Origin of the sequence: Erythrobacter sp. (assembly GCF_011765465.1) — a bacterium.
GTDB lineage: Bacteria > Pseudomonadota > Alphaproteobacteria > Sphingomonadales > Sphingomonadaceae > Erythrobacter.
The window spans coordinates 1,969,282-2,084,111 of the sequence record NZ_CP050265.1; the positions used below are offsets into that span (position 1 = coordinate 1,969,282).

Genomic DNA, 114,830 nt, shown 5'->3' on the forward strand with positions numbered 1-114,830 from the left:
TCGGCGGGCCAGTGGGAGGAGGCCGAAGCGATCTTCGCCCAGCTTTCCGATACCCGCGCGATGCGCCACCTCCACGAAGCCCGCCACGCGCTGCGTGCGCGCGACCTCTCGCGGGCGCACGCCTGTCTCGATCGAGCGCTCGCTGCGAACCCGTGGGACATTTCGGCCTGGGCGCTGCGCGGGATCGCGTGGCGGCTGGGCGAGGACGAGGCTTCGCGCGCGAAGGCGGAATGGCTCCATGAACAGGCCGGGCTGGTCGCCCTGCGCGAACTGGTCGGGCGCGTGGGGCTGGTCGCAGATGCCGTGGCCGAATTGCGGGCGATCCATGCCCGCTCGACCATGCCGCTGGGGCAGAGCTTGCGCGGCGGGACGCAGACACGCGGCATCCTCTTCCACCGCACCGAGCCGGTCCTCGCCGAACTCCACGAAGCGATCCGCGCGACGCTGGAGGTGCACCGCGAAGGGCTGCCGCCGCTCGATGAAAGCCACCCGCTGCTGCGCCACCGCGAAACGCCGTGGCGGCTGCTCGGCTCGTGGTCGGTGCGGCTCGCCGGGGGCGGTGCGCCGGGGTCCGGCGACTATCACACCGCGCATATCCACCCGCAGGGCATCCTCTCTAGCGCGCTCTACCTCGTCGTGCCGGAAGAAGCGCACGCGCCCGTCGCCGAGGGCGAATTGCCGCAGGGTTGGCTCGAGATCGGTCGTCCGCCGCCCGACCTCGGGCTCGACCTGCCGCCGCTTCGCACGATCGAACCCAAGGAAGGTCACCTCGCCCTGTTCCCCTCGACGCTCTACCACGGCACGACGCCCTTCGGTTCGGCGGAGCGCATGACGGTCGCCTTTGACGTGGTTACGGGCGACGGGGTGACGGCATGAGCGAGACGCAGGACGACGCGCGCGCCTGGGGCGAGTTCTGGAAGGCCAATGCGGGCGGGGATTCGACCGGCTGCCTGCCCGAACGCTGGGCCGCGATCGAGGCGGCGCAGCGCGCGGCGTGGCGCGGCTTTGCAGCACAGCTCGGCGATGGCGCGCGGCTGCTCGACCTCGCGACCGGCGACGGGCGCGTGCTGCGCTGGCTTCGCGAGGAACGCAGCGACCTCGACCTGTCCGGCATCGACCGCGCCCCCGAACTGCCGCCCGCGCCCGAAGGCACGGCGACCCGCGGCGGGGTGGCGATGGAGGACCTGACATTCGAGGCGGACAGCTTCGATGCCGTCACCAGCCAGTTCGGTTTCGAATACGGCGACACGGCCGCGGTCGCGGGAGAGATCGCGCGCGTGCTCGCACCGGGTGGGCGCGTCGGCCTGATGGTCCATCGCGGCGACGGGCCGATCCTCGAACACAATCGCGCACGGCAGGCTGCAATCGGCTGGGCGATCGAGGAGAAGGCGGTTCCCGCGACCGCGATCCGCGCGCTGACCGATCCGCGCGGCGGGGTGGACGCGGCAGCGCAGGTCGCGGCCGCGTTCGCCATGCTGGGCGAACGGGCGCATGGGCGCAGCACACCCGCCTGGGAGATCCCCGAAGCGGTGCGCCGCACGGTGCTGATGGGGGCCGAGCGCGGGGCCGATGCCGCCGCGATCACGGCCACGATCGAGGCGATCGCGGCGCAGGCCGACAACGAGCTCGGCCGGATCGCTTCGCTCGCGCGGGCCTGCGAAAGGGCCGATGCGCGCGGGGCAATCGAGGCTGCCTTTGCCGCGCACGGCCTCGCGCCGGGCGAGACGGTTCCGGTGGCCGAACCCTCGGGCCGCGTCCTCGCCGATTTCCTGACCTTTTCCTGAGCCGCTCCGGCCCGGCTTGCAGAGGCGCGCAGGCCGCGTGCGGCCGGCGCGCCTCCGCATCCTCGAACCCGTTCGGCAGGCACGAAAAAGGGCGGCGGACCGAAGTCCGCCGCCCCTCTTTTCGTTCCGCTCTCGCGGGCGTCCGTTCTTAGAACGAGAACGCCGCGGAGATGAAGAAGTCCCGACCCAGCACGTCGTAGACGCTCGGGAAGGTGTTCGCCTGCTCCTGGTTGTCGCCCAGCAGGAGGCTGTTCGGACGGTTGGTCACAAAGCCGTTCGCATCGAATTCGGGCGTGCCCGGCAGCGTGTCGAACAGGTTGTTGATACCCGCCGAGATCGTGACGTTTTCGGTCGCTTCGACCGAGAAGGTCAGGTCGAACAGGTCGTAGGCACCGATCCGTTCGATCCCGTTGAACGCCGCGAAGTCGACCGAGGTCAGCGCATCGTCCACGCCCGACAGGTGACGCCAGCGGACCGAAGTGGTCAGCGGGCCGTCGACCCAGGTGAAACGCGAGGTCCACTTGAACGACGGGATCGGCTGGCCGCAATTGCCGCCGAACTGACCCGCACACTCGTCGACCTGCGGAAGGCCGGCGACCGGCGTGAAGTCGTTCTGGTCGGTCCACGTGCCGATGAAGTTCATGTTGAACCGCGACGAACCCGTGTCGGTCAGCAGCGAGAACGGCAGGTCGGTGCGGTAGTTGACCTGAAGGTCGATACCCGAAACCTGCAGTTCGGCCGCGTTCACGCCCGAAACCAGCGGCGGATTGTCGACGCTGATCGCACCGTCGGCGTTACGAATGCCGACGAAAGGCTGGCACGCCGGGGCGTTCACATCCTGGACCGAACCGTAGCACAGGTTGAGCAGGCCCTGGAGGCTGCCGCCCGCGACGGTGATGAAGTCCTCGACCTTGATGTTGAAGTAGTCCGCCGTGATCGTCAGGCCGGGCACGAAGCTCGGCTGGAAGACGACACCGCCGGTGTAGCTGGTCGAGGTTTCTTCGCCGAGGTCCGGGTTACCGCCGAACAGCGCCGGGATCTGCGCGTTGAGCTGGACCACTGCGGCATTGCCGACATTGCCCGCGGGCACGCCGGTCGCGATGCAGACCTGGTCCGCACCGGGGTTGTCCGCGATGAAGGTCGCATCGGCGCAGGGGTCGGTCGCACCGGGGAAGCCGATGGCCTGGCCCTGGAACAGCTCGCCCACGTTCGGCGCACGCACCGCACGCTGGTACTGACCGCGCAGGAGCACGCCGTCGGTCGGCACGAACTGCACGCCGCCGGCATAGGTCCACACGCCGCCGACCCGGTCGAGCGAGTAGTCGGAGTAACGGACCGCGCCGTTGACATCGAGGCGCACACCCGAATCCGTTTCGAGGATCGGGATGTCGATTTCGGCAAAGAGTTCCTTCACGTCATAGGCACCCTCGGTCGGGCTGCCCGCGTTGAAGCCGATCACGTCGCCCGAGGCGAGCGCGGTGTCGGGAATGAACTCCGCCGCGACCCGGCGATATTCGGCACCGACCGCGAAGCCGATGTCGGCCCCACCGAAGCCGAGGTTGCCGAGGAAGCCCGAAATCGTACCGGCGGCCACTTCGACCGTCGAGATGTCGCCGTTCTGCGCGGTGATGCTGAACGAATCGACCATTTCCGGCGTCAGCGTGCCCGGGCCGAAGATGTTCAGCGCGACATCGCCCGTGCCGTCGAGACCGGCCTGGAAGGCCGAACGCGACACGTTGCCCTGCTGGACGTTGGCGTTACGCGTGCGGGCGTAGGAGTAGTACAGGTCGTAGTTGAGGTTGTCGGTGATCGACCCCTCGACGCCGGCGAGCACGCGGAAGGCGTTGCGCTCGTCGAGCGAGTTACGCGGTCCGGTTTCGAGCACACGGCGCTGGACGAAGGTCTGGACCACGCCAGCCCCCGGGAAGCGCGGATCGCCGCCGGCAGCCACGAGCGCGGCATTGGCGTCGGCTTCGCGCTGGTCGAGCGTCTGGAACTCGGCCAGGGTCGCCGCGTCGATGAACGGGGCGATAGTGTTGAGGTCGAGGTTGAACGTGCCGGTGACCGGGGTCGCGGCGAGTTCCTGCTGGACCCGGTTGTTGACGAACGTCACCTCGGTATAGGCGCGATGCCCGTCGGTGAATTCATAGTCGGCATAACCGCCGAGCAGGTAACGCTCCTGCGGGATCTGCAGGTAGTTGACCGGCGCGTAGTTGTAGGTGTCGCCCGCGCGCGGACGCGGCGAACCCGGGGTGTCGAAGATCGCGTCGTCGATCGTCAGGCCCGCACCGAGCGGGAATTCGACACCGTCGATGGTGGTCGAACCCGAGGTGTTGATACGGCCCTGCGGAACGGTCGAAGAACCGAACTGAAGCAGGTTGAGGCCGAAGCTTTCCCCGCCGAGCGCGAATTCGGAAAAGCCGCGATCGCCCTGGAAGACCGATTCGCGGTTGAAGTATTCGGCATAGACCGTCGCGTTACCGCGGCCGTCGTCGAAGCTGGTGCCGATCGCGCCGTACATCTGGTAGCGCGCACCGTCACCGCGTTCGGTGAGCGAGTACTGGCCGCCGAATTCGACGCCCTGCACTTCCTTGAGGCGGAAGTTGACGACGCCCGCGAGCGCGTCCGAACCATAGACCGCCGAGGCACCGCCGGTGACGGTGTCGACGCTTTCGATCAGGAACTGCGGGATCGTGTTGAGGTCGACCACCTGGCTGGTGTCGAACGAGACCCAGCGCCGGCCGTTGACCAGCACGAGGGTACGGGTCGAACCGAGGCCGCGCAGGTTGAGCGTGGCGGCGCCGTTACCGGGGTTGTTCGAGAACGCGGTGAAACCCGGAACCGCCTGCGGCAGGGCGTTGATGACGTTTTCGACGTTGACCGCACCGGTCAGCTTGAATTCCTCGGCTTCGACCACCGCGATCGGCGCGGCGGTTTCGACGTTGCGCTGCTGAATGCGCGAGCCGGTGACGGTGATGAAGTTGTCGGTGTCGACATCCTGGTCGGCGCCCGACTGGATCGCCGGATCGACGTCGGTGTCCTGTGCCATTGCCGGCGTGGCCACCATGGCGCTTGCCATGATCGTGCCCGCAAGGAGCGAGCCCTTGTTAAAACGCATGATTAGTGTCCCCTACTCATGACGCGCACCGAAATTGGCGCACGCAATTCTCTACGGGCAGGTGCCCGCTAGGTTGCGGCTCTATGACAACGAGCCTGTCCAGAGCAATTGTCGGCGGGAACCGTCGCGCGGGTTGTCTTCAAGCTGTGGCAAATGGGCGACACTGGGCGACGGGCCGTGGTTCCTGCGCTGCCGGACGAGGCGATCATGCGCCGTGCATGGGGCCGCGCGATGGTTTATGTGCACGCCGACAGCCGGATCGGGAAAGGGAATTACATGAAGCGAATCGGAACTTTGGGCGCGCGGTGTCGGCTCGCCGCCGGCACGCTCGCGGCGGCCGCGCTGCTGACGAGCGCGGGCCCACTGAAATCGCAGGAGAATGCGCCTGCCGGGCAGGCCGCGGCGAAGGCCGACATTCTTGACCGTTTGAAGACGTGTCAGCGACTGGAAGATGACAGCGAACGCCTCGCCTGCTTCGACGAGCGGGTCGGCGCGCTGGTCGCCGCGAGCGAGGCGGGCGACGTGCGAGTCGTCGACCGCGAGGACGTGCGGCGCACGCGGCGGCAGCTGTTCGGCTTTTCCGTGCCCGATGTCGGCATCCTCCAGGGCGACGAGAAGGACGCCGAGGCGACCGACACGCTGGTGACGACGATCACCAGCGTACGCTACCGCCCGCGCCGCCGCGCCGAATTCACCACCGCCGAGGGCGCTCGGTGGGAAATCTTCAAGGTCCCCGCGCGCCTCGCCGACATCGAGCCGGGCGACGAGGTCGAATTCAAGAAGGCCTCGCTCGGCACCTTTTTCATCCGCATCAACGGCCAGATGGGGGTCAAGGGCAAGCGCATCGAATAGGTCCTCCCCGGGGACCGGCAGTCGGCCCCGTACACGACGCTTGTCGCGGGCGGAAAGGCAAGGGGGCCCGGCCGCATCGCGGCCGGGCCCCCTCGTTTCGCTCCCGCGCGGCGGCGGCGGTCAGAGACCGCCGGGGCCGCAGTCGTTGGCGAGATAATCCGCGAGCTTCGTGTAAAGCTGCTGCTGGTGGTTGTACATCAGCGTGTTCGAGAAGTGGTCCGCCTTCTCGAGCGTGACGAACTGGCCGTCCTTGTTGCCCGCTTTCTCGAAGGCGTCCTTGTAGTCCTTGAAGTGGTAATACATCACGCGCCGGTCGACGTCGCCGTGGATCATCAGCAGCGGGATGTTGACCTTCTCGACTTCGTTGATCGGGTTGATGCCGATCGTCCCGCGCCGCTTCGACCATTCGTCGAGCGCCTTGAGATCTTCGTTGCGCCGGCCGAGATACTGCTTTTCGGCATCGGCCACTGCCGCGACCGCGACCGAGCACTGGTAGAGCTGCGGCTCGCGGCTGGCGGCGACCAGCGCGGCATAGCCGCCATAGGACCAGCCCATGAAGGCGACCCGGTCGGGATCGACCAGACCCTGGTCGATCAGGTAGAGAACGCCGTCGTCCTTGTCGTCCTGCATGGCAAGGCCGTGTTCGCCATAGCCCGCGTCGAAGTGCTTCTGCCCCCAGCCCACGGAAATCCGGTTTTCCGGGTGCAGCACCATGTAGCCCTGGCTGGCGAGGAACTGGCCGATCTCGTCATAGGACACCATGCCGTTCACGTGCGGGCCGCCATTGTGCTGGACCACCAGCGGAAACGGCGGCTCGCCCACCTTGGGCACGGTGACGTAGGCCGGGATCGAAAGCCCGTCGCGCGCGGGGTAGCGGATGTACTTCACGTCCGCGAGCATATCCTGGTTGACCAGCGGGTTGCGGCTGCCGAGCTTCGCCAGCTTGCCGTCCCTGACCAGCCAGTAGGAGCCCGGATCGTGCGGCCCGCGATTGGTCACGATCATCGTCCTGCCGTCGACCGACCGGCTCGAGATCGAGACCTGCCAGGCATAGGGGATCTGCTGCTCGAGCGCCTCGTAGAGCGCCTTTTCTTCCTCGTCGAACCAGTGGCGCTCCATCTTCTCGCCCGGATAGAGCGCGGCGACGAGCTTGTCGTTGCCGGGGATCGAGTGGGTCTGGATGCCCATCACGTCGGCGTCCTCGGCCTTGAACAGCTCCTTGCCGATCTTGCCGGTGTCGAAGTTGAATTCGTAAAGGCCCGCCTTGTCGTTCCCGGGAAGGGTCTCGATGATGTAGCCGATATTGGGGTTGTTCGGATCGAAGCCCTGGATGCCGTGAATGCCCGAAAGCACGCGGTAGAGGTTCGACTTGTCCTCGAGGTCGTATTCGTTGACCAGCGTCCAGGATCCGTCGCCCGGCTTGCGGTAATAGGTTCCCTGCGTCCCCTTGCCGGGGTCGAAGGACGAGGTGAAGCGCGGATTGCCTTCATTATCGAAGGCTTGCACCTGCGGGAATTGCAGCGTGCCGCGCAGGATCAGCGACTTGGTGCCCTTTTCAAGGTTGAACTTGTAATAGGACCGCGGGCGCAGCGCGGCGATCGGATCGACCCCGCCGAGCGCCGAGACCGCATTGCCCCCGCCCACCAGCACGTGATCGGGATCGCGCGGCAGGGTATCGATGATCTGGAGGTTGTCGTTGACCGTGTTGAACTCGTTCTCTTCGAGATTGTAGGAATAGGCGAGGTAGTCGCGCGTGTCCTGCTCGGGACGCTTCACCTGCGAACGGCGCTGCTGCCATGCCGCGCCGAAGATGTAATTGTCGCTCACCCAGCGCGCGGTGATGATCTCCATCGGATCGGCGTTGAGCCGGCGCAGCGGCTCGGACAGGTCGTCGGTCTTGTAGATCTCGAGCAGGTAATCGCCCTCCTTGCTCTCGATCTTGTGCACCAGCAGGTGCTTGCCGTCGGGCGAGACCTGCACGGCGTTCACGACATCGCGCAGGGCCCACACCTCGATCGGGACCGAGGTCTGCGACTGGGCCTGCGTGTCGGCGGGAGAAGCGACGAGCGAAAGGCCGAGGACCGAAACGCCGGCCATGACCGCCGCGAGCGGAGCTTTGAGAAGTTTCATGGGTTTTCCGTCTTCCAGCTTGAATGAGTGCCAGCTTCCTGGCGGTCCGATGCGCCCTGCCGCGCGGCCTCCCGTCCGGCGCGGCTCGAACAGGGATGAGTAAACCAAAAAAGCGGCCCCTCGACAAGTCGAGAGGCCGCTCTTTCTGGCTTGTTTCAGCCGTTTCCCGTTCGATCAGAAGCGAACGAGAAGCTGGCCGAAGAACTCGCGCCCGTTGAGGTCGTAGGGCGTACCCAGCGGGGTGTTCGAGATCTGCAGCACGCCGGCACGCGGGGAGACCTGCGGCGGAGGCGTGTCGAAGATGTTGCGGACGCCCAGGATGACACGAATGTCATCGCTGTCCCAGCGCAGCGAGGCGGTGTGCTCGAAATATTCCGGAGCCGTACCGACCGGGCGGCAGAAGGTGCCGTCGCCCTGCACGTTGCCGTTGGGGCCGTCGCCGCCGATACAGGTCGGCGAGAACACGCCGGTGAAGTTCTGGTCGCTGTTCGGCGAGATGTTGTTGAACACGTCGCCGAAGGGACGCTCGACTTCCTGGCCGTTGAGGTTGGTCACCGTGTTGAAGGACTGGTTCACCGAGTCGACGTAACGGATCTGATAGGTGAACAGGAAGTCGTCCCAGCGCACCTGGCCCGTCACGCGGCCCGTCCAGTCGGGGAACACGAAGCCCGAGATCTCCTTCAGGTCGTTCTCGATGATGTCGCCGGTTTCCGTGGTCAGGAAGTTCGTACGCTCGATCAGCTTGTTCGCCACGAGGTTCAGCGTGAGGTCGAATTCCTCGCCGCCGATCATCAGCGGGTAGCCGAAGGTCGTGTTGATATCGAGACCGCGCACGGTTTCCTGGTCACGGTTGAGGAAGCCGGCCCGGACCCCGCTGATCAGCTGGCGATCGCCGCTGTCGATGTCGATACGGTCGCAGAACTCCGAACGCTGCTCTTCCTGGCGCAGGAAGCAGTCGTTGATGATGAACTGGCCGCTCGGCTCGATGATCGCGTCCTTGATCTTGATGTCAAAGTAATTGAAATTGAACGCGAATTCGAAACCGCTCGCCCAGCTTTCCTCGAACGCGAAACCGGTCGTGATCGAACGCGAGGTTTCCGGATCGATGTCGAGCGAACCACCCTGGGTGATCTCGCCGCTGACCTGCTGGATCGTGTTCAGGCCCTCGGCGTCGATCCCGACGCGGGTCGGGTCGCGGCCTTCGCGGATGCAGTTCTGCAGCACGAAGTCCTGGCGCTGGTCGAGCGTGGCATCATAGGCCCCGTTGACGAACGCTGCGTCGGGAACCGCGCACGGGTCGAACAGGCCGGTGAAGCCCGATTGGCCGCGCAGGAAGTTCTCGCGCAGGTTCGGCGCACGGAACGAGGTGCCGTAGCTGAACTTGAACAGCAGCGACGGGATCGGACGCCACCCGGCCTTGATCGCGTAGGTGCCGTTGGTGCCGTAGAATTCCTCGTCGGTGAGACGGCCCGAAATGTTGACGGTCAGTTCCTCGACGAGGGGCTTACCGGCAGCAAGCGGGATGTCCATTTCGCCGAAGAGCTCGCGGATCCACTTGGAACCCGAGGCGCCGCCGTCGGCGAAGAAGCCGAACAGCAGGCCGTTCGAGGCGACGAGGTCGGGGTTCGATTCGATCGAATCCTCGCGCCATTCGCCGCCGAGCACCACGCCGACCGGGCCGGCGGGCAGTTCGAACAGGTCGCCGGTGACATAGGCCTGCAGCATGACCTGTTCGTAGGTCGTGTCGAAGTCGCGGCTGTCGAACACGTAGTCGCGCTCGGCCTGGCTGGCGAAGTCGCCCACGGCGCCGGTCAGGACGCTCGGCGCGAACAGGTTGACCGGAACACAGCCGGTCGCATTGAGGTCCGGCGCGGCGAGGTCGGGGTTGGCGAGACCGCCGCCGTTGCACTCACCGATCCACTGCGGATCGCCGAAGAACCCGAACACGTCGATATTCTGGTTGTAATCGTCCGCGATGCCGTCGCCGTCATCGTCGACGATGCCGTCGCCGTCATAGTCGGCCGTCGGGTCGAGACCCAGCGCGAGCGCGAGACGGTCTTCGCGGATGCCGAGGCGCGAGGAACGGCCCTCGGAGCGCGAATAGGTCCCCGACACGTCGAAGGTCCAGGTCGACCCGATGAAGGGCAGGTCGCCGCGCACGCCGAGCACGCCGCGATACTGTTCCTGCAGCACGTCGAAATTGTTGCGGTCGCCGCGGATCGAGGCGATCGGAACGACCGGCGTGGGGATGAAGTCGAAGCCCAGCGGCGCCGCGCGCCCGGCGTTCGCCTGGCCCGGGAGCAGCTGCTGGAAGGCGTTGTCGACCGCGCGGCACGCCACGCCGGTCGGCTGGTTCGGGTTACACGGGTTGAACTGGTTGAAGTCGGGCACCGACGGGAAGATCTGCGGGTTGCCCGCCCCCGTGTTGGTGATGTCCGCGCGGGTGTACTGCGCCTCGAAGTAAGGCGTGATGTTCGCTTCGCCCGGGAAGGTGTATTCACCATAGGAGAAGACGTTGATCAGCTCCTGCTGCGAGATGAAGGTCCGCGCCAGCTCGGCCTCGGCCGCGTTGGTGTTGACGTTCTGGAAGTCGACGTCGCGGATGCCGTCGCCGTTGACGTCCTGGTCGACCCCGAAGAAGTCGGTCGATTCGCCGAAATTGAACGTCCGGCCCGTGATCGGATCGACCGGGAAGTTGGCGATGTTGCCGTTGGCCGGGAAATAGACCGAACCGAAGCGGGTGAAGGGTGCGAAGATACGGCCCGAAATACCCGCGACGGTGCACTCGCTTTCCGAAACCGTCACGCCCGGCGTGCGGTCGCGCACCACGGCGTTGTCGGCGAGGCCGAGACGGAAGATCTGGCCCGCTTCGCTCTGTTCGAGGTTGGTTTCGCAGCCGCGCAGGAAGTCGCGGTCGCGCAGCTTCACCTCGTCGCGGAACTGGTATTCGGCGCCGATGCCGAACACCGCGCGGTCGGTGTTGAAGCCCCAGGCCGCGCTGACCGAGTAGTCCTCGCCCGCGCCCTGCGGATTGATGTCGCCGTTGGCCTGCAGTTCGAGGCCATCGAAGTCCTTACGCAGGACCACGTTGACCACGCCCGCGACCGCGTCCGAACCATAGACCGACGACGCACCGTCGGTGAGAAGGTCGTAGCGGTCGACCAGCGTCGCCGGGATGAGGTTGATCGAGGGCTGCGTCGGCGCGCCCTCCACGCCCGCAGGCGCAAGGCGGCGGCCGTTGACCAGAACGAGCGTCCGGCCCGCGCCGACACCGCGCAGGTTGATCGTCTGCGAACCCGGGCCGTTGTCGAGCACGAAGCCCTGGAAGGTCGCGTCGATCTGCGTGCCGGTGGCCGCTTCGCTGCGCTGCAGGATCTGCGCCGGGTCGAACGCGCCGACCGCCTGCTGGTTCTCGGTCGAAAGCACCTGCAGCGGCGAGATCGACGAATAGGTGTCGCGCACGATGCGCGAACCGGTCACGGTGATGCCCCGGCCCTGGCCGGTTTCGCCGCTCGCGCCGGTGGCGATTTCGACGTCTTCGCCCTGGCCGGTGGTCGTGCCGGTCGGGCCTTCCTGGATTTCGACGCAGTCACCTTCGGCGTTGATGACGCCGGGGACGTTGCCGACGAGGCAGTCTTCACCCGGCTCGCCGTCCTGCGCGAAGGCGGGCATGGCGGTGGTGAAGGCAATGGCGGATGCGGAGAAGGCGAGCGCCTTCAGCGTGGTGCGGTGAAACGTGTTCATGATCACTCCAGTTGCGACAACCGGAGCCCCTCGCCCACCAAGCCAGCCCTGCGCGCCGCCCCGTCCTTCAAAAGGATCGTCCCCGAACAGCGCGCAGCAGCGGTCCCCGTTGACAGACGAACAGCCCCTGCGGTGGGGGATTTGTGCAATAGCGAAACATTGTTGTCATCATGGCACGCAGCCGCCGGAGCACTTTTCGCCCCTGTGTTGCGTTAATCCCACATTCACGGAAACACCCCGGCAATGATCGTGCCCGCGCGCTTTCCGATCGCTTCGCCAAACGCCTCGCGCGCGAAACAATCCGCTATTCTCATCGAAATGTCATGTTTGCCGAAGGGCCCTGCGCGGGCTTTCGCGGGCGGGAATCGCTCCCGCCCGCGCCCGTTTCGCGCGTCTGCCTCAGCCTTGCGGCGTCATCACCAGCGCCCCGTCGCCTTCGTCGACATGGAGCACCGTCCCGTCTGCCACCTTGCCTTCGAGCAGCATCTCGGCGAGCGGGTCCTGCAGGTATTTCTGCACCGCCCGCTTCAGCGGCCGCGCGCCGTAGACCGGGTCGTAGCCGACCCGCCCGAGCCAGCGCAGCGCCGCATCGGTGAGGTCGAGCGTGATCTTGCGGTCGGCCAGCAGCTTCTGCACGCGGCCGACCTGGATCGCGACGATCGGCGCCATGTCCTCCTGCCCCAGCCGGTGGAACAGGATGATCTCGTCCAGCCGGTTGAGGAACTCGGGCCGGAAATGCCCGCGCACCACGTCCATCACCTGCGGCTCGACATCGGAGACGGACTGATCGTCGGTCATGTTGGCGAGATACTGGCTGCCGAGGTTGGAGGTCAGGATGATGAGGGTGTTGCTGAAATCCACCACCCGGCCCTGCCCGTCGGTCAGCCGCCCGTCGTCGAGCACCTGCAGCAGCACGTTGAAGACGTCGCCGTGCGCCTTCTCGACCTCGTCGAACAGCACGACCTGATAGGGCCGGCGCCGCACCGCCTCGGTCAGCACGCCGCCTTCCTCGTAGCCGACATAGCCCGGAGGCGCGCCGATCAGGCGGGCGACGGCGTGTTTCTCCATGAATTCGCTCATGTCGATGCGGACCATCGCCTGGTCGTCGTCGAACAGGAATTCGGCGAGCGCCTTGGTCAGTTCGGTCTTGCCCACCCCGGTCGGGCCAAGGAAGAGGAAGGAGCCGAGCGGCCGGTTCGGATCCTGCAGGCCCGCACGTGCGCGGCGCACGGCCTTGGACACGGCCTCGACCGCCTGCTCCTGCCCGATCACCCGCTGGCCGAGGATGCTTTCCATCTGCAGCAGCTTGTCGCGCTCGCCTTCCATCATCTTGTCTATGGGAATACCGGTCCAGCGGCTGACGATGCCGGCGATGTCCTCCTCGGTCACTTCCTCGCGCAGGAGGGCGTTCTCGCTCATGGCTTCCGCTTCCTCGAGCTTCTTCTCGAGTTCGGGGATGCGTCCATATGACAGCTCGCCGGCCTTGGCGAGGTCGCCTTCGCGCTGGGCCTGTTCGAGTTCGAGCCGGGCTGCGTCGAGCTGTTCCTTGATCCGGCCTTCCGCCTCGATCTTGTCGCGCTCGTTCTGCCAGCGGGTGGTGAGTTCGCTCGACTCCTGTTCGAGGTTCGCCAGTTCCTCGCGCAGCGCCTTCAGCCGCTCCTTGGAGGCATCGTCGTCCTCCTTGGCGAGCGCGCTTTCCTCGATCTTGAGCTGGATGATCCGCCGGTCGAGCGCCTCGATCTCCTCGGGCTTCGATTCGACCTCCATGCGGATGCGGCTCGCGGCCTCGTCCATCAGGTCGATCGCCTTGTCGGGCAGGAAACGGTTCTGGATGTAGCGATCCGACAGGCGCGCGGCGGCGACGATCGCACCGTCGGTGATGCGCACACCGTGGTGGAGTTCGTACTTGTCCTTGATGCCGCGCAGGATGCTGACCGTGTCCTCGACGCTCGGCTCGTCGATATAGACCGGCTGGAAGCGCCGCTGGAGCGCGGGGTCCTTCTCGACATATTTCTGGTATTCGTCGAGCGTCGTCGCCCCGATGCAGTGCAGTTCGCCGCGGCTAAGGGCGGGCTTGAGCAGGTTCGAAGCATCCATCGAGCCCTCGGACGCGCCCGCGCCGATCAGCGTGTGCATCTCGTCGATGAACAGGATGATCTGCCCTTCGGCGTTCTTGACCTCGTCGAGCACGGACTTCAGCCGCTCCTCGAACTCGCCGCGATATTTCGCGCCCGCGATCAGGGCGCCCATGTCGAGCGCCATGAGCGTGCGGCCCTTGAGGCTGTCGGGCACGTCGCCATTGGCGATGCGCAGCGCGAGCCCTTCGGCGATCGCGGTCTTGCCGGTGCCGGGCTCGCCGATGAGCGCGGGGTTGTTCTTGGTCCGGCGGGCGAGGATCTGCACCGTGCGGCGGATTTCCTCGTCGCGACCGATGACGGGATCGAGCTTGCCGTCGCGCGCGGCCTGCGTCAGGTCGCGGGCGTATTTCTCCATCGCGTCATAGGCGCTCTCGGCGTTGGCGCTGTCGGCCCGGCGCCCGCCGCGCAGGTCCTCGATCGCGGCGTTGAGCGCCTGCGGAGTGACGCTGGCGGACTTGATCGCCTCGCCCGCCTCGCCTTGCGACAGGGCAAGCGCGGTCAGCAGGCGTTCGACGGTGACGTAGCTGTCGCCGGCCTTGTCGGCGAGCTGTTCGGCGCTGTCGAGCACGCGCACGGCGTCATTGTCGAGCCCCGGCGTCTGCTGCGCGCCGCCGCCGGTGACGACCGGCACCTTGGCGAGCCCGGCATCGACCGCCGCGACCGCGAGCGCGGGCTGGCCGCCGGCGCGCTGGAGCAGCCCGGCGGCCATGCCCTCCTCGTCCTCGAGCAGGGCCTTGAGCAGGTGCAACGGGGAAATCCGCTGGTGATTCATGCGGATGGCGACGGTCTGCGCGGACTGGAGGAACCCCTTGGCGCGGTCGGTGAACTTTTCGAGATTCATGAAAGACCCCTCATCGGATAATGGCTTACCCTTCCCAAATAGTGTTGCATCTTTGCAACACAAGTGTCCCGACACCCGATTTTCGCATCCCGCCGATCCCGGTTGCGGCGATGCGAAGGTGTGTTACCCGCCTAGGTGGGTTCGGCCCCGCCGCTCGGCAAGTCCCCCGGACTTGACCGGACGCGCACCGATCCGCATTGACGCGGGTCAAGGGATTGCAAGCTTCGGGAAACGCACAATGAAATGGCTCAAAAGAGGCGGGCTCGCGCTCGCCGTCATCCTCGTCCTCGCCTTCACGGTGCTGGCGACCTGGGAGCCGTTCTTCGCCCGCGAGACGACCCCACCGCCCGCGCGCACCTACACCGCCGAGATCATCCGCGACGAATACGGCGTGCCGCATATCTACGGAAAGACCGATGCCGACGTCGCCTTCGGCGTGGCGATCGCCCACGCGGAGGACGATTTTTCCACCTTGCAGGATGTCGTCGCCATGTCGAAGGGCCGCTACGGCGCGATTGCAGGCGAGGAAGGCGCGCAGTTCGACTACATCTACCACCTGCTCGACGCGCGCGGGACGGCCGAGCGGCACTACCCCGACCTGCCCGAGGACACCCGCGCCCTGTTCGAAGCCTATGCCAGCGGGCTCAACCAGTATGCCGCCGAGCACGCGGACGAGCTGAAGCTCGGCAACCTCTTCCCGGTCAACGGCGAGGACGTCGCGGCGGGCTTCGCGCTGCGCCAGCCCTTCTTCTTCGGCCTTTCGGGCGTGATCGAACCGTTGGTGACAGGCGAGCCGCTGCGCCGCGAATTCGGCCCGGACATCCCCGGTTATCCGCGCGAGCTCTCCCCTCCGAGGCCGCAGGCCGAGGCACCCTCGCAAGAAGCGCCCGAAGAGACGGCGCATCGCCCCCGCACCGCCTTTCCGCTCGGCGAGGAAGCGGGGCTGCTCGGCTCCAACGCCTTCGCGGTCGCGCCGGAAAAGTCGGGCGGGCCGACTTTCCTCATCTCCAATTCGCACCAGCCCCTGCGCGGCGGGGTCGCGTGGTACGAATTCAGCGTCGAGAGCGAGGAAGGCTGGCATTTCACCGGGGCGAATTTCCCCGGCTCGCCTTTCCCCTTCTTGGGGCATAACGAGCACCTCGGCTGGACCAACACGGTCAATCGCCCGGACATGGTCGACGTCTACGAGCTGGAACTGAACGAGGACGCGAGCGCCTATCGCCTCGACGGGGAATGGCGCGAGCTCGAAACCGAATGGGTGACGCTGCCGGTGCGCATGGGCCCGGTGGTCCTGCCGATCCGCCGCGCGGTGTATCGCTCGGTCCACGGCCCGGTCATCATGCGCGAGGCCGAAGACGGGACGCAGGAAGCCTTCGCGATCCGGTACGGCGGGATCGACCGGCTCGACCAGCTCGACGCCTATTACCGGCTCAACAAGGCGACCAGCCTCGAGGAATGGCAGGAACAGCTCGCCCGCATGGCGATCCCTTCAACCAATTTCATCTACGCCGACGAACGGGGCAACATCGCCTATGTCTACAACGCCGCGATCCCCGACCGGCCCGAGGACGTCGACGCGAACTGGCGCGGCGTGCTGCCGGGCGACCGTTCGGACCTCATCTGGGAGGGATCGGTCGGCTATGACGAAATCCCGAAACTGGTGAACCCGGACAGCGGCTGGATCTACAATTCCAACAACGAGCCCTTCACCGCCGCAGGCGCGGGCAGCGACCTCTCGCCGGAGGATTTCTCCCCCGTGCTCGGCATCGAGCGCAAGCAGACCAACCGCTCGCGCCGCGCCTATAAGCTCTTGTCCGAGGCCGAAGTGCTCGACCGCGAGACGCTGCGCGCGATCAAGTACGACCGCGGCTACGAACGCTCCGACTACATCGCGGTGCTGTGGGACGCGCTCGAGACGATGGAGGCCGAGGGCGAGCTGGCAGAAGCGCGCGACCTGCTGCTGAACTGGGATTTCGTCGCCGACAATGAAGGCCCCGCCGACGCGCTCGCGCTGCTGATGATCCGCGACTGGATGTCGGCGGAATACCAGAACAAGCCCGAATGGCCCGATGCGAAGGAAAAGCTCGCCCAGCACGTCGCCCACCTCAAGGAGCATTTCGGCCGGATCGACCCGCCCGCGGGCGAGCTGCTGCGGCTGCGGCAAGGGGACGTGGACCTGCCGCTCGACGGCGGGTCGGACACGCTCAAGGCTTCGACTACGTGGGAGGTCGACGAGGACGGGCGGCTCTCCCTCGTCCACGGCGACAGCTTCATCCAGTGGGCCGAATGGCCGGCGGACGGCGGGCGCGTGACCTCGCGCTCGATCCAGCCGTTCGGTTCGGCCATCACCCGCCCGGACAGTCCGCACTACACCGACCAGATGGAGCTTTACGCCGCCAAGAAGCTGAAGCCCGTCCATTTCTGGCGCGAGGACGTGCTGGGACACGCGAAAAGCCGCAAGACCGTCACCAACGCGCGCTGAGCGGCGCGGCGCTGGTCGATTGAGACGGGCGCTCCGTCGAACGCACGGCGCGAACGCTTGAACGCGCGCGCCCTGCCTGTAGGGTCGCCACCATCCACAGCCACGTCTTTCGGGGACCATAGACACATGAAACTACGCCTCTTCACCGCCAGCCCGCTTGCGCTGGGCGCCGCCCTCGCGCTCGCCGCGACCGTGCCCGCCGCCCCTTCGCTCGCGCAGGACGCACCCGAAATCGAAGCGAGCGCCGACCTTGAAAACCTCGTCGAGCAGGTCGCCATTCCCTATGAGCGCTTCGAGCTCGACAACGGCCTCACCGTCATCGTCCATGAGGACCGCAAGGCGCCCATCGTCGGGGTCGCGGTGTGGTACAATGTCGGCTCCAAGGACGAGCCCGCAGGCAAGACCGGCTTCGCCCATCTGTTCGAGCACCTGATGTTCAACGGCTCGGAAAACGCGCCCAACGACTATTTCCAGTACCTCCAGGAAATGGGCGCGACCGATTACAACGGCACGACCAATTTCGACCGCACCAACTATTTCCAGACCGTGCCGCGCCCCGCGCTCGAACGCGCGCTGTGGCTCGAATCCGACCGCATGGGCTACCTCCTCGGCGCGGTCACGCAGGAGAAGCTCGATAACCAGCGCGGCGTCGTCCAGAACGAGAAGCGCCAGGGCGACAACCAGCCGGGCGGGCTCGTCTTCTACGAGATCCTCGAGACGATCTTCCCCGACGGCCACCCCTACCAGCACTCGGTGATCGGCTCGATGGCCGACCTCGACGCGGCTTCGATGGAAGATGTGCGCAACTGGTTCATCGACAATTACGGGCCGAACAACGCGACGCTGGTGCTGGCGGGCGACGTGTCGGCGGCCGAAGCGCGCCCGCTGGTCGAAAAGTGGTTCGGCGACATCGACCGCGGCCCGGACAATATCCCCGCCGCCGCCGACGTGCCCACGCTCAAGGAGGACGTGCGCAAGGTGATGAAGGACCAGGTCGCGGCGACCTCGGTCTCGATCTACTGGCCCGCGCCCGGCATCACCAGCGAGGAACTGACCGCGCTCGACGTCGGCACGCGCATCCTCGGCGGGCTCGCCTCCTCGCGGCTCGACGAGATCCTCGTGCGCGACGAACAGCTCGCCGTTGGCGTCGGCGCGGGCAATTACGACTTCCAGCGGGTCGGCCTGCTCAATGTCAGCGCGACCCTTAAGGACGGCGTCCCGCTCGCCCAGCTCGAAGCGCGGCTCAAGCAGCTGATCGACTGGTATATCGAGACCGGCCCGACCGAGGACGAAGTGCGCCGCGCGGCGACCAGCCAGCTTGCAGGCACGATCCGCGGCCTCGAACAGGTCGGCGGCTTCGGCGGCAAGGCGGTGACGCTGGCGCGCGGCGAAGTGCTTGCCGGGACGCCCGAATTCTACGCCAAGCAGTTCGAAACCCTCGCCACCCTGACCCCCGCCGAGGTCAAAGCGGCGATGGCGAAATGGCTCACCCGCCCGTCCTTCACGCTGGTCCTCGAACCGGGCGAGCGCGAGGCCGAATACGAGGAAGCCGCGAGCGTCGCCTCGGACGAGGAGAACGCCAGCGAGCGCGACCGCGCAGCCGAGGAGATCACCGTCTCCAAGGAGCGCCCCGCCCCGCCGATCGACACCATCGCCTCGCTCGACTTCCCCGAGCTTGAGCGCACCACGCTCGCGAACGGGATGCGGCTGACCTACGCCCAGCGCGACGCGGTCCCGGCGACCTATGTCACGATGAGCTTCAACGCCGGCAGCGCGGCCGATCCGGCCGATATGCGGGGGCTTGAAAACCTCACGCTCGGACTGTTCGACGAAGGGACCGAGCAGCTCACCGCGCAGGAAATCGCCGAAACCCGCGAGCGGCTGGGCGTCAGCATTTCGACCGGCGGGGGCGATGACCGTTCGACCTTCACCCTGTCGGCGCTGTCGGCCAACCTCGCGCCCTCGCTCGAACTGTTCAGCCAGGTCATCCGCGAGCCCGCCTTCAACGAGAAGGACATCGCGCGGCTCAAGTCGCAGACGATCACCGGCATCCGCTCGCAGATGAAATCGCCGCAGGGCCTCGCCAGCCGCGCGCTCGGGATCGAGCTGTTCGGGACCGACACGCCCTATGGCGGCGTCACCACGGTCGAAAGCGTCGAGAGCATCACCCGCGACGATATGCTCGCTTTCAAGGACCGCTGGATCCGGCCCGACAACGGCGAGGTCTTCGTCGTCTCGGACAAGCCGCTGGCCGAGATCGTCGACGCGCTCAACGGCGCCTTCGGCGACTGGAGCGCACCCGCGGTGGCGAAGGGCGAGAAGGACTTCTCGAGCCTTGCAGGCGCCGAGGTCGAGGGAAATCGCATCGTCCTCATCGACCGGCCCAATTCGCCGCAGAGCGTGATCTACGCCGCCCAGCGCACCGATCTCGACGCTGGCGATGAGAACTGGGTCGATTTCACCAATGCCAACAACTCGCTTGGCGGCAATTTCCTCGCCCGGCTCAACATGAACCTGCGCGAGACGAAGGGCTGGAGCTACGGCGTGCGCGGCGGGCCGCAGGCGCGCGAGAACGCGGTGGTCTATTTCATGGGCGGCGGCGTGCAGGCCGACCGCACCGGGGATTCGATCGCCGAGATGATCCGTGAGACGAGCGAATTCCTGACCACCAACGGCGTGACCGAGGAGGAGCTGACCCGCAACGTCGCCTCCGAAGTCGGCGCGCTGCCGGGCCGGTTCGAAACCTCGCCTTCGGTGCTCGGCGCGATGCAGTCGCTCACGCTCTATGGCCGCCCGGACGATTACTACGAAGGGCTGGTGGCGAAGTATGAGAGCCAGACGCCCGAAAGCCTCGATGCGGCGGCGCGCGCGGCGCTCGATGTCGAGGATTTCGTGTGGATCGTGGTCGGCGACGCCTCCAAGGTGAAGCCGCAGCTCGAACAGCTGGGCCTGCCGGTCGAGGTTCGTGAGATGGAAGGCAGCGAAGCCGCTGGCGGCTGACGCTACGGCTTGCGTGACAGGGGGCGCGGGAGCGGCCGGAAGGGCTCTCCCGCGCCCTTTTTCGCGGGCCTTTTGCGGTTGAACAGGCCCGCGCGCCGTGCAAGGAAACGCACGAGCCAGCACGGCCGGGGCGGCGATGCCGAAGGGCCAGCGAGTTCGACCCAAAATCCGCCGGGACCGATGAGAGAGGCTCCCGGACGCAGCCAAGGAGATCACCAATGTCCGTTGCAGGTACCTACAAGACCGTCGTGAAAAGCCCGATGGGCGACCAGAGCGGCACGTTCACCGTCGTTCCCGAAGGCGACAACGCCTTCACCGGCTCGATGTCGGGCGGCATGGGCTCGATGGATGTCGAGGACGGCAAGATCGACGGCAACACGCTGACCTGGAAGATGAACATGACGGTCCCGATGCCGATGACGCTCGAATGCGAAGCGACGGTCGAAGGCGACCAGATGACCGGCACGGTCAACGCCGGCGCGTTCGGCGCGATGCCGCTGACGGGCGAAAAGGAAGGCTGATCGCCTTCTGCCCAGAGAGATGAGGGGGCCGCCGGAGCTGACGCTCCGGCGGCCCTTTTCGTTTGCGCTCAGTCCTCCGGTTCCTCGGCCCGCACCACCAGCACGTCGCACGGGGCGTCGCGCGTGATCGCGGTGGTCTGCGTGCCGAGCATGACCCGCCCCAAGTCCATCCGGTGCGCACCGACGAGGATCGCGTCCGCATCGAGCTTGACCGCCAGCCGCGTGATCTCGCGCGCCACGGTGCCTGCGGGGGCGAAGACCCCGTCGAGGCTCGCCCCGCAGCCATGCGCGGCGGCAAGCCCTTCGAGTTCGCGCTCGGCCGCTTCCTGCTCGCCCATGTCCCACGCATCGGGCAGGGCGCGGGCATAGGAGCGCGGCAGGTCGGGGCGGACATGGACCAGCGTCAGGCGCGTCCCGAATTTCCGGGCGAGCGCCGCCGCGCGGGCCATCAGCACGCGCGCCCCCGCCGCATCGTCGAGATCCAGCGCCACCAGCACCCGTTCGAACATCCTCTCCTCCCCTTCTTGCGTCAGCACTCCTCGCCCTGCCGCTCAAGCGCGATGCGGCGCTGGATCACCCCTTCGTCGGTCCCGAAATCGCGCAGCAGGACTTCGGCGAGCCGCAGGCTGCCCTCGACCGTTTCGGGCACGGCGAAACTCGCGCCGATGTCGATCAGCCGGTCGGCATGGCCCTGGTCGCGCGCGCGGGCGAAGATCGGCAGCGCGGGCGCGTGGCGGCGGATTTCCCGGGCGAGCGCCTCGGTCGCGGCTTCGTCGGCGATGGTGATGACGAGCGCGCTCGCCCGGTCGAGCCCGCTTTCGCGCAGCACGTCGAGCCGCGCCGCATCGCCGAGGCGCACCGGGCGGCCCGCCTTCTGCGCCGCGCGGGCTAGGCCCGGATCGCGCTCGATCGCAAGATAGCGGATGTCCTGCCGGTCGAGCACGGCGGCGATCGTCTCGCCCACCCGGCCGAAGCCCGCGACGATGACATGGCCCGAAATCGCATCGTCGATCATGTCGCGCTGGTCCTCGGAGAGACCCTCGGTCGGTTCGAGCCAGCGCGCGGCGGCCCGGGCGAGCCAGTCGAGCCCCGGGGTCGCGAGCATGGTGAGGCCGACGACGATCAGCATGAACTGGGCGATATCGGACGCGAGCAGGCCGACCGTGACCGACAGGCCGACGACGAGAAATCCGAATTCGCCCGCCTGCCCCAGCATGATCGCGACCTCGCCCGCGCGCTGGCGCGGCAGGCGCCAGGCAAGGCACAGGGCGAAATTGATCGCGACCTTGAGCGCGACGAGGCCGAGCGCGGAAGACAGGATCAGCACCGGCTGATCCAGCACCACCCGCCAGTCGATCCCCATGCCGACCGAGAGGAAGAACAGGCCCAGCATCAGCCCCTTGAACGGCTCGATGTCGACCTTGACCTGGTGGCGGAACTCGGTCTCCGCGATGAGCAGCCCCGCGAGGAAGGCCCCGAGCGCCATCGAAAGCCCGGCATAGCCCGTCACCGCCGCAGTGCCGACCGCGACCAGCACGCTGATGGCCACGAAGCTTTCGCGGCTGTCGGCGCGCGCGACCATGTGCAGCAGCGGGCGCAGCATCAGCCTTCCGAGGGCGTAAATGATCGCGACCGTCAGCGCCGCTTCGCCCAGCGCCATGCCGAAACCGAGCGCGGCGTTTTCCATCGCCATCGAGCCGAGCACGCTGACCGCGAACAGGATCGGGACCACGGCGAGGTCCTGCATCAGCAGGATCGAGAAGGTCGCCCGCCCCGCGCTCGTCCCCAGCCTGCCGCCGTCGACCAGCAGCGCGGTGACGATCGCGGTGGAGGACAGGGCAAGGCACGCGCCGAGGATGATCGCGGTGGCCAGCGCATTGCCCCAGGCGAAGGCGATGGCGGCGATCACCGCGCCGGTGACGAGGATCTGCGCGCTGCCCAGCCCGAACACCAGCCGCCGCATGGTCCACAGGCGTTCGAAGGAAAGCTCGAGCCCGATGACGAAGAGGAGGAAGATGACCCCCAGCTCGCCCAGCGCCGTGACCCCGTCGAGGTCGGTGATGACGAACCAGCCGACCGGCTCGTATTGCTGCGCCAGCAGGCCGAGGCCGTAGGGACCGATCAGGCTTCCGACGAGGAAATAGCCGAGCACCGGGCTCAGCCAGCGCTGCAGGATCGGCACGATCAGCCCCGCCGCGACGAGGAAGACCAGTGCCTCGCGCAGGAAGGGGATGTGTATGTGGGATTCCATGAGACGCTGTCTCAAGGAAAGCGGCGCGGCTTGCAAGCGGGCACGGGCCGGGTTCGCGGCCCGCCCCCGCTTTTCATCACCGCACGTTCTCGCCCCGTTCGATCACCGAACGATGTCCATTTCCTCGATCAGGCGCTCGGCCCCGTCGACCTTGTCCATCACCCACAGCATATAGCGCGTGTCGACATGGATCGTGCGGGTCGTGCGCGGATCGAAATCCCAGTCGGAATTCACGCTCTCGAAAGTCCCGTCGAACAGCAGGCCGACCAGTTCGGCGCGCGCGTTCAGCGTCGCCGAGCCGGAATTGCCGCCGGTCGAATCGAGGTCAGAGAGGAAATTGACCGGGACCGACCCGATGCTCTCCAGCTTGTAGGGTCCGTAATCCTTCGCCTCGATCGCGTTCAGCAGGTCCTGCGGCGCGTTGAAGGGGTCTTCGCCGGTATCCTTCTCGGTGATGCCCTCGAGCGTCGTGAAGGGATAATAGGCCATCCCGTCCTTGGGCGATCCACCCATCACCTCGCCATAGGTGACGCGCAGGGTGGAGTTCGCGTCCGGATAGGTCAGCACGCCGCTTTCGCGCTGCCACGCGGTGATCGCCTCCATGTAGGCCGGGCGCAGGGCGAGCGCGCGTCCGGCGCGGGTCTTGGCCTCGGTCTCGAGCTCGAAACCGTAATCGTAGAGCGCGACCGCGAGCTCGATGAAGGGATCGTCGGAGGCTTCGAGCTGTTCGGGCGTCGCTTCCATCAGCGCAAGGCGCGTTTCCGCCTCGTCGAGGTCGGTTTCGGCGTAGAACTTCTCGAGCAGCGCGGGCAGGTCCGCAGGCGTCGTCTCGGCGGTGATGCCCAGCGCCTCGTCGAGCACGGCGACACGTTCATCGGCGGGCTGGGCGAGGTAGCCGGTCAGGAACAGCTCCCACTCGGCCTTGTCCACCGCCGGGTCGAAGCGCCGGTCCAATGCCTGCAGGCCCTGGCGGAAGAAGCCCATGTCGCGCTCCTGGTAGCCGGGCTCGCGCAGGGCGTTGTCGTTCTGGCGCTCTTTCGACAGGCGATAGAGCCGCTCGGCCACGCCCAGCAGCGCAGGCCGCGTCGCGTTGTTGTACCAGAAGTTCGTCCGGCTCGCCTGAGCGCTTTCCTCGGAGAGCTGCGCAAGCTCGGCAATCGCCTCGCCATATTCGGCGCGCGAGGGGTCCGCCGCGATCCACGCCGCAAGCGCCTCTTCCCGCTCCCGCCGCCGCTCGACGAGGCCGACGCGGCGCGCGCCCTCGATCTGGCCGCGCAGGTTCTTCTCGAAATTGTTGAGCCCGGCGAGCCGGCTTTCGTATTTCACCCGCGCATCCGTGCCTTCGGGAGCGGCTTCCTCGATGGTCGCGATCCATTCGGTGAGGAGCGTCTGGAAGGTCGGGTAGGTCCAGCCGAAAGTGTTCTCGACCTCGGCCATCAGGGAATATCGGCTGGTCGAGCCGGGATAGCCCGCGGCCATGACGAAATCGCCCTCGTCCAGCCCTGCAGCGCTCACCTTGAGGTGATGTTCGGGCTCATAGGGGACGTTCTCCTCGGCATAGTCCGCCGCCGAGCCGTCCGGCGCGACATAGGCGCGGTAGAAGGCGAAGTCGCCGGTGTGGCGAGGCCACATCCAGTTGTCGATGTCGCCGCCATACTTACCGATGGAATCGGCGGGCGCATAGACGAGCCGCACATCGCGCACTTCGAGCCGCTTGATGAGCTTGTATTCCGCCCCGCCGTAGAAGCTTGCGACCTGGCAGCGGTAGCCCGCATCCTGTTCGCATTCGGCGGTGATGTCCTTGGAGCGCTGCTGGACGAGTTCGTAGCGTTCATAGGGCTCCATGCCTTCCGTGCCCTCGCGCATCCGGTCGGTCACGTTGGTGACCTCGGTCGTCACGTAGATGCGCGAGCCGGGCGCGGCGGGCAGTTCCTCTGCGAGGCTGTTCGCGAGGAAGCCGTTTTCGAGGTAATTGTTCTCGGCGGTCGAATTATACTGCACCGATCCGCGCGCGCAGTGGTGGTTCGTCACCACGAGCCCGGTGGGCGAGACGAAGCTCGCCGAACATCCGCCGAGCGAGACGATCGCGCCCATCGGAAAGCCGGTGAGATCGGCGAGTTCCTGCGGGTCGATTTCCAGCCCCGCCTCTTCGAGCTGCCCGGCGATTTCCTGCAGCTGGTCGGGGGTGAACATCCCTTCCTTGGCGGACAGGGGGGCGGCAATCGGGGCGAGGCTGACCGACGCTAGAAGCGCGGCGGCACAAAGCTTGCGGGTCATGTGTGGGTTCTCTCTCTGGGTGAATTCGCAGGAAAGCTCAGCCGAGCTTGTCCTTCAATATCTGGTTGACGACCTGCGGGTTTGCCTTGCCCTGCATCGCCTTCATCGTCTGGCCGACGAAGAAACCGAACAGCTTGTCCTTGCCGCCGCGATACTGTTCGACCTTGTCAGCGTTGTTGGCGAGGATTTCGTCGATGGCGGCTTCGATCGCGCCCGTGTCGCTAACCTGCTTGAGCCCGCGTTCGTCGGCGATTGTCTCGGGCTCGCCGCCTTCCTTGAGGACGATTTCGAAGATTTCCTTGGCCTGACCACCGGAGATCTCCCCCTTGTCCTGCATCGCGAGGATGGCCGCCTGACGCTCGGCGGTCGCGTGGGCCATGTCGGCTTCCTCGCCCAGCGCCTTGACGATGCCCGGCGCGACCGAGAGCGCCCAGTTGGCGACCGGAGTGGCGACCTCGGCCTCGGACTTGCCGATTTTCGCGGCAGTCGCGGCGAGCAGCGTCTCGAAGCGGGCGAAGGTCTCGACCTCGGCGGTCAATTCGCGCGCGTTGTAGGGGGTGAGGCCGAGCTCTTCCTCGTAGCGGCGGCGCTTGGCGTCGGGCAGTTCGGGCAGGCTCGCGCGGCATTCCTCGAGGAAGCCCTCGTCGAGTTCCAGGGGCAGCAGGTCGGGATCGGGGAAGTAGCGGTAATCATGCGCGTCTTCCTTGGAGCGCATGGTCCGCGTCGTGCCGGTGTTCGGATCGAACAGGCGGGTTTCCTGGTCGACCGTGCCGCCGCTTTCGATCACGTCGACCTGCCGATTCGCCTCGTATTCGATGACCTGCATGACGAAGCGCACCGAATTGACGTTCTTCGTCTCGGTCCGCGTGCCGAATTCCTCGCCCGGACGGCGCACCGACACGTTCACGTCGGCACGCATCGAGCCTTCTTCCATGTTGCCGTCGCAGCTTCCGACATAGCGCAGGATGCTCCTGAGCTTGCGCACGTATGCCCCCGCCTCGGCAGGCGAGCGCATATCGGGCTTCGAGACGATCTCCATCAGCGCGACGCCGCAGCGGTTGAGGTCGACATAGGACATGGTCGGGTGCTGGTCGTGCATCAGCTTGCCCGCGTCCTGTTCGACGTGGATGCGCTCGATGCCGATGACCTTGTCTTCGGCAATGCCCGCCTTCTCGTCCGCCTCGATCAGCAGCGAGCCCTCGCCCACCAGCGGGTGGTAGAGCTGGCTGATCTGGTAGCCCTGCGGCAGGTCGGCGTAGAAGTAGTTCTTGCGGTCGAACCGGCTCCACTTGTGGATCTCGGCCTCGATCGCCATGCCGGTGCGCACCGCCTGCCGGATGCATTCGCGGTTCGGCACGGGCAGCATCCCGGGCATGGCCGCGTCGATCAGGCTGACCTGCGTGTTCGGCTCCGCCCCGAACGCGGTCGAGGCGCCGGAGAACAGCTTGGCGTTGCTCGTCACCTGCGCATGGACCTCGAGGCCGATCACGACCTCCCATTCGCCGGTTGCGCCCTCAATGCGGTAGTCAGTCATTTTTCAGTCCCAACAAGTGCTCTTCAACGGCTTTCTGCTCCGTCCTGCATATTTCGGACCACTTGCTTTTCCCGGTGATCGACAGTTCCTCAAGATAAAGCAAGCTGGTGTCCTTGTACTCGGGATACTGCTTCATCTCTCGCAGATAAGTCTGAAGCGCGGGTCCATTGAAAGAGCCAGTGCCCTTACTGTGAATGAGATCGTCGATAGCGACCATGAGCTTCGTATAATCGTGGACTTTGATGGGCCGGGATGGAGGCTTTGTGATTTTCTGCTGCTGATACAGAACGATGCACGTGAGCAGCGTCATGATCCAGAATGGAAGCGCCATCCCGAAAAGGATCAGTCCGATCGCAGTCCACTCGAACGTCGTCATGCTTCGTCGCGTTCTTCTTCGTCCGAAATCATCCTGCCCGAACTGTCAAAGCGCGCCTCCCCGTGATCGACATTCTTGCGCACCCAGTTCGCCACCATGAACGTCAGCGGCACCGCCAGTGCAATGCCGATGCCGGCAAGGGTGAGGGCAAGCCCGTCGCTCACCACCACTTCTCCGGCACAGCCGTGAACCCGGCGCGCTCCTGTATCGCCAGCCCCGCGTCGAGCACGGCCTGCTCCTCGAAGGGCCGCCCGACCAATTGCAGGCCGAGCGGCAGGCCGTCTGGATTGAGCCCGGCGGGCACGCTCATGGCGGGCAAGCCCGCAAGGCTCGCCGGGACCGCGAAGACGTCGTTGAGATACATCGTCAGCGGGTCCTTGTTCATCGAACCCAGCGGGAAGCTCGCCGTCGGCGTCGTCGGGGCGAGGATCAGGTCGCACTCCGCGAACGCGCGCTCGAAATCGCGGGCGACCAGCGCGCGGACCTTCTGCGCCTGATTGTAATAGGCGTCGTAGAACCCCGCCGAGAGCACGTAGGTCCCGATCAGGATGCGCCGCTTGACCTCGTCGCCGAAGCCCGCCTCGCGCGTTTCGGCATACATATCCTGCAGCCCCGCGCCCTCCGGAAGCTCGCGCAGGCCGTAGCGCACCCCGTCATACCGCGCGAGATTGGAGGACGCTTCGGCCGGCGCGATGATGTAATAGGCGGGCAGAGCGTATTTCGTGTGGGGAAGCGAGACGTCGACGATTTCCGCGCCCGCGTCCTTCAGCCACGCCTTGCCCTGTTCCCACGAATCGAGGATCGCGGCGTCGGTCCCCTCCATCCGGTATTCCTTCGGGATGCCGACCTTCTTGCCCTTGAGGTCGCTGGAAAGCGCGCCTTCCCAGTCGGGCACGGGCAGATCGAGGCTGGTCGCGTCCTTGGGATCGAACCCCGCCATCGCGCCCAGCATGATCGCGCAGTCCTCGACCGAGCGCGCCATCGGACCTGCCTGATCGAGCGAGGAGGCGAAGGCGACGACGCCCCAGCGGCTGCAGCGGCCATAGGTCGGCTTGATCCCGCAGATGCCGGTGAAGGCCGCGGGCTGGCGGATCGAGCCGCCGGTGTCGGTCCCGGTCGCAGCCGGCGCGATGCGCGCGGCGACCGCGGCGGAGGAGCCGCCCGAGGAACCGCCCGGGCTCATCGTTTCGTTGCTGCCCTGCTTGCGCCACGGCGAGGCGACGTTGCCGAAATAGCTCGTCTCGTTCGAGGAGCCCATCGCGAACTGGTCGAGATTGAGCTTGCCGAGCATCCCCGCACCCGCCTTCCAGAGGTTCTGGCTGACGGTGCTTTCGTATTCGGGCCTGAACCCTTCGAGGATGTGACTCGCCGCGCTGGTCTGGACGCCGCGCGTGGCGAAGAGGTCCTTCATGCCGATCGGCACGCCCGCCATGGCGCCGAGCTCGTCCCCGGCGGCGCGTGCCTGGTCGACCTCGTCCGCCGCGGCGAGCGCGTGTTCGGGGGTGGTGACGATGAAGGCGTTGAGCGCGGCGGCTTCGGCGACCGCGGCGTTGAAGGCTTCGGCCACTTCGCGCGCGGTGAAGTCCCCGGCGCGCACGCCGTCGCGGATCGCCTTGATTCCAAGCTGGGTCAGGTCAGTCATTTATTCGATCACCTTCGGCACGCCGAAGAAGCCGTGTTCGGCGACCGGCGCATTGGCGAGCACGTCGTCGCGGCGATTGCCGCCGGTGAGAGGGTCGGCGTCCACCTCGTCGGCGCGCAGGCGCAGCGTGTTGGGGATCACCGCGCTCATCGGCTGGATGCCGGTCACGTCGACCTCGCCCAATTGTTCGACCCAGTCGAGGATGCCCGACAATTCGGGCGCCATGCGGTCCAGTTCCTCCTCGGTCATGCGGATGCGGGCGAGGCTGGCGATCTTGGCCACTTCTTCGCGTGTGACGGACATGGCTGCGCCCCTTACTGGCCTTCGGGAAGGACCGGCGGCGGACCCTGCGGACCGGGACCGCCCGGCCCAGCACCCGGAGGCCCGCCCATCTGCGACTGCATCATCTGCTGGAGGATCGCCATGTCGCGCTCGTATTTCTCCTGGCTCATGATGTCGGTCACTTCGATCTCGAAGATAAGGTCGGCGTTCGCCGGGATCGGCGAGCCCGGAGGCGGCTGGTCGCCATAGGCTTGCTCTGCGGGGATGTAGAGTTCGTATTTCCCGCCCTCGCGCATCTGCAGGAGGCCGTTGAAGAAGCCCTCGATCATCATGCCCTCGCGCATTTCCCAGGGCGAGCCTTCGGGAAAGATCGAGCGCACCGCCTCGGCGATCTGCGGCGGCAGCTCGGGAGTCTCGTCGAACACCTCGCCGGTGGCGGCGAGCTTGCCGGTGTATTTCACCCAGGCCACATCGCCGACCTTGATCGTCGGGCCTTCGCCCTCGGCGATCACGTCGATGTCGAGCCCCTTGGGCACGGCGGCAAAAGCAAGGCCGGCGCCCACCAGCACGGCGAGGATCACGCCGATCCACAGCTTGGTGAGCGAGCCCTTGGCGACGGGCTGGATGGGGACGCGGGTGACTTCGGCCATGGGGCGGTTTTCCTGAGTGTCGAAAGGCGGTTCGAGAGGCGCGCCGCACACGCGAAAAGGGCGCGGCGTCGATGCCGCGCCCTGATGGCGGATTCGGTTTTCGGATTCAAGCGCTACGCGCTGCGCGGAACCTGCGCTGGCCGCTTGAGGCCCGAGATCCCGGAACAAGTCCGGGATGGGGCAAACCCTGGCGCCGCTTGCGCGGCCGGGGCTTGCGTCACTTCACGCCGTCGCGCTCGGCCCGCTTGCGCTCGAGCTTGCGCGCACGGCGCACGGCGGCGGCCTTTTCCCGGGCGCGCTTCTCGCTCGGCTTCTCGTAGTGACGCCGCAGCTTCATCTCGCGATAAACGCCCTCGCGCTGGAGCTTCTTCTTGAGCGCGCGGAGAGCCTGGTCGACATTGTTATCGCGGACGATGATTTGCATATAGGATCACTACCTTCTTCAAACGCGCCGAGCCCGCCGGGATGAGCGGGAATGCGCGCAAATTGGACGCTGAAACAGGCGCGAATCCAACGGTTTTGAGCCGGGACGCGCGCTTTCGATGTATCCTGATACCCCAACAGGGACGGAATTGCAAGGTTTCCTACAGGCTCGCCCGCGCCCCGCTAGGCAGCGCGGCTTCGCGGCGCTAAGGGGGCGGGAGCAATGTATCCGGCCACCCCCACTCCCCTGCTCGCCTCCTTGCTGGTCATGGCCGGCGGCGCGATCGGTGCGCTCGCCCGCTACCAGCTCGGCCGCGCGATCGGCGCGGCTGTCGGCCCGGCGCAGGCCGGGGCGTTCTTCTGGGCGACGCTGGCCATCAACGTGATCGGGTGCGGCGCGATGGGCCTCCTGTTCGGCTGGATTTCGAGAAGCGGCGGGAGCGCGGAGGGGCTCCGGCTGTTCGTCGGTGTCGGCCTGCTCGGCGGGTTCACGACCTTCAGCGCCTTCGGCCTTGAAATGATGCTGCTGATCGAACGCGGCGCGACCGGGCTGGCGCTGTTCTACGCGGGCTTTTCGGTCGCGGCGGGGCTGGCGGCGCTGTGGCTCGGGCTGGTTCTCGTGAGGGGGCTGGCATGAAGCGCGGCCCTTCCGCCGAGGTGCGCCAGTTCACCATCGCGCCCGACGACGACGGCATCCGGCTCGACCGCTGGTTCAAGCGCAACCTGCCGCTGGTCGGCTTCGGCACGGTCTCGAAATGGGCGCGCACCGGGCAATTGCGCGTCGACGGCAAGCGCGCGAAGCCGGAAGACCGGCTCGAAGCGGGACAAGTCCTGCGCGTGCCGCCGGGCGGCGAGGCGAAGGGCGGCAAGCCCGCGCCGGGGCGCCGCGAGCTGACCGAGGCCGACATCGCCGAGGCGCGTGCCATGGTGATCCGCGAGACGCCGAGCGCCCTTGTCCTCAATAAGCCCCCCGGCCTCGCCACGCAGGGCGGCAGCAAGACGACGCGTCATGTCGACGGGCTGCTCGATGCCTTCGTCGAGGGCGAAGAACCGCGCCCGCGCCTCGTCCACCGGCTCGACAAGGACACCTCCGGCGTCCTGCTGGTCGCGAAAACGCCGGGCAGCGCGGCGAGTTACTCGAAACGCTTTTCCGGGCGCTCGGCGCGGAAAATCTACTGGGCGCTGGTCGTCGGCGTGCCCGAAGTGCGCGAGGGCACGATCGACGCCCCGCTCGCCAAGCAGCCGGGCACGGGCGGCGAGAAGATGCACGTGGACGAGGAGAACGGGCAGAGCGCCAAGACCCGCTACCGCGTGGTCGAGCGCGCCGGGACCAAGGCGGCGTGGGTCGAACTCGAACCGCTTACCGGGCGCACCCACCAGCTGCGCGTCCACATGGCGGCGATCGGCCATCCCATCGTGGGCGACGGGAAATACGGCGGGCAGGACGCTTTCCTGACCGGCGCGATCAGCCGCAAGATGCACCTTCACGCGCGCCGCCTCATCATCGGCACGCCGGAATCGAAAGGCAATGCCAAGGAGACGGGGGGCGGAAAACTCGATGTGACCGCCGAGCTGCCCGAACATTTCGCCGCGAGCATGGAATCGCTTGGCTTCGATCCCGCGCTTTCCGACGCCGCGCCGATCCGCGACGAGCCGGTCGAACGCACGCCGGCGGAAAAGAAACTCGCCGCCCGCCGCCATTTCAAGCAGGCGCGTAAGGAAACCCGCGCCCCGCGCCGCGCGCGCGGGGATGCGAAGAAGGCCGGAGCGAAAGGCAGGAAGGGCGCAAAGAAGGGCGGGCCGAAGGGGCGGCGCAAGTGACGCGCCCCGGCACCAGGCTCGCCGTCTTCGACTGCGACGGCACGCTGGTCGACGGGCAGGCGGATGTCTGCTGGGCGATGGAGCGCGCCTTCGCCCGCGCGCAACTTCCCGCGCCCGACACCGCGCTGGTGCGGCGCATGGTCGGGCTTTCCCTGCCGGTCGCGGTGCGCGAACTCGCCCCCGATCTCGACGAAGCCAAGGCGCGCGAAGTGACCGAGTTCTACAAGTCGAGCTTCCGCGCCCGGCGGGAGGAAGGACTGCTCGACGAGCCGCTCTATGACGGCGTCGCGGACCTCCTCGCCCGGCTGCACGCGGACGGATGGAGCCTCGCTGTGGCGACCGGCAAGTCCGACCGCGGGCTTGCCGCCTGCCTCGCCGGGCACGGGATCGCGGACCTGTTCATCTCGCTCCAGACCGCCGACCGCCACCCCTCGAAGCCGCATCCCGCCATGCTCGAAGCCGCGCTGTTCGAGGCCGGGGCGCAGCCGGAGGAAACGGTGATGATCGGCGACACCAGTTTCGATATGCAGATGGCCGCCGCCGCGCGGGTTCCCGCGATCGGGGTCGCATGGGGCTATCACAGCCCGGCCGAACTGCTCGCCACCGGCGCGCGCGAGGTGGCGGGCACGGTGCGCGAACTCGCCGCCATGCTGGAGGCTTGAGCTTGAGCCCCGAAGAGGAAACGGCGCGCAAACGCTACATCGTGATGAACGCGGTGCGGATCGGCGGGATCGCCGTGCTGCTTATCGGCATCGCCATGGCGCGCGGCGTGGTGCCGGGGCCGTGGTGGCTCGGCGCCTTCCTCGCCGTGGACGGCCTCATCACCTTCTTCTTCGCGCCGACCCTGCTGGTGCGCCACTGGAAGAAGGCCGATCGGGAGCGGCCGGGAGGATCGGACGCGTGAAAAGGTTCTACCGCGAGGTCGCGCTGGCCGAGGCGGAAGGTGGCTGGCAGGTGACGCTCGACGGGCGCAAGGTGCGCACCCAGAAAGGCGCGCAGCAGGTCGTGCCGAGCGAGCCGCTCGCGCGCGCGCTCGCCGCGGAATGGGAGGGAGCGGGCGAGACGCTGGATCCGAAAGCCTTCCCGATGCGCGACATGGCCGATTACGCGATCGACATCGTCGCGCCCGCGCCTGAGGCGGTGGCGGGCAAGCTCATCGCCTATGGCGAGACCGACACGTTGTGCTATCGCGCCGACCCGGACGAACCGCTGTTCGAGCGGCAGGAACAGGTGTGGGAACCGCTGCTCTCGGCCTTCGAGGCGCGCGAGGGCGCGGCGCTGGTGCGGGTCAGCGGGATCGTCCACCGGCCGCAGGATGCGGGCCAGATGGAGCGGCTCCACGCGCGGATGCTGGGCGAGAACGCCTTTCGCCTCGCGGCCCTCGAAGCCATGACGTCGCTATCCGCCTCGCTCGTCATCGGCCTGTCGGCGCTGGCCGAGGAGACCGCCGACGAGGACGGGGCGCGCGCGCTGTGGCGCGCGGCGAGCCTCGAGGAGGAATGGCAGGCGGAGCTGTGGGGCCGGGACTACGAAGCCGAGGAACGGCGGGCAAAGCGCGAAGCCGATTTCCTCGCGGCCTGGCGCTTCGCGCGGCTGGCGTCTTGTTAGCTTTCTGACCGCTCGCCCCGCCTCCCCACCCGGCCACCATAGCCTGATGGTATCATTGGTGGCCGGGTAGGGAGGCGGGGCGGGCGGTCCGCGTCACGCGTTAGCGTGACCGCAAAAGCAAACGCTCATTCCTGCGCAGCAAGCCAGTCGGCGACCTCGCCCGCAAGCGTGTTCGCCGCGCGGTTGAGCGCCGCGCCGACCGGGCCGGCTTCGGCCACGGCGACGCTTTCCATCGCCTCGAACCGGCGCGAGACCACCCGGCCGTCGGCGCGCGTGAGGACCGCGTCGTAGCGCACCACGACCTCGCCCGCCGAGGCATCATAGCCCATGTCGAGCAGCGTTCCCGAAAGCGTCCGGCCCGCGAGCGAGGGGCTCGCCTCGCCGTCGAGCACCAGCGCGTCCATCCGCGTGCGCAGCGTCTCGCCGAGCAGGCGGCGGAAGAGGCGCGCGGGCTTTTCGACCCAATACGCCTGCTTGAGATAGGCGACCTCGGTTTCGTTCACCGCGACCGGCACGCGCAGCACGTCGAGCTTGGCGGCAGCCTCGGGCGTTTTCACCGCGATCACGCCTTCGCTCGATCCGCCCCCGGCCTCGGCCCCGGTCCCGGCAGGCGCGCGGGCGGTCGAGGTGAGCGTGAGCAGGCTTTCGGGCGGCTCGGATTCGCCGATGCTGACGCACCCGGCGAGCGCCAGCGGCAGCGCGGCGAAGGCCAGCAGTCGGGGCAGGCGCAGCATGGAATGGTTCATCGCAAGGCCCCTCATTCCTCGTAATCCGGCAGGTTCTTGCCCCCGACGATGGCGCCGACGCCCTTGCTCTCGACCTTTTCGGTGATCGAGCGCAGGCTGCGGCTGGTCGCACGCAGGTCTTCCAATGTCGCATCGACCGCGGGCAGCGTGCCCTCGCGCAGCTGCTTCGCCGCCGGGCGCAGATCCTCCAGCGTCGCGGCAAGCTGGGTCGCGGCCTTGTCCGCCGAATCGAGCGCGTCGCGCAATTCCTGCGCCAGCGGTTCGCCCTCCTTCTGCAGCAGGCTGTCGGTGGTCCGCGTCAGGTCCTCGATCGCGTCCATCGTCTCGTTGAATTCCTGCATCGAGACGCGGAATTCCTCAAGATTGGCCTTCAGTTCCGGGGTCGCATCGGCGAGCCCGGCGGTCAGGCGGTCGGTGTTGTAGAGGATGCGCGTCAGCTCCTTCTGGTTCTCGGGGCCGAGCACGAGATTGAGATTCTCGGTCAGGGTCGCGAGCCTTTCGAGCAGGAGCGGGGCGGAATTGAGCAGGGCGTTGATGCCGCCGTCCTTGGGCGGGATGACCGGGCGGCCTTCGGGGCAAGCGGTCGTCTCGCAGGTGATCGGCGGCGCGTTCTTGCGCGCCCCGTCGAGCAGGATCGAGGACACGCCGGTGAAGCTCGACTGGATCGTCGCCGTGGTCCCGACGAGGATCGGCACATCGTCCTGCACCCGGATGCGCACGCGCACGAATTCGGGATCGTCCTTGGACAGCGAGATGTCGGACACCTGCCCCACGGGAACGCCGGCGAAGCTCACCTGGCTGCCGCGCGCAAGGCCGGAGACGGTCTGGCCGTAGAAGATGTCGTATTCGCTCTGCGAGCCCTCGCCCGCGCGGGTCAGCCACACGATGAAGGCCGCCAGCGCCGCGAGCAGCACCAGCGTCACCGCGCCGACCCAGAGGTGGTTCGCCCGCGTTTCCATCTAGCAGCCTTCTCCCATGCGCGCCCCTATGGACGGGCGCAGGGGGGCTTGTCCATGCCTCGCTCGCCTCATGCCCGCCCCCCGGCCTCGTGGCTGCGCGCGTGCGCGCCCTGCGCCGCGCGGCCGCGCGGGCCGTTGAAATATTCCTCGATCCACGGGTGCCCCGTTTCCACCAGTTCGGGGATCGTGCCGATCGCGATGATTGTCTTTTCCGCGATTACCGCGACCCGGTCGCAGGCTTCGTAGAGCGTGTCGAGGTCGTGGGTGATGAGGAAGACCGTCAGGCCCAGCGTGTCGCGCAGGTCCACCGTCAGCCGGTCGAACTTGGCCGCGCCGATGGGATCGAGCCCCGCGGTCGGCTCGTCGAGGAAGAGCAGCTCGGGATCGAGCGCGAGCGCGCGGGCGAGGCCGGCGCGCTTCTTCATCCCGCCCGACAGTTCGCTCGGATACTTGTTCACCGCGTTTTCGGGCAGGCCCGACAGGAGCACCTTGTAGCGAGCGATCTCGCGCCGCAGGTCGTCCGAAAGCTCGGGATAGAACTGCTTCAAGGGCGCCTCGACATTCTCGCCCACGGTCAGCGTCGAGAACAGCGCGCCCCCCTGGAACAGGACTCCCCAGCGGCTGCGCACGCCGAAATTGCTGTCGGGATCGACCCCGGTGATGGTGTGGCCGAGCACGTCGACCCGCCCGGCGGTCGGCACCTGCAACCCGATGATCGAGCGCATCAGCACCGACTTGCCCGACCCCGATCCGCCGACCACGCCGAGGATCTCGCCGCGCCGCACCGTGAGGTCGAGCCCGTCGTGCACGGTGAAATCGCCGAAGCGGTTGACCAGCCCCTCGACCACGATGGGCGGCTCGTCCGAGTGGCGTTCGTGGCCTCGCTTGCGCTTGTCCGCCATGGCTCAGCCCCACCCGATCTCGGTGAAGAACACCGCGAAGAAGGCGTCGAGCACGATCACCGCGAAAATCGCCGAAACCACCGCGAGCGTCGTGCGCGCGCCGACTTCCTCCGAATTCCCGCGCACCTGCATCCCGTGATAACACCCGGCAAGTGCGACGATCAGGCCGAACACCGGCGCCTTGATGAGGCCGACCCACAAATCATAGGTCGGCACGACTTCCTGGATGCGTTCGAGGAAGGTGAAGAAGGGAATGCCGAGCCCGAACTGGCCGACCACCGCGCCGCCGATGATGGCGACGACCGAAGCGTAGAAGCCGAGCACGATCATCATGAAGGTCGCCGCCATGATCCGCGGCAGGACCAGCGCCTCGACCGGGGAGATGCCGATGGTGCGCATCGCGTCGATCTCCTCGGTCAGCTTCATCGTGCCGATCTGCGCGGCAAAGGCGCTGCCCGAACGGCCCGCGACCATGATCGCGGTCATCAGCACGCCGAGTTCGCGCAAAGTGATCCGCCCGACGAGGTTGATGGTGAGCGATTCGGCCCCGAACTGTTCCAGCTGCACCGCGCCCTGCTGGGCAATGACGACCCCGATCAGAAAGCTCATCAGCCCGATGATCGGCAGCGCGGCAACGCCGACCAGCTCCATCTGGCGCACCAGCGCGCGGTGGGGAAAGCGCGAGGGGTGGAGGAGGATCGTGAAAAAGGCGATCAGGATCTGGCCGAAGAAGCCGACAACACCGACGATCCCGGCGCGCGCGGCATAGACCTTTTCGCCGGTGGCGACCGGCACGCGCTCCCACACGGGCACGCGGTGTTCGATGGGCGGTTCGCCCTTCATCCCGCCAATCGCGTCGAGCAGGTGGCGCGTGCCCTCGCCTTCGCCCTCGATCACGGCGGAATGTTCGTCGGCAAGGCGGCAGGCGACCCATGCGCCGACGGTGTCGATCTCGGTGACGCCCGACAGGTCGATGACGGCGATGTCTTCGGCGAGGCGGCGCAGTTCGGGCTCGATCCGGCCCATGGTCGAGACCAGCAGGGGGCCGGACAGCGCGAGGCGGACGCCGCCTTCGCCTTCGTGGAGCTCGTAATGCGCTGCCTCGTCCATCGCGTGACGCTATGCGGACAAAGCGGCGCGCCTGCAACACCTTGCCGCGAGGCGCGCCCGTCTCACGTGTTGCGCCGCACAAGGGGCTTTGGCATGGGGTGGGGACATTTGATTTGGGGCCAAGCCGCCCACTCCCCCGCCCTTCGACCCGGATAGTGTCCCGGCAAACTCCGGGCGGAAGGGCGGGGAAGCGGGCGGCCCGGAAAAAAGAGCGATACAAAATGACCCTGCCCACGACATTCAATCCCGCCGAGATCGAGGCGCGCTGGTACGAACACTGGGAGACGAACGGCTGTTTCCGACCCGAACGGCCGGACGCGCAAGCCTTCACCATCGTCAACCCGCCGCCCAACGTGACCGGCTCGCTCCATACCGGCCACGCGCTCGACAACACGCTGCAGGACATCGTGATCCGCTACGAACGCCTGCGCGGAAAGGACGCGCTGTGGGTCGTGGGGACCGACCACGCGGGCATCGCGACGCAGATGGTGGTCGAACGCCAGCTCGAGGCGCGGCAGGACAAGCGCACGAACTACACCCGCGAGGAATTCGTCCAGAAGGTGTGGGAGTGGAAGGAAGAGAGCGGCGGGACGATCACCCGCCAGCTGCGCCGGCTGGGCTGTTCGATGGACTGGAGCCGCGAGCAGTTCACGATGGACGATCACTTCACCAAGGCCGTCACCAAGGTCTTCGTCGACCTTTACAACGACGGCCTCATCTACCGCGACAAGCGGCTGGTGAACTGGGACCCGAAACTGCGCACCGCGATTTCCGATCTCGAGGTCGAGCAGCAGACCATCCCGGGCCATTTCTGGCACTTCAGGTATCCGCTGGCGGACGGCGTGACACTCGCAGACGGGCGCGATTACATCGAGGTCGCCACCACCCGGCCCGAGACGATGCTCGCCGACATGGCGGTCGCGGTCCATCCCGATGACGAGCGTTACAAGTCGGTCGTGGGCCGCCACGTGATCCTGCCGATCACCGGCCGCCGCGTGCCGATCGTCGCCGACGAACACGCCGATCCCGAACTGGGTTCGGGCGCGGTCAAGATCACGCCGGGCCACGATTTCAACGATTTCGAGGTCGGCAAGCGCGCCGGGTTCGACACCGCCGAAATGCTCAATATGTTCGACGGCGATGCCAACGTGGTCCAGACCGCCGACGGGCTGATCCCGGATGAATTCCTCGGCCTCCACCGCTTCCGCAGGGACGGGGTCGACGGCGCGCGCGAACTCGTGGTCGAGCGGATGAAACAGCTTGGCTGCCTCATCCCGCACAAGGCCAAGACCAAGAAAGGCGAAGAGGTCGAGATGGACGCCGAGCCGCGTGCAATCGCGACGCCTTTCGGCGACCGCGGCGGGGTGGTGATCGAGCCGTGGCTGACCGACCAGTGGTATCTCGACCAAAAGGCGCTCGCGCAGAAACCGATCGAGCAGGTCCGCTCGGGCGAGGTCGAGATCGTGCCCGCCTCCTGGGAGAAGACCTTCTTCAACTGGATGGAGAACATCCTGCCGTGGTGCATCTCGCGCCAGTTGTGGTGGGGCCACCGCATCCCGGCGTGGTTCAGCCTCGACGGGGAGGTCTTCGTCGCGGAAACCTATGAGGAAGCGCAGGCCATGGCGGGCGAAGGCGTAGCGCTGCAGCAGGACGAGGACGTGCTCGACACGTGGTTTTCCTCGGCGCTGTGGCCCTTCGCGACGCTGGGGTGGCCCGAAGAGAGCGCGCTGCTCGACAAGCATTTCCCCAATTCGCTGCTCGTCTCGGGGTTCGACATCCTGTTCTTCTGGGATGCGCGGATGATGATGATGGGGAACTACAACATGGGGAAAGCGCCGTGGCCGAGGCTCTATCTCCACGGCCTCGTGCGCGCGCCCGACGGGCAGAAGATGTCGAAGTCGAAAGGCAATGTGGTCGATCCATTGGGCCTCATCGACAAGTACGGCGCGGATGCGCTGCGCTTCTTCATGGCGGCGATGGAGAGCCAGGGCCGCGACATCAAGATGGATGAAAAGCGGGTCGAGGGATACCGCAACTTCGCCACCAAGCTGTGGAATGCGGCGCGGTTCTGCCAGTCGAACGGGATCGGCGCGTCGGGTTCGTTGAAGGCCCCTGCCGCGCGCCTCGCCGCGAACCAGTGGATCATCGGCGAGGTCGCAGAAACCGCGCGCGCCATCGAGAAGGCTATGGAAGAACTGCGCTTCGACGCGGCGGCGAACGCGATCTACCAGTTCACCTGGTCGAAGTTCTGCGACTGGTATCTCGAACTCATCAAGCCGGTCTTCGCCGAAGGGTCGGACCCGGACTCCCTGCCCGCGGTCGAGACGCGCGCAGTCGCCGGCTGGGCGCTCGACCAGATCCTCGTCATGCTGCACCCCTTCATGCCCTTCATCACCGAGGAACTGTGGCACGCGCAGGCCAGGGTCGAAGGGGGGGAGAGGCCCTATGAACTGATCCTCGCCAAGTGGCCCGAACCGCAAGCCGAGGTCAGCAAGGCGGCGACCGACGCGATCGACTGGGTGATCGACCTCACCACCAATGTCCGCTCGGCCAAGAACGAGCTCGGCATCGCGCCGGGGGCGAAACTGGCGGCCTTCGTGCCCTCGCCCAGCGAGCTTGCCGCGAGCACGATCGAGCGGTCCTCCGCCGCGATCGAGCGCCTCGCGCGCCTCGCGCCGGTCACGGTCGGGGAGGCCCCGGAAGGCCCGGCGATGCAGGTCACGGCGCTGTCGGATGTCTTCGTCATCCCGCTCGAAGGCATCATCGACATCGAGACTGAAAAGGCCCGGCTCGAAAAGGCGCTGGAAGCGAGCCGCAAGGAGGCGAAATCGCTCGAAGGGCGGCTTTCCAACCCGAACTTCGTCGAACGCGCCAAGCCGGAAGCGGTCGAAAAGGCGCGCGAGGACCACGCCCACCACACCGGCGAGATCGAGCGGCTCGAAGCGGCGCTCGCGCGGCTGGGCTGAGGCGGCCCCTGCGCCGGGCGCGCCGCACGGCTAGCGGCGCGGCACCAGCCCGCGCGCGGCGAGCCTTGCCTCTTCCGCCGCGACCTCGCCGGGTTCGATCGGCATTCCCTCCTTGAGCCCGCGCTTGCGGCGGTAGGCGAGGACATTGCGGCCGATCGGGTTGTCGAACCTCGCATGAAAGCGCGGATCGGCCCGCATCGCCGGGGGCAGGCTGTAGCGTCCTCCGGCGGTCATGATCGACGTCCAGAAATAGGGCGCGTCCTCCCACCCGATCTTTTCGAACACGACATCGGCCTCGGCGCCGAACCACGCCGCCAGCGCGGCCTCGTAAGGGCTCGAATCAAGCAGGCGCTGCTCCATTGCCGGGGTCATCTCCTCCCCCGTCGCCAGCCAGCGCGGCACGGCGAGCAGCCGCTCGACCTGTTCGCCAGGCAATTCCTGTCTCAGCATCGCCTCGACGCGCGGCAGGTCGCGCCGGATCTGCTCCGGCGTCGCCAGCGCGCCCATGCCGAACAGGTAATGCTTCATGCGCAGGTCGCACAATTCGCACTCGTCGAGGAAATCGACCAGCGCCTCGTAATCGCCCATGTAAAGCAGCGGGGTCTGGCGTCGCGACGCGCCGTTGAGGTTGAACGGATCGACCTCGTAAAAGCGGTCCTCCCATTCGAGCATACGTTCGGGATCGCCCGCCTGGAAATAGATGAAGCGCATCGCATTGGCGGCCGCCTCGTTGCCGGGATCGCGCGCCAGCACCGCTTCGAGATCGGCGACCGCGCGTTCGACCTTGCCGCTGTCGGTGAATGTCCACCAGGTCGCCGCGACCTGCGCCATCATGTTGTCGGGATCGAGCGCGAGCGCGCGCTCGGCGTCCTCCATCACGGTATCGGCCGGACGGTCGCGCTCGGGCAGGAAGAAGAACTTGAAGCTCGCCTCGAGCAGGTAAGCCCGTGCCGCCCATGCCTCGGCGAAAACCGGATCGAGCTCGACCGCGCGCGAGAAATGGCGGTAAGCCTCGAGCCGCTTGTCCCCTTCGGAAAGCGGGAAGTTCAGCCCGTAAATGCCCTGCAGATAGGCGCGGTAGGCTTCGGGATCGGTGGTCCGGATCGCCTTCGCGGGCTCCGCGCCCGCCCCGACCCGCGCTTTCAGCGCCGCCGCGATCGCCTGCGCCAGCTGGCCCTGCAGCATCCCGAGATTGCCCGAAGCGATTTCAACCGTGTCGGTCCACACCTGCCTGGCCGAAGCCGCTTCGACCAGCCTGACCGTCGCGCTCAGCCCTTCGCCGCGCGTGCGCACCTCGCCTTCGAGCAGGAGGTCGATCCCGAATCGCTCCGCCACCTCGTTGGGTGTCAGCGCGTCCTGGGCGATCGCGCGTGCGGAGGTCGCCGCGATCATCCGGATGCGCGGCAATTGGCCGAGTTCGCTCGACAGGGTCGAGGACAGCGAACTGCCGAGGAACGCCTGCTGCTCGCCGCCGTCGGTCGCCAGCGGCAGGATCACCAGCGTCTGCTCGACATCTGCGGCGGCGGGCTGCTCGCTGGAGAAGACCGGCAGAACCAGCAGGGCAAGGCCGAGCAGCACGATTGCGCAGGCGCCGAGGACAAGCGGGAGGTTGCGCCTTTGCGGCCTGTCCGGGGCGGCAGCAGCGGGCGCGCGCGCAGGTTCGGCTGCGGCCTCGCGTCCCGCGGCGATCTCCTCTCCTGCCGCGACCTGCGGCACCGGCTCGTGCGCGGGTTCATCCTTGCCCGGCTCGGCGGCCAGCGGTTCGGGCGGATTGTCGAGCAGCTGGTAGCCCACGCCCCGGACCGTTTCGATAAGACCCGCATCCTCGCCCAGTGCCTTGCGCAGGGACGCGATGTGCACCTGCAGCGAGTTCTCCTCGACGATGGTGTCCGGCCAGACCGCTTCAAACAGTTCATCCTTGGTGACGATCTCGCCGCGCCGGGCGGCAAGCGTGCCGATGATCGCGAGCGCGCGGGGGCCGATCGTCACCCGTTTCCCGTCCAGAAGGAGCTGGCGATTCGGCTGAAGGACATGGCGACCGACCCTGATGTCGTCCAACTTGCGCGCTCCCCTGCGACCAGTTCCTGAAGATTATCGCGCTTCCGGCGGGATTGTCACGCCCCGCATCGCGCACGATGCCTTCGCACATTCGCGCAAGACGATTTCATCAAGAGCCATCCATCTGAAATCATTGCGATAATCTGCGGACCTTCAGGAAAGAATCAGGTTTCAGGAAGCCTTCACGCAGACTTCACGCAAACGCCAAGGTCGAAATCCGGCGGGTCGCCTAGCTCTCGATTTGCCGACGGGGCGCGGCTCGATCGCATCACCCCGCCAGCTTCGATCAACGCAAGCCACACGCAAGGAGAAATGCCATGTTCAAGACTTTCACCACCGCCATCGCCCTGTCGATCGCCGTCGCCGCCGCGCCCGTTTCGGCCGGCAATCCCCAGGACATCTCGGTCACGGTCGACACCAGCGGCCTCGACCTCGCTAGCGATGCCGGCGTCCAGATGCTCGAACAGCGCTTCGCCACCGAGATCCGCAATGCCTGCGGCCGCCCCAAGGGTCGCGGCCTCGCCGAACTGCGCGCGGTGCGCGACTGCCGCGACAGCTTCGCCGAGCCGGTCGCTCTCGCCATCGCCGAGGTCGCCCGCAATCCCGAGCGCCTCGCGGGGAAGGATACGATCACGGTGCGCGGCTGACACTTCGGAGCCCCCAGCACCCGTGTGGACGGCGCCGTGTCCCCGGCGCCGTCCTTTCCTTTTCGGGCGGCGAGTGAAGGGAAATTTCCTACGCTGTCGTTTCGTGGCATAGGCCCTGTCATGTTCGCGTCCCCGACCCCGGCAAAAGGCCCCCGTCCCCCTGTCCGTCCGCTTCGGCTCGCAGCCGGCAAGCGCCTGTCTTTTCATCCAATTCAAGCGAGTTGGGAAAGTGACAGCGTGTCACCTTTGTCACCTTTGCGCGGTCGGCGCAGGGCGGCGGCATGAGCCTCGTCCTTGCCAGAGACGATGACGGCGGGCCGGAAATCTTCGCTTCGCTCCAGGGCGAAGGGCCGAGCATGGGCTTGCCGGTCGCCTTCGTGCGTCTGTCGCGCTGCAACCTTGCCTGCACGTGGTGCGACACGGCCTATACGTGGCGCTTCGAGGGCGACAATCGCCCGCATCGCGACGACACCGTCTTCGAGCGCAAGGCGAACCAGGTGACGCTTTCCCCGAAAGAGGCGGCGCAGCGGATCGCGGCGCTCGGGCAGGAGCGGCTCGTCATCACCGGGGGCGAGCCACTGTTGCAGGGCGGGAAGCTCGCCGAGATGCTCGAACACCTGCCCGACATGACCGTCGAGATCGAGACGAACGGGACCGTGAAGGCCCCGCCCCGGCTCGACGTGCGGGTGGACCAGTACAATGTCAGCCCCAAGCTGGCGCATAGCGGCAATCCGGCGGACCTTGCGCTGGTCCCCGAAAGACTCGACGATTACGCGACCGATCCGCGCGCCTTCTTCAAGTTCGTGATCGCCTCGCCGGGTGACGTTGACGAAGTGTTGGCGCTCGATCGGCGCTATCGTTTCCGGCGCGGGCACGTCTTCCTGATGGCCGAGGGGACCGACAGCGAACGCTTGCGCGCACGGCAGGAATGGCTTGCACCCTTATGCCTCGAACACGGTTTCCGCATGAGCGACCGGATGCACATCCACCTTTACGGCGACACTCGGGGGACGTGATTGTTTTGCGCGCGCCCATCCGGGCGCGCGTCCTCGGCACTGTTTCGCGCTGCGCGCGAGCGCCTGCGGGCGGCCTTGCAGGTGTGCCGTGCACGCCTGCGTCTTCGACTTCGGCTCCGGCCTTGCGAAGCCTTGCGGCTTCGTAGTTCTGTGAAGAGCAAGGAAGGAAGGAAGAAAGGAGAACAAATTACCCCTGTGAACGCCACCTGAGCACGACGCGCTGGACCAGTTCCTCCTCGCCGCCGCTTGTGTTCCACAGCTCGACGAAGCTCGGGTCTTCGGAGGCCGGGCGCTTGTGTTCCTCGAGATTGTCGAAGGTCACGCGGATCGGGATGGCGACGCCCTCGCCGCAGATGATGCATTCGCGGTTGCGCAGCGCCGGGATCGAATCGAGAAAGCCGCGCGCCCCTTCGGGCATGGCGGCCTTGACGAAAGCCTGGTCGCGGTCGTTGTTGAGACGCATCGAGATGATCGTGCCGCATTGCGAAAGCACGCCTTCGGCAAGGTCCGAGGGACGCTGCGTGATGAGGCCGAGGCTGATGCCGTATTTGCGCCCTTCCTTGGCGATGCGGCCGAGGATCTTCGCGACCGAGGAGCCGTCGGCGTGTTTCTCGCTCGGCACGTAGCGATGGGCTTCCTCGCACACCAGCAGGATCGGCCGCGTCCTCTCCTCGCGCCCCCAGATCGCAAAGTCGAACACGAGGCGGGAGAGGACGGCGACCACGGTCGAGGTAATGTCGGAAGGCACGCCCGAGACGTCGATGATCGAAATCGGCTTGCCCTCGCCCGGCATACGGAAAACCTTGGAGATGAAGTTCGCCATCGTGTCGCCCACCAGCATACCGGAGAACATGAACTGGTAGCGCGGGTCGGCCTTGAGTTCCTCGAGCTTGCCGTTGATCCGCATATAGGGCGCCGACGAAGTCGCCTTGTCGAGCTTGCCCATCTCGTCCTTGAGGATGTTGGAGAGGTCGGACAGCAGGTAGGGGATCGGCGAATCGACCGTGATCTTGCCCATCGTCTCGGCCAGCCGGTTCTTCGAGCGCGCGGCGAGCAGGCACTTGGCGAGAATGTCCATGTCGACCTGGCGCTGGTTGCCGTCGCTGGTCAGCAGGACCTCGCAGTGCTCCTCGAAATTCATCAGCCAGTAGGGCATCTGGAGGTTCGAGACGTCGAGGATCTGGCCCATCGTCCGGAACGACGAGGCGTATTCGCCGTGCGGGTCGATCATCACGATATGGCCGTCGGGCGCAGCCTCGCAGATGCGGTGGAGGATGAGCGCGGCACTGGTCGACTTGCCGGTGCCGGTCGAGCCAAGCAGGGCGAAATGCTTGCCCAGCATGGCGTCGATATAAAGCCCGGCGCGAATTTCCTTGGTCGGGAAGACCTTGCCGATCGTGATGTTGGCCCGCCCGTCGCTGGCATAGATCTGTTCGAGGTCGCGGGTGGTCGCGGGATAGACCATCGCGCCGGGGATCGGATAGCGCGTCACGCCGCGCTTGAAGCCGTGGATGCGCCCGGTGAGCTTTTCCTCCGAGCCTTCGCCGAGAAAGTCGATATGGGCGATGATCCCGCCTTCGGTGCGGCGGTCCTTGCGCTGATCGCGCACGCTGGCGAGCAGCCAGGCATCGCCGACCCGGATCTTGACCTGGCTGCCGACCTGCCCGGCGAGCGCCACCGAGGGGTCTTCGTCCGCCATGCATTCGTTGATGCGCTGCAGGTCGAAGGCGATCTGCGAGCCCGAGCCGGAAATCTCGAGCACGACGCCGATCGGCATCCGGGCGTTGTCCGGCCCTTCGTCGCGGTCGAACGCCTCGTCCGCCGCGGCCGGAGCGCCGAGCGGCTGCTCCCCGGTGAAGCGCTCGAAATCGTGCTTGCCCATGTCGGCCATCTGCGCCTTTTTCCTTGCCCGTCCGTGTTGCGACGACCCGGCGCGGCCGGGCCCTGCCGACAGCGCGCCGGCGCCTGCGGGGATACCGGGATCGGGGTTAAGAACGCGTCAACGAAGCCCGCACCGGAACGCCTGCGCAGCGGTTCAGATGCGGGAGAAAAGGCGCCCGGCGATCCAGCCCATCGCCACCGACAGGACGATCGCGCCGAGCCCGTAAAACAGCGACCAGCGCTGCGCGGCGGCGACCACCCGCCCTTCGAGCCCGACTTTGACCACCTCGATGTCCGCCGTCGCCGAGGCCAGCACGCGCCCGTCGGCGATGGCGAAGGTTTCGGCGGTGTATTTGCCCGTCGTGACGTTGGAGGGAAGCGCGATGCGCGCCTGGTAGAGCACGCCTTCGCTGATCCGCACGCCGTCCGGGTCCTGCTTGTAAAGCCCCGCACGCCGACGCATCTCGACAAGCCCGCGGGCGAAGCGGCTCTGCTCTTCAGGGTCGATTTCGCCGGTCGGGGAGAACTGAATGAAATCCGTGCCCAGCTCGTAGATCGCGGCGGTGCGCGGATCGACGATCTCCTCGACCGGCCGCGAGGAGGCGACCGCGAAGAAGGACGGCGCGGAGCGGAAATCGGACGATCCCGCGTTCATCCAGATGAGCCCGGCGACGTGCTCCTTTTCGCGGATGCGGACCGGTTCGGTCGGGCCTTTCAGAACCACGACGATGTCGTAATCGGTCCCCGTGCCGGGTCCGTCCGGATCGATGATCGCGCCGTAAAGCAGCAGGTTCGCGCCGGTGAAGCCCTGCCGCACCTCGACCCGCGACTGGCTCACCTCGGGCACGAGCACGGGTTCGCGCTGGCCCATCAGGAAAGGCGCGGCAAGCAGCAGGAGGAGGGCCGCGCATGACCGTCTCACAGCGGGTCCACCGTGTAGATCTCGTCCGGTTGTACGCCGAGCCCGTAGAGCATCCGAAGCGCAATGAAGAGCACGATACCGGCCAGCACCAGCCGCAGCAGTTCGGGCCGCGCCTTCATCGCGATCTGCGTGCCGAACTGCGCGCCGAGCACCGAGCCGATCAGCAGCAGGCCGGCGAGCACGATGTCGACCGCCTTGGTCGTGAGGGCATGGGTCATGGTCGTCACCATGGTCACGAACAGGATCTGGAACAGCGAGGTGCCGACCACGACATTGCCGCTCATGCCGAGGATGTAGAGCATCGCAGGAACCAGCATGAACCCGCCGCCCACGCCCATCAGCATGGTCAGGATGCCGACCAGCGTGCCGAGGATCAGCGGCGCGAGCGGCGAGATGTAGAGGCCCGAGGCATAGAACCGCCAGCGGAACGGCAACCCCGCGACGAGCGGGTGGTGGCGGCGCTTCCTCGGCTGGCTATCCCCCCCGGTATCGCCCTTGCGCAGCGCCTGGATCGCCTCGCGCATCATCAACCAGCCGATCGTGCCCAACATCAGGACATAGAGGATGTTGATGACGACATCGATCTGTCCCAGCGCCTGCAGCAGGCGGAACAGCAGCGCGCCGATCAGCGCGCCGATCACTCCGCCGCCGACCATCACCGCGCCCATCCGGTAATCGACCCCGCCGCGCCGGGAGTGCGCGAGCACGCCCGACACGCTCGCCCCCGTCACCTGCGTGGCGGCGGAAGCGGCGGCGACGGTCGGCGGGATGCCGTAGAAGATCAGCAGCGGCGTCGTCAGGAACCCGCCGCCGACGCCGAAAAGGCCCGAAAGGATGCCCGTCAGCCCGCCAAGGAGCACGATGAAAAGGCCGTTCACCGAAAGATTCGCAATGGGAAGGTAAACGTCCATGGCGCTCGCCCTAGCCCAGCGCGCGCCCTCTTGAAAGACGGCGGAGGCGGGCTTTGCCGCCGTTCCGGAGGCGCCTTTGCGGCGGGGGGCTCAGAACCGGGTCGAAACCGTCGCGGCGACCCCCGAGGATGGCGCGGCATCGCCGCCGACGCGCTCGCGCCAGTCGACCGAGACCCGCGCGGGAACCTCACCGACCTTGAGGTCGAGCCGCATGGTCGGGCCGACATCGAGCCGGCTCGCGCCTTCCTGCGCGCCGCCCCATGCCCCGCCCCCGAGACTGAAGCGCGCCGGGCCCATCGGCCCGGCATCGAACCGCGCGACCTCTCGGGTGAGCGCGACCTGCCCGTCGGCGAAGGCCGTGCCCGCGTTGCCGCCGACATAACCGGCCTGGGCGTAGGCTTCGAGCGAGAAGGCAAGCGGCAGGCGCTGCGGCGCGAGTTCGGTCACGGCGAATGCCCCGGGGCGCAGCTCGGTCGCAAAGGGCCCGTCGGTCACGCGCACCTCGCCCATCACCCGCACCGGCAGGCCCGGCAGCGGGCGAGCCGAGGCGCCGAGCGCGACCTCGCTCTCGCCGCGCGACACCAGCGCACGATAGGCCCGCGCATAAACTCGCGGGTCGTGCGGGGATGAGGGCCGGGCGCGCCATTGCAGGTTCGCGCCGGCCTGGCTCGCGCCGTAGATCGGCACGCGTCCCTGCGAGATCGGCGCGGCGTCCGAGCCCTCGCGCCAGAACAGCCAGGCATCGAGCGACCAGCGATCGGGCGGAGCCGCCGCACGGCGCTCGCGCGCCGCGACAGGCGGTGTGGAAGGGGATGCCTCGGGCGGCGCGAAAGGCGGCGGCTGCTCGCCCGTGCCGACGCCGTAGGGCCCTGCGGTGCGGGTGTCGGCATAGGCCGCGCGGGTAAAGCTCGCTCGCATCGCCGCTTCGAACAGGCGTGTGTGGGCGAGCGAGGCGGCGCTGCCGGGCCGCAGGGCCGGGGTCCGTCCGCGCAGGGCCGGAGCGATGAGCGGGCCTCCAGGGGTGGCGCGCGGGGAAAGCGGTATCCGCCCGGCCTCCGCCCGCTCCCGCGCGAGCCTGGGGGAAAGCCTGGTTGGCGCGTCCTGACCCGGTGCAGCTTGCCCAGCGGCGACCTGCCCCGGTGCGGCCTGACCCGATGCGGCCTTCTGCGAGGCGAGCGAGGCAGGGGCGGCAGCATCGGCCGCGATGCCGGCGTCCGGCTCGCCGGCCGCAAGCAGTGCATCGCTCGGCGCGAAAGGGCTCTGCCAGAACAGCGCGCGGCCCGCCACCCAGGCCGCCAGCAAGACGCCGAGCAGCGCCAGCGGCTTGCCCCGGCGGCCCGTCCGGGCGGCGCTCACGACGCGGTCGCCCCCGCCGGGGTCCATCGGCTCGCCTCGCCCGCCGGGTTCGGGCGGCGCGGGGCGCTGCCCGTGAAGGCGTGGTCGGGCAACCAGTCCGCGCCGGGAGCCGGAACGACCTCGCCCGAACGCAGGTCCAGATGGGCGGGCGAGTGCTCCGTATGGGGCGTCTTGTCCCATTCGACCGCGCGCCCGGCGAGCGTCTTCGCATAGGCCGTCACCGCCCTGCGCCCGGCGATGATCGCGACCACGTTGGCGAGCGGGATGCGCAGCACCGCGCGCAGCCCCTCGACCGGTCCGTAGACGCTCGTGGTGAAGGCGAAACGCCACAGCGCGCGCCAGGCGAAGGTCGCGAGATTGGCGACCAGAAGAACCTCGAGCAGCGGGCTCATCGCGACTGCCGGGGCCAGGCCGAACGCCTGCGCCGCCCACAGCGCCCCGGTCAGCAACAGGAGCGTGTAGCCCAGCGCCAGCACCAGCGCGGTCAGCGGCCCGCGCCGGTCGCGCCCGCGCATCCAGATTTCGAGCCCGCTGCGGGTCCATGCGATCCGGTCCCAGCCCTGCAGCGCGATCCCGTGGATCCAGCGGGTCTTCTGGCGCACGACGTTTTCGAGCCGGTCGGGAAACAGCGCGCGAGTCGCGATCAACCGCCCGTCGACGCCGCGCGCCCGGACGAAGCGGCACTGCCCGCCGGATTCGGCGATGGCAAGGCCGAGCTCGTAATCCTCGGTCAGCGAATCCTCCCGGAAGGGTGCGACGAGTCCGTCCTCATCGGTGCGTTCCCCGTCGCGGCGACAGAGCCGGTCGAGCGCGTCGCGCGCGACCGCGCAGCCGACCCCGGCCGCAGGCAGCGCCGCGCCGAGCGCATCGCGCACGACCATCGCCTTGCCGTGAGATTCGGCGAATTCCTCGCAGTAATGGCTGCCCAGGTGGCGGCGGAATAATCCGCCCTCGCGATGGACGATCGGCTCCACCGGCAATTGCGCAAAGGCGGCCCCGCGCGACACCGCAAGGTCGAGCAGGCCGAGCCCGGCCGGATCGACGATGTCTTCGGCATCGTGGAAGACCACCATGGCGAAGCGCTCGCCCAGCCGCCGCTCGTCTTCGGCCAGCGCGCGGTAGAGGCGGTTGAGGCAATCGGCCTTGGTCGAGGGGCCGTCGCGGTCGTGAATCACGATCCTCAGGCGCGCGTCGCCGGGCGCGGCACGCATCGCGGCGGCGATGGTCGCGGGGTCGTTGCGATAGCATCCGACATAGACCCTGAGGTCGGCCTGCGGCCAGGCCGCGAGCAGCCGGGCAATCGTCTCGCGGATGACCGAGGCTTCCGACCACGCCGGTACGAACACCGCCGCGCGACCGTGCAGGCGGCGCGCGCGCAGGTCGTCGCGGTCGAGTCGCAGGGTCGTCGCCCGCCCGAGCAGCCGCAGCCACACCCAAAGGGCATCGACCGCGATGTCGTCGAGCGCGCCGATCAGGAAAAACACCGCAGCGAACAACAGCAATTCGTGCTGGACCAGGGCCAGCACCTGCCAGAAATCCAGTCCGATCAATGTCAAGGCGACCCCTCCTTAACCTATGTTAGCTTATCGCCGACACAGAGACACTTCAATACTCGGGCAGAAGTGGCGCGGGGACTTGACAATTTCTGAAGGTCCGCCGCCGCAAGCGGCAAGGGTTATTTGGCCATGCAACCCGGCGCGCACGGTCGCGCAAGCCCCCTCGGGGGGAATTTCACTTTGACGATGATGGTGCGATGCGCAAAGGACCGGAAGCGCGAAGCGCGATGGCTTCGCAACGCCGCCCGTCACTCGACCCGCCGACCCGATCCGGAGCGTCATCTTGGACCTGCTGACGATATCGCTGCTTCCCTTCGCGGGCGCGCTCGCCCTCGCCCTTTTCGGTGGGATGGCGGGCGGCGGCTCGCGCAAGGCGCATGGCGCGATCGCCGGGCTGTTCGCGGCGGCGGCGCTGGCGCTGGTCCTGGCCAAGGCGCCCGCGGTCATCGCCGGCGAGGTGGCCAGCGAGCGCCATTCGTGGATCCCCGCGCTCGGCCTCGATGCGAGCTTCTTCCTCGACCCGCTCGGCCTGCTGTTCGCGGGCCTCATCCTCGGCATCGGGGTGCTGGTGATCGCCTATGCGAGCTTCTACCTGTCGGACAAGGAGGATGCGGGCCGCTTCTTCGCCTTCCTGATGCTGTTTCAGGGTGCGATGCTGGGCATCGTCCTGTCGTACAACATCGTGTTCATGCTCGTCTTCTGGGAGATGACGAGCCTCTCCTCCTTCCTCCTCATCGGGTTCTGGAGGCACAAGCCGGAAGGGCGGCAGGGCGCGCGCATGGCTCTCGCGGTGACGGGCGGCGGCGGGCTTGCGCTGATCGGGGGGATGGTGCTGCTCGGCAATATCGCGGGGACTTACGACCTCACCGCGATCCTCGGCCAGCGCGAGGCGGTGCAGTCCTCGCCGCTTTACCCGGTCGCGCTGGTGCTGATCCTCTTGGGCTGCTTCACCAAGTCGGCGCAGTTCCCGTTCCATTTCTGGCTGCCGCGCGCGATGGCCGCGCCGACGCCGGTTTCGGCCTATCTCCACAGCGCGACCATGGTGAAGGCGGGCGTGTTCCTGATGGCGCGGCTGTGGCCGGTGCTCGCGGGGACCGAGCTGTGGTTCTACCTCGTCGCGACCACCGGCCTCGTCACCATGGTGGCGGCAGCGGCCATCGCGCTGTTCAAGGACGACCTCAAGGCGCTGCTCGCCTATTCAACCGTGAGCCATCTCGGCCTGCTCACCATGTTGCTGGGCTTCGGCACGAAAATGGCGGCGGTGGTGGCCGTGTTCCACATCGTCAACCACGCGACCTTCAAGGCGGCGCTGTTCATGAATGCGGGTATCGTCGACCATGAGACCGGCACACGCGACATAAGGCGGCTGGGCGGGCTTATCGGCCTGATGCCGATCGCGGGCGTCTCCGGCGTGATCGCGGGCCTTTCGATGGCGGGCTTTCCCCCGTTCAACGGCTTCATCTCAAAGGAGATGATGCTCGAGGAAGCCGCGCACACGGCATGGGCGGGGATGCCGTGGCTGATGCCTGCCGCAGTGACGCTCGGTGCGCTGTTCTCGGCGGCCTATTCGTTCCGCTACGTCTACGCCGTCTATTTCGGGCCGAAGCGCGAGGATTATCCCAAGTCCCCGCACGATCCCGGCATCGGTTTGTGGGGCCCGCCCGCGGTGCTGGTCGCGCTGGTCGTGCTCATCGGCCTGTTCCCGACCACCTTTGCCGGAGCGCTGGTCGAAAGCGTCTCGCGCGCCGTCGTGCAGGACGAAGAGCTGCCCTATTACTACCTCAGCCTGTGGCACGGCTTCACCCCGGCGCTGTTCATGAGCGTCGTCGCGGTCATCGGCGGGGCGGCGCTGCTGTGGCGGCACGGCGGGGCGGAGCGCGCGTGGCGCAGCCTTCCGGTCCCCGATGCCAAGCGGCTGTTCGACCGCGCCATCGCGGGCCTCGTCGCCGCGAGCCGGCTCGTGACCGATGCCATCCACACCGGCTCGCTGCCCCGCACGCTGTTCGTCTTCGTCCTCGCCGCGCTGCTGCTCGGCATCGAGGGAATGGGCGTCGGCGGCTATACCCCCGGCACGCGCGAGACGATCCCCGCCTCGCCGGTCGCGCTGATCGCCTGGGCGATCCTGATCGCCGGAGCGCTGGCGGTGGTGCTGTCGGAGACACGGCGCTTCCTGTCGCTCATCTACATCTCGATCATCGGCCTGATCGTCAGCCTCGCCTTCGTCTACCTCTCCGCGCCCGACCTTGCCCTGACGCAGATCTCGGTCGAGGTCGTGACGATCCTGCTGCTGCTGCTTGCCCTCAACCTGCTGCCCAAGGCGCCGCGCTCGATCAGTTCGGTCCCGCGCCGGGTGCGCGACGGGGCACTCGCCTCGGTCGCGGGGGCGGGGGTCGCATGGCTCGCCTATGCCGTTATGACCCGCACGCAGAGCGATCCCATCTCGGCCTATCACTGGGCCATGTCCAAGCCCGGCGGGGGCGGGACGAACGTGGTCAACGTGATCCTCGTCGATTTCCGCGGCTTCGACACTTTCGGCGAGATCATCGTGCTCGGGATCGCGGCGATCGGCATCTACGCCCTGCTCAAGACCGCGGTGCGCGGCGAATCGGGCCGCCGCCTGCTCGCCTGGATCCCCGACCAGATCCGCTCGCCCGAACGCCACCCGATGATGCTGGTGGTCGCGGGCCGGTTGATCCTGCCGCTGGCGCTGGCGGTCGCGCTCTACATCTTCCTGCGCGGGCACAACCTGCCGGGCGGCGGCTTCATCGCGGGGCTGGTGTTCTCGATCGCGCTGCTCATCCAGTACATGGCATCCGGCTTCGAATGGGCCGAAGAGCGCCGCCGGACCGAGCGTCATGCGCTGATCAGCGCAGGCGTGCTGATCGCCGCTGCGACCGGCCTAGGCTCGCTCGCTTTCGGCAAGCCCTTCCTCACCTCCGCCTTCGACTACTACCACCTGCCGCTCATCGGCGAGATCGAGCTTGCCACCGCCCTTTTGTTCGACATCGGCGTGGCGTTGACGGTGGTGGGCGCGGTGATGCTCGCCCTCGCCCAGCTTTCGGGCGCGGCGCAGCGGGCGGAGAAGCTTGAGCCGTCCGAGCACCCGATGGACATCGATCCCTCGCGCAGCGAAGGGGGCAGCGCATGACCTTCGCCCCCAGCATCGAATTCCTCGTCGCCACCGGGGTCGGCGTGCTGACCGCGGCGGGGATCTATCTCGTCCTGCGCAAGCGGACCTTCCCGGTCGTGCTCGGCATCGCCATGCTGTCCTATGCGATCAACGTCTTCCTGTTCGCCATGGGCCGGCTGATGGTCGACCGTCCGCCGATCTACGGCAAGGACGTGGCCGAATACACCGACCCGCTGCCGCAGGCGCTGGTGCTGACCGCGATCGTCATTTCCTTCGGGATGTCGGCCTTCGTCGTGGTTCTCGCCCTGCGCGCCTATCTCGAAAGCGGGTCGGACCATGTCGACGGCGATCCCGACAAGGCGCCCGATCACGAGGACGTGCTCGAGCGCCAGCGGCGGGAGGACGAGGCATGAGCGATCTGATCATCGTGCCGATCCTGCTGCCCGCGGTGGTGGCGGCGCTGTGCCTCGTGCGGCGGATGCGCCTGACGCATTGGGGGCGGGTGCTTTCGGCGGGCTCGACCCTGCTGATCCTCGCGAGCTCCATCGCGCTGTTCCTCGGCGCAAGCGACGGGACCATCTCGACCTATGAACTGGGCGACTGGCCCGCGCCTTTCGGCATCGTGCTGGTGCTCGACCGGCTTTCGGCGATGATGGTGCTGCTCACGAGCGTGCTGGCAGTCGCGGTGCTGGCCCATGCGATCCTGACCGGGCTCGACCGGCGGGGGATGCATTTCCACCCGCTGTTCCAGTTCCAGCTGCTCGGCCTCAACGGCTCGTTCCTGACCGGCGACCTGTTCAACCTGTTCGTCTTCTTCGAAGTGCTGCTGATCGCCTCATACGGGCTGATGCTGCACGGCCAGGGCAAGGAGCGGCTGCACGCGGGCGTCAAATACGTCGTCGTCAACCTTGCCGGATCGACCCTGTTCCTGATCGCGGTCGGCATCCTCTATGGGGTGACGGGCACGCTCAACATGGCCGACATGGCGCTGCGCGTGGCCGAGGCGCCGGCGGGCGACCAGGCGCTGATCCGTGCAGGCGGGCAGTTGCTGATCGCGGTCTTCGCATTGAAGGCAGCGCTGCTGCCGTTCCACCTGTGGTTGCCGCAGACCTATGGCGCGACGAGCCCCGGCGTTGCCGCCCTGTTCGCGATCCTGACCAAGGCGGGGGTCTATCCGATCATCCGCGTCACCGTGCTGATCTTCGGGGCGGACGCGGGGCTTGCGGCCTTCGCCCCGGCGGGCTGGATGCTGCCTGCCGCCATGCTGACGATCCTGCTGGGCTATGCGGGCGTGCTCGCCGCCGGGAGCCTGCGGCGGCTCGCGGCTTTCGGGGTGATCGGGTCGACCGGCACGCTGATGGTCGCGGTCGCACTGTTCACGCCCGAAGGCATCGCCGCCGCGCTCTATTACCTGCCCCATTCGGTGCTGGCGGGCGGGCTGGTCTTCCTCGTCACCGACCTCATCACCCGCTCGCGCGGGGAGGACGAGGACCTGCTGCGCCCGGGCAAGCCTTTCGTCCGCATCGGGCAGGTCTCGGTCCTGTTCCTGCTCGCGGCCGTAGCGCTCGCCGGGCTGCCGCCGCTCTCGGGCTTTGTCGGCAAGGTGCTTATCCTCGATGCAAGCGCCGGGGTGCGGCTTGCGCCGTGGGTCTGGGGCGCGGTGCTGGGCGGGACTTTCTTCGCCATCCTCGGCCTCGTTCGCGCAGGCTCGACCCTGTTCTGGAAGGCCGAGGGCGAGCCCGCCGAGCCGCCGATGCAAAGCCACCGCGCCGAGACGCTGCCCGCGTGGAGCCTCCTCGCGCTCGTCGCCGCGCTCACGATCTTCGCCGGACCCGTCACCGAATACGCCGGCGCGACCACCGCGCAATTGTTCCAACGGTCCGCCTATATCGAGGCGGTGCTGGGCGATTTCCGCCCCGGCATGGAGGTGGCGAAATGATCCGCGGCCTCTTCCCCCATCCGGGCCTGTCGGGCCTGCTGTTCGTGTTCTGGGTGCTGCTGGCGAACAGCCTGTCGTGGGGCGCAGTGGTCATGGCCGCCATCGTCGCGGTCGCGATCCCGCTGTTCACCTCGCCCTATTGGCGCGAGAAACCGCGCCTCAGGTTCGGCTGGGCGATGCTCGAATACCTGCTCGTCGTGACGTGGGACATCGTCATCGCCAATTTCGAAGTCGCCTGGATCATCCTGACCAAGCGCGACCGCGACCTCCAGTCGGCCTGGCTCGTGATCCCGCTCGAGATCACCCAGCCCGAGGCGATCACCGCGCTCGCGGGCACGATCAGCCTGACGCCGGGCACGGTCTCGACCGACGTGTCGGCCTGCGGCAGGATGCTGCTCGTCCACGCGCTCGACACCGGCGACCGCGAGGCGGCTGTCGCGCTGATCAAGTCGCGCTACGAGGCCCGCCTGAAAAGGATCTTCCGATGATCGATTTCGCCGTCTCCGCCGGGTTCGTCATCATCGCGCTGGCGCTGGTGCTCAACCTCTATCGCCTGCTCAAGGGTCCGACGCGGGGCGACCGCATCCTCGCGCTCGATACGATGATGATCAACGCGATCGCGCTGATCGTGCTTTACGGCATCTACGAAAGCTCGACCTTCTATTTCGAAGCGAGCCTGCTGCTCGCCATGGTCGGCTTCGTCGGCACGGTCGCCTACACGAAATTCCTGCTGCGCGGGGACATCGTCGAATGAGCGCGCTTTTCGTCCAGATCGCCGATTTCCTGATCGCCGCGCTGATCCTCGGCGGGGCGGGCTTCGCGCTGGTGGGAAGCTGGGGGCTGGTGCGCCTGCCCTCGCTGATGACGCGGCTGCACGGGCCGACCAAGGCGACCACGCTGGGAGTGGGCGGCATCCTCGTCGCCTCGATGATCTACTGGCCGGTGCACGAAGGGCGCTACACCTTCCACGAACTGCTGATCACGATCTTCCTGTTCATCGCCGCGCCCATCACGGCGAACATGATCGGCAAGGCGCATCTCCACCGGCAGGGCAATTACATCGATCCCAACCCGGCCGACGACATCCGCGAAGGGCTGCCCGAGCGCGACCGCTGGGCGACCTTCACGAAGGATGCCGACTAGCGCCTAGTCGTCGTCGCCCTTGTGCTCGGGCTTGCCCTTGCGCGAGCCCTCGGCGAAATCCTCGAGCTGCTCCTCGGTCATCGAATCGTACATTTCCTTCGACGCGCCCTGAAGGTCGGACACCTTGGTTTCGCCGCGTTTCGCCGACAGGGCCGCGCCTGCCGCCTTCTGCTGGGCCTTGGATTGTGCGGGCATTGCTTCTCTCCTCTCATCCGCCCCCTTGCCGGTCGAACGGATGGTGCGAGGAGCGGGTTCCGGGGGGCGCTACCAGGTCCCGGTGTTCTCCATGCTCGCCCACGGCTCGGCCGGTTCGAGCCGGCCTTCCTGCAGCAGCTCGACCGAGATCCCGTCGGGCGATTTCACGAAGGCCATGTAGCCGTCGCGCGGCGGGCGGTGGATCGTGTGGCCCGCGTCCATCAGCTTCTGGCAGGTCTCGTAGATGTTCTCGACCCGGTAGGCGAGGTGGCCGAAATTGCGCCCGCCGTCGTAGCTTTCGGGCTCGCTCCCGTCCTCGGGCGGCCAGTTGTAGGTCAGCTCGACCTCGGCCACGCCCTCCTGTCCGGGGGCTGCGAGGAAGATCAGCGTGAAGCGCCCCTGCTCGACATCGAAGCGGCGCACTTCCTCGAGCCCGATCAGCTTGAAGAAGGCGACCGTCGCATCGGGGTCGGTCACGCGGATCATCGAATGGAGATATTTAGTCATCGGTGAGACTCCTTTTCGCAGCCCTCCTAGCACTCATTCAAAAACGGTTCATCGACGTTCCTGCACAACTCATCGCAGCAACAGATGGAGGATGGAATGAGCGACGAGACAGGCGGGAAAAGCGGCATCAATTCGGCGACGGCGCGCTGGTTCGGCACTGCGGGGATCGCGGCGGTGGGCATGGTTCTGGGCGGATACCTGCTCGGCGACGGGCTGCTGCGCGCGAAGGAGGCGGAACGCTCCGTCACCGTGCGCGGCCTCGCAGAACGCGACGTGACCGCCGACCTTGCGACCTGGACGATCTCCTATTCCGCCTCCTCCACCAGTCTCGCGCAGGCCCAGGCCAAGGCCCGCTCGGATACCGACGCGATCGAAGCCTTCTTCGCCGATCTCGGCTTTCCCGAAGACGCGCTCCAGCCCACCGGCGCGAATGTATCGAGCTACACCAATGACGGGATCACCACCTACACCGTGCGCCAGCGGCTCGCGCTGAGGACCGAAGACATCGAACGCGCGCAGAAAGCGGTCGCGCGCCAGTTCGATCTCGTGGGGCGCGGCGTCTTCCTCGAGGAAGGCTCGGGCATGAGCTACGCCTTCACGAAGCTGAACGACATCAAGCCCGAAATGGTCGCCGAGGCGACCCGCGACGCGCGCGCCGCCGCGCAGCAGTTCGCGCAGGATTCGGGCGCGAAGGTTGGCGCGATCAAGGACGCGACGCAGGGCTATTTCTCGATCGAGGCGCGCGACGGCAACTCCGGCGGCTGGGGCCAGTCGGACAGCCCCTACAAGAAGGTCCGCGTGGTCACGACGGTAAACTTCTCGCTCGACTGAGCGGGCTTCAGAAATAGGCCGAGACGGTGGCCACGACGGTGCTCGAGGTGGGGTTGAACGCGCCGGGCGGGGCGACATCGGCCGCCGCGTCGACATAGGCGACCCCGAGGACGAGGGGCGTGTCCCGGATGGCCCAGTCCGCGCCCAGCGACCAGTCGAACGAGACGTTGTCGCCCGCGAAATCGACCGCGCCGTCGGTGTAGCCGAGATGCGCGTTCACCGTCACCGGCGTGCCCGGCACGCCGGCCGACAGGTCGGTGTAGACATAGAGGTTGTCGCGCCGCACGCCGCCGAAGCGCAGGCCGTCCTCGCCGATGTCCCACGCCCCGCCGACGACCGCCTGCGCCGGGCCGAGGGTGAAGCCGAGCGATCCGTAAAGCTCGACATAGTCGAAGTCGCCTGCCGGAGCGTCGGGAAACGTATAGGCGATGATGCCGAGATTGGCGTTCAATCCTTCGGCGACGTCCCCGCTCCAGCCCCCGTAGAAATCGAGCTCGAGCGCCCCGTAACCCATCGTGTCGTCATCGAGCGTGGACGCGAAAGTGCCGGCGTAAAAGCCCGAATCGTGGCTCACGTCGATCCCGCCCTGCACTGCGGGATCGCCGCCCGACAGGTCGATGCCTCGAAAGCGGTATTCGCTCGCCAGCGTCGCATTGACCGAAACGATGAACCCGCCGCCCGACAAGGCCGAAGCGGTGCTCTCGGGGACCGGGGCGCGCACCGGCGCCGTGACTAAGTCGTCGGAATCTTGGCCGTCGTCTTCCGCGGCAATCGGCGCCCGCGTCTCGGCGGGAGCGGCGATGACCGGTGAGGAAGCGAAGAAGAGGGCCGCGATGAGGCTCGACAGCACGAAGCGTGAACCGGGGCCGCGCACGGAGGATTTCTCGGGGGTGGCGGAGCAAGTTTCTACGCGCGCATGGCGCAAGCATGGTGTCATGCCGTGTTCCACCTTGCCGAGATGCGACATAATCATCGAATAATCCGCCATTGTCGGCTGTCCTTTTCGCCCACCGCCCAATTCCTTGCCGATGGCGTGTTGTTTCAAATCACCGGCCCCTCATGAAAGGCCACGCCGCAGCGACGGACCGTGCCGTGCATCGGGGAGACGCTGCGGGCGCTCAGTTGCTGTTCAGGACAAGGCCGCTTAATGGCCTGCCATGCGAACACCATCCGATCCGGTGGCTCTAGCCCCTAGCCCGAAATCCGCCGGGGGACCAAGGATTGTCCGCAAGCCGCGAAACCCTGCTTGCGCGGCTGCTTCATTCGAATGCCCGAACCCAGTCTGACAAAGTCATGCTCAACGCGCTCAAGGAACTCTTCCGTCCCGCCCCTTCGCCTCCCGCTCCCCGGGTTCCGGCGGGCACGCGCTATTACGTGATCGGCGATATTCACGGGCGGCTCGACCTCTACGAAGCGATGATCGACGCGATCGAGGCCGACGCGGCGGACGCGGGCGACCTCGAGGTGCGGATCATCCTGCTCGGCGACCTCGTCGATCGCGGGCCCGACAGCTCCGGCGTGCTTGCGACCACGCGCGAGTGGCAGCGGCGGCGCAATGTCCGGGTGCTGACCGGCAACCACGAGGAAATGTTCCTGCAGGCGTTCGAAAAACCGGAAATCCTGCGCCACTTCCTGAAACACGGCGGACGCGAGACGATCCTGTCATTCGGCCTGTCCTCAGGACTTTCGCGTAAGAAATTCAACACGCTCGAGCTCGAAGAATTGTTCGACCTGCTCCCCCGCATCGTCCCGCAGTCCGAGCGCGACTACATCGCCTCGTTCGAGGAGATGATCGTCGCGGGCGATTATGTCTTCGTCCATGCCGGGGTCGACCCTGCCCAGCCGCTAGAGGCGCAGAAGCGCAGCGACCTGTTGTGGATTCGCGATCGCTTCCTCGACCATGAAGGACCGCTCGAAAAGGTGGTCGTCCACGGGCACACGATCTTCGAGAAGGTGATGGACTGCGGCAACCGGATCGGAATCGACACTGGCGCTTTCCGTTCGGGTGTGCTTACAGCGCTCGTGCTCGAAGCCGACCAGAGGCGTATCATCCAGACGTGCCAGCAGGACTGCGGGCCGGCCGAGGTATTCCACGGCGACCGGGCACGCTGAGAGCACCGGGCGGGACAGGGCGAGCGGAAAACGCTGGCGCCTCCGGCGCGCCGAGGGGGAACGAATTCGATGAAGATCGCAATGGTGGGTTCGGGTTATGTGGGGCTCGTGTCCGGGGCGTGCTTTGCCGATTTCGGGCACGAGGTCGTCTGCATCGACAAGGACCAGGGCAAGATCGACCGTCTGCATGACGGGATCATGCCGATTTACGAGCCGGGGCTGGACGCGCTGGTCGAAAGCAATGTCAAGGCAGGCCGCCTGTCCTTCACCACCAGCCTCGCCGAAGGGATTGCCGGGGCCGATGCGATCTTCATCGCGGTCGGCACGCCGAGCCGCCGGGGCGACGGCCATGCCGACCTCACCTTCGTCCACGCGGTCGCGCGCGAAGTGGGCGAAAACCTCGCCGGCGATGCAGTCGTCGTGACCAAGTCGACGGTGCCGGTCGGCACAGGTGACGAGGTCGAACGCATCATCCGCGACACCGGGACCAGGCACCGCGTCAGCGTCGTCTCGAACCCCGAATTCCTGCGCGAAGGTGCGGCGATCGGCGATTTCAAGCGGCCCGACCGGATCGTGATCGGGGCGGAAGACGATTTCGGCCGCGAGGTCATGCGCGAGGTCTATCGCCCGCTTTTCCTCAACGAGTCGCCGATCCTGTTCACCTCGCGCCGCACCAGCGAGCTTATCAAATACGCCGCCAACGCCTTCCTCGCGACCAAGATCACCTTCATCAACGAGATGGCCGACCTGTGCGAGAAGGTCGGCGCGAACGTGCAGGACGTCGCGCGCGGGATCGGGATGGACAACCGCATCGGGCCCAAGTTCCTTCATGCCGGCCCGGGCTATGGCGGGTCGTGCTTCCCCAAGGACACGCTTGCCCTGCTCAAGACGGCGGAGGATTACGACAGCCCGACCCGCATCGTCGAGGCGGTGGTCAAGACCAATGACAGCCGCAAGCGCGCGATGGGCCGCAAGGTGCTCGAAGCTCTCGGCGGTGTCGAGGCTGCGCGCGGCAAGAAGGTTGCCCTGCTCGGCCTGACGTTCAAGCCCAACACCGACGATATGCGCGATTCCCCCGCGATCGCGATCGCGCAGACGCTGGTCGATGCCGGAGTCGAGGTCGCCGCCTACGATCCCGAGGGCATGGACCTCGCTCGCCCCATGATGCCCGAGGTCGCAATGTGCGAGGACCCCTACGAGGCGATCGCCGGGGCCGATGCCACCGTCATCGTCACCGAATGGGACGCTTTCCGCGCGCTCGACCTCAAGCGGGTCAAGGACATCGCCAGCGAACCCGTGCTGGTCGACCTCAGGAATATCTACAATCCCGAGGACGTCCGCGCGGCCGGCTTCGCCTACACTAGCGTCGGACGGGTCTAGACCCCAATCCAGTGCCGCCGGTTGGCGCTGCGCGAGAGGCTCGCCAACATCACGACAAGGACCAGCGCGCCGCTCGCGACGCAGGCCGCGGCGATGACATCGGCCTGCTGCCCGCCGCGGTAATAGATCGCCGCCAGCGCCCAGCAGAACACCAGCGCATACCACGGATTGCCCTTGCTTCGCACCACCGCGAGCGCCGCCACCACGCCGCCCACGCCGACCATGACGGCGGCGGCGAGGGGGTTGGCGAACCCGCCGCCGACGCCGTGATAGACGAGGCTCGCCGAGATGTTGACGATGCTCGCGGCGGTCAGCCACGCGGCGAGCGCGCTCAGCACGAGGCCGGCCAGCCACCGCTCGCCCGCCGACAGCGCCTCGACCGCCGACAGCGCGCGCAGGCAGAACAGCAGCCCGCCGAGCGAGACGAGGATGATCAGCGCCGAGACGAAGGTGAGGTTTTCGAACTGGGTATAGGTCGCCCACACCCCCTGCGCGGCGAGCGCGATGGCGGCGGGCCATGCGATCCGGTCCAGCAAAGCATTGCCGCGCTGGGCGGGGAGCGCCTGCCAGATCGCGAACACCGCGCTGCCGAAGAACAGCGGGCCCCAGATCGCAAAGGCCCAGCCCGAGGGCGTAATCAGCGTGCGCACGCTGTCCGAACGGTCCCCGATCGGATCGCCGAGGCCGAGCTGGGGCAGGAAGGTCGCGCCGATCTGCACGACGACCGCGAGGATGACGGCGACGCGCTGGACAAGCGGGCGGGTTGCAGGGCTGGGGCTTCTCATTCGGTCAGAATGGCGCATTGCGCCCGGAAACGATAGCACGAAACGCAATCATCAGGGGGCCGATAAGCCGGGTTCTGTCCCGCGCGCGGTATGCCTTGCGGCACCGGCCACGCGGGGGCAGCCATTCATCTGGGCCGCCCGTTGCCGGACGGCTCTAGCAGCCAACCCGGGCCTCTCGGGGCGAAACACCCCTGCCCGCCGCGAAGGACGGGCGCGAGGCCCCTATTTGGCCTTGCTCCGGGTGGGGTTTGCCGTGCGGGCGCCGTTGCCGGAACCCCGGTGCGCTCTTGCCGCACCCTTTCACCCTTGCCTGTGACCTTCCCGGTCCATCGGCGGTATGCTTTCTGTGGCACTTTCCCTGTGGTCGCCCACGGCGGGCGTTACCCGCCACCCTCGTTTCGTGGAGCCCGGACTTTCCTCGCGGCTCTGGCCTAACGACCTGATCCACGCGGCTGCCTGGCCCCCTGACGGTGCCTCATATAGGCGCGAAACGGGCGGTGCGGTAGTCCTTAGCGCGTCAGGCCCCGGTCGCGGTCGAGCAGGAGCTGGAACAGGATCGCGCCCACCTGCCCGTCGATCGAGCCGTCGATGATCTCGGGCCGCCAGCGCCGCTGGAACGCCTCGACCGCGGCGGTCGCATCGGTGATGTCGTAGCCGAAGCGTTCGAGCGCGAGCATGAACGCCCCGTCGTTCTGGAACGGGTCGCCGAGGTCGAGCTTTTCCGGCTTTGGCAGGCACAACCCGTATTCGGCAAGCCGGTCCCACGGGAACAGCTCGCCCGGATCGATCTTGCGCGCGGGCGCGACGTCGGAATGGCCGACGACATTGGCGCGCGGGATGTCGTAGTCCTCGACGATCGCGGCCAGCAGGGGCACGAGCGAGGCGATCTGCGCCTCGTTGAATTCACGGTATCCGCCCGCATGGCCCGGGTGGTCGAGCTCGATCCCGATGCTCGCCGAATTGACGTCGGTGATCCCGCGCCAGCAGGAAACGCCCGCGTGCCAGGCGCGCTTCGCCTCGGGCACGAGCTGGGTGACGGTCCCGTTCTCGCTGATAAGGTAATGCGCCGAAACTCCGGCTTCGGGATCGGTAAGCTTGCCGAGCGCCTGCTCGACCGGCTGCATCTCGGTGTAATGCAGCACGACCATAGTGATCGGCAGCTCGCGTTCGTTGAAATTGGGCGAAGGGACGACGGCATGGACCAGTTCCCCCTCGCGCATCCCCCCTGGCAGGGAGCCACGCGAAGCGGGCGGGACCGCGCTCATCCGATCATGCCCTCGGGCTCGGGGATGACAGCGCCCAGCACCAGCACATCATCGGCCAGTCGGTATTGCAGCCCGCCGCCCAGCTCGTCCGCCAGCAGCGCGATCATATGCGCGGCTGCCGTGCGGCTGGTCAGCTCGCCCTCGCGCAACTCGCCCTGCAGCGCGCGCCCGATCACGTCGTCGAAGGCGATCCGCGCACCGGTCGCGCGCGCGACGATCTCGACATTGCCCTCCAGCCGTTCCGCCCCGATGTCGAGCCGCCCGCCGCGCACCAGCGCATCGAGCGCTATCTGGGCCAAGTTGAGCATGACCTTGACCGCGGGCTTGGGCAGGCTGGTTTCGGCCATCGCCCAGTGGATCTCGACCTTTTTCGCATCGCCCGCGAGCGCGCCGATCACCTGCTGCGCCTCCTCCACCGGCACGTTGTCGCCGAAGCCCCCCGCCGCCCCGAAAGCGAGGCGGAAAAACTTCAGCTTGTCGGTGCTGATCTTCGCGCTCGCCTCGAGCAGTTCGATGCAGCGTTCGCGCATCTCCGGGTCCTGTTCGTCGGCGAGCAGTTCGAGCCCGTTCGACAGCGCCCCGACCGGGGAAAGCAGGTCGTGGCAGAGGCGCGAACACAAAAGGGCTGCAAGGTCGGTCTGCGAAGTCATGGCCGCGACCTTAGCCATCGACAATCGCGCTGGAAAGCGGTTCGAATCCGCCTTCCACCGCGCGGAAGAAAGCGAGGTTCTCCTCGCCCCATATCGCCCACACCCGGCCGTCGGGCGCGGCCATCGCGCGGTCGGTGGCGGAAGGCTCGGCGGGGCCCGCCGGGTGCGAATGGAACCAGCCGACGACCTGCGGCCCGCCTTCGCGCTCGGCGCGGTGGGCATCGATCAGCGCCTGCGGGTCGATCTCGAAATGGCGCGTCGGCTCGGGATGGACGTTCGCGGTCTCGACGAAGCGCTCAATCCGTGCCTCCCGGCCGAACAGGATCCCGCACGCCTCGCGCGGGTGCGCGCCGCGCGCCGCCGCCACCATCGCCTCCGCCGCCTCTCTTGTCACCTCCAGCCGCATCGCGCATGGCCCTAGCCGTGTCGACGCCCGAAATCATCACCGGAACGATCACCGCGCCCGCCCGGCTCGACAAGGCGCTGGCCGAGGCGAGCGGGCTGTCGCGCGCGCGGGTGCAGGCTCTGATCGCCGAGGGCGCGGTCTGGGTGGGCGGCGCGGCGGCGACCAGTCCTTCGGCCAAGGTCGGCGCGGGCACGCCCTTTTCCATCGCCCTGCCCCCCGCCGCCGAGGCCGAGGCGCGCCCGCAGGCGATCCCGCTCGTCGTCGCTTACGAGGACGAACACCTGATCGTGGTCGACAAGCCTGCAGGCATGGTCGTCCACCCGGCAGCGGGCAATGCGGACGGCACGCTGGTCAACGCGCTGCTGCACCACTGCGCCGGGCAATTGTCGGGCATCGGGGGGGTCGCGCGGCCCGGCATCGTCCACCGGATCGACAAGGACACCTCGGGCCTGCTTGTCGTCGCCAAGACCGATGCGGCGCACGAAGGGCTCGCCGCGCAATTCGCCGAGCATTCGGTCCATCGCCGCTATCTTGCCGTGACCGCGGGCGTGCCGCGTCCTGCCGAAGGTCGGATCGAGGGCCGGATCGGGCGTTCGGACGCGAATCGCAAGAAGATGGCGGTCTTGCCCGAAGGCTCCTCGCGCGGGAAGCACGCGGTGACGCATTACCGCGTGCTGCGGAGCCTGCACGAGGCGGCGCTGATCGAATGCCGGCTGGAAACGGGCCGCACCCACCAGGTGCGCGTTCACTCTGCGTCAATCGGCCATGCGCTACTAGGAGATCCGCTCTACGGACGGACTCCCAAGGCGCTGAAACCGCTGCTTGCCCGGCTCGGCTTCGCCCGCCAGGCGCTTCATGCGGCCGAGTTGGGTTTCATGCACCCGGTCTTGCGTAAAAAGGTCCGTTTCGAGAGCGAATTGCCGTCCGATATGCAGGAACTCATCGACGAATTGGATCGTTTTCATCGATGAAAAGCGCACACAATCGCGCCATTCTCGTGTATAACCTCTCCCCGTGACCCGACGGCCGGATGCCCATCAGGGGTCCGGCACCCGCGGTCGACAACAGAAAGGTCCGTTGAAAGTGAGCACACCCAAGACCCCCTCGGTCCCGGCGCTCAGCGGAGAGCAGAGCCTCAACCGCTACCTTGCCGAGATCAAGAAGTATCCCGTCCTGACGGCCGAGCAGGAATATATGCTGGCCAAGCGTTACCAGGAACATGAGGATCCCGAAGCCGCCGCGCAACTGGTGTCGAGCCACCTTCGGCTCGTCGCGAAGATCGCGATGGGCTATCGCGGCTACGGCCTGCCCGTGTCCGACCTCATTTCCGAAGGAAACGTCGGCCTGATGCAGGGCGTCAAGAAGTTCGAACCCGATCGCGGCTTCCGCCTCGCAACCTATGCGATGTGGTGGATCAAGGCGTCGATCCAGGAATTCATCCTGCGCTCGTGGTCCCTCGTGAAGATGGGCACGACCGCCGCGCAGAAGAAGCTGTTCTTCAACCTTCGCCGGATGAAGAAGCAGCTCGAAGCCTACGAGGACACCGACCTCAGCCCCGAGGACGTGAAGAAGATCGCGACCGATCTCGGCGTGCCCGAGCAGGAAGTGATCAACATGAACCGGCGGATGATGATGGGCGGCGACGGCTCGCTCAACACGCCGATGCGCAATGGCGAAGAAGGCTCGGGCGAATGGCAGGACTGGCTGACCGACGACAGCCCGCTGCAGGACGAACTCGTCGCCGATGCCGAGGAATCCGAAGTGCGCCACGAAATGCTGCTCGAAGCGATGGAATCGCTGAACGAGCGCGAGAAGCACATCCTCACCGAACGGCGCCTGACGGAAAAGCCGCAGACGCTCGAGGAACTCAGCCAAGTCTACGACGTGTCGCGCGAACGCATCCGCCAGATCGAGGTGCGCGCCTTCGAAAAGCTCCAGAAGGCAATGCAGCGCATCGCAGGCGAAAGGCTGCTGCCGGGCGTCGCGTAAGCGTCAGAACGCACAATCAATAGGAAGGGTCGGGTGCTTCGGCATCCGGCCCTTTTTCGTTTGCGTCCTCGACCCATTCGAGTGTGCCGAGCGGTTTTTCGCGCAGCATCCGCCTTGCCAGCGCCAGCAATTCCGCCCGGCTCTCGACGGCGCAATAGCGGGTGGTCCAGACATCCATCCCGTCAGCCTCGCGCACGCGCCCGCGCGGACAGCGGCGTTGCAGGACGGTGAAGCGCCGCAAGAGATCGCCCCCCTCGACCTCCCGAGCGAGCAGGACGTAATCGCTGCCCGGAACGAAGCCTTCCTGGATCACCCACAATTCCCACGCACGCCCATCGGCCCTGCCCTCGCCGATCATGGCGAACAGGCCGCGCGAGAAATCGCCCTCTTCGAGCTCCTCGCGCTCGTCGGCAGCCAGCAGGTTCGCCGCGCAGTGAAAGGCGCCGTAATTGCTTACCCTCAGCCACCATGGATCGGCGTACTCGTCCTCGGGGTTCGGTGTGAAGCGCCAGTCGCCGAACGCGACGCGGGACGCACAGCCGGCAAGCGTATCGGCGTCCGGGACCATGCCGCGCGGCCAGACCTGCTCCCAGTCGAACGTGTAGAGCGGAACCGGCGCATGGATGCGCTCAGCCTCGAACACGTATTCTTCGTCCTGCGCCAGCGCGGGCGAAGCGATAAGCATCATGACGAGGACGAGCAGGCGGCGCATGGCTGAGGCATAGCCCGCCGCGCCGCGCCCGCAAAGATCGCCGTTTCCCGCGCCCCGCACCCGCGCTACAGGCTCGCCATGCTCTTCACCCTCGCGCGCATCGCCGCGAAGATCATAGTCGGCTTCATCGCGCTCACCCTGCTGCTGGTTCTGGCCTTCAAGTGGATCCCCGTGCCCGTTACCGCGACCATGCTGATGGACGAGAACGGCATCACGAAGGACTGGGAAAGCCTCGACAACATCGACCCCAATCTCGTCTATGCCGTCATCGCCGCGGAGGATTCGAAGTTCTGCGAACATTCCGGCTTCGACACCGAGGCGATCGAGCAGGCGCTCGAGGAAAGGGCCGAAACCGGTCGTGTCCGCGGGGCCTCCACCATATCCCAGCAGACCGCCAAGAACGTCTTTCTATGGCAGGGCGGCGGATGGTTCCGGAAGGCTTTCGAGGCGTGGTTCACCTTCTGGATCGAGCTCGTCTGGGGCAAGCAGCGGATCATCGAGGTCTATCTCAACGTCGCCGAGACCGGGATCGGAACCTATGGCGCGGAAGCAGGCGCACAGCGCTATTTCGGCCATTCCGCCGCCCGCCTCTCCCCCGACGAGGCAAGCCGCATGGCCGCCGCCCTTCCCAGCCCGAAAAAGCGCGAGGTGCGCAATCCAACAGGCTGGCTTGCGCGCCACGGCAATTCGATCGAGCGCCGCATCGGGATCGTCAAGCGTGACGGGCTCGCCGCTTGCGTCTATGAATGATCGCGATGGGTCTAGCGCATTCACATGACCATTCGCACGGCCACGGCGGCCATGCCCACTCGCACGGGCACGCGCATTCCCATGCGCCCAAGGATTTCGGCCCCGCCTTTGCCATCGGGGTCGCGCTCAACACGGCTTTCGTCGGGGTCGAGGCGGCCTGCGGATGGCTCTACGATTCCATGGCGCTGCTCGCCGATGCGGGGCACAACCTGTCCGACGTGCTCGCCCTGCTGCTCGCCTGGGGCGCGTCCGAAGCCGCCAAGCGCCCGCCGCAGGGCCGTTTCACCTATGGCTTCAAGAGTTCGACCATCCTCGCCGCGATCGCCAATGCCCTGCTGCTCGCCATCGCGATCGGGGCGATCCTGATCGAGACCGCGCACCGCCTGTTCGAGCCTTCCGAACCGCAGGGGATGGTCATGGCGATCGTCGCCGGGATCGGAGTCGCGATCAACACGTTGACTGCCTTGCTGTTCATGCGCGGTCAGGAGGACCTGAACATCAAGGGGGCCTATCTTCACATGGCGGCCGATGCGCTCGTCTCGCTCGGAGTGGTCCTTGCGGGGCTGGCGGTGCTGTGGACCGGCATCGCGCTGATCGACCCGCTGACCAGCCTCGCCATCCTCGCGGTGATCGCGTGGGGGACTTGGGGGCTCGCGCGCGACAGCGTGAAGATGGGCCTGCTCGCCGCGCCCGAGACGATCGACGTGGAGGAAGTGCGCGGCCACCTTCGCGCGCTGGAGGGGGTGGAGGCGGTCCACGATCTCCATGTCTGGCCCATGTCCACCACCGAAACCGCGCTCACCGCGCATCTCGTCATGCCGCGCGGGGCCGGCTCCGATGCCTTCCTGCGCGAAGCGGCGCGTTCCCTGCGCGACCGCTTCGGCATCGGCCATTCGACGCTCCAGGTCGAGCGCGACGAAGACGCCGCCTGCGAGCACCCGTGCTGATGGCGCGGCGCCACCCTTCCGAGGACGCCGTAGACGAAGCGACCATCGCGCGCGAAAACCTGCGCGCGGCGATGGTGCGCCTTGCCGAGGGTGACAGCGCCGCGCTCGAGGAAATATACGCCGCCACACGGGTGAAGCTTTACGGGATATGCCTGCGTATCTTGGGCGACAGGAAGGAGGCCGAGGACGCCTTGCAGGACGTCTATGTCAATCTCTGGCAGCGGGCCGACCGCTATGATCCCGACCGCGCCAGCCCGATCTCGTGGCTGGCGACCTTCGCGCGCAACCGCGCGGTGGACCGGCTGCGCACGGGCAAGGTGCGCGGTGGCGCCGTGCCGGTCGAAGAGGCCGCGCCGCTGCCCGACGAGACTCCGCTGGCCGACGACCTGCTGATCGATGCCGAGCGGGCCGCGCGTATCCACACCTGCCTCGACACGCTCGAGGAGAACGCCGCGAGCCACATCCGCGCGGCCTTCTTCGACGGCTTCACCTATGCGCAGCTGGCCGAGCGTGCCGACGTCCCTCTCGGCACGATGAAGAGCTGGATCCGGCGCGGCCTGATGAAACTGCGCGAATGCCTGGAGAAGGGCGAATGAGCGCCTCTGCGAACACGGGCGGCAGCGAAGCGGGCGGCGCACCGGTGCTGGCGGCGGAATACGCGCTCGGCCTGCTCGAAGGCGAAGCGCTGATGACCGCGCGCGGACGCATGGCGAGCGATCCCGCCTTCGCCGCCGAGGTCCGGCAATGGGAGGAACGGCTCGCCCCACTGCTCGACGACGTGCCCGCCGCCATGCCCTCGAGCGAGGTGTGGGAACGGATCGAGGCACGGGTCAACGCGCTCAAGGCGGCGCAGGCCGAAGCGGAACTGGCGGGCGGCGGATCGTCGGCTGCGAACGTGGTCGAACTGCGCGAAAGCGTGCGCCGCTGGCAATGGACCGCCGGGCTGACCTCGCTCGCCGCCGCCGTGGCGCTCGCGCTCCTGGTATTCTCGCCCGGCGAGACGCCCTCCCCGCTGCCCCCCGCCGAGACACCGCAGGTCGCCGCAGCCGACCCGCTGGTGGCGACCGTTCCCATCGGCGACACCGGGCTGAGGCTCGACGTGACCTATATTCCCGAAAGCGAGCGCATGGTGATCGCGGCGATCGGCCTCACCGCGGACGGGGTGCACGACCATGAATTGTGGCTGGCCCCGCCTGGCGGCGGCGAACTGCAGTCCTTGGGCGTTGTCGCGCCGGGCGAGATTCGCAGCATGAAACTGCCCGACGAAATCTCCCGCAACCTCGCCGACGGGGCGGGGCTTGTGCTGACCCGCGAACCGCTCGGGGGCAAGCCGGAGGGCGTGGATGCCGGCCCGGTCGTGGCGGAAGGTGCCTTCACGACAGTCTGACCTCGCGGCCTGCTCGCCTCGACGCGAGTGAGCCACGCGGCATCGCGCAAAGCCCCGATTTTCCGATGAAATGCCGACTTCGGCGCATCCGCTGTGGCGGCTGCCGCGTAGCTCCAGCGCAAGATCGGGAGGGCTTGCGCAAACCAAGGAGAGTTATTCCATGCGCCATACCCCGAACCCCCTCAAGTCCGCCGCCTTCGCCGCCATCGCCGCGACGACCGGCCTTGCCGCGATGACCGCCGCGCCCGCGCTGGCCGACCATCACATGGAAAAGGAAGCCGGCACGATCGTCGACATCGCCAAGAGCACGGGGATGCACGACACGCTCGTCCAGGCCGTTGTCGCCGCCGACCTCGCCGAGACGCTGTCCGGCCCCGGCCCGATCACGGTCTTCGCCCCGGTCGACGACGCCTTCGCCGCGCTTCCCGATGGGACCGTGCCCACCCTGCTCAAGCCCGAGAACAAGGCCATGCTGCAGGCCGTGCTGACCTATCACGCCGTCCCCGGCAAGGTGACGAGCGCCGACCTGATGAACCTCATCCGCCAGGGCGGCGGCTCGGCCACGATCGAAACCGTCCAGGGCGGCACGCTCACCGCCATGCCGATGGGCGACGACATCGTCATCACCGACGCGCGCGGGCGCCAGACCAAGGTCGTGAAGGCCAATGTCGCTGCCTCGAACGGCGTGGTCCACGTCACCGACGGCGTCTTCCTGCCGGGCTGATCCGCCGCGCTCACGAGCTGGCGTCGTCTCACCCACCCTCCCACACGGGGCGGCGCTGTTCCGGCCCCGTCCGGCTCTCCTCCAGGCCGGGCGGGGCCATTTTTCGTCCGCAGCAGGCGAAAACCGTGGCTCGCGGGGCGAGTGGTGGGAAGTGCGCGGCGGGGCGCTTTGTCGGGCTGAACCCGGGCGGGGGGCCGTGCATTGATTAGACGAGAGCGGCGCAGACGCCGCAGCGCAACACAAGGAAGGGACCCCGCCATTCTCTACAGCCTTGCCGTCAAGACAGCCTTCAACGCCGCCACCGTCGGCACGATCTACCTGATCGCCGAAGCCATCGTCTGACCGGAAGGCCGCGCGCCCGGAGCGCCGGAGACAAGCGAAAGAACAGGCCAAAGGCGTCGTCCTGTTCCCCCCCTCCCCCCCTGAGGGCGGCGCCGAATGCAGCCCCGTCCGGCCGTATGGCCCGGGCGGGGTTGTCTTTGTCCGGAGGTCAGCCGAGCGCGCGGCGCACCGCGGCGGCGGCGTGGAGCGCTGTGGTGTCGAACAGCGGCAGAGCGCTGTCTTCGGGCGCGATGAGCAGGCCGATCTCGGTGCAGCCGAGGATGACGCCTTCGGCCCCGCGCCGCGCCAGCCGTTCGATGACGCCGCGATAGGCCTCGCGCGAGACAGCGAGGATGCGGCCCGCGACCAGTTCCTCGTAGATCACCCGGTGGACCTCGGCGCGGTCGCCCTCCTCCGGCACGATCACCTCGATCCCGGCGGCTTCGAGCCGTTCGCGATAGAATCCCTGTTCCATCGTAAAAGCCGTGCCGAGAAGGCCGACGCGGGCAATTCCGGCCGCGTGGATCGCCTCGGCGACGGGATCGCAAATATGGAGAAGGTCGAGCGCCGTCGCCGCCTCGATCCGGTCGGCAAGCTTGTGCATCGTGTTGGTAGCGAGGATCAGGAATTCGGCATCCGCCGCCTCGAGCCTGCGCGCGCTCTCCGCGAGCATGTCGCCCAGCGCGTCCCAATCGCCGGCGCGCTGGAGAGGCTCGATCTCGCCGAAATCGAGGCTGTCCATGACGATCCGCGCCGAACGGGTCGGCCCGAGCGCATCGCGCACGCCGCGGTTGATGAGCGCATAATACTGCGCCGAGCTTTCCCAGCTCATCCCGCCGATGATGCCGATGGCGCGCATCAGGTGGCTGTCAGCCTAGCGAGCGTTCCCAGCGCCGGGTGAGTCGCAGCGCGCGAGCTTGGCTTGCGAGCATGGCGAGGCCGGTTCCGACGATGACTATTGTGGGTTCGCCGCTCGCCGCCACGCCCTCGACCAGGAGGGCGACGGCGATCGCGAAACCGGCGATGAGCGTCAGCAGCACCGGCGGCAGGAACAGCGTGAGCGGGCGCGGATCGAGCCGTGCGGCGCGTCCCGTCAGGCTGAACAGGCCGGGGAGGCGGTCATGTCGGCGGAATTCGCGATTGGCCGCAAGCGCGATTCCCCAGCTGGCGAGAGAGAAGAGGGCCGCTGCGGCAATTGGCAGCCCGGCTTCCATCCTATGCAGCCGCTTCCTTCTTGTCGCTGCCGTGAACGAGGATCGGGTTCTTTTCGCCCTTCACCACTTCGGCATCGATCACGACTTCGGAAACGCCTTCCATGTCGGGCAGGTCGAACATCGTGTCGAGCAGGATCGCCTCGACGATCGAACGCAGGCCGCGCGCGCCGGTCTTGCGCTTGATCGCGCGCTCGGCGATTTCCTTCAAAGCGTCGTCGGTGAAGGTGAGTTCGACATCCTCGAGCTCGAACAGCTTGCTGTACTGCTTGACGATGGCGTTCTTCGGCTCGGTCAGGATCGTCACCAGTGCATCGACATCGAGGTCGTGCAGGGTCGCGATCACCGGCAGGCGACCGACGAATTCGGGGATAAGACCGAACTTGAGCAGGTCTTCCGGTTCGCTCTTCTCGAGCAGCTCGCCGACCTTGCGCTTGTCCGGGTCGGCGACGTGCGCGCCGAAGCCGATCGAGCGCTTCTGCAGGCGGTCTGCGATGATCTTGTCGAGGCCGGCGAAGGCGCCGCCGCAGATGAACAGGATGTTGGTCGTGTCGACCTGGAGGAATTCCTGCTGCGGATGCTTGCGCCCGCCCTGCGGCGGTACGGAAGCCGTGGTGCCTTCCATCAGCTTCAAAAGGGCCTGTTGCACGCCCTCGCCTGAAACGTCGCGCGTGATCGAGGGGTTTTCGGCCTTGCGCGTGATCTTGTCGATCTCGTCGATGTAGACGATCCCGTGCTGCGCCTTCTCGACGTTGTAGTCGGAGGCCTGGAGCAGCTTGAGGATGATGTTTTCCACGTCCTCGCCCACGTAACCGGCTTCGGTCAGGGTGGTGGCATCGGCCATGGTGAAGGGCACGTCGAAGGTTCGCGCCAGCGTCTGGGCGAGCAGGGTCTTGCCCGTGCCGGTCGGGCCGACGAGCAGGATGTTCGATTTCGCCAGTTCGACGTCGCCCGCCTTGCCGGAGTGCTTGAGCCGCTTGTAATGGTTGTGCACCGCGACCGCGAGGTTCCGCTTCGCGCTGGTCTGACCGATGACGTAATCGTTCAGCGTCTCGAAGATTTCCTTGGGCGTGGGGACTTCGCCTTCCTTCTTGCCGGCGATCCCCGCCTTGGTCTCTTCGCGGATGATGTCGTTGCACAGTTCCACGCATTCATCGCAGATGAACACGGTGGGGCCGGCGATGAGCTTGCGAACCTCGTGCTGCGACTTCCCGCAGAAGCTGCAATAGAGGGTGCTCTTGCTGTCAGATCCGCTCAATTTGGTCATTCCTGTCGTCCTGGGCGCCGCACGCGAAAGCGGTTCTTTGCGTGAGGATTCGCCGAGTGTATCTACACGGGCGCATGAATCAACACATGGGCCGATGATTTTGCATCCACACAGGTGGGGATTATCCGCATAAACCCGCGCTTCAACGGCGGCTTCTGCCCGTGCGTGCCAGGACGGAACGCGTCTCCGCCCTTTCGTTCATGTCTGCGCCGTGGCGCGCCGATATAACGCGCCGGCAGCGGACCGGACCTATTCCGGAGCGCCGCCCGAGCCTTCCTCGCCGCCGTCTTCCTCGGTTTCGGGACGGGTCTCGAAGACCTTGTCGACGATGCCGAACTTCTTGGCTTCCTCGGCGTCGAGGAAGGTGTCGCGGTCCATCGCCTTCTCGATGTCGGACAGGCTCTGGCCGGTGTACTTGACGTAGAGATCGTTCATCCGCTCCCGGATGCGCAGGATCTCGCGCGCCTGGATCTCGATGTCGGACGCCATGCCACGCGCGCCGCCCGAAGGCTGGTGGACCATGATCCGCGCGTTGGGAAGCGCGATCCGCATCCCCGGTTCGCCCGCGGCGAGCAGGAAGCTGCCCATCGAGGCGGCCTGGCCCATGCACACGGTCGAAACGCGCGGCTTGATGTATTGCATCGTGTCGTGGATCGCCATGCCGGCCGTAACCACGCCGCCGGGCGAATTGATGTACATACTGATAGGCTTGGACGGATTTTCGCTTTCGAGGAAGAGCAGCTGGGCGGTGATGAGCGAGGCCATCCCGTCCTCGACCTGGCCGGTGACGAAAACGATCCGTTCGCGCAGCAGGCGGCTGAAGATATCGAAGCTGCGTTCGCCGCGGCTGGTCTGTTCGACCACCACGGGGACCAGCGCGCCGGTAAGCGGGTCGCGCGTGAACTGGCCCTGGGTGCCGAAGGTTTCGCCCTTGTCGCCGAGCAGATCGATCATCTTCGTGAAATCCTTCCCTTGGTTCTGGCCCCGCTATGTCGGAGTGTGGGGGGCGATTTCAAGGGGCTTAACCCTTCTTGTGTCCGAAATGGTCTTGCCCGCCCGCCGCTTCCGCGCAATCCATTGCCCATGCGCTCCGGAACCTTCGCTTCGCTCGCCGCGCTTTGCGCGCTTTCCCTCGCCCCGATGGCGACCGCCCAGCAGGATGCCGGGCCGGACGATTTCGACGCGCTCGCCGACATCGGCGCGCGGGTCGAGAGGATCAAGCAGTACGACGACGGGCCCGAGGGCATCAATGCCGTCATCGCCTATTCGCACACGGCCGGGTTCAAGGCGCGCGATGCGATCGGCGTCGGCATCCTCAAGGGCCGCAGCGTTCTGGTGAAGGACAATATCGAGACCAAGGAATGGCCGACCACGGCGGGCAGCCTTGCATTGGCGCAGAACGCGACCCGCCGCGACGCGCCGCTGGTCGCGAACCTGAGGCGTGCGGGCGGCGTCGTGCTGGGCAAGACCAACCTGTCGGAATGGGCCAATATCCGCGACGACAATTCGACCAGCGGGTGGAGCGCGGTGGGCGGCCTCACGCGCAACCCGCACGCGATCGACCGCAACGCCTGTGGCTCCTCCTCGGGCAGCGGAGCGGCGATCGCTGCGGGCATGGCCTGGGGCGCGATCGGGACCGAGACGAACGGCTCGATCACCTGCCCGGCGAGCATCAACGGGATCGTCGGGTTCAAGCCGAGCGTCGGACTGGTCAGCCGCACCCATGTCGTGCCGATCTCCTCGACGCAGGACACCGCCGGGCCGATGACGCGGACCGTCTACGACGCCGCGCTGCTGCTCTCGGCCATTGCGGGAGAAGACCCGGCGGACCCGGTGACCCTGGGCGTGCCGCGCCAGTCCGACTACACCGAGGGGCTGCGCACCGCCTCGCTCGAAGGCGTGCGCGTCGGCGTGATGCGCAAGCAGTTGGGCAGCCGTGCCGATGTGCGCGCCGTCTTCGAGAAGGCGCTCGAGGACATGAAGGCGCAGGGCGCGGTGCTGGTCGATATCGAATTCGATCCCGACCCCGAGATGTACCGCGACAGTTTCACCGTGCTGAAATACGAACTGCGCGAGGAAATGGGCCGCTATCTCGCCTCCATCCCCGCCTTCGCCGAGGGAGAAACCCCGCGCAGCCTCGCCGACCTGATCGCTTTCAACGAGGCGAATGCAGACAGGGAAATGCGCTGGTTCGGGCAGGACATCTTCCTCGAGGCCGAGGCGACCACCGACCGCGAAGCCTATGAGAAGGCGCGCTCCAACGCCTTGCGCATCGCCGGGCCGGAAACCCTCGACAGGATTTTCGCAGAGAACCACGTCGCCGTGATCGTCGCCCCGACGCGCGGGCCGGCCTGGGTGAACGACCTCGTCAACGGCGACAATTACGGCGGGTCCATCGGCTTCGGCAGCCCCGCCGCGATCGCGGGCTATCCGCACCTCACCGTGCCGATGGGCGCTATCGAGCGGCTGCCGGTGGGTATCAGCTTCATCGGTCCGAAATGGGCCGACCACGAAGTGCTGAAAGCGGGCGCCGCATACGAAAGGGCGCGGACAGCCGTGCTGCCCGCGCCCTCGTTCAAGCGTTGGTCGGCCGAGTAACCGGCCGTCCGGATCAGTCCTTCGAAGCCGCTTTCTTGGCCGGAGCCTTCTTGGCGGCGGCGGTCTTCTTCGGCGCGGCCTTCTTGGCGGCGGGCTTGTCGCCCTCTTCCTTGGTGGCGGCTTTCTTCGCGGGCGCCTTCTTGGCCGGAGCCTTCTTCGCCGCCGGCTTCTTCTCACCCTCGTCGTCGGCAGCCTTCTTGGTCGCGGCGGTCTTCTTGGGGGCAGCCTTCTTGGCAGGCGCCTTCTTCTTCGGCGTCGCCTTGGCCTTTTCCTTTTCCGCCTCGACGTCCTCGTCCGCCTCGATCGCGGCCTGGAGTTCGTCCTGCGTGACTTCGCGCTCGGTCACTTCGGCCTTGTCGAAGAGGAAATCGACGACCTTGTCCTCATAGAGCGGCGCGCGCAGCTGGGCGGCGGCCATCGGCTCCTGCTGGATGTACTGGACGAAGCGCTCGCGGTCCTCCTCGCGGTACTGCGAAGCGGCCTGCTGGATCAGCATCGACATTTCCTGGCTGGTGATCTCGACGCCGTTCGCCTGCCCGATCTCGGACAGCAGCAGGCCGAGCCGCACACGGCGTTCGGCGATCGCCTTGTAGTCGTCCTTTTCTTCCTCGATCTGCTTCAGCGCGGCTTCGGGGTCTTCCTCCTTCGCGGCTTCCTGCTGAAGCTGGGCCCAGATCTGCTCGAACTCGGCATCGACCATGCCCTGCGGCACGGGGAAGTCGTGCCCCGCGGCAAGCTGGTCGAGCAGGGCGCGCTTCATCTGCGTGCGGGTGAGCCCGGCGGTCTGCTGTTCGAGCTGGCCGCGCATCAGTTCCTTGAGCTTGTCGAGGCTGTCGAGGCCGAGGTTCTTGGCGAAGTCGTCGTCGACCTTGGTCTCGCCTTCGACCTTCACCGCCTTCACGGTGACATCGAAGGTCGCCTCTTTCCCGGCGAGGTGTTCGGCCTGGTATTCCTCGGGGAAGGTGACGGTGATCGTCTTTTCCTCGCCCTTCTTCACCCCGACGAGCTGTTCCTCGAAGCCGGGAATGAACGTGCCCGAACCGAGCACCAGCGGCGCGTCCTCGGCAGCGCCGCCTTCGAAGGGTTCGCCGTCGAGCTTGCCGACGAAATCGATCACGACCTGGTCGCCTTCGGCCGCCTTCTTGGTCTTGGCCGCGTCCTTGTAGCTCTTGTTCTGACCCGCGATGCCCTCGATCGCTTCCATCACCTGCTCGTCCGTGACCGGCACGACCAGCTTTTCGAGCTTGAGACCGTCGGTGCTTGGTGCCTCGATCTCGGGCAGGACTTCGAGTTCGACCGTAATCTCGGCGTCCTTGCCTTCGTCATAGCCTTCGCCGAGCGCGACCTGCGGCTGCATCGCCGGGCGCAGTTCCTCGGAGCGGATCAGCTGGTCGACCGAATCGCGGATCGTGTCGTTGACGACCTGCGCGTGCAGCTGCTCGCCGTGCATCTTCTTGACGAGATTGGCCGGCACCTTCCCCGGGCGGAAGCCGGGCATACGCACCTGCGGCGCGATCTTCTTGATCTCGGCGTCGATCCGGGCCGCGATGTCGGCGGCGGGAATCGTGATGACATAGCCGCGCTTGAGGCCTTCATTGGTGGTCTGCTTGGTCTGCATGGGGTCGGTACGAAGCCTTCTAGATCAAAACGTGGATGTCGCGAGCCTCTCAGGCGCAACTGGTGCGGGCGAAGGGACTCGAACCCCCACATCTTGCGATACCAGAACCTAAATCTGGCGCGTCTACCAGTTCCGCCACGCCCGCGAGCCTGAACGAAGCCGCGCGGGAAACCGTCCGGTCCCCCGCGCGTATCAGCGCGCCTCTATATCCTGCCGCATAAAAGGGCAAGCTCTGGCTGATTTGCGTCCGGTCGGGCGTGCCGGGGCGGAACGATCGCGGCGCGGGGAGGATTGATTCGGCAAAGGAGGATGCCCCGATGGCCGACGACAAGACCGCCCCCCACGACAACCCGCGCGAACACCCGCGCGACTACGACACGCCCGAAACCCCCGAAGGCACGCCGCCGGTGATCCGCTCCGGGGAAAGCGGGACGGAGGAGGACACGGACGACGAAGCGCGCGAGATGGTCGAGAAACGCCAGCGCGACCGCGAGGACCGCGAGGGCGCGGGCGAGGAGGAACTCGATTCGATGAAGCCCGAGACGCTCTTCCCGCCCGATTGAGCCCCTGCCGGTCGGAACCGTTTGCATATTGTCAGCGCCCGCCCGCGCGACTACGGGCGGCGCTGCCATGACAGACGAAACCCCCGAAACCGGCGGCGAAGCCAGCCGCGACGTGCCGCCCGACCACCTCTCGGTCCACCCTGCGAGCCCGCATTTCGATGCCGAAGTGCTCCAGCGCGGCGTGGGCATCCGGTTCAAGGACCGGGTGCGCACCGATATCGAGGAATACTCGATCTCCGAAGGCTGGGTCCGCGTGCAGGCGGGCAAGACCGTCGATCGCAAGGGCAACCCGTTGACGATCAAGCTGACCGGCCCGGTCGAGGCATGGTTCGAGGATCTCGGCGAGGACCCGCCGGTCGCCCGCAAGGACCGCTGAGCTGCCCCCGTCGCGCGCTCCACCTTGCCATTCCCCGGCCGAGCGGCCACTTGAGGCCGCAACTATGAACGCGCCCGAAAAACCAACCGTCGTCATTATCGGCCGGCCCAATGTCGGCAAGTCCACCCTGTTCAACCGGTTGGTGGGCAAACGGCTCGCACTGGTCGACGACCAGCCGGGCGTGACGCGCGACCGCCGCATGGGCGATGCCGAGATCGCGGGGCTGCGCTTTACCGTGGTCGACACCGCCGGATGGGAGGACGAGGACGAACTCTCGCTCCCCGGAAGGATGCGCAAGCAGACCGAAGCGAGCCTCGAAGGCGCGGACGCGGCGATGTTCGTGGTGGACGCGCGCGCAGGCGTCACGCCGCTCGACGAGGAAATCGCCCGCTACCTGCGCGAACACGACGTGCCCATCGTCCTCGTCGCCAACAAGGCGGAAGGGGCCGCCGGCGAGGCGGGCGTGCTCGAGGCCTATTCGCTGGGCCTCGGCGAACCCGCCGGGATTTCGGCCGAACACGGCGAGGGCATCGCCGACCTTTTCGGCGGCCTGTGGCCGATCATCGGCGCCAAGGCCGAGGCTGCCGAGGAAGCGACGGAAGAACCGGGCGAAGAGGACGAGGACGCGCCGCTCGGTCCGCTCAAACTCGCCATCGTCGGCAGGCCGAACGCGGGCAAGTCGACGCTCATCAACCGCCTGCTGGGCGAGGACCGGCTTCTGACTGGGCCGGAAGCGGGAATTACACGCGATTCGATTGCGATCGACTGGCGCTGGACCGACCCGAAGACAGGCGACATCCGCCAGGTCCGCCTGATCGACACGGCAGGAATGAGGAAGAAGCGCAACGTCACCGAGAAGCTCGAGAAGCTTTCGGTCGCCGACGCGCGCCGCGCCGTCGATTTCGCGGAGGTCGTGATCCTGCTGCTCGATGCGACCCAGGGCCTCGAACACCAGGACCTCAAGATCGCCTCCGCCGTGCTCGAGGAAGGCCGCGCGCTGATGGTCGCGATCAACAAGTGGGACGTGGCCGAGGACGCCAGCCGCCTGTTCAACGGGGTGCGGCAGGCATTGGACGACGGGCTCGCGCAGGTGCGCGGGCTGCCGCTGCTGGCGGTGAGCGCCAAGACCGGCAAGGGGCTCGACGCGATGATCGGCGCGGCGTTCGAACTGCGCGACAGCTGGTCGAAACGCGTGCCGACCGCCGCGCTCAACCGCTGGTTCGACGACGCGCTCGCCGCCAATCCGCCGCCCGCACCCGGCGGCAAGCGGATCAAGCTGCGCTACATCACCCAGGCCGGGACGCGCCCGCCGCGCTTCGTCGTGTTCGGCACGCGATTGGATGCCCTGCCCAAGAGCTACGAGCGCTATCTCGTCAATTCGATCCGCGACAATCTCGGCTTCGAGGCGGTCCCGGTGCGGGTCAACCTGCGCTCCCCGAAAAATCCCTATGGCGGAGGCAAGGAGCGGTGAGCGCGCTCGACCTTCTCGCCAGCGCCCAGCCGTTCGCCTTCGACATTCTCGAGCGCACCGCATCGACCCCGCGGGTTCAGGCGGTGGTGCAGCAGAGTCTCGCGCCCGCCTTCCTGCTCGGCGCGATCGGGGCCATCATGAACGTCATCATGAGCCGGATGATCTGGATCGCCGGGCGGATCGAGCGGATCGAGGAAACCGACGCCGAAGCGCGCGCGCCCCGCACCGCGCGCGAGCTCGCCTGGCTCGAGAGGCGGCGGCGTGCGGCGCAGCGGGCGATCAGCTTTGCAACGGCTGCGGCGGTCAATATCAGCCTCGTCATCGGGCTGGTCTTCATCTCGGCGTATATCACCGCGCAGATCGGCAGCCTGATCGCCTTTCTCTGGGTGCTGACCATGGTGCTGCTGGTGACGGGCCTGGTCCATTTCCTGCACGAGACGAGGCTCGCCGCGCGGGGTTATGGGAGGGATGAATGAATAAGGTCAGGACTGCTTTTCTGCCCAGGCTCTAAAGGCTCGACTCTGAGTTTCCGTCCAGTCGAGGATCTTTTCGCCACGCTCGTCGGGATTGCCCTCAAACGAAGCGAAATCGGCGAAAATGAGGAACTCTTCCTCATCCCGATGCCAACCCTCCGGCGCACCGGAACAGGCGCTTAGTAGGGACTCATCGGCGATGGTGACGAAAACCTTCGCTGCGTCAGTCACAGATAGGCCCATGCTGTCCTTCACGTCTTTCGCGAAGGTTCCAGTATCGGGAAACCAAACACCAGTGGATACGAAAGCACCGCAGTTCAGGACGATCCGGTTAGCCCAACGGCTTGCATATATCATGCCTGCAGAAAAATCAGGCGCAGCTACATAGGTTTTTTGACTAGCATAATCGCCGATACAAATAGCACGCGCGAGCATCTCGTTAGCGAGATCAAATATCTGGAGACCATCGGCCATGAATAATTCTGCCGCCGCCATGGCACGGGTACTCGGGTAAGTGGCGTTCATTTGCTGCTCCTCCAGAAAATCGTCGAATGATCTAGCCAAGGCTTTCGCATGGCTATCGGCATCCAATCCTCTCGTCACTCGCCTCAACTCCCGAGCGACTTGCGACCAGCGCAGCGCAATGACATCGCACTCGGGAGGTTTTGTATAATGCGTGATGAAAGCGACCTTGGGTTCAAACTGAATGGATAAGGGTCGCTTGTCGCTGAGCGAATTCTGCCATTTCCGATAGGCCTCAATCTGTTCGATAGAAGCAGGACATCGGACCTTGTTCTCGCAGACCATCCAGGGCCAATCGCCCAGCCAAAATACCATGTCCGGACGACCTTGCTCGCCTGCATGGAACTGAGTCTGGATCCGAAGGCCATAATTCCGCATCGACGCAACGATCTGGTCAACATCCAATTCTGACAATAAGGCAAGGACTTCCGCAGCTTTTGGCGGTGCCACCTCGAAAAGTGCCCGCAATACCGCCGCCATGCACTCTGTCAGCCAATCTTCCAGAGGCTCGCGATCGCGCTTGTCATCCTCACGAATACGCGGACGATAAGAATAAAGCTCGCTGAACATTTGCTCCCACCCAAGGCTTTGGGTAAAATTTGATCAAACGGTATGCAAGCAGTGAGAAACGGGCGGAGCATTGCTGCCCCGCCCGCAGGTTGCCACCAAGCTTCGCAGCTTACATCTTCATCTTGAGCTCGCGCAGCATGTAGGTGCCCTGGATCTCGCGGATCTCATTGTAGAGCTCGCGCACCGTCTCCTGCGAGGCATCCATGTTCGCCTCGCCCCACGCTTTCATGAATTCCATGTAGCGCTCCTTGCTCGGGGTGAGGGAGTCGTCGTTGGTGAAGCGAATGGTCAGGACAAGGTTGAACTCGCCCTCGCCATAGGGGACGCCGTAGATGGCGTAGCCCTTGATGTAGCCCAGCTCCTTCTGGACCTCGTTGGCCTTCACCCAGGTCTGCTTGAGCCCTTCGAGATAGGTGTCGAGCTGGCCTTCCTCGACCTTCACCAGCGTCATTTCGATCACTTCCTCGGAGGGTTCGTAGTCTTCCCAGAGCTGCAATTGCGCCGCGGCCGGGGCAGCGGCGGCGAAGCTCAGCGTGGCAAGGCCCGCCGCGATCATCATGGTAAGCTTGTTCATGTGCATCTCCATCCATCGGTATCAGGCCGCAGGCGCACACGCGCGGCGGCCGAAAGGGCGACCCGATCGATCGGAAGCAATTTGAAGTCCGAGAGGCGCGACCCCTGTTTATTCCCCACGCGCCTTTCGCTCCCGCGCCGGAGACTGCGCCCGCCTGGGCGCCGTGTCAAATCCGCGCACGAAAAGGCCCGCCGCCGCTTGCGCGGGGCGGGCCTTTTCCTGACTTTGCGCGGGGAGTTACTTGCCCGCGCCCGTTTCGCCCTCGCCCGCGGGCACGCTCTGGAGCTGGCAGTAGTTTTCGAGCCCCATCCGCTCGATCATGTCGAACTGGGTTTCGAGGAAGTCGACGTGCTCTTCCTCGTTGGCGAGAATGTCCTCGAAGATCTGGCCCGACGTGAAGTCCTTGACCTCCTGGCAATAGGCCGCGGCTTCGCGCAGGAGCGGGATCGCCTCGTGCTCCAGCGCGAGGTCGGCCTTGAGGATCTCTTCGACCGTCTCACCCACCTTGAGCTTGTGGATCGCCTGGAAATTGGGGAGAGCGTTCAGGAACAGGATCCGCTCGGCCAGCCGGTCGGCGTGCTGCATTTCCTCGATCGATTCGTGACGCTCGTAATCTGCGAGCTTGGTCAGGCCCCAGTCGGCCAGCACGCGGTAATGCAGCCAGTATTGATTGATGGCGGTGAGTTCGTTGGTGAGCGCCTTGTTCAGGAACTCGACGACTTTCGGATCGCCCTTCATGGCGCTGATTCCCCTTGCAATTTGCCGCACGGGATGCGCGGCGCCCTGTTTGTGAAGGGGTTATATGGGGCGGGAAACCGCAGCTTTCAAGCCGCGGCCATCAGATTTCCGTTTTAAATCAGGGATTTGCAATCCACTCGCAATAGCGGCAAACCAGTTCAGATTGCGACTTTCTCGCAAGACGAAAGCGCGCGTTCCTGTTCGATGATCTTGCCCGCCTCGCCGAGGCACTGGCCGCAATTGGGACGCTTGCCCAGCGTTGCATAGGTCGCTTCGGCATCGCCCGCGTGACCGAGCGCGGCGCGGCGCAGGTCGTCTTCGCGGATCGCGTTGCAGATGCAGATATACATGCGAAGAACCTCTCCTGCGAGTCGTTTGCAGCACCAAGATATGCGAGCGGTTCTCAATAGCAAGGAAAAAGATTCACCGCCTGAGCGCGAAGACCCGGCCATAGGTCAGGCAGCGCCACAGCCATTCGAGCGGGCCATAACGGAACCGCTCCAGCCACGGCTTCGACCACGCCAGCATCAGCGCCCATGTCAGTACCACCACGATGTAAAGCTGCGGGCGGCTGAGCTCCCCGAACAGGCCGAGCGCCCAACCGTGGAAGACGAACAGCATCAGGATTGAGGTGCCGAGGTAATTGGTGAAGGCCGCCCGCCCCGCCGCGCGGACGCGCTCGGCCAGCGGGCTGGTCCAGCGCGGCGAATATTCGACCATCAGCGCGGCAAGGCCCAGCACCATCATCAATTGCGGCAGCGGCGACCAGCCCACGAAGGCGGCGAGCGTCGAATAATAGCTGAAGCCCGCCTCGCGCACGAAAAGGCCGATCGCGAGATGCAACGCACCTCCCACGACCACGCCCGTCCATCCCCAGAACCGCATCCCTCGCGAATCGAACGCGCCCGAGAAGAAACCGAAGCGATAGAGCGCGCAGCCGATGAGCATCAGCGGGATCGTCTCCAGCGCGAACAGGGTGAGATTGACCAATGGGTCCGCCCAGTGCTCGGCCGCGCGGTACGCGACGAGACCGGCATAGTCGCCGTCCTGCTTCAGCTGCGTGATGACCGCATCATCGGCGAGCGCCCCGGCCTTGGCCTGCATCATCTCCTCGCGAATCTCGGCGAGCTCGGCCTGCTCGCCCGCCGAGGTGTCGGTGACGGCGTAGAGAAAGCTCATGTTCGCCGCGTAGAACAGCGCCCCGAGCACGAAGCCGATGATCCCGACGACAAGCTGCGTCTTCGCCCGCCACTTGAGGCAGGGCACGACGAAAAAGCCGAAGACGGCGTAATAGAACAGGATGTCGCCCGTCCAGATCAGGAAATAATGGACGAGGCCGAACAGCATCAGCACGAACAGCCGCCACATCTGGCGCCAGCGCGTGCCGCCGCGCTCCCACACGCGCTCCATGAAGAGGTAAAGCCCGGCGCCGAACAGCAGGGTGAACAGGCCGCGCATCTTGCCGTCGACGAGCACGAACTGGCCGATCCACATCCAGTCCGATGCCGCGCCGTGTTCGGTCAGGAAAGCCTCGGGGTACATATAGGCCGAAAACGGCTGTCCGAAGGCGACGATGTTGGCAGCGAGGATGCCCATGACCGCGATCCCGCGGATGAAATCGAGGCTCTCGATCCGCTCGGACACGCCGACCGGGACAAGGTGCTCGGCGCCCGCATCCGGCCCGCCGAGCGCGTCGGGCGTCGCGCCCGTCCCTGCGATACTGCTCACCGGCTGATCCCCCTCGTGCCGCTTGCATCAAGGGCGCGATACTAGCAGCATGGAAGGGAAGCGGAAGCCCCGCCCATACCCCCGCCACCGGCACGTGCCAGAGCGGCCCGGCCATTGCGGAGAAAGGGATGAGGCGCGCCTACCGCGGTATTTGTTGACGCAGCGTCGCGTGCAGGCTGGCAGTGGGCCCAGGGGAGTGGGGAATCAACCGCCCCGCCCGGCCTTGGGTGCAGCAACGATGCACGCCTGCCCCTCGCGCTTGAGCGCCGAGCAGGCTTGCTGCGCATCGGAACGGCTGGCGAAGCCGACCGCCTGCAGCTTGGTCACGCGGCCCGCCGGGACAAGCGCGCGGTCCGTCCCGGCCAGCGCGGGATTGCCGGAAAGCTTCGACCACAGCCGCTCGGCATTGCCGGGCACGCCGAACGCGCCGAGCTGGACGCGCCAGTCGCCGCGCGGACGGGCAGCTGTCTCGACCCGGACCGGGCGCTGCGGCTCGGCTTCGGCGACGCGAACGGGCGCAGGTGCGGGCGCGGCCACCGGCTCCGGCTGGGAGCGTGTGACAGGTTCAGGTGTAGCTGCGGGAGCGGAAGCGGGCTGGGCCTCGGCAGAAGCGACCATCGCCGGGCGGCTTTCCGGGCGCTTCGCGGGATCGGCATCCCCTGGCACGCCCCCTGCCGCGCCAAGATCGGCAGCGGCGAGCTGCGCCGCACGGCGGCGCGCCGCCTCCGCCTCGAGCGTCCGGGCGAGCGCCTGCGCTTCGCTTTTCTGGCCGTCGGGCACATAGCGGTCCATCTGGACCAGAGCATCGGTTGCCTGCGGAAGCCCCTGCGCGCGCGCCAGGGTCAGCAGCGCATAGGCGCGCACCCAGTCCTTCTCGGCGTAGTCGGCGTTGAAGTGGGCGAGCCCCAGCACGTATTGCGCCCGCGGATCGCCGCGATCGGCGGCATCGCGGATCATCGGCATCGCAGCCTCCTGTTCGCCCTGCTGGAACAGGAGCAGGCCATAATTGTCGGCCGCTTTCACATGGCCCTTCTCCGCCGCCCGGGCGTAGAATTCGCGCGCGCGGGCGATGTCGGCTTCGACTCCGCGCCCGAGGCGATAGGCTTGCGCGAGGTTGAACAGGGCGTCCGCATCGCCGTTCGCCGCCGGGCCGCGCCATTCGGCGACCGCACGGTCATAATCGCCCGCGCTCCACGCATCGACCCCGTCCTTCACATCGGCAAGGCCGGGCGTCGCCACGAGTGCGAGCGCGGCGGCGAATACGCCGATCGCGGGACGGGCGGGGAAACCGGGCATTCGGCGGGCGGAGCGGTTCGTGTCCTGGCGCATTTCGTGTTCCTCGAACTTTCCCTCTGGTCGCGGCGGCTTTCCTTTCGGGCGGGACGCGCCGTGCGACCTTCGCGCTTCGCGGCGCGCCCGTCCATCGGGGAAAGCACCATAGTGAATGAAGCGTTAGGATTTCGTTGCCGACCCGCCTGCCATTGCCGGAACAGGCAGGCTTCTGATTAAGGAGCGAATTCGCATCGGCCCGAGCGCTGTGCAGCGGGTCCGGCATTAACTCAAAATTAGGGGTATCCTGCGAAGCCTCGTCTCATCCCGCCGCAAGACGCGGCATCACACGGTTGAATCCAGGGGGACTGAGGCGTTGCGTGTACTCGCTTTGGCATCGCAGAAAGGCGGATCGGGGAAAACCACCCTGTCCGGACACCTTGCCGTCCAGGCCCAGCGCGCAGGCGCCGGCCCGGTCGTATTGATCGACATCGACCCGCAGGGCTCACTGGCCGACTGGTGGAACGAGCGCGAGGCGGAATATCCCGCCTTCGCCCAGACCACCGTCTCGCGCCTCGCCAATGACCTGCAGGTGCTTCGCCAGCAGGGCTTCAAGCTGGCGGTGATCGACACCCCGCCCGCAATCACCATGGCGATCCAGTCGGTGATCGGGGTCGCGGAACTGATCGTCGTTCCGACCCGCCCGAGCCCGCACGACCTGCGCGCCGTCGGTGCCACGGTCGATCTGTGCGAACGCGCGGGCAAGCCGCTGGTCTTCGTGGTCAACGCCGCCACCCCCAAGGCGAAGATCACGTCGGAAGCCGCCGTCGCGCTCTCGCAGCACGGAACGGTCGCACCGATCACGCTTCACCACCGCACCGATTTCGCCGCCTCGATGATCGACGGCCGGACGGTGATGGAAGTCGATCCCGAAAGCCGCAGCGCCGCGGAAATCACCGCGCTGTGGAAGTACATCAATGACCGGCTGGAGAAGAATTTCCGCCGCACCGTCTTCGCCGCCGCCCCCAACGGGCAGGTTCCGGCGAACGGCGTCCAGCGTCCTGCGGGCGGCTTCGGCCGCCGGGTCGCGCAGTAAGGAGCCGCACGAGGCCATGTCCGAAGCCGGTTTCGCCTCGCTCGGCCCGACCCTGCTGGCGCGCAAGGGCGGCGCAAAGCCCGCCATGCGCCCGCAGCTCACCCCGCTCGCCCATAGCCCGGAGGAAATGGCCGCGCTCGCCGACGAACAGCTCGAGGATCTCGGCTGGAACGACATGGGTGATGATGGGGGCGAAGACGCGGCGAACGAGGCAGCCTCCGGCGCGGACATCGTCCCGATCCGTTCGGACAGCGCCGCCGATGCCGCGGAAGCCGCCGCTCGCAGCCCCGTCGTGCGCCGCCAGCAGAAGCAATTGCTCGACCGTGTTCTCGCCGATGCGGCGATGGACGGGTCCGAGGGCGAACTGGGCGAGGAGGAGGAAGACCTCTCCGCACGCTATTTCGACAATGACGAGAACGACGAACCGGTCGCAGCGGAAGAGTCTGCTCCCGCTCCCGCGCCTCGCGCAGCGACACGCAAGCCGGCCAAACGGCCTGCGGGCAAGCGCGCCGCCTTCACGCTGCGTCTCGACACCGAACGCCACCTCAAGCTGCGCCTTGCCGCAACCATGCAGGGGGTCAGCGCCCAGGCTCTCGTGACCGAGGCGCTCGATGCCCTGCTCGCCGAGTTCGAGGAACTCGACGCGCTCGCCGCCCGGATGCGGCGCAACTGAAACCGAACCTGAACCCGAAAACGAACCCAAGCGAACCGAACCACACGACCTACAGGGGAAACATCATGGATCGCACCGCCTTCATCCGCACGAGTGGCCCTCGCGTCGGGCTGATCGTCTCCACCGCGCTCGCGAGCGCCGTGCTGGCGGGCTGCACCACGGCCGGCGCGCCGCCTGCCGCGACATCCTTTTCCAAGGCGCAGGTCGCGCTCGAGAAGGGTGACAGCGTCAAGGCGATTTCCCACGCCGAGGCCGCCGTCCTCGCCGAACCGCGCAATCCAGCCTTCCGCGCAATGCTGGGCGCGGCCTATCTCGAGAACGGTCGCTTCGAAAGCGCGAAAACGAGCTTCGGCGATGCCCTTTCGCTCGGTCACGACGACCCGCGCACGGTGCTGAGCTTCGCGCTCGCTAGCATCGCGACGGGCGATTCGAAGACCGCAGTCGCCACGCTGCGCGAATGGGAAAACGCCATTCCGGGCGACGATCTCGGCCTTGCCTATGCGCTCGCCGGGCAGCCCGAGCGCGGCGTCCACGTGCTCACCAACGCGGTGCGCGCGGGCCTCGCCACGCCCAAGGCTCGCCAGAACCTCGCCTATACCTACGCGCTCGCCGGGAACTGGCGCGCGGCGCGGGTCATGGCGGCCGAAGACGTGCCCGCCGACCAGCTCGACGCGCGCCTGTCCGAATGGGCCGCGATGGCCGCTCCGGAAAACTACCGCGAGCGGGTCGCAAGCCTGCTGCGCGTGACGCCGGTCGCCGACAGCGGCCTGCCCGCGATGCTGGCGCTCGCCAATTTCCCGAGCCAGGAGCAGATGGTGGCCGAAGCCGCCGCGACGATCCCGGCTGCCGAAAAGCGGACCGAAGCGAGCGAGAGCGAGAAAGCGGCGTTCGCCACGACCGGCGAAGAACGGCTTGAAAAGGTCGATCCGACCCCGGTTCGCGTGGCAGCCGCCGAGCCGGTGAAAGAGACCAAGGCCAAGCCCGAGATCAAGCCAAGGCCCGAAGCGAAACCCGCTCCGCGCGTCTCGGAAAAGGTCTCCGCCGCCGCCGTCGATGCCGAAAGCTCGGCCAAGACCGCGACCGTCAAGGACGAGGCCGCGCCCGCGAAGCCCGCTCCCGCCGCCAAGCCGGCGGCCGAGCCTGCCGCGCGCGTCGCCGCGGCGAGCGGCCCGCGCTTCGTCTCGAACCCGGTCGTGCAGAGCGCTCCCGCTTCCAAGCCCGCCGCAAAACCCGCGCCGACGCGCGTCGCGGCGAAATCCTCGCAGGCGCGCATGGCCGCGACCGAAGCGGCGAGCCAGCCCGCCCCGGCGAAGAAGCCGGGCGCCGACACCCACCTCGTCCAGCTCGGCAGCTGGGCCAGCCACGACATGGCGAAGGAAGGCTGGGTCAAGCTCAAGCGCAAGTTCCCGCAGCTCAAGGACCACGACGTCGTGATCACCGAGGCGCTGGTGAACGGAAAGACCTATTTCCGCGTCGCGGCGGCGGGCTTCGGCCTGTCGGACGCGCGCTCGATGTGCCGCACGGTCAAGTCGGGCGGCGGTGGCTGCTTCGCCTATGCCAAGACCAACCCGCCCGCCGGCGCGGTCGATCGCGGCGTGCGGATCGCGGCGCGCACCAAGTAACCGCGAGCACGACTTTTCAGCGAGACTGCCCCCGGGGGCCCCTGCGACTCCGGGGGCATTTTTCGCAGGCGCAGCAGGGCTTACGCCTTGCCGACGCGCACCCCGCCCTTGAACAGCGCTTTCACCCGGCCCTGCGCTCCCTGCCGGTCGAAGGGCGTGTTGTCGGCGGTCGCTTCCATCTTGCGCCGGTCGATCACCCAGGGCGCGTCCGGATCGACGATCGCGATGTCGGCTTCCAGCCCCGGCTCGAGCCGCCCAGCGGGCACGCCCAGCAGCCGTGCCGGGTTCGCCGCGAGCAGGTCGAAGGCGCGCTTCGTATCGATCACGCCGTCGCGCACCAGATTCAGCGTCATTGCGAGCAGGGTCTCGGCCCCGGCCACGCCCGGCGCGGCATCGGCGAAGGGCAGGCGCTTGTCCTCCGGCCCGCGCGGGTCGTGACCGCTCGCGATGACGTCAACCGTGCCGTCGGCAATCGCGGCGCGCGCCGCCTCGCGGTCGGCCTCACTGCGCAGCGGGGGCGAAAGGCGGGTGAAGGTGCGGAAATCGGCCGTGGCGAGGTCGGACAGCATGAAATGGGCAGGCGTTATCCCGCAGGTCACACCAGCGCCGCGCGCCTTGGCCTCGCGCACGAGGTCGAAACCGCGCGCAGTCGTCACCTGCCGGATATGGAGCCGCGCCCCGGCCATTCCGGCAAGCGCGATGTCGCGCGCGATGGCGAGCGCCTCGGCCTCGGCGGGCGCGGCGGGCAGGCCCAGCCGGGTTGCGATCTCGCCCGCGGTGGCGGCGGTCTCTCCGGCGAGGCCCGCATCTTCTGCATGGGTGACGACGACGAGTTCCAGCATCGCGGCATATTGCAGCAGCCGCAGCATCACCCCGCTGTCGTCGATCCAGCGTCGCCCGGTGGCGACGCCGCGCGCGCCCGCTTCCTTCATCAGCGCGAGTTCGGCCAGTTCGCTCGCCCCGAGCCCCCGCGTCGCGGCAGCGAGCGGGTGGACCCACAGGTCGGGCTTGCCGCTCTTGGCGATGTATCCGACCCTGCTCGGCAGGTCGAGCGGCGGTGACTGGTCGGGCATCAGCGCGGCGCGGGTGATGCCTCCGAAGTGAAACGCGGGCTTGTCGACCGCGAACACGCCGCAATCGACGAGCCCGGGCGCGACAAGACTGCCGCGCGCCTCGATCACCTCGTCGCCGTCCTCAGGGGCGATATCCGGCCCGAGCGCCTCGATCAGCCCGTCCGAAAGCCGCAGGCCGCCTTCGACAATGCCCGAGGGGGTGACGAGCCGCCCGCCGGTGATGGTGATCGCGCGCGCCTGCTTCACGCCTGCACCTCCCAGCCCTCGACCCCGCGCGCGGCGCGCGTCAGGATGTCGAGACAGGCCATGCGGATCGCGACGCCCATCTCGACCTGCCGCGTGACGAGCGAGCGGCCCGCCATGTCGGCGACTTCGCTGTCGATCTCGACCCCGCGGTTCATCGGGCCGGGATGCATGACGAGCATATCGGGCGAAGCGCGCTCCAGCCGCTGCGCCGTAAGGCCGTAAAGGTGGCGATATTCGCGCGCCGAGGGGATGAACTGGCCCGCCATGCGCTCCGATTGCAGGCGCAGCATCATCACCACGTCGCATCCGGCGAGCGCGGCATCGAAATCGTGAAAGACCTCGGCCCCCATCGCTTCGATCTCCGCCGGCATCAGCGCAGGGGGCGCGCACAGGCGCACCGTCGCGCCCAGCGCCTGCAGGCACAGCAGCGAGGAGCGCGCGACGCGGCTGTGCAGGATATCGCCGCAGATCGTGACGGTGCGGCCCGTGAAATCCTCGTTCGTCTCGCCCCGCTCGGCCAATGCATGACGCAGCGCGAGCGCATCGAGCAGCGCCTGCGTCGGGTGTTCGTGGCTCCCGTCGCCCGCATTCAGCACCGGGCAGTCGACCTTGTCCGCGATCAACTGCGTCGCTCCGCTCGAACCATGCCGGATGACGATCGCATCGGCGCGCATCGCATTGAGCGTGATCGCCGTGTCGATCAGCGTCTCGCCCTTTTTCAGGCTCGAAGTCGATGCCTGCATATTGACCACGTCCGCCCCCAGCCGCTTGCCCGCGATCTCGAAGGACAGCAGCGTGCGGGTCGAATTCTCGAAAAAGGCGTTGATGATGGTGAGGCCCGAGAGCAGGTCCGCGTGCTTCGAACGCTGGCGGTTGAGCTCGACCCATCGCTCGGCCTCGCTCAGGATGTAGAGAATCTCGTGCCGTTCGAGCTGGGCGATGCCGGTGAGGTCGCGGTGCGGGAACGCCGCCCGCCCCGCCGGAAAGCGGCCCGGTTGCGGTGAAGGCGGCGCATTGGTCATCGAGCCAACGCCCTTAGTCGAGCGCCATGCGCCGCTCAACCCATCAGCCGCGCGCTTTCCCATGGAAAGAGGCACGAGGGCGCACTAGGTAACGCAGGAACCTATCCGCAATGACCGGCCACGCAGTTTCGCCTCGCACCGCAGTGCGAGAATGGGCCGGAGCGGGAATGAACGTGAGCGAAGGGCCGCATATGAGTTTCGTGGGCAAGATCTGGAAAGTCCTGGTCGGGATCAAGGACGGGCTCGTGCTCGCCTTCCTCCTGCTGTTCTTCATCGCCCTGTTCGGCCTGCTTTCGGCCAGTCCCAGCCCGGGGCAGGTTCGCGAAGGCGCGCTCACCATCGATCTCGACGGTTTCGTGGTCGAGGAGCGCTCGCCGGTCGATCCCTTCACCGCGATCCTTTCGGGCCAGGCGCCGGTGAAGGAATTCCAGGCCCGCGACCTCGTGCGCGCGCTCGACGCCGCTGCCACCGACGACCGGGTCAAGGCGGTGGTGTTCGACCTCACCCTGTTCGCGGGCGGCGGGCAGGTCCACCTGCAGGAAATCGGCGAAGCGATCGAACGGGTCAAGCAGGCCGACAAGCCGGTCTTCACCTATGCCCTCGCCTATGGCGACGACCACCTCCAGCTCGCCTCCCACGCGAGCGAGGTGTGGGTCGACCCGATGGGCGGCGCGCTGGTCAGCGGTCCGGGCGGCTCGAACCTCTATTACGCCGACCTGCTCGAGCGCCTGAGCATCAACGCGCGCATCTATCGGGTGGGCGAATTCAAGTCGGCGGTCGAACCCTTCGAGCGCAATTCCATGTCGCCCGAAGCCCGCGAGAATCTCGAAGCGCTCTACGGCGCGCTTTGGGAAGAATGGCAGGCGAACGTAAAATCGGCCCGCCCCGCCGCCGAGATCGACCGCGTGACGAGCGATCCTGTCGCCTGGGTCGAGGCGTCGGCGGGCGACCTTGCCGATGCCGCGCTCGATGCGAAACTGGTCGACCGGATCGGCACCCGCGCCGAATTCGGCGCGCGCGTCGCAGAGGTGGCGGGCGCGGACCGCTGGAACGAGCGGCCCGGCGCCTATGCGAAAAGCGACTACGCCGCCTTCCTCGCCGACACCGCGCCCGACCAGCCGGGCAAGGCGATCGGCGTGGTCACGGTCGCGGGCAATATCGTCGACGGCGATGCCGGGCCGGGCACGGCCGGCGGTGAGCGGATCGCCGACCTGCTCGACGAAGCAATGTCGGACGATCTTGCCGGGCTCGTCGTGCGGGTCAATTCGCCGGGCGGCTCGGCGCTCGCATCGGAGCGCATCCGCGTCGCCATCGAACGCTACCGCGAAAAGGGCGTGCCGGTGGCGGTCTCCTTCGGCAACGTTGCGGCGAGCGGGGGCTACTGGGTCGCCATGGCGGGCGACCGCATCTTCGCCCAGCCCGAGACGATCACCGGTTCGATCGGGGTTTTCGCCGTCCTGCCGACTTTCGAGGAGGCGGCGCAGCGGATCGGGGTCAATGCCGACGGATTCCGCACCACGCCGCTGTCGGGCCAGCCCGACGTTATCGCCGGGCTCACGCCCGAGGTGGACACGATCCTGCAGGCATCCGTCAGCGACAGCTATCGCGATTTCATCACGCTGGTGGCGGCAAATCGCGGGATGTCGCCCGAACGGGTCGACGCCATCGCGCAGGGGCGCGTGTGGGACGGCGGGACCGCGCGCCAGATCGGGCTCGTCGACCAATTCGGTGGGCTCGCCGACGCGCTACAATGGGTCGCGGCGCAGGCGAAACTCGACGAGGGGGACTGGCACCCGCGCTTTCTCGGCGAGACCGTGCCGCGCTACGATTCGCTCATCCGCCAGATCGTCACCGAGGCCGCCGCACCTGCGCCGCACGCTGCGGGCGGCGACCTTTTCGCCCAGGCCGCCCGCCAGCGCGAGGGCGTCCTGTCGCGCATCGCGGTGGATGTCGAGCGCCTGTCGGGAACGGTCGGCGTGCAGGCCTATTGCCTCGCCTGCCCCGATGATGCTCCGCCTGCCAAGACGCGCGCGTCGACAGGCTGGCTGGAGGCGCTCTCGCTGCTGTTCGCAAAGTGACGGCGCGACCCCGCGTCGACCCGGCGCCGGCATCCACCAAACAGGTTGCCAAGCGGGCAAGCACGCAGTAAAGGCGCGCCCCTGTCCGAACACGACGGACGGGCGCGTAGCTCAGTGGTAGAGCACACCCTTCACACGGGTGGGGTCGCAAGTTCAATCCTTGCCGCGCCCACCACTCCTGCGCACAGCTTTACGAAGTCGCCCCCGCCGTGTCGGCGTGCACCACCTCGACGTCCTCCGGGCGCTTGCCCTTGAGACGGCTTTTCACCGCGACCATCGTATCGGCATGGGCCTTTGCCAGAGCGGTCACGACCACCATCTGCACAAAAGTCGCGAACAGGATGCCGAAGGCAACGCTCGCCGCCAGCGGCACGAGGAAGCGCGCCTGCACGCTCTGCGCCGCGATCAACGGGAGGATGCCGAAGAAGGTGGTCATCGAGGTCAGCAGGATCGGGCGCCAGCGGCTTTTCGCCGCCTCGACGATCGCGGTGCCCATGTCCTCGCCCTCGATCCGGCGTTCGTTCATGAAATCGACCAGCAGCAAGGCATCGTTGATCACCACGCCCGCCAGCCCGACGATCCCGAACAGACTGAGGATCGTGAGGTCGAGCCCCAGCAGCAGATGCCCGAAGACCGCCCCCACCAGCCCCAACGGCACGGCGGAAAGTATCACCAGCGGCTGGGTATAGGATTTGAGCGGCACGGCGAGCAGGGCGTAGATCGCGAACAGGGCGAGCACGAGATTGCGCAGCAAGGCGGGCACGACCTCGCCCTGTTCGCGCTGTTCGCCGCCGAAGTTCCATTCGAGGCTAGGGATTTCCTGCCTGATTTGCGGCAGCACCTCATTGCCGAGCCGCGCGGTGACTTCCGACCCCGTCGTCACGCCCGGAAGGACGTCGGCGGTGACCGTGATGATCCGCTGCCCATTGCGCCGGTCGATAGTAGAGGGGGCCGCGCCGTATCCGATGTCCGCGACTTCGCCGAAAGGGATGCTCGCCGGGCTGCCGGGCGGGCGGATGCGGTAATCGGCGAGATCCTCGATCGCGTCGCGCTCGTCCTCGGGCAGGCGGACATAGACGCGCACTTCCTCGCGCCCGCGCTGGATCCGCACCGCCTCGGTCCCGAAGGTCGCCGCGCGGGCCTGCTGCGCGAGGTCCTGCCGGGTGAGGCCGAAATTGCGCGCCTGGGGCTTGAGTTCCAGTTCGAGTTCGCGCTGGCCCCGCGTCAGGTCGTCGCGGATTTCGACCACGCCGGGCTCTTCGGCAAGAGCGGCGCGCACGCGTTCGACCGCGCGCTGCAATTCGGCCTCGCTGCCCGCCGACAGCTCGGCCACGATGGGCGCGCCGACCGAAACGAGGCTCGCCGAAAACGACAGGTTGCGCGCCCCCGCGACCTCGCCGACTTCCTCGCGCAGCTTTTCCTGGAAGGCGCGCGATGTGATCTCGCGCGTGTCGGGGTCGGACAGCTTGAAGCGGATCGTGGCGAGGCTCGGCTGGACGAAGGGCGTCGAGGCATTGCCCGGCCCCTGCCCCGCGGCGGGCGCTCGGCCGATGGTGGTGTAAGTCCCCTCGAGCAGCGGCGGCGGGTCATCCTCGCTGCTGCCCCCGCGCCCCTCCTCCAGCCTCTCGGCCACCCGACCGCCCGCCTCGCGCACGTATTCGGCCACAGCGAGCGTCACCGGCGCGGGCGTGCCCTGCGGCATCTCGAGCTCGGCGGTGACGAACTGCCCTTCGATCTGGGGGAAGAAGACGAACTTGATGTAGCCCGCCGAAAACAGCACGCCGACCACCGCGAACAGGCCGACCACGCCTGCCATCACCACCATGTAATGCGCCACGGCAAAGCGCACCGCCCGGTCGAGCGGCCCCTCGCGGAAGCGGGCGAGCTTGTCGTCGAACCATGCCCTGAGTCGACCATGCGCGCGCAGGATGCGGTTGTCGGGCTCACCCTCTCTCATGCCCGAGAGGTGGTGCGGCAGGATGAAGAGCGATTCCACGAGCGAGAGGCCCAGCGCGATGATCACGATGACGGGAATGGCGTAGAGGAACTTGCCGGTCGTGCCGGGCAGGAAGACCAGCAGCGAGAAGGCGGTCATCGTCGTCAGGATCGCGAATACGACCGGGCGCACCACCCGCTGCGCGCCCGCGATCGCGGCCTCTTCGCCGCTGCGGCCCCTCTCGCGCTCGGCATAGATGTTCTCGCCCACCACGACCGCGTCGTCGACCAGTATGCCGAGTGCGAGGATGAAGCCGAACAGCGAGAGCTGGTTGATCGAAAGATCGGCCAACCCCATCACCGCGAAAGTCCCGACGAAGGAGACGACGATCCCGAAGGACACCCAGAACGCGACGCGCAGGTCGAGGAACAGCGCGAGCGTGACGACGACGAGGATCGCGCCCAGCACCGCACTCTCGATCAGCAGGGAGAGGCGGCTGCGCAGCTCGTTCGCCTCGTTCTGCCAGATGTCGACCGATACGCCCGGGGGCAGGCTCGCCTCGGCTTCGGCGATGTAGCTTTCGACCTCGGCCGCGATGTCGAGCGCCTGTTCGTCGCCGACGCGAAACACCTGCACCGCGGCCGCAGGCTCGCCGCGGTAGCGGGTGACGAGGCCGCTGTCGCGAAAGCCGTCGGTGACGGTGGCAATGTCGCCGAGCCGGACCTGCGCCCCATCGCGGTTGGCGAGCAGCACGATATCCTCGAAATCGACGCGCGAATAGTTCTGCTCCTCGACCCGCAGGAGGATGTCCTCGCCCTCGGTTTCGACATCGCCCGCCGGCAGGTCGACGCTGTTGGCCCCGATGCGCTGCGCGATCTCGGGCAGGGACAGGCCATAGGCGCGCAGGGCATCCTTGGAGACCTCGACCGAAATCTCGTCGTCGCGCACGCCCGACACCTGCACCAGCGAGATCGCCTCGCGCGCGGCGAGTTCGTCCTCGAAGCGATAGGCGATTTCCTTGAGGCTGGCGGGCGGCGCGTCGCCGTGGATGAGCAATTCGACGACCCGCTGACGATTGGTCAGCTCGCTCACCTGCGGCCGTTCGGCACGTTCGGGCAGGCTGGTGATGCGGTTCACCTCGGCCTGGATCTCGTCGACCTTCTGCGAGGCGGAAACGCCCTGTTTCAATTGCGCGGTGACTATGCCCAGCCCTTCGGCGGCGGTGGCGGTGATCTCGTCGACGCCCTCGACCGCTTCGATCTTCTCCTCGATCGGGCGAATGACCGATTCCTCGATCTCTCCCGGCGAAGCGCCTCGATATTCGACCTCGACCTGCACCGCGCCGAGGGCGAATTCGGGAAAGACCTTGGTCGGCACCTGCTGGATGCTGATGGCGCCCGCGACGAGCAGGAGCAACATCAGGAGGTTCGCCGCGACCCCGTTCCGCGCCATCCATGCTATCGGGCCCTTCATCCTTCGTCCCCGAAGGCCGACGGCTCGCCCCCGCTTTCGCTCGCATCGAGCGCGGGGGTGGAACGGTCCTCGCCGGTTCTCACCTCCATGCCTTCGGTGGCCGAGGGAAGCTCGCCGGTGACGATCCGCTCGCCATCTTCGAGGCCCGGGGCGGTGACATAGGTCTGCGGCCCTTCGCGCGCGATCACGGTCACGGGAACGAAGGCGATCCGCCCGTCCCGCACCGCCCAGACGCGCCCGCCCGAACGCAGCGCCTCGCGGGGAATGGCGAAATAGGTCTGCGGCGTCTCCCCGAGGAATTCGACATCGGCGAAGAAGCCGGGGAGGAGAGGGGGCGCCTCGCCTGCGGCTTCGGCGCCGGATAGGGCGCGCCCGCCTGCGACCGGATCGGATACGCGCACCACCACGTCGAGTGTGCGGGTCTGCGGGTCGATTGTCCCCTCGGCCCCTTCGACCACGGCGTCCCACGCCCACCGGGTTCCGCCGAAATCGACCCGCACGGTGGCGGGGGCGCCAGAGGATGTCCCGCCCATGACGGGCGCGAAGACGCGCGGGATGAGCGCCGCCTTACGCTGGGTGAGCGGGACGGCGACTTCGAGCGTGCCTGCATCGTAGAGTTCGGCCAATTGCTCACCCGGCTGGACGAATTGCCCCCGCTCGACCGATTTCGAGCGCACCACGCCGGTGAAGGGCGCGGTCAGCCGCGTGCGCGCGACATCGCGGCGAGCGGCAGCGAGCCGCGCCCGCGCCCCCGCCAGGGCCGCTTCGGCGGCATCGACCTGTCGTTCGCCCAGCGCCAGCGGCGAGGGATCTTCGGCGAGTTCGGCTGTGCCGTCATCTCCCGCTTCGCCCGGTCGCACGAAATCGCCCTCGATCGGATCGGGCCCGCGGGCAGAGCCTTCCTCCAGCCGCTCGCGCAGGCGGTCGAATTCCTCCGCGCGCGTCGCCCTCGCCTCCTCGGCCTGTGCGAGATCGACGCGCGCCTGCTCCAGCTCGGCGCGGGCCTGATCGGCGCGGGCGGCGTAATCGGCGCTTTCGATCCGCACCAGCGTCTCGCCGCGGCGCACGCGCTCGCCTTCGCGCAAGGCGGGGCTGACCCAGGTCACCCGTCCGCCGACCTGCAGGGCAAGGCCGACCTCGCTCGCCGCACGTACATTGCCCTGACCGGTCACGCGGATCGGTTCGCTGCGCTGCTCTGCCCGGATAGTGCTGACGAGCGGTGGGCGGTCGGGCGGCTCCTCGCCCTGCTGCTGCGGGCGCAGCAGCCACAGCGCGGCGGCGATCCCCACGCCCGCCAGCAGCACGCCGAGCGCGATGAGCCGCCACTTGCGCTTGTCGGGAGCATCGTCTTCCTCGCGGGCGTCGCCTTCAGCCATCGTCACCCGCCTTCGCCAGCCATTCGCGCTTCCACGCCCCGCCGAGCGAGCGGTGCACGCCGAGCCGCGCCTCGGCCACCGCGCGCTCGGCCTCGACCATCAGGCGGCGCGAGTTCAGCACGTTGAGCCGCGCGTCGAGCCAGTCGGAGTACGCGCCCGTCCCGCGTTCGAAGCGGCGCAGCTGGAGGTCGGCGGCCTGCCGCGCTCCGTCGAGGTCGGCGGCGATCAGACGCACCCGCTCGGCCGCCGCCGCGTGCCGGGCGAGCGCGGTTTCGACCTCGGCGAAGGCGTCGAGCACGGTGTTGCCATAGGCGACCGCGCGCTGGCGCATCTGCGCTTGGCTGATGTCGATCTGCGCGCCGATGCGCCCGGCATCGAAGATCGGCGCGGTCAATGCGCCGAGGAGGTTCACGAACCAGTTCTGCGGATCGAACGCGCCCGACGGCTCATTGCCTTCCAGCCCGCCGCTCGCGTTCAGGGTAAGCTGCGGAAGCCGCGCCGCTTCGGCCGCCGCCACGCCGTAACGCGCCGCGTCAAGCCGCGCGCGCGCCGCCGCGATGTCGGGCCGGGCTTCGAGCAGGCGCGCCGGCAGACCCGCGGGAACCGCCTCCATCGGTAGGGTGACAGTGAGTCGCCCGACACCTGCAAGGAATTCGTCGACCCTGCCCGGATAGTCCCCGATCAGCACCGCAAGCCGGGCCTTGGCACGGGTCAGCGCGGCTTCGAGCCGGGGGACGTTCGCCTCGGCCTCGCGGCGGCTTTCGCGCAAGCTGATGAGCTCGAAGGACGAGCCGATCCCGCGCAGGAAGGCGCGTTCGGCAAGGTCGACCCGCTCGCCGAGGATGTCGGCCTGCTGCTCGGAAAGGTCGCGCAACTGCTCGGTTTCGACGAGGTCGAAATAATTGCGCATGACCTCGCTAGCGATGCGGATGCGGACCGCCTGGAGTTCGGCGCGGGTCGCGCGATAGTTCGCGTCGGCCGCGCGGGCGCGGTTGGTGAGGCGGCCCCAGATGTCGGCTTCCCACGAGGCCTGCACCTGCGCTGTATAGGTCGAGAAGGAGAAGCGCTGCGGGCCGGTTTCGGGCGCTTGTCCGGGTGGTTCGCCGCCACCCTCGCCCGGCTGTCCTTCCCCGCCCCGACCCCGCGCCGCATTGCCGAGCGCCGCGCCGAGCCCGGTGGCGGGCTGGTTGGCGTAATTCGCCTCGGTCGAGGCGTTGACCTGCGGGAAAAGCGCGGCGCGTTCGCGGCGATAGCGCGCCTCGACCTCTTCGATCCGCGCGATAGCCTCGGCCACGTCGAGATTGGCGGCGAGCGCGCGTTCGACCAGCGCATCGAGCGCGGGGTCATCGTAGCTTCGCCACCAGCGCGCCGGCTCGTAGTCGCCGCGCGCGCCCGCCGTGCCATAGGCTTGGGGCAGCGCCTGCGCGGCGGGCGGGACCGGCGCCTGCGGGGGAGTGACGGCGCAGGCCGACAGACAGGCGGCGCCTGCGGCAAGGGAGACTGCGCCGCGCCTCACGATTCAATAAGGTCTGTAATCAGAGCGCGTTTCTCTGGATAGACGCGGCTATTTTGGTCACGGAAAGCCTGAATAGATGCTGCTCGATCCCCAAGAGGCACTCAAAGACTCCCGCTGCTCCATTCAGGCGTGACTTGCCGGTTACAGCGGTCCAACGGGAAAAGCCGCTCGATGGTTCCGGCTGGAAGGGCACATCAACGCAGCCTTCCTGCGGCTCAACGCTCGGTTTCGCCTTTGGCTTCTTCAGAATCCCCCGCGAGTTCGGCGTCGATCGCCTCGGCCTTTGCGGAAATTTCCTTCTCCGCCTCCTCGTAGCGCGTGTCGAAATCGGGCTCTTCCGCGCAGGCCCCCGAAAGGATGTACAAGCTCAACAAGCCGCAAAACCGGAGAGGGCGAAGCATCAGTAATCCTTCGAATACTGAACGTTGACATTGGTCGCGCCCGACCCGCCGGTCTGGCTCAGCACCGACAGGGTCCGGGTGAGGCTGATCTCGATCTGGGTCGCGGTGAAGCCGCGCGCGTCGGTGATGAATTCGACGTAGATGTCGTCGGTGATGTATTGCCCCGCCGCGACCGCCGTGCCGCGCCCGCTCGCCTCGTCCGAACCGAGAACGCGCAGCCGGTCGATCCCGGTCGCCGAACGCAGGCTGCCGAGGGGGTTGAACCCGCCGCCCGTCGAGCGCAGCGAATTGAGCGAGGCGGCAAGCTGCACCGCCTGGATCGCGGAGAGGTTGGCGATCGAGGAGCCGAACAGGATGCGGCTGAGCACTTCGTCCTGCGGCAGCGAGGGCGTGCTCTCGAAGGCGATCTGCGGCTCGAAGGCGCGCCCCGTGGCGCTGACGGTGACGGTCACGTCCTCGATCCGCTCGCTCGCCGCGAGGTCGATCGTCGGGTTGATCTCGCGCCCGCCGACGAAGCCCAGCCGGCCCCGCTCGAGATCGAACGAGCGCCCCGCGAAACCCAGCGTCCCGCGCACGAGGTTGATCGTCCCCGAAACGCGCGGGTCGGCGCTGGTCCCTGCAAGCCTGAGGTCGGCGCTCCATTCGCTTTCGAGCCCCATGCCCGAGACGTAAAGCTCGTCGGGGGCTCGCAGCGCGACGTCGAGCCGCACCTTGCCGAACAGGCCCGGCCCGGTCGTCGCCGCCTCGTCGCCGGTGATGCGTTTCGGCCCGGCCTTTTCCTTGAAGCGCACGCCTTCGAGTTCGGGCACTTCGGCCGCGCCCTGCCGGACAATGCGGTAGCGCGTTTCGGGCAGGCGGATCTCGCCCGACAGCAGTGCCGTCTCACCCGCCGCCTTGGTCAACCGCAACTGGCCGGTGGCGCGGGCCGAGACCGAATCGCTGCGGGCAAGCCGGGCGTTGTCGAGCGTCGCGGTGAGGTCCATCGGGTAGCCGCTTTCGGACGACAGGCTGACGAAGCCTTGTGCCGAAACGCGCCCCTCCCCCGCGTCCGCTGCGAGCCGCTCGATCTCCAGCCGCGAGCCGTCGAACCGGGCCGCAATCGCCATGTCGGTGAGGCGCGTGCCGTAAAGCTGGTTCGAATATTGCAGCGACTGCGCGCGCACGATGCCGGCCAGTTCGGGATTGTCGACCCGCCCGCCGAAATCGGCCGCGACGCCGATCGTGCCCTGAAGCGTCTGGTTGGGCTGGCCGGCGAAGGAGAACAGGGTCGCCGCCGGGCCGTTGTAGCGCAAGCCCCCTCCGAGCGGGGCTTCAAGCAGGCGCTCGGTCCACGGCCCCGCGCCGGGGCCGAGCGGGCGCAGCGAGGCGATCATGCGCCCGATCACCGCCCCCCGCCGCCTCGCGACGGCGCGCGCCTCCCCCCCGTCGGCGAGCAGCTTGCCGACGAAATTGATCTCGATCGGCTCGCTCACCGCGGCGGCGGTCGCACGGCTGAAATCGGAAATCTTGAGGCGGGCATCGGCGCGCGGAAAGGCATCGGGCGCGCTTTGCGCGAAATCGAGGCTGCCGCTCGCCGTGCCGCCGAGGCCGAGGCCGGGGACGAAGGCATTAACCAGCGCAATGTCGAGTTCTTCGAGACGGCTCTGTACCACCAGCCCCTCGCCATAGCGCCCGGCAAGCCGCAGGCTGCCATCGCCCACCGCGATGCGGGTGGGGAGGAGTTCGTATGTCCCTTCACCCTCTTGCGTGCCGGGCACGATCCGCGCGGGGCTTGTCGTGCGAAACCGAATGCCGCGCACGCGCCCGTTCAGCGCCGCGCGCCACAGGTCGGGTTTCAGTTCGGCATTGGCGGCGATGCGGAAAGGCGCGCCGCTCGTCCCCTCGGCGAGGATGCGCGCCGTGCCGGTCCCGCCCGCATAGTCGATCTTGGCCTTGGCGGCGTTGATGTTGAGCGCGCCGAAATTGGCCCGCGCAATGTCCGCCTCCCCGACGATGCGCGGACTGTCGTAGAGCACGATCCGCGCGTCGACGCGCGCCGCGCCGATCGACAGGTCGAGCGGGCCGCCGAGATCGGCATTTTCGGCGCGCAGGTTGACGAGCGCCTCCTGGTATTCGCCTTTCGCATCGAGCCGCACGATCCCGTCGATCCCGCGCCCGCTCGCATCGAGCCGCCCGACGAAAGGCCCCGCCGCGCTCTGTTCGAGCGAGCCCGACAGCGCGATCCCGGCGAAATCGGCGCGGGTTATGTCGAGCGTCAGCGTCTCGCCCGTGCCGAGCACGAAATCCCCTTCGATCGGGCCGTAGTCGGTGTCCCCGGTCGCGACGAGGCGATAGCCGTCTTCCGCGCCCTCGATCTGTGCGTTGAGATTGGCAAGGCCCACGCCGAGGCCGGGTCTTTCGGCGGTGAGGACGGCATTGGGGTCGGCGATCGTCCCGTCGACCGCCAGCGCGAAGGGGCCGTAGGCCTCGCTCGTCCCGCCGAGGTCGAGCGCAATCCGCCCGTCGAGCGCGTAGAAGCCGCTGCCGCCGGTGACTTCGAGTTCGGGTGCGCGCAGCTCGAGATTCGACAGCCGCAGCCGCCCGTCCGAAGTGTAGGCGATATCGCTCGCCGCGACCGCCTCGCCGCCGAGAAAATCGCGCACGCCTTCGTTGAGGATACGCTGCGAGCGGGTGCGCACCCGCCCGCGCACCGCGAAATCGCCCGCGCTGCCCGCGGTCAGTTCGACATCCGCGCCGACGTCGAAAATGCCGACGCTCTCGATCCGGTAATCGTCGATCCGTCCGTCGACCGAACCCGAATAGCGCCCTTCGGCAAGGTTCGCGAGCACGGTCCCGCGCGCGTCGATCCGGCGCGAGGTGAGGCGCAGGTTGTCGGCGAGCAGGCGGTCCCCTTCGAGCGCGAAGGCCCCGGTGAGACGCAGGTTGGCAAGCGGGCCTCCGGCGGCGGTGTCGATCCCGGTGATGCGTCCCGCGCGCGCGTCGAGCGGGATGGTCAGCACCCCGTCCTCGCGCCGGGACACGCCCGAGGCGGCGAGGCCCATGAAGGTGACGCCCGCAATGCCGAGCCGGTCGGCGGTGACGCGATAATCCACGACCGGAGTGGCGAACGCCCCGTCGAGCACGAGGTCCGCGGCGATATTGCGCCCTGAAAAGGCATCGGTCAGCGCGGCGGGGCGAAGCAGACGGAAATCGAGCGCGAGTTCGTCGAAAGTGCTCGCCCCGATATCGACCCCGCCCTGCGCAGCGAGACGGAAGGCATCGCTCGCCAGCGTGCCCTCGATCGCGGCGAGCGAGCCTTCGAGATCAGCCGTGAGGTCGATCGCGACCTCGGGTGCGAGCAGACTGGCCGTGGTCCCGGCGAACAGGCGACCGGCGCGCGCCGTGCCCGCGATCCCGAAGGTGCCGTCGCGCGCGGTAAGGCCGAGCCGGGCAAGCTCCTCGCCCGCAAGGTCGGCGGTGAGCTCTCCGTCCCATTTCGCCCAGTCGCCTTCGCCCGAAAGCCGCGCCTCGAGCGGCTGCGACAGGCCCGCGAGCGCGGCGATCACGCCGTCCTCGGGGGCCGAAAGGTCGAGCGCGAGGTCGAGGCGGTTCTCCTCGGGCACGGCGTCGAGCGTCAGCGCGAGCCTGTCTCCCGCGCGCGCCGGGCCGGGCGCGCCTTCGACCGGCAGGGTCGCAAGGTCGGCGGAAACCTGCGCGCGGCCCGCCTCGACATGGGCCTCCCCCTTGAGCGTGAGGACCCGCCGCGTGCCCGTCACCGCCTCGCCGACCACGATACGGTCGATCACCAGCCGGTCGATGTCGATGTCGAAACCGGGCAGCAGCGGCGCGTCGTCCGGCGGGGTCTCGGCGAATTCGGGCAGGCGCTCGATCACGACCTCGGGACTGGAGAGCGAGCGGATGTCGAGCCGATTGCCGATGAAGGCGAAGGGCCGCCAGTCGAGCGTCGCGCGCTCGGCGCTGGCGAAGACGCCCTGCGGGTCGCGCAATTCCAGATCGCGGATGACGAGATTGCCGTAGAGCGAGCCCTCGAGCCGCCCGATGCCGATTTCGAGGCCGTTCTCGAATTCGAGCCCTTCGACCTGGCGCTTGAGGAAATCCTTGCCCGGCGGGGTGTTGATCCCGATCAGCGCGAGCGCGACCAGCCCCGCCAGCACGGCGAGCGCGATTGCCGACCAGCGCGCGATGCGCCTGGGCCACGAGCGGCGATCCTCATCCGGGGCAGCGGCTTCTTCGGCCATCAGAACGCCTGCCCGATCGAGACATAGACCGCGAAGGAACTCTCGCCCGTGCGCCGGTCGATCGGCACGGCGACATCGACCCTTACGGGGCCGAAATTGGTGTAGTAGCGCCCGCCGATGCCGACGCCGAAACGGATGTCGTCGAATTGCGGCAGGCTTTCCTGGTAGACCTGCCCGGCATCGACGAAGGCCGCGATGCCGTAATCGCCGAAGCGGTAGCGCACTTCCGCCGCCGCCTCGAACAGGCTGCGCCCGCCGATAGGGCGAAAGACGAAGGGATCGGGCAGGTCTTCCGGGTCAGTGCCGGGCTCGATCTCGCCGGGATCGGGGAAGTTCGGATTCACGACCCGCAGGCGCGGGCCGAGTTCCTGGAATCCGAACCCGCGCACCGACCCGCCGCCGCCCGCATAGAACCGCCGCGAGGGCGCGAGACTGAAGCGGTCGATCCCCTGGATCGTACCGAGCCGCACGCGCCCGGCGAGCACCAGCGAATCCCCGGCCGGGTAATAGGCCGACCCGTCGAACTGCGCGCGGACATAGGGGGTGAAGTCCTGCTCGAACGAGCCCTCCGGCTCGACCAGCGCGGTCAACCGGAACCCCTCGGTCGGGTCGAGCAGGCTGTCGGTCGTGTCATAGCCCAATTGCCCCGTCAGGCCGACGATCTTGAACAGCCGCCGCCGCAAAAGGAGCGAGCGGTCGTTGAAATCCTCCTCGCTCGATATGATCAGCCGCGCGCCATAGGCGTAGGTGATGCGCTTCTGCCAGATCGGGGTGGAATCGTAGCGCACGAGCGCGGCGATGCGGCCGGTGAGCGCCTGGAACGCTTCGAAATCGGACCGCAGGGCATCGGCGGTGATCTCGAAAGTGCGGTCGCGCCGCCCGGCATTGGACCGCCGGAAACTGGCGCCGACGGCCTGTTCCTGCGTCCCCGCGAGCGCGCGCACGGACAACGCGCCTTCGGGCGGGAAGAGGTTGCGGTGGGTCCAGCTGCCCTCGACGCTGAAGCCGCGGCCCGTGCCGAACCCGGCATTGCCCGCGATCGTGCGAGGCGGGCCGGCATCCTGTTCGACCCTGATGCGCGCATATTCGCGGCCCTCCCCAGCTTCCTCTCCGGTCGGCTGGGGATAGACCGCGACCGTGTCGAACAGGCCGGTCGCCACCAGCGCCTTCCTGAGATCGTTGAGCATCCGGCTGTCATAGGGCTCGCCCCGCTCGAACCGGGCTATTTCGGCGATGTGCTCCGCGCCGAAAGCGAGGTCGCCGCTGGTCTCGATCCCGCCGAAGACCGAGCGCGGGCCGGGATCGACCGGCAGGGTGTAAACCCCGCCGCCGGTGTCGCGGTCGAGCAGGATGTCGCGTGTTCCGATCTCGACGAAGGGATAGCCTTCCTGCGGCAGGCGCACCGCGACCCGCGCCTCGGCGGCCTGGACCTTCGTGGCGACGATCGGCGCGCCGACCTCGAGCGCGAGCGTCTCGCGGATCAGGTCCGGCGGCTCTATCGGCGGGGCATCGATATTGATCTCGGCGAAGCTGTAGCGCCGGCCGGGATCGATCTCGATCCGGGCGACGAGCGGGGATGCGTCGTCCTCCCCCTCGCCGCGCACCAGCCGGGTCCGCACCCGCGCACCGAACCAGCCCTGCGCAGCGAGCAGGCGCTTCGCCAGTTCCGCGTCCTCGGCGAGCCGGGCGTTGAGCTGCGCGATGTTGGCCGCGTCCCCGTCCCCCGCTTCGAGGGCGGACAATTCGAAGAAGCGGTCGCGCAGGTTCGCGGCGGTTTCCGCATCGGCCTCCTCCAGTCCGGCCAGCACGATTTCATAAGGAATTTCGGCAGGCTCGGCAGGCGGTCCGCCGTCGTCCTCGAAGGTGACGGGTTCGAGCTCGAAGCTTTCGAGCGGCTGGAGCGGGTCGGTCAGCGCCCTGTCGCTTATCGGGGCGTCGCCGATCGCTTCGATGGGGTCGCCATCGGCAAGGTCCGCCTCGCCCAGCGGAGCGGGCTCGCTCGTGCCGCGCGGCGGCTCTGCCTGGGCGGGCGCACCGGCCATGCGGCGTTCGAATTCCTCGATCGTCTCGAGCGGTTCGTCGAACGCGGGGTCGTCTTCCGGCGCGAGATCGGGCACGCGGCGCTCGAATTCCTCCTCGGTGATGATCGGTTCGGGCTCGGGCAATTGCGCACCGGGCGGCGGCGGCGGAATCTCGATCGGCTCATCGCTTCCGATCGTCGGTTCGGGCGCGGGATCGGCCTGCTGCGCGCAGGCCGGCGAGGCATCGAGCGCGAATCCTCCCGCAAGGGCAAGGGCGAAGCAGGACGCGCCCGCGAAGCGAGCCCACCGCCTTAGCCTGGCCTGCCGCGACCCTTCCGGGCTCATTCCTCATGCCTCCCCTCGGCCTCGCGCCGTGTCCCGCATCGTCTGTCTTGCGCGGTGCAAATTCCACCGCAAGACAAATAAGCTGCGCGGGCATGAGGCGGTTCCGAGACGTGCTGTCCGCGCGACAAGGTGTGGCTGGCGTGCGTTGCGGCACGTCGCGGCTCAACGTCGGCCCCACATTCGCAGAAGGTTGGCTATGGTCTTGTCGAGAGTGAGCAATTCGGCGGACTGACGCGGCAGGCTGGCTCGCAGCGAAACACGCAGGTTCTCGAGGTCGAACAGCATCTCGCGCTGCGAAGGGTCGGCGATCCAGCTCTCGATCCAGCCGACGCAGGCGACCCGCGCGCCTTTCGTCACCGGACGGACTTCGTGGATGCTGGAGGAGGGATAGAGCACGAGTTCGCCCGCCTGCGGCTTGATCCACTGGGTCATTCCGGCGGCGTAGACGACGAGCTCGCCGCCTTCGTAATCCTCGGGCGGTGACAGGAACAGGGTGAAGGAAATGTCGGTGCGCATCCGCTCCTCGCCCGTGCCCATCAGCGCGTTGTCGACATGGGCGCCGTAATGCCCGCCGTCCTCGGTCCGGCTGAGCAGCAGGCGCGAGAAGCGCCGCGGCTGGGCGGCGGCTTTCACCACCGGGTTGTCGGCGACGAGGCCCAGGAGGTCGCCATGCAGCGCCTCGCCCTCACGGCCCTTGAGCACGGCCTGCAGGTTGCGCTTGACCGCTTTCGCCGTCGCGCCCGCGGTCGCCCGCCCATCACGCCATTCGAGCCGCTCGATGCGGGCGGCGAGCGGGGCCGGGTCTTCGACGGCGCGGACAGTGAGGATCATGGGCGCTTCAACCTGATAATGATTTGCAAAAGCCGCCCTTCGCGATAGAGCGCATCATCGGATTATCGCCAGAGGAGGCAATATGAAAGTCGAGCTTAAGACATGGGCGGGCCTCGGCCTTGCGACCGCGCTGGCGGGCGCGGGCCTGGCCGGGTGCGCCGGAGAGGGCGGCGAAGGCGGGGAAGGCGGCGAGGCCGCACAGACCGCCCCCGCAGGCGAAATGGGCGAAGGCGGCGAAGGAGAGGGCGGCGAAAGCGGCGAAGGCGAAGGAGGCGAGAGTGGCGAAGGAGAAGGCGGCGAAGGCGGCGAATCCGGCTCCGGCATCGGCGCGCTGCCCGTGCCGCAGCGGCTCGCCTTCATGTCGGGCCATGTCGCGGCCGGCATCGCGCTTTACCGCGCGGGCGAGGCCGAAGCCGCCGCGCCGCACCTGATGCACCCGGTGTCCGAAGGCTATGAGGCCGAACGCGCGGGGCTCGACCGTCTGGGCTTCGAGCCCGACACCTTCCGCAGCGTTTCGACCGCGCTCGAACAGGGGAAACCCGCGGGCGAAGTCGAACCTCAGCTCGAAGCGGCGGAGGACAACCTCGCCGCGATGCGCGAGGCGGCAGGCGGCGACCCGGCCGAGGTGATCCGTTTCCTGATGGAAGTGACGAGCGAGGAATATGCCGCCGCGCTCTCGAACGGCAAGGTCAGCGATGCTGCGGAATACCAGGATGCCTGGGGCTTCGTCACCGTGGCGCGCGCGCTGGCCGACGACCTAGAAGGTGAGGCCGCGGGCAAGGTCGCCGCGACGCTGGACCGGATGCTCGGCCTGTGGCCCGAAGGCGCGCCGATCCCGCCGGCGTACCCCGCCCCGGCCGGGCAGGTGTCCGCCCTCGCCTCGCGCGTGCTGCTCGACCTGCCGCAATAGGCCGGGCCGAAACGCGAAAAGGGCGGGATGCGGTGGAGTCCGCATCCCGCCCTTTTTCGTGCGCATGGTGGCGCGGGAAGTCAGCCGCCGCTGCGCGCGGTGCCTTCCTCGATCAGCGCGACCGCCTTGGCGCTCGCTTCGTCGGAAGCCATTTCGCCCTTCTTGATCGCGTCCGCCATCTTGAGCAGGTCGCCCGCCATGGTCGTGCCGACTTCGGGGTTCTGCGGGATGCGGATGCCGCCGTTCTCCGCCGCGACCCGGTCCCAGGCATCGCGGATCGCTTCCCAGTAGTCCTTGGTCTTGGACCAGTATTCCTCGGCCGCGGCGACTTCGTAACCGTCATAACGCTCATAGGTGTTGAGCACGTATTCCTGCACCACCGGGACGAGTTCGCCCGAACCGTCCTCGGCGGGCATCATCTTGGTGTTGTCCTGCCAGTGGATCCAGCCCTCGGGCGTGATCTGGTGGCGGTTGATGCCGACATAGCGGTCGTAGATCGGGTCGCGCACCGCATCGCGGCGAGCGAGCGGACGGGCGGTCCAGTTCGAACGCCAGCGCTTGACGCCGTGGGTCTCCTCCCACTGGCCCCAGCCGGCATAGCGCGGGCTGTCGTCGACCTGATAGACGGTCTGCGACCAGCGGCCATTGCGCATGGCCTCGGGCACTTCTTCCATTTCCCAGGTATCGCCGCCCTTGAAGACGAGGATTTCCTCGGGCTCGTACTGCCAGTCCTGCCGCCAGTGCTTCACGACATAGGGCCCGTCCTTGGTGTCGACCACCAGGAGATGCTGGAGAACGATTTTCTCGCCCGTATCCTCGATCACCCGAACCGATTCGTAGCCGCTCGACACCTTGCGATCGAGCGGCTCGTAGCCTTCCATCCAAGGGGTCGATTCCTGCATATCGAAAACGACCGCGTAATCGCCCGCCATCGACAGGATGGTTTCGCGGTCGGCTTCGAACGCGGCCTTGTCGGCGGCTTCGCTGCGCACGATCGGGTCGTCGGCGAGCGCGGGCGCGGCGGGAACGGCGACAAGAGCGATGGCCGCAAGGCCGCTCGCAAGCATGGTCCGGGTGAGTCTTTGCATCGAAGGTCTCCGAGTCATGAGATAATGGTATATTGCAAACGATAATCAGAATTGGAAGCTTGCAGATAGGCTGAAATTGCGCCCCGGCCTCGTGAAGGCGCCCGCGATCCCCGAATCCGCCACCGAAAGCCCGCGCACGTCGGACCAGTAGATGTAACGCTCGTCGGTGAGGTTGAAGATACCCGCGCGCAGCTTGATCGCATCGGTCACTTCGACGAAGGCCGTCAGGTCGACGATCGTGAAGGCTTCGGGCCGGAACAGTTCGCCGCCGCCGGGGGCGGGCGGGGTGTCCTCGGCATCCTTGCGGGCATTGTGGGTGACGATCAGCTCGCCCCCGAAGCGCCCTGCCGGATCGCGATAGCCCAGCCCCGCGACGAGGTTGTAGGGATCGATCGTGTCGAGCGGGGTGCGCGTCCCGTCGGGCGCGATCACGTCGCCCTTGGCATAGGCCATCGCGAAACGCCCGGTGATCCCGTTGTCGAGCTTGAGGTCCGCACGCGCTTCGAGCCCCTCGATCTCGACGCTGTCGAAATTGACGAACTGAAACACCGCCGGGTCCTGCGGGGTGAAGGACCCGCTGATGACCTGCTGGCTGATGAAATCGTCATAGTCGCCCTTGAACCCGACCACCTGCACCGAGAACACGTCCGCGGTGTAGCGCGCGCCGGCCTCGAAGCTTTCGCTGGTTTCGGGGCGCAAGTCGGGATTGGGCGCGGAGATGTAGCCGCCGGCGGGAAACTGGAAGAAATTGTTCACCTGGCTCGGCGTCGGCGCGAGGAAGCCCTGCGCATAATTGCCGAAAAGCAGGAATTCGTCGGTCAGGTTCACCGTCACGCCGAGCTTGGGCGACAGGCGGCTGTCGCTCTGGCCTTCGGGCTGGAAGCCGACGAGCAGCGGGTCATCGGTCGGATCGAGGTCGTAGAAATCGAAGCGCAGCGCGGGGAACAGCTTCACCGCGCCGTCCGCGAAAGTGATCTCGTCCGAAAGGAACAGCCCGCCGAGCGTGAAATCGGTCACCGGGAAGGCGCGGGTCGGGAACGTCTCGCCACGCCCGGGGAAGGTGCCGTCACGCACGCCCTCCTGCCGGGTAAAGCTGACATCGCCGCCGAAAGCGACCTGGTGCCGCATCCCGCCCAGCGTGAACGAGCTCCGCGCCTCGCCGACCGCGCCATAGACCCGGTTCTCGAAAGTGTTGAGCCGCTCGCGATCGGGCGCGGGGATGAAGCCGAGCTGTGTGCGTTCCTCGAAGGCGAACTGGCGATCTTCGGCATCCTGCCAATAGGCCGAAAGGAAGGCGTATTCGATCGCATCGTCCGCATCGCCGTCATAGGTCCAGTCGAGCGAGGCGCGCACGCGCTCGTTCGTGTCGCGGGCATTGAGCGCGTCGACCGTCCAGACCGGCGCGGGGCCGAACAGGAAGGTCGGGCCGAGCGCGGTAAGAACCTCGGTGCGGACCTCGGCATCGAGATATTCGCCGGTCAGGCGGACGCGGTGCGTTCCGTTGTCCCAGACGAGCTTGCCGAGCACCGCATCGCTCCGCCCGATCTGCGGGTTCGGCTCGGTCCGCGTTTCACCGACGCCGCCGATCTCGCCCTGGTTTTCGAGCTCCTCGAAATCGCGGCTGGTATAGGCGATCATGGCGGACAGGTTGCCGCCGATCTTGCCCGCCATGGTCGCGGTCAGGGCGAATTCCTCGTCCTCGCTCGAATATTGCGAAGAGACGAAGCCGCCGAAATCGTCCGCGCCGATGAGGTCGACCGGGTCCGACGTCGTGAAACTGACCGCGCCGGCGAGCCCGTCGCTGCCGTATAGCGCCGAGGCGGGGCCGCGCAGGATCTCGACCGACTTGACGAGGCTGACATCGGCGAACCCGCCGCGCCCGGCATCCTGCGCGCCGAAGGCGAAGCCCTGGGGCGAGCGGATGCCGTCGACCTGGATCAGCACGCGGTTGCCCCCGATTCCGCGGATGACGAAATCCTCGTTGCGCGCGCGGCCCGTGGACCCGAAAGCCGCGCCGAAGCGTGCGGGCGCGCGGCGGACGGTGACGCCGGGCTCGAAGCGGACGAGATCCTTGATGTCGGTCGCCAGTTGGTCGGCGATCTCCTCGTCGGTGAAGACCGTGACGGTCGCGGGGACTTCCTGGATTTTGACCGGCGTGCGGGTCGCGGTGACGACGATCGTGGGATCGTCCTTGACCTGCGGAGCGGCTTCTTCGGCGGTGTCTTCGATTGCGGTGTCCGCGGATGCGGGCGCTGCGGCGAGCAGCGCGACCGCGAGCGCGGCGAGCGAGGTGGTTGCGGTTTGACGCTTCACATTCGACCCCATGTGACAGTGTTACAAGTGACGGCAGCCCGACTGCCCTTGTTGCGAATGAGAGTCAATACCGATGCTAACGCTAGTGCGAATAATTCGCATTTTTGTGGCGCGCTCACGCTCGGGCGCAGCACCGCGCCCGCCCTCGCCCTCGCCCTCGCCGGCCGGCGTGGCGACAGGGACAGCACTTGCAGGTGATGTCAGCGGCGTTCGATGCCCCGGGCGATGAGACGGTTGACCGCGGAGGCGATCTCTTCGGGATCGCCCGCCTCTCCATCCGCTTCGCCCCACACGACGTAGCGCAGGCCGACGAAGACGTTCATGCCCATGATCGCCCACGCCTCTAGCTCGCCGAGGTCTTCGCGCAGCTCGCCATTCGCCGACCCCGCCTCGAGCCGCGCCCGGATGCGCCCGGCGATCGTCTCGTAATGGTCGCGATAGCTTTCCGGATCGACGAATTCGGCCTCGTCGATGATGCGGTAGATCTCCTTGTGCTCGCGCGCGAAAGCGAGGAAGGCGGCGAGCGCGGCGCGTTCGATCTCGAGCGCGCCCATGCCCTCCTTCAGGGCCGAGCGCGCCGAGGTGCGGACATTCTCGCTCATGTCCTGCACCAGCGCCCGGAACAGCGCATCCTTGCTGTCGAAATAGGTGTAGAAGCTTCCCAGCGCGACGCCCGCGCGGCGGGTGATCGAGCTCACCGAAGCTTCATGAAAGCCCTTTTCGCCGAATTCCACCGCCGAAGCGTCGAGCAGCTTGCGCAGGGTCTTGCGCCCGCGCTCGGTCCGCGGCGCCTTGCCCTCGGCCGCCGCGCCATCGACCCTGGCGCGCGTCCTTTCGCCCATTCCCGAGCCCTTAGAGCCTGCCATGAACGTCTCCCGTCAGCGCATCGGTAGGCATGGCAGAGGATTGTGACAAGGAAAAACTTGAAAGTTGGTTCACCTTTCAATATTGGGCGCATCAGGGACGAAAAAACCGGAGAGAGGGAATATGACGAATCACGTGTTTCGCAGCCGCGCGCTGCTGCTCGCGGGCTGTGCGGGCCTCGGGATTGTCGCCGCACCCGCCGCTGCGCAGGACACCGAGGCGGATGTCACGGCCGAAGAGCTAAGCGAGGACAGCGGCAACACGATCGTCGTCACCGCCCGCCGCCGCGAGGAGCGCCTGCTCGACGTGCCGATCTCGGTCACCGCGCTGAGCGGAGAGACGCTGCAGGAACAGGGCATCCTCGAGCTGACCCAGATCGGCCAGCAGGTTCCCAACATCACGCTCGAAGTGAGCCGCGGGACCAACACCACCCTCACCGCCTTCATTCGCGGCGTCGGGCAGCAGGACCCGGTCGCAGGCTTCGAGGCGGGCGTCGGGCTCTATATCGACGATGTCTATCTCAACCGCCCGCAGGCCGCCGTGCTCGACATCTACAACGTCGAGCGGATCGAGGTTCTGCGCGGGCCGCAGGGCACTCTGTACGGGCGCAACACGATCGGCGGGGCGATCAAGTATGTCACCGCCGAGCTGCCCGACGAGACGAGCCTGCAGATTCGCGGCGCCTATGGTTCCTATGACCAGGCCGACCTGATCGTCACCGCCTCCACGCCCATCACCGACAACCTCAAGATCGGCGCGAGCGGCGCGCGGCTGTCGCGCGGCGGCTTCGGCGAAAACCTGACGCTCGGCACGGAGAACTACAACAAGGACGTGTGGGCCGCGCGCGGGACGATCGAGTTCGACAGCGGCCCGGTCTTCGTGCGCCTGTCGGGCGACTATGTGAAGGACAATTCGGAAGCCCGCCAGGGCCATCGCCTGATCCCCGGCCTGCTGACCGGAGCGCCCGTGCTCGACGACGTGTTCGACACGCGCGCGGGGCTCAATGTGGTCGACCAGGAAGTCGAAGCCTATGGCGGTGCGCTCAACATCGCG

97 protein-coding genes, 2 tRNA genes and 1 other RNA gene (2 of these 100 only partly in view) are annotated in these 114,830 nt (G+C 67.3%); 43 read left to right on the forward strand and 57 right to left on the reverse strand.

Translation table 11 applies throughout. The features are described from left to right. Both G9473_RS09465 and G9473_RS09470 read left to right on the forward strand, forming a co-directional pair. On the forward strand, positions 1-876 hold the 3' portion of the coding sequence (locus G9473_RS09465; protein WP_291132797.1) for a putative 2OG-Fe(II) oxygenase. Its footprint begins 873 nt before the window's first position; the window shows 876 of its 1,749 coding nt (coding positions 874-1,749); its start codon lies beyond the left edge, outside the window; its stop codon occupies positions 874-876. Beyond that, the gene (locus G9473_RS09470) at positions 873-1,784 is read left to right on the forward strand and encodes a class I SAM-dependent methyltransferase (protein ID WP_291132798.1); all 912 of its coding nucleotides are present in this window, start codon (positions 873-875) and stop codon (positions 1,782-1,784) included. The genes G9473_RS09465 and G9473_RS09470 overlap by 4 nt, the downstream gene beginning before the upstream one ends. 148 nt (positions 1,785-1,932) lie before the next feature. Here G9473_RS09470 and G9473_RS09475 read toward each other — a convergent pair whose 3' ends face one another. Continuing rightward, complete coding sequence (locus tag G9473_RS09475; protein ID WP_291132799.1) at positions 1,933-4,902, reverse strand: TonB-dependent receptor; 2,970 nt, start codon at positions 4,900-4,902, stop codon at positions 1,933-1,935. Between the two features lie 276 nt (positions 4,903-5,178). On the opposite strand from G9473_RS09475, the gene G9473_RS09480 reads away from it, so the two are divergent. After that, positions 5,179-5,754 (forward strand): hypothetical protein, encoded by a 576-nt coding sequence (locus G9473_RS09480; protein ID WP_291132801.1) that lies wholly within the window; start codon positions 5,179-5,181, stop codon positions 5,752-5,754. A gap of 120 nt (positions 5,755-5,874) precedes the next feature. Here G9473_RS09480 and G9473_RS09485 read toward each other — a convergent pair whose 3' ends face one another. The 3 genes from G9473_RS09485 to clpB all read right to left on the reverse strand — a co-directional run bounded on the left by G9473_RS09485 (position 5,875) and on the right by clpB (position 14,607). After that, positions 5,875-7,884, reverse strand: a complete 2,010-nt coding sequence (locus G9473_RS09485) for a prolyl oligopeptidase family serine peptidase (protein WP_291132802.1) — start codon at positions 7,882-7,884, stop codon at positions 5,875-5,877. Positions 7,885-8,058: 174 nt separating this feature from the next. Then, positions 8,059-11,628: a TonB-dependent receptor gene (locus tag G9473_RS09490; RefSeq protein ID WP_291132804.1), complete on the reverse strand. Its 3,570-nt coding sequence runs from the start codon at positions 11,626-11,628 to the stop codon at positions 8,059-8,061. A 399-nt stretch (positions 11,629-12,027) separates the two neighbouring features. Beyond that, complete coding sequence (gene clpB, locus G9473_RS09495) at positions 12,028-14,607, reverse strand: ATP-dependent chaperone ClpB (RefSeq protein ID WP_291132806.1); 2,580 nt, start codon at positions 14,605-14,607, stop codon at positions 12,028-12,030. Positions 14,608-14,845: 238 nt separating this feature from the next. Between clpB and G9473_RS09500 the strand changes: the two genes are divergently transcribed. The 3 genes from G9473_RS09500 to G9473_RS09510 all read left to right on the forward strand — a co-directional run bounded on the left by G9473_RS09500 (position 14,846) and on the right by G9473_RS09510 (position 20,610). Then, positions 14,846-17,089: an acylase gene (locus G9473_RS09500; RefSeq protein ID WP_291132808.1), complete on the forward strand. Its 2,244-nt coding sequence runs from the start codon at positions 14,846-14,848 to the stop codon at positions 17,087-17,089. Positions 17,090-17,215: 126 nt separating this feature from the next. Further along, complete coding sequence (locus G9473_RS09505; RefSeq protein WP_291132809.1) at positions 17,216-20,089, forward strand: pitrilysin family protein; 2,874 nt, start codon at positions 17,216-17,218, stop codon at positions 20,087-20,089. A gap of 218 nt (positions 20,090-20,307) precedes the next feature. Further along, positions 20,308-20,610, forward strand: coding sequence for a hypothetical protein (locus tag G9473_RS09510; protein WP_291132810.1), 303 nt, complete (start codon positions 20,308-20,310; stop codon positions 20,608-20,610). A gap of 68 nt (positions 20,611-20,678) precedes the next feature. On the opposite strand, the gene G9473_RS09515 is transcribed toward G9473_RS09510, so the two are convergent. The 10 genes from G9473_RS09515 to rpsU form a co-directional block, all read right to left on the reverse strand. Continuing rightward, positions 20,679-21,119 (reverse strand): universal stress protein, encoded by a 441-nt coding sequence (locus G9473_RS09515; RefSeq protein ID WP_291132812.1) that lies wholly within the window; start codon positions 21,117-21,119, stop codon positions 20,679-20,681. A 20-nt stretch (positions 21,120-21,139) separates the two neighbouring features. After that, entirely contained in the window at positions 21,140-22,861 is a 1,722-nt protein-coding gene (locus tag G9473_RS09520) for a cation:proton antiporter (RefSeq protein WP_291132814.1), read from the reverse strand. 102 nt (positions 22,862-22,963) lie between these two features. Then, the gene (locus G9473_RS09525) at positions 22,964-25,138 is read right to left on the reverse strand and encodes a S46 family peptidase (RefSeq protein WP_291132815.1); all 2,175 of its coding nucleotides are present in this window, start codon (positions 25,136-25,138) and stop codon (positions 22,964-22,966) included. A gap of 37 nt (positions 25,139-25,175) precedes the next feature. After that, the gene (gene gatB / locus G9473_RS09530; RefSeq protein WP_291132817.1) at positions 25,176-26,672 is read right to left on the reverse strand and encodes an Asp-tRNA(Asn)/Glu-tRNA(Gln) amidotransferase subunit GatB; all 1,497 of its coding nucleotides are present in this window, start codon (positions 26,670-26,672) and stop codon (positions 25,176-25,178) included. After that, the gene (locus G9473_RS09535; protein ID WP_291132819.1) at positions 26,665-27,048 is read right to left on the reverse strand and encodes a hypothetical protein; all 384 of its coding nucleotides are present in this window, start codon (positions 27,046-27,048) and stop codon (positions 26,665-26,667) included. The genes gatB and G9473_RS09535 overlap by 8 nt, the downstream gene beginning before the upstream one ends. Further along, positions 27,045-27,212 (reverse strand): glutamyl-tRNA amidotransferase, encoded by a 168-nt coding sequence (locus G9473_RS09540; protein ID WP_291132820.1) that lies wholly within the window; start codon positions 27,210-27,212, stop codon positions 27,045-27,047. The genes G9473_RS09535 and G9473_RS09540 overlap by 4 nt, the downstream gene beginning before the upstream one ends. Then, positions 27,209-28,690, reverse strand: coding sequence for an Asp-tRNA(Asn)/Glu-tRNA(Gln) amidotransferase subunit GatA (gene gatA, locus G9473_RS09545; RefSeq protein WP_291132822.1), 1,482 nt, complete (start codon positions 28,688-28,690; stop codon positions 27,209-27,211). The genes G9473_RS09540 and gatA overlap by 4 nt, the downstream gene beginning before the upstream one ends. Further along, positions 28,691-28,993 (reverse strand): Asp-tRNA(Asn)/Glu-tRNA(Gln) amidotransferase subunit GatC, encoded by a 303-nt coding sequence (gene gatC / locus G9473_RS09550; RefSeq protein WP_291132824.1) that lies wholly within the window; start codon positions 28,991-28,993, stop codon positions 28,691-28,693. An 11-nt stretch (positions 28,994-29,004) separates the two neighbouring features. After that, positions 29,005-29,622 (reverse strand): FKBP-type peptidyl-prolyl cis-trans isomerase, encoded by a 618-nt coding sequence (locus G9473_RS09555; protein ID WP_291132825.1) that lies wholly within the window; start codon positions 29,620-29,622, stop codon positions 29,005-29,007. 217 nt (positions 29,623-29,839) lie between these two features. After that, complete coding sequence (gene rpsU / locus G9473_RS09560; RefSeq protein WP_183955150.1) at positions 29,840-30,046, reverse strand: 30S ribosomal protein S21; 207 nt, start codon at positions 30,044-30,046, stop codon at positions 29,840-29,842. Positions 30,047-30,268: 222 nt separating this feature from the next. On the opposite strand from rpsU, the gene G9473_RS09565 reads away from it, so the two are divergent. The 5 genes from G9473_RS09565 to G9473_RS09585 are packed head-to-tail and all read left to right on the forward strand — an operon-like array spanning position 30,269 to position 33,474. Next, entirely contained in the window at positions 30,269-30,682 is a 414-nt protein-coding gene (locus G9473_RS09565; RefSeq protein ID WP_291132828.1) for a CrcB family protein, read from the forward strand. Beyond that, positions 30,679-31,866, forward strand: a complete 1,188-nt coding sequence (locus tag G9473_RS09570) for an RluA family pseudouridine synthase (RefSeq protein WP_291132830.1) — start codon at positions 30,679-30,681, stop codon at positions 31,864-31,866. Before G9473_RS09565 ends, G9473_RS09570 begins: the two co-directional genes overlap by 4 nt. Beyond that, positions 31,863-32,528 carry an HAD-IA family hydrolase gene (locus G9473_RS09575; RefSeq protein ID WP_291132832.1) on the forward strand — a complete coding sequence of 222 codons (666 nt, stop codon included), beginning with the start codon at positions 31,863-31,865 and terminating at the stop codon, positions 32,526-32,528. Before G9473_RS09570 ends, G9473_RS09575 begins: the two co-directional genes overlap by 4 nt. After that, a complete protein-coding gene (locus tag G9473_RS09580) occupies positions 32,525-32,770 on the forward strand; it encodes a hypothetical protein (RefSeq protein ID WP_291132833.1) in 246 nt (81 codons plus the stop codon). Before G9473_RS09575 ends, G9473_RS09580 begins: the two co-directional genes overlap by 4 nt. Then, entirely contained in the window at positions 32,767-33,474 is a 708-nt protein-coding gene (locus G9473_RS09585) for an ATP12 family chaperone protein (RefSeq protein WP_291132835.1), read from the forward strand. Before G9473_RS09580 ends, G9473_RS09585 begins: the two co-directional genes overlap by 4 nt. A 125-nt stretch (positions 33,475-33,599) precedes the next feature. On the opposite strand, the gene G9473_RS09590 is transcribed toward G9473_RS09585, so the two are convergent. The 4 genes from G9473_RS09590 to G9473_RS09605 form a co-directional block, all read right to left on the reverse strand. Then, positions 33,600-34,220, reverse strand: coding sequence for an ABC-type transport auxiliary lipoprotein family protein (locus G9473_RS09590; protein WP_291132837.1), 621 nt, complete (start codon positions 34,218-34,220; stop codon positions 33,600-33,602). A gap of 11 nt (positions 34,221-34,231) precedes the next feature. After that, positions 34,232-35,179 (reverse strand): MlaD family protein, encoded by a 948-nt coding sequence (locus tag G9473_RS09595; protein ID WP_291132839.1) that lies wholly within the window; start codon positions 35,177-35,179, stop codon positions 34,232-34,234. A 68-nt stretch (positions 35,180-35,247) separates the two neighbouring features. Then, on the reverse strand, positions 35,248-36,081 hold the full coding sequence (locus G9473_RS09600) for an ABC transporter ATP-binding protein (protein ID WP_291132841.1): 834 nt from the start codon (positions 36,079-36,081) through the stop codon (positions 35,248-35,250). A 3-nt stretch (positions 36,082-36,084) separates the two neighbouring features. Next, entirely contained in the window at positions 36,085-37,191 is a 1,107-nt protein-coding gene (locus G9473_RS09605; protein ID WP_291132843.1) for an ABC transporter permease, read from the reverse strand. 221 nt (positions 37,192-37,412) lie between these two features. Here G9473_RS09605 and G9473_RS09610 point away from each other — a divergent pair, with 221 nt between their 5' ends. Further along, a complete protein-coding gene (locus tag G9473_RS09610; RefSeq protein ID WP_291132845.1) occupies positions 37,413-40,157 on the forward strand; it encodes a valine--tRNA ligase in 2,745 nt (914 codons plus the stop codon). Positions 40,158-40,187: 30 nt separating this feature from the next. Here G9473_RS09610 and G9473_RS09615 read toward each other — a convergent pair whose 3' ends face one another. Then, on the reverse strand, positions 40,188-42,215 hold the full coding sequence (locus G9473_RS09615; RefSeq protein WP_291132847.1) for a winged helix-turn-helix domain-containing protein: 2,028 nt from the start codon (positions 42,213-42,215) through the stop codon (positions 40,188-40,190). 317 nt (positions 42,216-42,532) lie between these two features. Here G9473_RS09615 and G9473_RS09620 point away from each other — a divergent pair, with 317 nt between their 5' ends. Continuing rightward, positions 42,533-42,862 carry a UrcA family protein gene (locus tag G9473_RS09620; RefSeq protein ID WP_291132849.1) on the forward strand — a complete coding sequence of 110 codons (330 nt, stop codon included), beginning with the start codon at positions 42,533-42,535 and terminating at the stop codon, positions 42,860-42,862. Between the two features lie 281 nt (positions 42,863-43,143). Beyond that, complete coding sequence (locus tag G9473_RS09625; RefSeq protein WP_291132851.1) at positions 43,144-43,878, forward strand: 7-carboxy-7-deazaguanine synthase QueE; 735 nt, start codon at positions 43,144-43,146, stop codon at positions 43,876-43,878. A gap of 187 nt (positions 43,879-44,065) precedes the next feature. Here G9473_RS09625 and G9473_RS09630 read toward each other — a convergent pair whose 3' ends face one another. The 5 genes from G9473_RS09630 to G9473_RS09650 form a co-directional block, all read right to left on the reverse strand. Further along, positions 44,066-45,769, reverse strand: coding sequence for a DUF87 domain-containing protein (locus G9473_RS09630; protein WP_291132854.1), 1,704 nt, complete (start codon positions 45,767-45,769; stop codon positions 44,066-44,068). 144 nt (positions 45,770-45,913) lie between these two features. Then, positions 45,914-46,630 carry a TIGR02186 family protein gene (locus G9473_RS09635; RefSeq protein ID WP_291138388.1) on the reverse strand — a complete coding sequence of 239 codons (717 nt, stop codon included), beginning with the start codon at positions 46,628-46,630 and terminating at the stop codon, positions 45,914-45,916. A gap of 47 nt (positions 46,631-46,677) precedes the next feature. Then, positions 46,678-47,592, reverse strand: a complete 915-nt coding sequence (locus G9473_RS09640) for a sulfite exporter TauE/SafE family protein (protein WP_291132856.1) — start codon at positions 47,590-47,592, stop codon at positions 46,678-46,680. Positions 47,593-47,682: 90 nt separating this feature from the next. Beyond that, on the reverse strand, positions 47,683-48,975 hold the full coding sequence (locus tag G9473_RS09645) for a hypothetical protein (protein WP_291132858.1): 1,293 nt from the start codon (positions 48,973-48,975) through the stop codon (positions 47,683-47,685). Beyond that, on the reverse strand, positions 48,945-50,504 hold the full coding sequence (locus G9473_RS09650; protein ID WP_291132860.1) for a glycosyl transferase family protein: 1,560 nt from the start codon (positions 50,502-50,504) through the stop codon (positions 48,945-48,947). Before G9473_RS09650 ends, G9473_RS09645 begins: the two co-directional genes overlap by 31 nt. Before the next feature lie 283 nt (positions 50,505-50,787). Between G9473_RS09650 and G9473_RS09655 the strand changes: the two genes are divergently transcribed. The 6 genes from G9473_RS09655 to G9473_RS09680 are packed head-to-tail and all read left to right on the forward strand — an operon-like array spanning position 50,788 to position 56,716. Further along, positions 50,788-53,652: a monovalent cation/H+ antiporter subunit A gene (locus tag G9473_RS09655; RefSeq protein ID WP_291132862.1), complete on the forward strand. Its 2,865-nt coding sequence runs from the start codon at positions 50,788-50,790 to the stop codon at positions 53,650-53,652. Continuing rightward, positions 53,649-54,047, forward strand: a complete 399-nt coding sequence (locus G9473_RS09660) for a Na+/H+ antiporter subunit C (protein WP_291132864.1) — start codon at positions 53,649-53,651, stop codon at positions 54,045-54,047. The genes G9473_RS09655 and G9473_RS09660 overlap by 4 nt, the downstream gene beginning before the upstream one ends. Next, complete coding sequence (locus G9473_RS09665) at positions 54,044-55,573, forward strand: monovalent cation/H+ antiporter subunit D (RefSeq protein WP_291132866.1); 1,530 nt, start codon at positions 54,044-54,046, stop codon at positions 55,571-55,573. Before G9473_RS09660 ends, G9473_RS09665 begins: the two co-directional genes overlap by 4 nt. Further along, positions 55,570-56,061 carry a Na+/H+ antiporter subunit E gene (locus G9473_RS09670; protein ID WP_291132868.1) on the forward strand — a complete coding sequence of 164 codons (492 nt, stop codon included), beginning with the start codon at positions 55,570-55,572 and terminating at the stop codon, positions 56,059-56,061. Before G9473_RS09665 ends, G9473_RS09670 begins: the two co-directional genes overlap by 4 nt. Next, positions 56,058-56,327, forward strand: coding sequence for a K+/H+ antiporter subunit F (locus G9473_RS09675; protein ID WP_291132870.1), 270 nt, complete (start codon positions 56,058-56,060; stop codon positions 56,325-56,327). Before G9473_RS09670 ends, G9473_RS09675 begins: the two co-directional genes overlap by 4 nt. Continuing rightward, on the forward strand, positions 56,324-56,716 hold the full coding sequence (locus G9473_RS09680; RefSeq protein WP_291132872.1) for a Na+/H+ antiporter subunit G: 393 nt from the start codon (positions 56,324-56,326) through the stop codon (positions 56,714-56,716). Before G9473_RS09675 ends, G9473_RS09680 begins: the two co-directional genes overlap by 4 nt. Before the next feature lie 3 nt (positions 56,717-56,719). On the opposite strand, the gene G9473_RS09685 is transcribed toward G9473_RS09680, so the two are convergent. Together G9473_RS09685 and G9473_RS09690 are read right to left on the reverse strand one after the other, a co-directional pair. Continuing rightward, complete coding sequence (locus G9473_RS09685) at positions 56,720-56,911, reverse strand: DUF3008 family protein (RefSeq protein ID WP_291132874.1); 192 nt, start codon at positions 56,909-56,911, stop codon at positions 56,720-56,722. 69 nt (positions 56,912-56,980) lie between these two features. Then, positions 56,981-57,418, reverse strand: coding sequence for a VOC family protein (locus G9473_RS09690; protein WP_291132875.1), 438 nt, complete (start codon positions 57,416-57,418; stop codon positions 56,981-56,983). Positions 57,419-57,598: 180 nt separating this feature from the next. Between G9473_RS09690 and G9473_RS09695 the strand changes: the two genes are divergently transcribed. Next, the gene (locus G9473_RS09695) at positions 57,599-58,249 is read left to right on the forward strand and encodes an SIMPL domain-containing protein (RefSeq protein WP_291138391.1); all 651 of its coding nucleotides are present in this window, start codon (positions 57,599-57,601) and stop codon (positions 58,247-58,249) included. A 7-nt stretch (positions 58,250-58,256) separates the two neighbouring features. Here G9473_RS09695 and G9473_RS09700 read toward each other — a convergent pair whose 3' ends face one another. Further along, positions 58,257-59,237 carry a TorF family putative porin gene (locus G9473_RS09700; RefSeq protein WP_291132877.1) on the reverse strand — a complete coding sequence of 327 codons (981 nt, stop codon included), beginning with the start codon at positions 59,235-59,237 and terminating at the stop codon, positions 58,257-58,259. 305 nt (positions 59,238-59,542) lie between these two features. Between G9473_RS09700 and G9473_RS09705 the strand changes: the two genes are divergently transcribed. After that, on the forward strand, positions 59,543-60,361 hold the full coding sequence (locus tag G9473_RS09705) for a metallophosphoesterase (protein WP_291132879.1): 819 nt from the start codon (positions 59,543-59,545) through the stop codon (positions 60,359-60,361). Between the two features lie 69 nt (positions 60,362-60,430). Next, the gene (locus G9473_RS09710) at positions 60,431-61,741 is read left to right on the forward strand and encodes a UDP-glucose/GDP-mannose dehydrogenase family protein (protein ID WP_291132881.1); all 1,311 of its coding nucleotides are present in this window, start codon (positions 60,431-60,433) and stop codon (positions 61,739-61,741) included. On the opposite strand, the gene G9473_RS09715 is transcribed toward G9473_RS09710, so the two are convergent. From G9473_RS09715 to G9473_RS09735, 5 genes are all read right to left on the reverse strand, one after another. Beyond that, positions 61,738-62,526, reverse strand: coding sequence for a hypothetical protein (locus G9473_RS09715; RefSeq protein WP_291132882.1), 789 nt, complete (start codon positions 62,524-62,526; stop codon positions 61,738-61,740). The genes G9473_RS09710 and G9473_RS09715 overlap by 4 nt on opposite strands. A gap of 47 nt (positions 62,527-62,573) precedes the next feature. Further along, an RNA gene (rnpB, locus tag G9473_RS09720) (RNase P RNA component class A) lies at positions 62,574-62,994 on the reverse strand. 41 nt (positions 62,995-63,035) lie between these two features. After that, on the reverse strand, positions 63,036-63,791 hold the full coding sequence (locus G9473_RS09725; protein ID WP_291132884.1) for an N-acetylmuramoyl-L-alanine amidase: 756 nt from the start codon (positions 63,789-63,791) through the stop codon (positions 63,036-63,038). After that, positions 63,788-64,441, reverse strand: a complete 654-nt coding sequence (locus G9473_RS09730) for a histidine phosphotransferase family protein (RefSeq protein WP_291132886.1) — start codon at positions 64,439-64,441, stop codon at positions 63,788-63,790. Before G9473_RS09730 ends, G9473_RS09725 begins: the two co-directional genes overlap by 4 nt. Positions 64,442-64,451: 10 nt before the next feature. Continuing rightward, a complete protein-coding gene (locus G9473_RS09735) occupies positions 64,452-64,847 on the reverse strand; it encodes a M67 family metallopeptidase (RefSeq protein WP_291132888.1) in 396 nt (131 codons plus the stop codon). 17 nt (positions 64,848-64,864) lie between these two features. Here G9473_RS09735 and G9473_RS09740 point away from each other — a divergent pair, with 17 nt between their 5' ends. Beyond that, positions 64,865-65,818 carry an RluA family pseudouridine synthase gene (locus tag G9473_RS09740; RefSeq protein ID WP_291132890.1) on the forward strand — a complete coding sequence of 318 codons (954 nt, stop codon included), beginning with the start codon at positions 64,865-64,867 and terminating at the stop codon, positions 65,816-65,818. 112 nt (positions 65,819-65,930) lie between these two features. Then, positions 65,931-66,836, forward strand: coding sequence for an RNA polymerase sigma factor RpoH (gene rpoH / locus G9473_RS09745; protein WP_291132891.1), 906 nt, complete (start codon positions 65,931-65,933; stop codon positions 66,834-66,836). A gap of 16 nt (positions 66,837-66,852) precedes the next feature. On the opposite strand, the gene G9473_RS09750 is transcribed toward rpoH, so the two are convergent. Then, positions 66,853-67,548, reverse strand: coding sequence for a hypothetical protein (locus G9473_RS09750; RefSeq protein WP_291132892.1), 696 nt, complete (start codon positions 67,546-67,548; stop codon positions 66,853-66,855). Positions 67,549-67,626: 78 nt separating this feature from the next. Between G9473_RS09750 and mtgA the strand changes: the two genes are divergently transcribed. From mtgA to G9473_RS09780, 6 genes are all read left to right on the forward strand, one after another. Beyond that, complete coding sequence (gene mtgA, locus G9473_RS09755; protein WP_291132894.1) at positions 67,627-68,298, forward strand: monofunctional biosynthetic peptidoglycan transglycosylase; 672 nt, start codon at positions 67,627-67,629, stop codon at positions 68,296-68,298. Positions 68,299-68,303: 5 nt separating this feature from the next. Continuing rightward, positions 68,304-69,245, forward strand: coding sequence for a cation diffusion facilitator family transporter (locus tag G9473_RS09760; protein ID WP_291138394.1), 942 nt, complete (start codon positions 68,304-68,306; stop codon positions 69,243-69,245). Next, positions 69,245-69,841, forward strand: a complete 597-nt coding sequence (locus G9473_RS09765; protein WP_291132896.1) for a sigma-70 family RNA polymerase sigma factor — start codon at positions 69,245-69,247, stop codon at positions 69,839-69,841. The genes G9473_RS09760 and G9473_RS09765 overlap by 1 nt, the downstream gene beginning before the upstream one ends. Continuing rightward, positions 69,838-70,632 carry an anti-sigma factor gene (locus G9473_RS09770; protein ID WP_291132898.1) on the forward strand — a complete coding sequence of 265 codons (795 nt, stop codon included), beginning with the start codon at positions 69,838-69,840 and terminating at the stop codon, positions 70,630-70,632. Before G9473_RS09765 ends, G9473_RS09770 begins: the two co-directional genes overlap by 4 nt. 160 nt (positions 70,633-70,792) lie before the next feature. Next, positions 70,793-71,356, forward strand: a complete 564-nt coding sequence (locus G9473_RS09775) for a fasciclin domain-containing protein (protein ID WP_291132899.1) — start codon at positions 70,793-70,795, stop codon at positions 71,354-71,356. A gap of 201 nt (positions 71,357-71,557) precedes the next feature. Continuing rightward, positions 71,558-71,698, forward strand: coding sequence for a hypothetical protein (locus G9473_RS09780; protein WP_291132901.1), 141 nt, complete (start codon positions 71,558-71,560; stop codon positions 71,696-71,698). 148 nt (positions 71,699-71,846) lie between these two features. On the opposite strand, the gene G9473_RS09785 is transcribed toward G9473_RS09780, so the two are convergent. The 4 genes from G9473_RS09785 to G9473_RS09800 form a co-directional block, all read right to left on the reverse strand. Further along, entirely contained in the window at positions 71,847-72,536 is a 690-nt protein-coding gene (locus G9473_RS09785; protein ID WP_291132902.1) for an aspartate/glutamate racemase family protein, read from the reverse strand. Between the two features lie 10 nt (positions 72,537-72,546). Beyond that, positions 72,547-72,891: a hypothetical protein gene (locus G9473_RS09790; RefSeq protein ID WP_291132904.1), complete on the reverse strand. Its 345-nt coding sequence runs from the start codon at positions 72,889-72,891 to the stop codon at positions 72,547-72,549. A 1-nt stretch (position 72,892) separates the two neighbouring features. Then, entirely contained in the window at positions 72,893-74,155 is a 1,263-nt protein-coding gene (gene clpX, locus G9473_RS09795; RefSeq protein WP_291132906.1) for an ATP-dependent Clp protease ATP-binding subunit ClpX, read from the reverse strand. A gap of 249 nt (positions 74,156-74,404) precedes the next feature. Continuing rightward, positions 74,405-75,109: an ATP-dependent Clp protease proteolytic subunit gene (locus tag G9473_RS09800; RefSeq protein WP_291132908.1), complete on the reverse strand. Its 705-nt coding sequence runs from the start codon at positions 75,107-75,109 to the stop codon at positions 74,405-74,407. 129 nt (positions 75,110-75,238) lie between these two features. On the opposite strand from G9473_RS09800, the gene G9473_RS09805 reads away from it, so the two are divergent. Beyond that, a complete protein-coding gene (locus G9473_RS09805; RefSeq protein ID WP_291132910.1) occupies positions 75,239-76,753 on the forward strand; it encodes an amidase in 1,515 nt (504 codons plus the stop codon). 13 nt (positions 76,754-76,766) lie between these two features. On the opposite strand, the gene tig is transcribed toward G9473_RS09805, so the two are convergent. Together tig and G9473_RS09815 are read right to left on the reverse strand one after the other, a co-directional pair. Beyond that, a complete protein-coding gene (gene tig / locus G9473_RS09810; RefSeq protein ID WP_291132912.1) occupies positions 76,767-78,371 on the reverse strand; it encodes a trigger factor in 1,605 nt (534 codons plus the stop codon). A 60-nt stretch (positions 78,372-78,431) separates the two neighbouring features. After that, positions 78,432-78,516, reverse strand: a tRNA-Leu gene (locus tag G9473_RS09815). A gap of 172 nt (positions 78,517-78,688) precedes the next feature. On the opposite strand from G9473_RS09815, the gene G9473_RS09820 reads away from it, so the two are divergent. The 4 genes from G9473_RS09820 to G9473_RS09835 all read left to right on the forward strand — a co-directional run bounded on the left by G9473_RS09820 (position 78,689) and on the right by G9473_RS09835 (position 81,257). Beyond that, positions 78,689-78,934, forward strand: a complete 246-nt coding sequence (locus G9473_RS09820; protein WP_291132914.1) for a hypothetical protein — start codon at positions 78,689-78,691, stop codon at positions 78,932-78,934. Between the two features lie 67 nt (positions 78,935-79,001). Then, positions 79,002-79,310, forward strand: coding sequence for a DUF3297 family protein (locus G9473_RS09825; protein WP_291132916.1), 309 nt, complete (start codon positions 79,002-79,004; stop codon positions 79,308-79,310). A 64-nt stretch (positions 79,311-79,374) separates the two neighbouring features. Then, the gene (der, locus tag G9473_RS09830) at positions 79,375-80,781 is read left to right on the forward strand and encodes a ribosome biogenesis GTPase Der (protein ID WP_291132918.1); all 1,407 of its coding nucleotides are present in this window, start codon (positions 79,375-79,377) and stop codon (positions 80,779-80,781) included. Further along, positions 80,778-81,257: a DUF2721 domain-containing protein gene (locus tag G9473_RS09835; protein WP_291132920.1), complete on the forward strand. Its 480-nt coding sequence runs from the start codon at positions 80,778-80,780 to the stop codon at positions 81,255-81,257. The genes der and G9473_RS09835 overlap by 4 nt, the downstream gene beginning before the upstream one ends. Before the next feature lie 6 nt (positions 81,258-81,263). On the opposite strand, the gene G9473_RS09840 is transcribed toward G9473_RS09835, so the two are convergent. From G9473_RS09840 to G9473_RS09865, 6 genes are all read right to left on the reverse strand, one after another. Beyond that, entirely contained in the window at positions 81,264-82,346 is a 1,083-nt protein-coding gene (locus tag G9473_RS09840) for a hypothetical protein (protein ID WP_291132922.1), read from the reverse strand. A 109-nt stretch (positions 82,347-82,455) separates the two neighbouring features. Next, on the reverse strand, positions 82,456-82,920 hold the full coding sequence (locus tag G9473_RS09845) for a hypothetical protein (RefSeq protein ID WP_291132924.1): 465 nt from the start codon (positions 82,918-82,920) through the stop codon (positions 82,456-82,458). A gap of 237 nt (positions 82,921-83,157) precedes the next feature. Beyond that, a complete protein-coding gene (bfr, locus tag G9473_RS09850; RefSeq protein WP_034903677.1) occupies positions 83,158-83,658 on the reverse strand; it encodes a bacterioferritin in 501 nt (166 codons plus the stop codon). A 158-nt stretch (positions 83,659-83,816) separates the two neighbouring features. Next, positions 83,817-84,008 (reverse strand): (2Fe-2S)-binding protein, encoded by a 192-nt coding sequence (locus tag G9473_RS09855; protein WP_291132926.1) that lies wholly within the window; start codon positions 84,006-84,008, stop codon positions 83,817-83,819. Between the two features lie 73 nt (positions 84,009-84,081). Further along, positions 84,082-85,386, reverse strand: a complete 1,305-nt coding sequence (locus G9473_RS09860) for a DUF418 domain-containing protein (protein WP_291132928.1) — start codon at positions 85,384-85,386, stop codon at positions 84,082-84,084. Positions 85,387-85,590: 204 nt separating this feature from the next. Next, the gene (locus G9473_RS09865; RefSeq protein WP_291132930.1) at positions 85,591-86,715 is read right to left on the reverse strand and encodes an SPOR domain-containing protein; all 1,125 of its coding nucleotides are present in this window, start codon (positions 86,713-86,715) and stop codon (positions 85,591-85,593) included. Positions 86,716-87,031: 316 nt separating this feature from the next. Between G9473_RS09865 and G9473_RS09870 the strand changes: the two genes are divergently transcribed. From G9473_RS09870 to G9473_RS09880, 3 genes are all read left to right on the forward strand, one after another. Then, the gene (locus G9473_RS09870) at positions 87,032-87,751 is read left to right on the forward strand and encodes a ParA family protein (protein WP_291132932.1); all 720 of its coding nucleotides are present in this window, start codon (positions 87,032-87,034) and stop codon (positions 87,749-87,751) included. A 16-nt stretch (positions 87,752-87,767) separates the two neighbouring features. Beyond that, positions 87,768-88,424, forward strand: coding sequence for a toxin-antitoxin system HicB family antitoxin (locus tag G9473_RS09875; protein ID WP_291132934.1), 657 nt, complete (start codon positions 87,768-87,770; stop codon positions 88,422-88,424). A gap of 65 nt (positions 88,425-88,489) precedes the next feature. Then, positions 88,490-90,046 carry a tetratricopeptide repeat protein gene (locus tag G9473_RS09880; RefSeq protein ID WP_291132936.1) on the forward strand — a complete coding sequence of 519 codons (1,557 nt, stop codon included), beginning with the start codon at positions 88,490-88,492 and terminating at the stop codon, positions 90,044-90,046. 80 nt (positions 90,047-90,126) lie between these two features. Here G9473_RS09880 and G9473_RS09885 read toward each other — a convergent pair whose 3' ends face one another. Both G9473_RS09885 and G9473_RS09890 read right to left on the reverse strand, forming a co-directional pair. Beyond that, complete coding sequence (locus G9473_RS09885; protein WP_291132937.1) at positions 90,127-91,365, reverse strand: dihydroorotase family protein; 1,239 nt, start codon at positions 91,363-91,365, stop codon at positions 90,127-90,129. Then, positions 91,362-92,387 carry an aspartate carbamoyltransferase catalytic subunit gene (locus G9473_RS09890; protein ID WP_291132939.1) on the reverse strand — a complete coding sequence of 342 codons (1,026 nt, stop codon included), beginning with the start codon at positions 92,385-92,387 and terminating at the stop codon, positions 91,362-91,364. The genes G9473_RS09885 and G9473_RS09890 overlap by 4 nt, the downstream gene beginning before the upstream one ends. Before the next feature lie 167 nt (positions 92,388-92,554). On the opposite strand from G9473_RS09890, the gene sppA reads away from it, so the two are divergent. Together sppA and G9473_RS09900 are read left to right on the forward strand one after the other, a co-directional pair. After that, complete coding sequence (sppA, locus tag G9473_RS09895) at positions 92,555-94,465, forward strand: signal peptide peptidase SppA (RefSeq protein WP_291132941.1); 1,911 nt, start codon at positions 92,555-92,557, stop codon at positions 94,463-94,465. Between the two features lie 100 nt (positions 94,466-94,565). Beyond that, positions 94,566-94,640: transfer RNA gene (locus G9473_RS09900), tRNA-Val, on the forward strand. Between the two features lie 15 nt (positions 94,641-94,655). On the opposite strand, the gene G9473_RS09905 is transcribed toward G9473_RS09900, so the two are convergent. From G9473_RS09905 to G9473_RS09935, 7 genes are all read right to left on the reverse strand, one after another. Next, positions 94,656-97,874 carry an efflux RND transporter permease subunit gene (locus tag G9473_RS09905; RefSeq protein WP_291132943.1) on the reverse strand — a complete coding sequence of 1,073 codons (3,219 nt, stop codon included), beginning with the start codon at positions 97,872-97,874 and terminating at the stop codon, positions 94,656-94,658. Next, positions 97,871-99,250: an efflux RND transporter periplasmic adaptor subunit gene (locus tag G9473_RS09910; RefSeq protein ID WP_291132945.1), complete on the reverse strand. Its 1,380-nt coding sequence runs from the start codon at positions 99,248-99,250 to the stop codon at positions 97,871-97,873. The genes G9473_RS09905 and G9473_RS09910 overlap by 4 nt, the downstream gene beginning before the upstream one ends. Then, positions 99,243-100,766, reverse strand: coding sequence for an efflux transporter outer membrane subunit (locus G9473_RS09915; RefSeq protein ID WP_291132946.1), 1,524 nt, complete (start codon positions 100,764-100,766; stop codon positions 99,243-99,245). Before G9473_RS09915 ends, G9473_RS09910 begins: the two co-directional genes overlap by 8 nt. Positions 100,767-100,981: 215 nt before the next feature. Then, positions 100,982-101,137, reverse strand: coding sequence for a hypothetical protein (locus G9473_RS09920; protein ID WP_291132947.1), 156 nt, complete (start codon positions 101,135-101,137; stop codon positions 100,982-100,984). A gap of 29 nt (positions 101,138-101,166) precedes the next feature. Beyond that, a complete protein-coding gene (locus G9473_RS09925; RefSeq protein WP_291132949.1) occupies positions 101,167-105,405 on the reverse strand; it encodes a translocation/assembly module TamB domain-containing protein in 4,239 nt (1,412 codons plus the stop codon). After that, a complete protein-coding gene (locus G9473_RS09930; protein ID WP_291132951.1) occupies positions 105,405-107,771 on the reverse strand; it encodes an autotransporter assembly complex family protein in 2,367 nt (788 codons plus the stop codon). Before G9473_RS09930 ends, G9473_RS09925 begins: the two co-directional genes overlap by 1 nt. Positions 107,772-107,933: 162 nt before the next feature. Continuing rightward, the gene (locus G9473_RS09935; RefSeq protein ID WP_291132952.1) at positions 107,934-108,602 is read right to left on the reverse strand and encodes a Fe2+-dependent dioxygenase; all 669 of its coding nucleotides are present in this window, start codon (positions 108,600-108,602) and stop codon (positions 107,934-107,936) included. Between the two features lie 82 nt (positions 108,603-108,684). On the opposite strand from G9473_RS09935, the gene G9473_RS09940 reads away from it, so the two are divergent. Then, on the forward strand, positions 108,685-109,512 hold the full coding sequence (locus G9473_RS09940; protein WP_291132954.1) for a hypothetical protein: 828 nt from the start codon (positions 108,685-108,687) through the stop codon (positions 109,510-109,512). Between the two features lie 80 nt (positions 109,513-109,592). Here G9473_RS09940 and G9473_RS09945 read toward each other — a convergent pair whose 3' ends face one another. The 3 genes from G9473_RS09945 to G9473_RS09955 form a co-directional block, all read right to left on the reverse strand. Then, the gene (locus G9473_RS09945; RefSeq protein WP_291132956.1) at positions 109,593-110,600 is read right to left on the reverse strand and encodes a DUF6607 family protein; all 1,008 of its coding nucleotides are present in this window, start codon (positions 110,598-110,600) and stop codon (positions 109,593-109,595) included. A gap of 45 nt (positions 110,601-110,645) precedes the next feature. After that, on the reverse strand, positions 110,646-112,913 hold the full coding sequence (locus G9473_RS09950) for a TonB-dependent hemoglobin/transferrin/lactoferrin family receptor (RefSeq protein WP_291132958.1): 2,268 nt from the start codon (positions 112,911-112,913) through the stop codon (positions 110,646-110,648). A 200-nt stretch (positions 112,914-113,113) separates the two neighbouring features. After that, complete coding sequence (locus G9473_RS09955) at positions 113,114-113,755, reverse strand: TetR/AcrR family transcriptional regulator (RefSeq protein WP_291138397.1); 642 nt, start codon at positions 113,753-113,755, stop codon at positions 113,114-113,116. 145 nt (positions 113,756-113,900) lie between these two features. Between G9473_RS09955 and G9473_RS09960 the strand changes: the two genes are divergently transcribed. Next, positions 113,901-114,830 carry the 5' portion of a TonB-dependent receptor gene (locus G9473_RS09960; RefSeq protein WP_291132960.1) on the forward strand. The gene runs 1,419 nt beyond the window's last position, so the window shows 930 of its 2,349 coding nt (coding positions 1-930); its start codon is at positions 113,901-113,903; its stop codon lies off the right edge, out of view.

Coding starts and splice junctions, on each gene's coding strand:
- gatA (WP_291132822.1), bottom strand. CDS start 28,690: ATGACTGACCTGACCCAGCTTGGAATCAAGGCGATCCGCGACGGCGTG.
- G9473_RS09700 (WP_291132877.1), bottom strand. CDS start 59,237: ATGGCGGATTATTCGATGATTATGTCGCATCTCGGCAAGGTGGAACAC.
- G9473_RS09680 (WP_291132872.1), top strand. CDS start 56,324: ATGAGCGCGCTTTTCGTCCAGATCGCCGATTTCCTGATCGCCGCGCTG.
- G9473_RS09715 (WP_291132882.1), bottom strand. CDS start 62,526: ATGAGAAGCCCCAGCCCTGCAACCCGCCCGCTTGTCCAGCGCGTCGCC.
- G9473_RS09535 (WP_291132819.1), bottom strand. CDS start 27,048: ATGACGACGTTCGAGTGGACTGCGATCGGACTGATCCTTTTCGGGATG.
- G9473_RS09765 (WP_291132896.1), top strand. CDS start 69,245: ATGGCGCGGCGCCACCCTTCCGAGGACGCCGTAGACGAAGCGACCATC.
- G9473_RS09510 (WP_291132810.1), top strand. CDS start 20,308: ATGTCCGTTGCAGGTACCTACAAGACCGTCGTGAAAAGCCCGATGGGC.
- sppA (WP_291132941.1), top strand. CDS start 92,555: ATGAACGTGAGCGAAGGGCCGCATATGAGTTTCGTGGGCAAGATCTGG.
- G9473_RS09665 (WP_291132866.1), top strand. CDS start 54,044: ATGAGCGATCTGATCATCGTGCCGATCCTGCTGCCCGCGGTGGTGGCG.
- G9473_RS09640 (WP_291132856.1), bottom strand. CDS start 47,592: ATGGACGTTTACCTTCCCATTGCGAATCTTTCGGTGAACGGCCTTTTC.
- G9473_RS09775 (WP_291132899.1), top strand. CDS start 70,793: ATGCGCCATACCCCGAACCCCCTCAAGTCCGCCGCCTTCGCCGCCATC.
- G9473_RS09660 (WP_291132864.1), top strand. CDS start 53,649: ATGACCTTCGCCCCCAGCATCGAATTCCTCGTCGCCACCGGGGTCGGC.
- G9473_RS09790 (WP_291132904.1), bottom strand. CDS start 72,891: ATGGAAGCCGGGCTGCCAATTGCCGCAGCGGCCCTCTTCTCTCTCGCC.
- G9473_RS09785 (WP_291132902.1), bottom strand. CDS start 72,536: ATGCGCGCCATCGGCATCATCGGCGGGATGAGCTGGGAAAGCTCGGCG.
- gatB (WP_291132817.1), bottom strand. CDS start 26,672: ATGACTGACTACCGCATTGAGGGCGCAACCGGCGAATGGGAGGTCGTG.
- G9473_RS09910 (WP_291132945.1), bottom strand. CDS start 99,250: ATGGCTGAAGGCGACGCCCGCGAGGAAGACGATGCTCCCGACAAGCGC.
- G9473_RS09485 (WP_291132802.1), bottom strand. CDS start 7,884: ATGAAACTTCTCAAAGCTCCGCTCGCGGCGGTCATGGCCGGCGTTTCG.
- G9473_RS09725 (WP_291132884.1), bottom strand. CDS start 63,791: ATGAGCGCGGTCCCGCCCGCTTCGCGTGGCTCCCTGCCAGGGGGGATG.
- G9473_RS09595 (WP_291132839.1), bottom strand. CDS start 35,179: ATGGAAACGCGGGCGAACCACCTCTGGGTCGGCGCGGTGACGCTGGTG.
- gatC (WP_291132824.1), bottom strand. CDS start 28,993: ATGTCCGTCACACGCGAAGAAGTGGCCAAGATCGCCAGCCTCGCCCGC.
- G9473_RS09475 (WP_291132799.1), bottom strand. CDS start 4,902: ATGCGTTTTAACAAGGGCTCGCTCCTTGCGGGCACGATCATGGCAAGC.
- G9473_RS09825 (WP_291132916.1), top strand. CDS start 79,002: ATGACAGACGAAACCCCCGAAACCGGCGGCGAAGCCAGCCGCGACGTG.
- G9473_RS09840 (WP_291132922.1), bottom strand. CDS start 82,346: ATGTTCAGCGAGCTTTATTCTTATCGTCCGCGTATTCGTGAGGATGAC.
- G9473_RS09945 (WP_291132956.1), bottom strand. CDS start 110,600: ATGCAAAGACTCACCCGGACCATGCTTGCGAGCGGCCTTGCGGCCATC.
- G9473_RS09490 (WP_291132804.1), bottom strand. CDS start 11,628: ATGAACACGTTTCACCGCACCACGCTGAAGGCGCTCGCCTTCTCCGCA.
- tig (WP_291132912.1), bottom strand. CDS start 78,371: ATGCAGACCAAGCAGACCACCAATGAAGGCCTCAAGCGCGGCTATGTC.
- G9473_RS09505 (WP_291132809.1), top strand. CDS start 17,216: ATGAAACTACGCCTCTTCACCGCCAGCCCGCTTGCGCTGGGCGCCGCC.
- G9473_RS09520 (WP_291132814.1), bottom strand. CDS start 22,861: ATGGAATCCCACATACACATCCCCTTCCTGCGCGAGGCACTGGTCTTC.
- clpB (WP_291132806.1), bottom strand. CDS start 14,607: ATGAATCTCGAAAAGTTCACCGACCGCGCCAAGGGGTTCCTCCAGTCC.
- G9473_RS09620 (WP_291132849.1), top strand. CDS start 42,533: ATGTTCAAGACTTTCACCACCGCCATCGCCCTGTCGATCGCCGTCGCC.
- G9473_RS09820 (WP_291132914.1), top strand. CDS start 78,689: ATGGCCGACGACAAGACCGCCCCCCACGACAACCCGCGCGAACACCCG.
- G9473_RS09770 (WP_291132898.1), top strand. CDS start 69,838: ATGAGCGCCTCTGCGAACACGGGCGGCAGCGAAGCGGGCGGCGCACCG.
- G9473_RS09855 (WP_291132926.1), bottom strand. CDS start 84,008: ATGTATATCTGCATCTGCAACGCGATCCGCGAAGACGACCTGCGCCGC.
- G9473_RS09955 (WP_291138397.1), bottom strand. CDS start 113,755: ATGGGCGAAAGGACGCGCGCCAGGGTCGATGGCGCGGCGGCCGAGGGC.
- G9473_RS09800 (WP_291132908.1), bottom strand. CDS start 75,109: ATGATCGATCTGCTCGGCGACAAGGGCGAAACCTTCGGCACCCAGGGC.
- G9473_RS09670 (WP_291132868.1), top strand. CDS start 55,570: ATGATCCGCGGCCTCTTCCCCCATCCGGGCCTGTCGGGCCTGCTGTTC.
- G9473_RS09555 (WP_291132825.1), bottom strand. CDS start 29,622: ATGGCCGAAGTCACCCGCGTCCCCATCCAGCCCGTCGCCAAGGGCTCG.
- G9473_RS09500 (WP_291132808.1), top strand. CDS start 14,846: ATGAAATGGCTCAAAAGAGGCGGGCTCGCGCTCGCCGTCATCCTCGTC.
- G9473_RS09890 (WP_291132939.1), bottom strand. CDS start 92,387: ATGACCAATGCGCCGCCTTCACCGCAACCGGGCCGCTTTCCGGCGGGG.
- G9473_RS09600 (WP_291132841.1), bottom strand. CDS start 36,081: ATGGCGGACAAGCGCAAGCGAGGCCACGAACGCCACTCGGACGAGCCG.
- G9473_RS09610 (WP_291132845.1), top strand. CDS start 37,413: ATGACCCTGCCCACGACATTCAATCCCGCCGAGATCGAGGCGCGCTGG.
- G9473_RS09470 (WP_291132798.1), top strand. CDS start 873: ATGAGCGAGACGCAGGACGACGCGCGCGCCTGGGGCGAGTTCTGGAAG.
- G9473_RS09675 (WP_291132870.1), top strand. CDS start 56,058: ATGATCGATTTCGCCGTCTCCGCCGGGTTCGTCATCATCGCGCTGGCG.
- G9473_RS09690 (WP_291132875.1), bottom strand. CDS start 57,418: ATGACTAAATATCTCCATTCGATGATCCGCGTGACCGACCCCGATGCG.
- G9473_RS09750 (WP_291132892.1), bottom strand. CDS start 67,548: ATGCGCCGCCTGCTCGTCCTCGTCATGATGCTTATCGCTTCGCCCGCG.
- G9473_RS09930 (WP_291132951.1), bottom strand. CDS start 107,771: ATGAGCCCGGAAGGGTCGCGGCAGGCCAGGCTAAGGCGGTGGGCTCGC.
- G9473_RS09565 (WP_291132828.1), top strand. CDS start 30,269: ATGTATCCGGCCACCCCCACTCCCCTGCTCGCCTCCTTGCTGGTCATG.
- G9473_RS09710 (WP_291132881.1), top strand. CDS start 60,431: ATGAAGATCGCAATGGTGGGTTCGGGTTATGTGGGGCTCGTGTCCGGG.
- G9473_RS09940 (WP_291132954.1), top strand. CDS start 108,685: ATGAAAGTCGAGCTTAAGACATGGGCGGGCCTCGGCCTTGCGACCGCG.
- G9473_RS09865 (WP_291132930.1), bottom strand. CDS start 86,715: ATGCGCCAGGACACGAACCGCTCCGCCCGCCGAATGCCCGGTTTCCCC.
- G9473_RS09730 (WP_291132886.1), bottom strand. CDS start 64,441: ATGACTTCGCAGACCGACCTTGCAGCCCTTTTGTGTTCGCGCCTCTGC.
- G9473_RS09880 (WP_291132936.1), top strand. CDS start 88,490: ATGGATCGCACCGCCTTCATCCGCACGAGTGGCCCTCGCGTCGGGCTG.
- G9473_RS09905 (WP_291132943.1), bottom strand. CDS start 97,874: ATGAAGGGCCCGATAGCATGGATGGCGCGGAACGGGGTCGCGGCGAAC.
- G9473_RS09695 (WP_291138391.1), top strand. CDS start 57,599: ATGGTTCTGGGCGGATACCTGCTCGGCGACGGGCTGCTGCGCGCGAAG.
- G9473_RS09590 (WP_291132837.1), bottom strand. CDS start 34,220: ATGAACCATTCCATGCTGCGCCTGCCCCGACTGCTGGCCTTCGCCGCG.
- G9473_RS09630 (WP_291132854.1), bottom strand. CDS start 45,769: ATGGCCGACATGGGCAAGCACGATTTCGAGCGCTTCACCGGGGAGCAG.
- G9473_RS09805 (WP_291132910.1), top strand. CDS start 75,239: ATGCGCTCCGGAACCTTCGCTTCGCTCGCCGCGCTTTGCGCGCTTTCC.
- der (WP_291132918.1), top strand. CDS start 79,375: ATGAACGCGCCCGAAAAACCAACCGTCGTCATTATCGGCCGGCCCAAT.
- rpsU (WP_183955150.1), bottom strand. CDS start 30,046: ATGCAAATCATCGTCCGCGATAACAATGTCGACCAGGCTCTCCGCGCG.
- G9473_RS09685 (WP_291132874.1), bottom strand. CDS start 56,911: ATGCCCGCACAATCCAAGGCCCAGCAGAAGGCGGCAGGCGCGGCCCTG.
- G9473_RS09760 (WP_291138394.1), top strand. CDS start 68,304: ATGGGTCTAGCGCATTCACATGACCATTCGCACGGCCACGGCGGCCAT.
- G9473_RS09605 (WP_291132843.1), bottom strand. CDS start 37,191: ATGGACGAGGCAGCGCATTACGAGCTCCACGAAGGCGAAGGCGGCGTC.
- G9473_RS09480 (WP_291132801.1), top strand. CDS start 5,179: ATGAAGCGAATCGGAACTTTGGGCGCGCGGTGTCGGCTCGCCGCCGGC.
- bfr (WP_034903677.1), bottom strand. CDS start 83,658: ATGAAGGGCGATCCGAAAGTCGTCGAGTTCCTGAACAAGGCGCTCACC.
- G9473_RS09705 (WP_291132879.1), top strand. CDS start 59,543: ATGCTCAACGCGCTCAAGGAACTCTTCCGTCCCGCCCCTTCGCCTCCC.
- G9473_RS09625 (WP_291132851.1), top strand. CDS start 43,144: ATGAGCCTCGTCCTTGCCAGAGACGATGACGGCGGGCCGGAAATCTTC.
- G9473_RS09515 (WP_291132812.1), bottom strand. CDS start 21,119: ATGTTCGAACGGGTGCTGGTGGCGCTGGATCTCGACGATGCGGCGGGG.
- clpX (WP_291132906.1), bottom strand. CDS start 74,155: ATGACCAAATTGAGCGGATCTGACAGCAAGAGCACCCTCTATTGCAGC.
- G9473_RS09875 (WP_291132934.1), top strand. CDS start 87,768: ATGTCCGAAGCCGGTTTCGCCTCGCTCGGCCCGACCCTGCTGGCGCGC.
- G9473_RS09925 (WP_291132949.1), bottom strand. CDS start 105,405: ATGGCCGAAGAAGCCGCTGCCCCGGATGAGGATCGCCGCTCGTGGCCC.
- G9473_RS09845 (WP_291132924.1), bottom strand. CDS start 82,920: ATGAACAAGCTTACCATGATGATCGCGGCGGGCCTTGCCACGCTGAGC.
- G9473_RS09525 (WP_291132815.1), bottom strand. CDS start 25,138: ATGACCCGCAAGCTTTGTGCCGCCGCGCTTCTAGCGTCGGTCAGCCTC.
- mtgA (WP_291132894.1), top strand. CDS start 67,627: ATGCTCTTCACCCTCGCGCGCATCGCCGCGAAGATCATAGTCGGCTTC.
- G9473_RS09570 (WP_291132830.1), top strand. CDS start 30,679: ATGAAGCGCGGCCCTTCCGCCGAGGTGCGCCAGTTCACCATCGCGCCC.
- G9473_RS09735 (WP_291132888.1), bottom strand. CDS start 64,847: ATGCGGCTGGAGGTGACAAGAGAGGCGGCGGAGGCGATGGTGGCGGCG.
- G9473_RS09935 (WP_291132952.1), bottom strand. CDS start 108,602: ATGATCCTCACTGTCCGCGCCGTCGAAGACCCGGCCCCGCTCGCCGCC.
- G9473_RS09635 (WP_291138388.1), bottom strand. CDS start 46,630: ATGGGCCAGCGCGAACCCGTGCTCGTGCCCGAGGTGAGCCAGTCGCGG.
- G9473_RS09645 (WP_291132858.1), bottom strand. CDS start 48,975: ATGGACCCCGGCGGGGGCGACCGCGTCGTGAGCGCCGCCCGGACGGGC.